Here is a 112443-nt window from a genome sequence, read left to right as displayed (position 1 = left end):
CGATCGCCGTATTTCCCACCTGCGCCGCCGAAATCTCCATCATCTCGATGCAGTATTCGGCGACCCACCCGGTCCCCCATCTCCATTACGAAGGCGACACCGCGGTCGGCGACATCGCCGCCCTGGAGGGCCTCTACAACAGCTTCGTCAATTGTCGCGAGAGCTGCAGCGGCCCCGACGGCATGCCGACCGCCGTCCTCACCATGAACGGCCCCGGCGGCAGCTATCTTGAAGGCCTCGGCCTCGCCGATTTCCTGCGCCAGCACCACATCGCCACCGTCGTCGAGCGCGGCTCCTACTGCTACTCCGCCTGCGCTTTCGCCTTCCTGGGCGGTTCGGCCTGGTCGAGCCAGGAGGGCATGGGCACCTATATCGACCGCATGATCGAGCCCGGCTCCACCGTCGGCTTCCACGCGCCTTATGCCGACGAAGAGTCGTTCCGCGCAGCGGTGGAGGCGAACGGCGGCATGGCCGCCCAGGGCCAGACCCGTGATGCCCTCTCGATCATGGTCAAGGAACTGGTCAAGTGGAACGTCGACCCCGAAGTCATCTTCAAGATGGTCGGCATGGGCCCCGACGAATCCTATGACCTGAAGACCGCCGAAGACCTCTACCTCGCCCGCGTAGCCCTGCCCCCGACCCGCACCTCCGGCTGGGTCATCGACACCGCCAGCGCCGTGCGCAACGCCTGCCTGCGCCTCCTTGCCATCGATGAGCGTGGCGATCCGCTGGATATGTCCTTGCGCGTCCCCTCCGGTTTCACCGAGAACATCGGCAAGGCCGAGTACTCCGGCGCGCTCTCCGGCTACGTGCTGGGTGACCGCCTGCTCGATTTCGGCAACTGCGCCGTTACCGAACAATCCCTCGCCACCGACGGCGACTACGAAATCGCCCTCTACTTCACACCTGGCATCGACGGCTACAGCGGCGCCGCAACTGGCCTCTTCAACCGGCAGAAGGGCTGGTCTACCGCTGGCGTGGGCCGCGTCCCCGCCAAGCGCATCCTCACCAAAGGTCCGCTCAACAGCTACTTCCTGCCGCTCGACCAGGATATCGACAGCCTCGATCTGCCCGGCGAAGCCGACATCGACGCCAACCGCTTCAACGTCGCCGCGCCGCCGGTCCTGCCAGTGACGCCCGCCGACTTTGTGCTCGATGCCACCAACCCGACCTCGCGCATCTCCCACCTCGATAACGTCTTCGTCTTCGAGCGCGTCGGCCCTCCAAGCCTGTTCGAAAGCGCCCGCGACAAGCCGACGCTCGGTCGGACCTTCACCAATGATACGAGCAACGAGGTCAGCTTCGTCCGCTCCGGCACCTACGACGACACCGGCATCAGTTTCAGCTGGTACGGCATCCTCAATGGCGACAGCGCGCTGGTGGTCGAGGCCATCGTCCTGCCGGAAGATGGCAGCGCTACGGCGACCGAAGCCGACATCGCGACGCTGCTGCGCGTCGGCTGCGAGTTCGACTTCAACGGAATGAAGCTCGGCTGCGACTGAACTGAAGACTTGGCCAGATCGGAAATAGAGACGAAATAACTAGCCGGTGTGGCATTCGCACCCATCGACGACGCAGGGGAGCAAGCGTATACGATCCCAACTAACATACTAGTTAGCTCTCTTTCCTCGGATTCCCCTTCAGATGCCCGTCGGCGTCGCCTTTTCCCTGCTCGCCTATCTGCTCTATTCGTGTTGCGACGCCATCATCAAAGGCTTCGGCACCAGCCTGACGGTGTTCGAGATCGCCTTCTGGACGGCCCTCTTCTCGTTCCTTCCGGCGATCTTCACCAAGCCCAAGGGCGAGCACTGGCGCCAGCTGCACCACATGCGCCACCCCTGGCTGGTGCATCTGCGCAGCGTCACCGGCGTGATCGGCAACCTCTGCATCATCTACGCCTTCACCCACATCCCGCTGGCCGAAGCCTATTCGATCGCTTTCCTCGCACCGATCTTCGTGGTCGCGCTGTCGCGCATGTTCCTCCACGAGGATGTCACCTGGCAGCGCTGGTTCTTTCTCGGCGCCAGTTTCCTCGGCGTGCTGCTCGTCGTCCGTCCCGGCTTCCGCGAGCTCCAGCTCGGTCATCTGCTGGCGCTCGGCGCGGCCCTCATGGGCGGCATCACCACCACGACGCTGCGCAAGGTTGCTCCGGTCGAAAAGCGCGTGAGCCTCCTGGGTTTCCCCCTCGGCTATATCGTGATCGTCAACGGCATCCTGATGCTGCCGACATTCCACTGGCCGACGCCCGAAGAATTCGCGCTGCTGCTCGCCATCGGCGGCCTCGGCGGTACCGGCAACATCGTGTTCATCGCCGCCACCCGCCGCTCCCCGGTCAGCCAGATCGCGCCGGCGCAATATAGCCAGATCCTCTGGGCCATCATCTTCGGCTTCATCTTCTTCCATGAGTATCCCGATGCCATCGCCTATTGCGGCCTCGTGGTCGTGGCCTTCGGCGGCATCCTGAACGTCATGTCGGACGAGACCCGCATCCGCATCTTCTCGCGGCTGTCGGTGTTCGGCCCTGCCAGTGCGGCAGCCGAAATCAGTCCCCCGTTGGGCGACGATGCCTTGACCCCGGCCGATCCGCCGCACCATCAGGCGGTGGCCGGCAAGTAGATGCTCCGCACCCTCTCGCCCATCTCGCTCGGTGTGCTCTGCGCGCTGGGCGCCATGGCCGCTTTCTCCACCGGCGACGCCCTGGTCAAGGCGCTGGGCACCTCGCTCAGCACCTTCGAGATCGGCTTTTTCACCACCATCTTCTCGTTCCTGCCGGCGGTATTCACCAAGCCCCGTGCGGAACGCTGGCGCGACACGTTCAAGCTCAACCGACCGGCGTTGATGCTCCTCGTCGCGGTTTGTCGCACGGTGAGTGCGATCATGATCACTTATGCCTTCGTCACCATTCCGTTGGCCGAGGCCTACTGCCTCGTCTTCCTCATCCCGGTGCTGGCCACGATCCTCTCCGTCATTGTCCTCAAGGAGCAGGTGTCACTCGATCGCTGGGCGCTGGTGGTGATCAGTTTCCTCGGCGTGCTCCTCGTCGTGCGCCCCGGCTTCCGCGAGATCGAGCTCGGCCACGTCGCCGCCTTCGTCAGCGCAGTCTCGGCTGCCGTGTCACTGACGACAATCCGCCTGATCTCGGGTGCCGAGCGACGCGTCACGCTGTTTGTCTTGCCCGGTCTGCTCACCCTCACCGCCAACATTGTCGGGCTTTTGATCATCGGCTTCAGCTGGCCGAGCCTCACGCTGATCGGCGGCCTGATCATTTGCGGCGTGCTCGGCGGCATCGGCTACATGCTGCAGCTCAAGGGTGTCGCCCTCGCGCCGGCGAGCCGCGTCGCGCCGATGCAGTACAGCCAGATCATCTGGGCCCTGCTTTACGGCGCGCTGTTTTTCTCCGAAGTCCCCGACGCCATCAGCCTCGCCGGCCTGGGCGTGATCGTCGCCGCCGGCCTCGCCAACATCTTCGCCGACGGCGCCCGTACCCGCATTGCCGGCCGCTGGGCCGAATATCGCGCGCGGCGGGACAACCCGTCGCCCGACGACTTCAAGGGTCCCGGGCCGGATCCAGTCTAGATAGATCGGGGAACATCTGCGCCGCTTGTGGGTTGGTCATGCCTACGGCTCAGCAAGAGGAGGCCAGAATGGACCACTCCAACCACATCCGTGTGAACGCCAGCGAATACAGCCCGACCGTGCTCGAAGGCGCCACCATCTATGACGCCGATGGCCATGAGGTCGGCAAGGTGTCCCATGTTCACGGCTCGGGCCCAGCCAGCGAGATCATCGTCGATGTCGGCGGTTTCCTCGGCATCGGCGCCAAGCCAGTTGCGGTCCTCGCCACGCAGCTCGAATTCATGCGCGACGAGAACGGCGACGTCCACGCAGTTACGAACTGGACCAAGGACGAACTGAAGGAATTGCCGGAGCACACGCACCGGCACTAGCTGATCGCGCGGCGCGCCTACAGCCCGCCGCGCACCGCGGCAATTGCCTCGGCGCCCTTGGCACCATCCGGCCCGCCACCTTGGGCCATGTCCGGACGGCCGCCGCCGCCCTGGCCGCCAAGCGCCGCCGTCGCGAGCTTGATCAGGTCGCCGGCCGCGTACTTGCCCGTCAGGTCGTCGGTGACGCCAACCGCGACCGTGCCGCGCCCGTCGTCGCCCTTCAGCACAACCGTAACCACACCCGAGCCGATGCGCTTCTTTTCCGCATCGACGAGGCCCTTCACGTCCTTGGCCGAAATGCCTTCGACGGCGCGCCCGACATAGGTGACGCCGTTGACCGTCTCGTCAGCCGAGGCCGAAGCCGAACCGCCGCCACCGAGCGCCAACTTCTTGTTAGCATCACTAAGCGCGCGCTCGGCTTTCTTGAGGCTCTCCTGCAGCGCTTCGATGCGGGTGAACACCTCCTGCGGGCCCACATGCAGCGCATCAGCGACGCCAGAGACGATGTTGGCATTGGTACGCGCATGGTTGCGCGCACCCTTGGCCGTCAGCGCCTCGAGGCGGCGCACACCGGCCGCAACGCCGGAATCGCCAAGCACCGTGATCAGCCCGATATCGCCCGTCCGGCGCACATGAGTGCCGCCGCAGAGCTCGACCGACCAGCCGACTGCATTGCCGGTCGGGTCGCCCATCGAGACCACGCGCACTTCGTCGCCATATTTCTCGCCGAACAGCGCGCGCGCACCGGACTCCTTGGCCTCCTCGACGCCCATCAGGCGCGTCTCGACGGCGGAGTTCTGCAGCACGATATCGTTGGCGATCTCTTCGACCTGCGCCAGCTCCTGCGGCGTGATCGGCTTGGTATGCACGAAATCGAAGCGCAGGCGGTCCGGTGAAACCAGTGAGCCCTTCTGCGCCACATGGTCGCCCAGCACCAGTCGCAGCGCCTCATGCAGGATGTGTGTCGCCGAATGGTTGGCGCGGATCGCCGAGCGCCGGTCATGATCGACGATCAGCGCCAGCGCCGAGCCAACCTTGATCGTCCCGTCGGTCACCTTCACCTTGTGCCCGAAGACGCCGTTGTTCTTGACCGTGTCGAGCACGGTGGCCGCGATGCTCTCGCCGGTCAACTCGCCGGTGTCACCCACCTGGCCGCCGCTTTCGCCATAGAACGGCGTCTGGTTGAGGACGACATAGCCCTCGTCGCCGGCCTTGAGTTCGTCGACGATCGCGCCGCCCTTGACGAGCGCGGTCACCGCGCCTTCGGCGGTCTCGGTTTCGTAGCCGAGGAACTCGGTCGGCCCGACCTGGTCGGCCACCGCGAACCACACCTTGTCCTCTCCGACTTCGCCCGAGCCGGCCCAGCTCTTCCGCGCCTCGGCGCGCTGCTTGGCCATGGCATCTTCGAAACCCGAGAGGTCGACATTGATGCCGCGGGTGCGCAGCGCATCCTGCGTCAGATCGAGCGGGAAACCGTAGGTGTCGTAGAGCTTGAAGGCGGTGACGCCCTCGAGCATGTCGCCTTCCTTCAGCGAGGCCGAAGCCTCGTCCAGCAGCGTCAGGCCCCGGCTCAGCGTCTTGAGGAAGCGCTGCTCCTCGAGCCGCACTGTCTCCTCAATCATCTGCTCGCCGCGCACCAGCTCGGGATAGGCCTGGCCCATCTCCCGCACCAGCGTCGGCACGATGCGATGGATCACCGGATCGGTCGCGCCCAGCAGCGTCGCGTGGCGCATGGCGCGGCGCATGATGCGGCGCAGCACATAGCCGCGGCCTTCGTTCGAGGGCAGCACGCCCTCGGCGATGAGGAAGCTCATCGAGCGCAGGTGATCGGCAATGACGCGCAGGCTCGGCGTCGTCGGATCGCCGTCAAATCCGGTTGCCTGCATCGTCGAGCTGACGAGCGACTTGAACAGGTCGATCTCGTAGTTGTTGTTCGTTCCCTGCATCACCGCGGCGACACGCTCGAGGCCGGCGCCGGTATCGACCGACGGCTTCGGCAGCTTGGTGCGCGAGCCGTCCGCGTACTGCTCGAACTGCATGAACACGAGGTTCCAGATCTCGACGAACCGGTCGCCATCTTCCTCGGGCGAACCCGGAGGGCCGCCCCAGTACTTGTCGCCGTGGTCGTAGAAGATTTCCGAGCACGGACCGCACGGCCCGGTATCGCCCATCTGCCAGAAGTTCGACTTGGCGCCGAGCCGCACGATGCGATCCTCGGGCAGGCCGGCGATCTTCTTCCAGAGCTCGAACGCCTCGTCGTCGTCCTCGTAGATCGTCGCGGTCAGCTTCGCCTTGGGCAGGCCCCACTCCTTGGTGAGCAGGTTCCAGGCCAGATCGATCGCGTGCTCCTTGAAGTAGTCGCCGAACGAGAAATTGCCGAGCATCTCAAAGAACGTGTGATGCCGCGCCGTGAAGCCGACATTGTCGAGATCGTTGTGCTTGCCGCCGGCGCGGACGCACTTCTGCGAGGTCGTCGCCCGCGCATAATCGCGCTTCTCGACGCCGGTAAAGACGTTCTTGAACTGCACCATGCCGGCATTGGTGAACATCAGCGTCGGGTCGTTCCGCGGCACCAGGGGGCTCGAGGCGACATGCTCGTGACCGTTCTTCTCGAAGTAACCGAGGAAGCTCGACCGGATATCGTTCACGCTCGTCATGACGGGTCTCTTACAGACAAAAGGCGAGGCCTCGGCCCCGCCAGCAACAACAGGAAACGCCTTCTATCGCGGGCCTCGCCGTGATGTCCAGCACAGGGGCGCGGACACGTTCATATTTGGCATGGAGAGGTCACAGACCGTACACGGCCACATCCGGCCGCACTCCGTAGATCGGCAAAGCACTCACAAAGCAAAGGGCGCCCGAGGCGCCCTTCAATTCGTAACCGACCTCGACCCGATCACGGCTCGCCTTCGTCGCCCTCATCGCCTTCCGGACCCGTGAGCAGCGCCTCGGCGAGTACGCCAGAACTCTCGCGAACGCTCTTCTCGATGATGTCGGCGATCTGCGGATTGTCCTTGAGGAACTGCCGCGAGTTCTCGCGCCCCTGACCCAGCCGCTGGCTATCGAACGAGAACCACGCACCTGACTTCTCGACGATGCCCGATTTGACGCCGAGATCGAGCAGCTCGCCGGTCTTCGAGATCCCCTCGCCATACATGATGTCGAACTCGACCTGCCGGAACGGCGGGGCCAGCTTGTTCTTGACCACCTTGACGCGGGTCTGGTTGCCGATGACTTCCTCACGCTCCTTGATCGCGCCGATACGGCGGATATCGAGGCGCACCGAGGAGTAGAACTTCAGCGCGTTGCCGCCCGTCGTCGTTTCGGGCGAACCGTACATCACACCGATCTTCATGCGGATCTGGTTGATGAAGATCACCATGGCCTTCGACTTCGAAATCGAGCCGGTCAGCTTGCGCATCGCCTGGCTCATCAGGCGGGCCTGCAGGCCCGGCATCGAATCGCCCATCTCGCCTTCGAGTTCGGCCTTGGGCGTCAGCGCCGCCACCGAATCGACCACCAGCACGTCGATGGCGCCCGAGCGCACCAGCGTATCGGCAATCTCGAGCGCCTGCTCGCCGGTATCGGGCTGCGAGATCAGCAGCTCATCGACCTTCACGCCGAGCTTCCTCGCATAGATCGGATCGAGCGCATGCTCGGCATCAACGAACGCGGCGATGCCGCCGTTCTTCTGCGCCTCGGCAATCACATGCAGCGCCAGCGTCGTCTTGCCCGAGCTTTCCGGCCCGAAGATCTCGACGATACGGCCGCGAGGTAATCCGCCGATGCCCAGCGCAATATCGAGACCCAGCGAGCCGGTGGAGATCGCTTCGACCTGGGCGATCGCGCCCTCGCCGAACCGCATCACCGTGCCCTTACCGAAACTCCGTTCGATCTGGCTCAGCGCTGCAGCGAGCGCCTTATCCTTATCCATCGATCCCTCAACCACGCGCAGAGGCGTCACAGCAGCAGCCATAATGGTGTCCCCTTATTCCACTTCGGTCGGCGCGGCGCAAACCGATTGATGTGCATCTAATGTACGTAGTTTGTTCTCATTTCGTTTCCAAAACGTCAAGAGGGTAAATTCCATGTGCCCTGCATCTGCAAAGTGCCCGATTCGCCACGCGGGCACCGCCGCCGACATAAGTAGTACTATTGGACCCTTGCCTTTTGCCCGCCCTTCAGTTCAATGCCCGCCAAACGGCGGAAGGCCGGCATTCTCGCATCCGAGGGGGACCCGCTTATGCATCTCATCCAGTTCACCGACGACAAGGGCGCCCGCGCCGTTGCCGCCACCGAAGGCGGCACGACGAGCACCGTCGTCGGTGTCACCAGCGTCTACGCCCTCGCAGCCGAGGCGGCGGAGCGCGGCCTCAGCCTGCGCGAAATCGTCATCGAGAAGGGCCTCGGCGCCACCGTCGACAAGGCAAAGCTCGCCGCCGAAGGCCGCCTGCTCTCGCCCGTCGACCACCCCGATGCGGCCCATCTCTATGTCACCGGCACCGGCCTCACCCATCTCGGTTCGGCCTCGACCCGCGACGCGATGCACAAGTCGAACCAGCAGCAGGCCGAAGCGCCGCTGACCGACTCGATGAAGATGTTCCGCATGGGCCTCGAAGGCGGCAAGCCCGCGCCGGGCCAGGTCGGCGTGCAGCCCGAGTGGTTCTACAAGGGCAACGGCAATATCGTCGCCGCGCCGGGCAGGCCGATTCCGTCGCCCGCCTTCGCCAAGGACGCCGGCGAAGAGCCCGAGATCGCCGGCATCTACTATATCGGCAAGGACGGCACGCCCTTCCGCCTCGGCTTCGCACTCGGCAACGAGTTCTCCGATCACGTGACCGAGCGGGTGAACTACCTGTTCCTCGCGCACTCCAAGCTTCGCTGGTGCTCCTATGGGCCGGAACTGCGCGTCGGCGAGCTGCCGCGCAACGTCGCGGGCATGTCGCGAATCCTGCGCGACGGCAAGGTGATCTGGGAAAAGCCGTTCCTCTCGGGTGAGGACAACATGAGCCACACCATCGCCAACCTCGAGCACCACCACTTCAAGTACGACCTGTTCCGCCAGCCCGGCGACATCCACGTGCACATGTTTGGCACTGCGACGCTGAGCTTCGCCGACGGCATCAAGACCGAGCCCGGCGACGTGTTCGAGATCGAGGAAAGCCAGTTCGGCCTGCCGCTCCGCAACGCCGTGGCCTGGGACGCCGAGCGCGCGGTGGTGATCAGGCAGCTCTGAGCCTCGGCTCAACGTGGAAACCGAAAGGGGCGCTGGAGCGCCCCTTTTTCTGCCCGCCAGCTAGAAGCGGCAGAGAACCTCCATGCCGACCGGCTGCCCGGTCTCCTCCGATACGACGCAGGAGTGGCCCGGACTGCCCGCCGGCATCGGAACCCCCTTCCCCAGCAGGAACCGCACTGAATGTGCGCCCGCCAGGTCTGCCGGAAAGTGCGGGATCGGTTTGACGATGCGGAACGCGCCATCCTCGATCGGCACGATCGAGCCGTTGGCCAGCAGTTGCGCGAGGCCTGCACGGCCCGGCATCACCGCGTAGGCCTCGACCGGGAACGGTGACACCACCGTAGCCGCATCCACCTCGATCACCGGGTTCTCGAAAGGACCGGTCTTGGGTTCCGGCGTCAGCGTCATGGACGGCACGGTGATGCCAAAGAGCCTATAACTGCCGCCGGCGGGAACGTCCTCGCGTCCGGCAAAGGCGGTGATGGATGCGGCGGCAGTCAGCGCCTTGAAGCCCTTGCCGAACTCATAGGCGACGCGAAAGCAATCGCGATATCCGGCGAACGTCACCGCGCTCTTCGGCAGACCTGTTGCCGCCTGCTGCTCATATCCGGCCAGCACCGCCTGCCTCACCCGCCCAGTGGCTCCCGTGAACTTCCAGATAATCGACTCGTACGCCCCCGCCATCACGAAAAGCGGCTTCTCGCCATCTTCAACCTTCACTTCGACGACATAGGTGGCTTCGTCCTGCGCGCCGACATGGCTGGTCGCATAGGCGACGCCCTCATAGGCGCCGATCATCACCACCTCGTCGCTCGCCATCGGCCGCGGGGTGTCGCAGCGCACGCCTTGCGCCAGGGCGGCACCAGACAGGCCCGCCAGGATCGCTGTGAGTACAAGACGCAGCATCGTTACACCCTGACCGCGATGGCGAGCAAAGTAGCCCACAGCCATGACGCCACCCTGTTTAGGGAACAGAGACTTCTCGGTCGGCCAGTAACTATTCCTAACCCTTAGCGAACGCCCACCTCGGCCTCGTCGGTCCGCTCGAACCGGCTGAGATACGCCACCTGCGCCGCATCCAGCACGCCAAGACGTTGCACCAGCCGCAACAGCATCAGCCCGCTATCGAACGGCGCCAGCGCCAGCAAGAGGCCATCCGCGAGGCGGGGCCGCCGCCGCTGCTCTCCCTCGGCGAAATCCAGCAGCATGGCGTGCGCCGAGCTTGATCATCTGGCTCCTCCTCCCAAAAGCCTACGCCTCGTGCGCTTTTCCCGCCAGCGCCCCCTTGCCCTAGCACCTTTGGCTGGTTTACCCCGTGCAACTAACATGTCAGTTTCCGCCCGCCACTTATGAGCGGCCGGTCCAGGGAGAATTCTGCAATGAGCGCAACAGCCTTCAAGACGCGCCGCGTGGGCCGCACCGACCTCGAACTCACCGAGCTCGGCCTCGGCGGTGCCACCCTCGCGGGAATGGGCAACACCGAGGTCCCCGACGAGCAGGCCCGGGCCGTGGTGACTGCCGCGCTCGATGCCGGCATCGGCTACTATGACACCGCCCCGCATTATGGCGACGGCCGCTCCGAGCACCTGATGGGCGATGCGCTGCGCTACCGGCAGGACGGCGTCGCCATCTCCACCAAGGTCGGGCGACTGCTACGCCCCGTCCGCTCGGAGGCCGAGCGTACCGTACCGCGCGGCTGGACCTACCCGTTCCCGTTCGAGATCAAGTACGACTACACCTATGATGGGGTGATGCGCTCCTACGAGCACAGCCTGCAGCGGCTGGGCCTGGGGCATGTCGAAATCCTGCTCGTCCACGACATCGGCACGAAATCGCATGGCGACGAGGGCTACAAGAAGCACTGGGCCGACCTCGCCAACGGCGGCTATCGCGCGCTCGACGAACTGCGCCGCAACGGCGACGTCAAGGCGATCGGCCTCGGCGTCAACGAGGTGCCGATCCTGCTCCAGTCGTTCGAGATCGGCAGCTGGGACATCTTCCTGCTCGCCAACCGTTACAACCTGCTCGAGCAGTCCCCGCTCGAGTCGCTCTTTCCCACCTGCGCGAAGAACGGCACGTCGGTCATCGCGGCCGGCCCGTTTGCCGCCGGCATCCTCGCCGGCACCAATGTCTGGGGGCCGGACACCGGCCAGTATCAGGCCGCCCCGCCGCATATCATCGAGAAGGTGAAGGCGCTGCAGGCCGTCTGCCAGACCCACAACATCCCGCTTGGAGCCGCCGCCCTGCAGTTCGGCGTCGCCCACCCCACCGTCGTCTCCGTCCTCACCGGCCCCAAGTCCCCAGCCGAGCTCGACGGTATCCTCAAGTGGTGGAACACCCCCATCCCCGGCGGCTTCTGGGACGCCCTGGCCGACCAGAAACTGGTCGCCCCGGGCACACCGCTGCCGAATGGGCGGGTAGCTTAAGCCACTCTCGCGACAAGCTCGTCTACGCCGCCGGGCTTGACCCGGGACACTCGGATGGTGCCGCCAAAGCTGGCTCATGCGGAGAGATCGCTGGTTCCCCGGGTCAAGCCCGGGGATGACGGTGCAGGCTGCTAAGGTTGCAGCTCAGGCTTCAAGCCCACCGCGTCCTCGAGATAGTGCTTCCTGATCCCGAAGAACTCCTTGGCATCGAGGAGCTTCTTCAGCGCCCCGGCATCCTTGCCGCGCTTGGTCTTCGTCGCAACGATCAGCACGTTCTTGGGCGTGTGCACATCCGAGATGAACTCGAACACCTTGGTCGAGTAGCCGAAATGCTCGAGGATCATGGCGCGCATGGCGTCGGTGACCATCTCGGCCTGGCGCTCGAGGAAGATGCCGTGGCGGGTAACGAAATCGAGCGCGTTGCCGGCGTTCGACGTCTCCATCTCGCGCCGGATTTGCTTGTGGCAGCACGGCGCCACGACGATGAGCTCGGACCCCGCCGCAATCCCCTTGGCGATCGCATCGTCGGTGGCCGTGTCGCAGGCATGGAGCGCGATCAGCGCATCGGCGCCAGTCGAGTCGAAGCTCTCGATCGTCCCCTGTGCGAAGCTGAGATTGTCGGTCCCCGTCTCGCCCGCGGTCGTGTTGCAGAACTCGACGAGGTCCGGGCGGAACTCAACGCCCACGACTTCGGTAGGCCGGTGCAACGTCTGCTTCAGATAGTCGGCCACGGCGAAGGTCAGGTAGCCCTTGCCGGCACCCATATCGACGACCTTGCGCAACCGATCCTCCGGGATGGCCTTCAGCAGCGGCCCGAGAATCTCGACATAGCGATTGATCTGCCGGAACTTGTCGCCGGATGCCTTGAGCACCTGCCCATCGGCGCCGGTGACGCCCAGCGCCGCTAGCCAGGGCCTGCCCTCGGCCTCGATAGGCCGCACCTTGGCGCGATCATGCGCCAGCGTCGCAGCTTCCTTACTGGTCGCCGCGGTCTGCTTCAGCCGTGGCGCCTTGCCCTGCGCGTCGTACTGCAGGTCGAACGCCGTCGTGAACAGGAAGGCTTGCCGGAAGTCCTTGTCGATCAGCCGCCGCAACTGGCCGATCGCGCCCGCCGGCGGATGGTTCTGCGTGAGATCGCGCGTCTGGTGGTGGAAGGTGAAGCTGAGCTTCAGCGCATCGCGGATCGTCGCCGGCTTGATGTCGACGCTCTTCAGCGTCTCATCCGCGCCGAACGGCATCCGCAGCGCCACGCGCACCAGCGTGCCATCGGCGACGGCAGCTTCGAGCGCGGCGAGGAACTGATCTATCTTGGGAAGGCTGGTATCCATTCCCGCCATATAGGCCCGCCAGCGGCGAAACGCTACTCCGCCACTTTGCCGAGCACTTCCTTCACCTTGGAATTGATCTGGTCGAGCGAGTACGGCTTGGGCAGGAACTCGACGCTGGTATTGTCGGCGATGTCCTGGCGGACATTCTCCTCGGCATAACCGGAAACGAAGATCACCTTGAGCTCCGGCATGCGCTCCCGCACGTGGGTCAGCAGCGTCGGCCCGTCCATCTCCGGCATCACCACGTCCGAGATCATCAGGTCGATCTTGTAGTCGAGCTCGTCGAGCACATCGAGCGCCTCGTCGCCCGAATCCGCCTCGAACACCTCGTAGCCGGTGGTCCGCAACGCCCGGGCCGAGAAAGAACGGACGGAGTCCTCGTCCTCGACGATAAGAATACGCTCGTGCCCGGTAAGGTCGCGCACCGGCGCCGCCAGCACTTTGACCGGCGCCTCGCCCTCGGTCGGGATGTAGCGCGGCAGGAAGATGCGGAACGTCGTGCCCTTGCCGACCACGGAGTCGACATAGATGAAGCCCGAGCTCTGCTTGACGATGCCGTAAACCGTCGACAGACCGAGGCCGGTGCCCTTGCCCAGTTCCTTGGTCGAAAAGAACGGCTCGAAGATCTTCTCCATGATCTCGGGCGGCATGCCGGTGCCGGTATCCTCGACCTCGATCAGCACGTAGTCCGCCGGCGGCATGCCGCGATAGGTGAAGCCTGCCGCCTCGGCCTCGGTCACGTCGCGCGTCCGGATGGTGATCGCGCCGCCGTTCGGCATGGCATCGCGCGCATTGACGACGAGGTTCACCACCACCTGCTCGAGTTGCACGAGGTCGGCCTTAACCGGCCAGACATTGGCGCCGTGCTCAACCCCCAGCGTGATCTGCTCGCCAATCAGGCGCTTCAGCAGCACGGTCAGGTCGTCGAGATGCCCCGGCACCTCCAGCACCTGCGGCCGCAGCGTCTGGCGGCGCGAGAAGGCAAGCAACTGCCGCGTCAGGCCGGCGGCGCGATTGGCGCTATTCTTGATCGACATCAGGTCGGCGAACGACGGGTCGCCGGGCTTGTGCTTCAGGAGCAGCAGATCGGAGAAGCCGATGATGGCGGTCAGCACGTTGTTGAAATCATGCGCCACGCCGCCCGCCAGCTGGCCCACGGCCTGCATCTTCTGGCCCTGCGCGAATTGCGCCTCCAGCTTGCGCTGCTCGGTCATATCGAGCGCGTAGAGGTTGATCCGCTCCTCCCCGCCCTCGCCGCCTTCGGAGCTGGAGACGTAGAGCCGCACCGCGTGGTCGCTGGTGCCGGCCAGCATCGCATCGACCGGATCGATCTCCGACCGGCTGGCCAGCACTGCCGCCACCGCCTTCTCGAAGGCTTCGCGATTGCCCTCAGCCAGGAGCTCGACCATCGGCTGCATGTCGATCGACTTGTCGCCGCCATGCCAGTCGAAAATCCGGCTGAACGGCGCATTGGTGCGCACGATCCGTCCGGCCTGGTCCAGTGTCGCGATGGCGAACGGGGTGTCGTTGAAGAAGCGCGAGAACCGCACTTCGGAAGCACGCAGCGCCTCTTCCTTGTCCGCCCCCTGCCGCCGGTCGAGTACCAGCGTCCGCGTCTCGCCCAGCTCGCCATCGGCGAGGCGGGCCGCGCGATGCATCAGGCGCACCGGGAAGGTCGTGCCGTTGCGTCGCACCAGATCGATATCAATGATCTCGGTGCGGATTTCCCCATCCGCCCGGCCGCGCATCAGGAGGCTGGCGCCGTCGCCGCGGACGATGTCGTCCAGCCGGATCGCCGTCGCCTCGAATTCGGCGAGGTCGTAGCCGAGCCAGTCGGCTAAGGTCGAATTGAGGTACTGCACCCTGCCCTGCGCGTCGGCCGAGAAGAAACCGGCCGGAGCGTGGTCGAGGTAGTCGATGGCGCGCTGCAGCTCGACGAAGGCGTGATCCTGCCGCTCGCGGTCGCGGGTGATGTCCTCGACCGTCCACAGCACCAGCGGCTTGCCACCCTCGCCGGTCGACGGCAGCGCCCGCACGCCGACGCGATACCAGAACGGCTTGGTCGAGCCGCCGATCGAGCCGCCCAGTCCGCCAATGATGCGGATATCTTCGAGCGCCGGTCGCCCGTCGCGCGCCGCACGAGCCAGCCGGTAGATCGCCTCGGCCGCCTCGGGCTCGCCGGCAAACAGCCGCGGCACGGAGACGGGGACGCCGTCGGTGACCCCGCCGGGGAACTCGCCGTAATGCGCGTTGACGTAACTGATCTTGCCCTCGCGGTCGGTCACCAGCGCGCCGAACGGCAGGCTGTCGACCACCGCCTTGCTCAGCGTCTGCGTGTCCTCGCTCGCCGAAAACCGGAACAGGCCCGCTGCGATCGCGAACAGGCAGAAGACACCGACCACCGCGAGCAGCCCGAGGAAGACGAGGATCAGGTCCGACGGGATCTGGTCGCCCACCGTCGCGATCAGCACGGCCAAGAGGATGAAGAACGCAGCCAGCGCTACTACCCGCCACAATCCGGCCGCTGGGCGGCCCTTGTTCAGCAGCGGGGTCGGATAGTTGTCCTCGTCGAGCGGCAGAGGTGCCATGCGCTGGTTGAGCCCCAGGGGAAATCGCGCCGAATCGGCCTTCCAAGAGGTCTAGCAAATGGGTTTGTCGCTTGGGTAGCGACAATGGCGTTATCCCCGCCCGCAGCGGCGTTTTTGCGGCACCCGGATCGGCGGTTTCCCCGCTTCGGGTATCGTCGGCAGCGCGGTTGTGCTAGGATGTATGGCAGGCTCACACCGCATCGACCGGCGCCACACCCGTAGTGCCGGACTCGCATCCCAAGGATCGTCGTGGAAAAGTTGAAGAGCATCGCCGTGCCGGTGACGCGGCGAGATGCTATCGCCAAGGCGCGCAAGAGCCACCGCGCCAGGCCGTCCGATGACAGCGAAGACGCCGCCCTGGCCGTTGAATTCCGCCGTCAGCCGCAGCCCACCGCGGCCAAGCCCCACCACCAGTATCGCGTCGGCCAGCGCCTCGCCATGGCGCGCGGTTCACGGGACATCGCACGGCCCGCCGCGAGCTGCCAGATTACCGCCATCGTGCCGCATGAGACCGGACCGCTCCTCTATCGCGTACGCAGTGATACCGAGAGCTTCGAGCGCATCGTCGACGAGGTTGATCTGGCGCCGATGCGCTAATAGCCTTGATTAAGGCACATTGATGTCACATAGGTACTGGGTACGTTTCGCTGACATCACGCGCTACCCCACGGGACCGCACTGGTCCTTCTGGCTACCTTGATATTGTGAACGTTTAGACCGGGTGCGGCATGTCGCCGTAGCCGGAACGCACGTGCGAACTCGGGAAGATCCCGCGCACGACAATAGAAAGGCCGCCATCGTGATCGAAGGCACCGTGAAATTCTTCAACACCACCAAGGGCTTCGGCTTCATTCAGCCGAACGATGGCTCGAAGGACGCGTTCGTCCACATCTCCGCCGTTGAGCGTTCGGGCCTGTCGACCCTCTCCGAGGGCCAGAAGGTCTCGTACGAGCTCGAGAAGGGCCGCGACGGCAAGGTTTCGGCGACGAACCTCCGCGCGCTCTGATGTCTTGCCGTCCCTCGGGACGGTCCGACACCGAAAAGGCCCCTCACGGGGCCTTTTTTGTTGCCTTGAGGCACCTTGATCCTCCCCCGCTACGCAGGGGAGGATAGCGTCCCTAGTTCGCCGCCCGCCACCCACGCTTCTGCTTTAGCCGCATCACGAACCCGATCACCTCGGCCACTGCCTTGAAGTGCTCGGCCGGGATCGTATCGTCGATATCCATCGAGGCATAAAGCGCGCGCGCCAGCGGCGGGTTCTCGACAATCGGCACATTGTTCTTCTTGGCCAGTTCGCGGATGCGGAAGGCGATGGCGTCGGCGCCCTTGGCCACGCATTTCGGCGCCGCCATGTCGCGGTCGTACTTGAGCGCCACGGCAAAGTGGGTCGGGTTGGTGATCACCACCGTTGCCTGCGGCACAGCCGCCATCATCCGCTTGCGGCTGCGCTCCATCCGCACCTGCCGGATGCGTCCCTTGACCTTGGGATCGCCTTCCTGCTGCTTGTACTCGTCGCGCGTCTCCTGAACCGTCATCTTCAACCGGTTCCACCAGCGGCTGCGCTGGTAGGCGTAGTCCGCGATCGCGATGATCGTGACCACCGCCAACACAGCCCCGAAGATCTTGAGGCTCAGGTCCATGAAGTCCTGGGCGATCATCCCCGGCTCGAGATTGATCATGTTCTCGAGGCTGTCGACTTCGGGTGCCAAGACGAACCACAGCACGCCCGAGACCACCGCCAGCTTCAGCAGGCCCTTGCCGAAATTGACCAGCGCCTCGACGCCGAACAGCCGCTTGGCGCCCTCCATCGGATTGATCTTGGCGAATTTCGGCTTGATCGGCTCGAGCGAGATCAGCGGCCGGTGCTGGATCAGGTTCGCGGCAATGCCGAAGACCATCAGCACGATCGACGGCAAGATCGCCACCAGCAGGATCGAGCCGGCGAGATCGCTCCAGAACTGTGTCAGCGCCTGGCTACCGACCTCGAACTTCTCGGCATTCTCCAGGAGTATCTTCAGCGTACCGACGAGGCTCTGGCTGGTCGGCCCCGCCATCATCGCGAACACCAGCGCCGAACCCGATAGGATGAACCAGGTGTTGACCTCCTGGCTCTTGACGACGTTGCCCTTCTCCTGGGCGTCGCGGAGTTTTCGTTCCGAAGGGTCTTCGGTTTTCGATTCCTGTTCGGGGGCCTCGTCGCTCACCTAGACGCCACGCAGCGTCGCAAGCACGCCCTCGAAGTGGGTGAGGTACAGGCCCATCATCATGGTGATCAGCAGCGCCATCAGGATGAGCCCGACGCCGACCGTCGCCGGCATGGCGAGAAAGTAAACCTGCAGCTGCGGCATCAGCCGGCTGAGGATGCCCATGCCGAGGTTGAACACCAGCCCGAACACGATGAACGGCGCCGACATCTGCACGCCGACAACGAACGCCCCCGACACCACGTCGATCACCGTCTGCGCCGTGTCGCCGAACATCAGCGGCTCGCTCGGCGGCATGATCATGTAGCTGTCGTGGATGGCCGACAGCGCCACGTGGTGGAGGTCTGTGGCAAAGATGAGTGTGATACCGAGCATCGAGAGAAACGCCCCGATCAGCACGCCCTGCGTGCCGCCATTGGTCGGGTCGGCGGCCTGGGCCAGCGCGAGGCCCGAGGCCTGCGCGATGACGGCGCCGGCCGTCTGCGTCCCCGATACCGCCAGCCGCGCGATGCCGCCGAGGATCAGGCCAACCACGACTTCATGCACGACGATCGCGACGATCCCGAGCAGCTCGTTCGGAAAGGCGGGGATCTGGTCCGAAACGAATGGATAGAGCACTGCCGCGAAGGCGAGTGCGAAGCCCAGCCGCATGCGCGCCGGGATCGTCGCCTCGCCCAGCGCGGGGATCAGCATCAGCATCGAGCCGATGCGGGCGAAGATCACGAGGTAGACATAGGCGGTCAGCGGCAGCCAGTTGAGCGAGACCATCGTCAGCCGCCGACCATGATCATGTCGGCGATCCGGTTCATGTAGCCGCCGAGGATCGCGCCCATGAACGGCAGCGTCAGCAGCATGGTGATGAAGATGGCGAGGATCTTCGGCACGAAGATCAGCGTCTGTTCCTGGATCTGCGTCAGCGCCTGGAACAGCGCGATCACCACGCCGACGATGAGGCCCACGATCATGACCGGCCCGCCGATCAGGATCATCACCCAGATGCCCTCGCGAGCAATGTCGAGGACGAGGTCACCAGTCATGCGGCGGCCCAGTCGAGTCTTGAGGTGTGGGTGGAGTGCATCGTCCGGACCTTCTGTCCGCTAGACCTACAGCGAGTCGCCGATCCCTCAGATCGGCATCCGCATGATTTCCTCATACGCCGAGATCACCCGGTCGCGCACCGCCACCATGGTGTCCATGGCCAGCTCGGTCTGGCTTATCGCCGTCACCACGTCGATCATGTCGCCCCGCCCGTTGACCATGTCCATGGCCTTGGTGTCGGCGACCTTGCCGCTGTCGACGACGCCCTGCACCGCCTGCCCGAGCAGCTTGGCGAAATCGCTCCCCTGCCCCGCCTCGGCCAATTGGTTCAATGCCTGCGGCTTCGCCCCCTGGTTGAGGAGCTTGGCCGCATTGGCATAGGCCGAAGTGGCGGCATTGATTGGGATAGCCATTCAGGAGTCTCCGGCTAGGCGGGAAGCGGCCTTAGCCGCGTAGGATATCGAGGGTCGAACCCAGCATCTGCCGGGTCACGGTGACCACGTTGAGGTTGGCCTCGTAGCTGCGCTGGGCCTCCCGCATGTCCATCGTTTCGATCAGCGAATTGACGTTGGGATACTTCACGTAGCCACTGGCATCCGCCGCCGGGTGACCCGGCTCGTAGCGCGACGTGAAGTCGGACTGGTCGTAGGCCAAGCGGCCGATCTCGACCTTGCTGCCGCCGAGTTCCCTGTCCATCACCGCCTTGAAGGTCGGGATTTTGCGCCGGTACGGGTCCTCCTCCGGGGTCTTGCCGGCCGAGTCAACGTTGGCGAGGTTTTCGGCGATCACCCGCATGCGCGCCTGCTGCGCATGCAGGCCCGTGGCCGCAATCTTCAGGGACGAAAGAAAGTCGTTCATCGCTTATGCCTGCTTGCCGAGCGCTGTCTTGATCAGCTTCATCGAGCGCGTGTAGAGCGCCGTGATCGCCTGGTAGTCCATCTGGTTGCCGGCGACCTTCATCATCTCGTCCTCGAGCGTGACGCCGTTGCCCTCAGGCGTGATCTCGAAGCTGTTCAGCGCGCGCGACCCGAAGCCGTCCGCATCGCTGCCCGCGACCGCGATATGCCCAGGCTGCGTCGCCACCGTCGCGATCTGCACGGCCGACTTCTGCTGCATGTGCTCTTCGAAACCAAACGCCGCGAGGTCGCGGCCGCGGTATCCGGGCGTATCGGCATTGGCGACATTCTCGGCCAGCAAGGTCTGCCGTGCCTGGTGCCAGCGCATCTTTTCGCCTAGCGCATCGAGCAGCCCGATTTTCATGGCGCCGAGAATCCCCGTAAAACTAGGCAAATCCTGCCGGGCAACCGTTAACGAGCCGTTAACCACGAAGCTTTGAGCGGGGAGATGTCTCGCATTTTGCATAATAGGGGCGCATTGATAGGCAAGAAGTTCCACTGTTGCGTGTTTGGGTGGCCACCCCGAACCAGCTTTGGGAGTAGGCGGCGATGCAATTGATGACCAGTCTCCTCGGCGAATCGGCCGGGGCCATCGTCACTTCCGTGCTCGCGCTCGGCATCGTCCTGGTGCTGATCGTGCTGGGCCTGTGGGTGCTGAAGCTCTTCGCCCGCTCCACCGTCGCCGTCGGCCGCGGCCGAAACCGCCGCCTCAGCGTCATCGACCACATGCAGGTCGACGCTAAGCGTCAGCTGCTGATCGTCCGCCGCGACAATGTCGAACACCTGATCCTCACTGGTGGCCCACAGGACCTCGTCGTCGAAACTGGCATCCCGGTCGAGCGCCCGCCCATGCCGGCGCACCGTCCTGCCCAGCACGAAGTCCCGCCACCGCCGACGCCCACGCTCACCCAGGGCGAAATCGACAAGCTCCGCCAGTTCGTCCGCCCCGGCGCCGCCAACCGCAAACCGACTTCGCTGCGCCACACCGGCCTCTTGCGCCCGGTGAGCACCATGGAACCCGCTATTATCCCGATGACGCCGATGACTGGGGATAACTCCGGCCGGGCCCGAACAGACTCAGCTACAACGCCCCAAGGCACGGATAACGGGCGGACGGCGCTTGGGGCTCAACGCAATCTCGGAGACAAGGGCACGGCCTGACCGCGCTACGCTGCGCCGCGTCCTCACGCTCCTCGGCCTGATCGCCGCCATCCTCCTGCCTACGCTGGCCTTCAGCCAGGACGTCTCCATCGATTTCGGCGACGACACCACGATCACCGAGCGTGCGGTCCAGATCGTCGGGCTCATCACCCTGCTCTCGCTCGCCCCCTCCATCCTCGTGATGGTCACGAGCTTCACCCGCATCGTCGTCGTGCTGTCGCTGCTGCGAACCGCCATCGGCCTTCAGACCGCGCCGCCGAACTCGGTGATGGTCAGCCTCGCGCTGTTCCTCACCCTGTTCGTCATGGGCCCGACCCTGCAGCAGAGCTACGACAACGGCATCGCCCCGCTGATCGCAGGCACCATCCCGATCGAGGAAGCCTTCACCCGCACTGCCGGCCCGGTCCACGCCTTCATGCTCGCCAATGTCCGCGAGCAGGACCTGCAGCTGTTCTTCGACATGTCGCAGACCCAGCCGCCCACTGATCCGGCGGCAACCCCGCTGCAGACGCTGGTCCCGGCCTTCATGATCTCGGAACTCCGCCGCGCCTTCGAGATCGGGTTCCTCTTGTTCCTGCCCTTCGTCATCATCGACATGGTGGTCGCTTCAGTCCTCATGTCCATGGGCATGATGATGCTGCCGCCAGTGGTGATCTCACTGCCGTTCAAGTTGATCTTCTTCGTGCTGGTCGACGGCTGGCACCTGGTCGCCGGCTCGCTCGTGCGGAGTTTTACGGGGAGTTAGGCCGCCCCTGGCACTGCCGCCGCATCGGGCACCAGTTCCGCCGCCCCGCTATACAACTCGCGATACGACGAGATGAAGGCATCCAGCGAATCCGCGCTCGCGACTTCCTGCGCCAGCTTGCGGAACTCCAGCGATTGCGGAGCGATGTCGCGCGTCACGTATTCGAACAGCGGCCACTCCGCCGATTTCGCCATCTGGTCCGAGAATTTCGAGCGCAGCCGTGACAGGCCCATTTTGTCGCCGGCCAAGACGAACCCGACCGCGGCCTTCACCACACTCATCCGCCCGTCCTGCGTCATCTGCGTCGTCGCCGTGCCCGGCGTGCTCAGCACCTCGAGCAGTTCCGAGGCGAGGGCATAGTTCTTCGATTTCCAGTACCCATCAACGCGCAGGTAGTCCGCGTCCTTGCCCTTGAGCTTGGAGATCAGGTCGAGCGCCAGTTCCGAGCGCCCCGCATCGATCAGCGAGCGCGCCTCGAGAATGCGGCGCTGCCGCTCGAGCAGCGGCGGCAGCTCGGCAAGCCGCGTCCGGCCCAGCACCTTCAGCGCCTCCTCCGGATGCCGGTCGGCGATCCGGATTAGCGCCAGGTCTGCCGCCACCTGCGCCTGCGCCACGCCGGTAAGCCGGCTGTCGATCTGGTATTCAAGTAGGTCGCCGGCCTGCGCCAGGAGGTCCACCTTCACCAGCCGGCGGGCGAGGTTGCGGATCATCTCGTCGCCCCGGGTTCCCGGCGGCGTCAACTGGCGGAAATCGTAGTAGAGCGCCAGCGCATCAAGGTCGCTGAGCTTGTCCGCCTCACCGTTAAGATAGAGATCCTCGAACGTCGCCTGTGCCTCGCTGAGCAGCTGGTCGATCTTCATGTTGTCCGGGAAACTCGCCGCCGCCTCGCGCACGGTGATGAACCCCTCGCGATAGTCGGCATGGTCGAAATAGAGTTCGGCCAAGAGCTTCTGCATATCGGCTTCGAGCGCCGAACCGCGCCAGGTCAGCACCTCCGCCGCCAGCGTATCCGTCGCCTTGGCGAGGTCGACCTTGCCGCTCTTCTTGAGCAGCAGCAGCGTCCGGTAGACCGCTTCGGCACGTGTCGGCCGGAAGTCGGCCGCAATCACCGTGCCATAGGCATCGAGCGCATCGTCGTCATGCTCGCCAAGCTCGGCAGTCCGCCCCTGCATCAGCTGGAAGAAGCTCACTTGCTCCGGCTCCAGCTTGGGGAAATCAACGAGGGCCGCAAGCCGCAGCGCCAGCTCCTGGTCGTCGTCCTCCACCGCGGCGCGAAGGCCGGCGAAGAGAAACTTGGTCTGCACCCACACGGGATAGGCCGAAGCGATCCCCTCGGCCGCAATCGCGTCGGTCCGTGCGCCACGATAGTCGCCGGCATCGGTCCGCGCGATCGTCCGCCACAGCAGCGCGTCGCTCTCCTCGGGGAAAGTGCCGCTGCCGAGAATGCTCAGCGCATCCTTGGGCCGCCCTGCCAGCGTCGAGGCGATGGCCCGCACCAGCTGGATCTTCTTGCGCAGGTCGTCGCTCTTGAGCTCGCTCTCGAGCACATCCAGGACGCCGAGTGCTTCATAGGAGAAATCGTTGCCCAGATAGAACTGCGCCAGGTCGAGCCGCGCCACGTCGCGCAACCGGCCTTCCGCCGAGGCGGCCTTGGCCATCGCCTCTTCGCGGCGCTTCGTGAAGGCTTCGGGATTGGTCTCGCGCCACATGCCGAGATCGAGATAGCTCTCGCGAAATGCCGGCGCGCTGCCGGCATCGAGCTTGCGCGACGCCTCGGCGGTCGAGAGCGACAGGCCGGCGCGCGACGAGATCAGCGCCACCTTGCCCTCGATCGCGACGTCGAGCTCATCGGTCAGCGGCTTGATCACCAGTCCATGCGCCGTGCGCAGCGCGTCGAAATCGACAAAGCTCATGTTGCGCGTCAGCCCACGCGCCGGCGGCATTACTGTCACGACGCGCAGCGTGTCGCCCACCACCGGATCGCGCAGCACATGCACATGCCCCGGCCGTTCGAGATTGGCCGCGATCTCGAAGCGCCCCTGCTCGTCCCGGTCGCGCTCGAGCGTCATCGGCTCAGCCGCGCCGAGCAGCGTATCGCCCAGCGACAGCACCCAGGCGCGCCCCTCCGAGCCGAGCGTCGCCAGCCGGTCGGACGCGAGGTCCATGCGAATGACCTTGGTCTCACCCGCCGACACGACCTCAAAGCTGCTCGCCACGCTGGCGAGCGCATCGGACTTCGGCGGCACCGCCACCGGCTGCGCGCTGTCGAACACCATCCACACCACGTCGCCGCGCCGGAACACCGCCGCAGGCGTGTCGCCGTCGAACGGGAACGCGATGCGCACCGTGCTGCCCACCGTCGTGACGCTTGGCGTCACCGTGCCACCGCTGCTGGGCCCGGCGCTGCTGCCGATATGCGGATCTACCTGCAGCCCGAGCTTTGCCGCAAGCTGCTGCTCCTGCTCCTTGGCCGCCAGATCGCCCGCCTCGCGTGCCGCCGTGACCTGCGCTTCGGCCGCGAGGGCCGCCTTCAGCCCCTCGGCCGGCGCGATGTCGATATCGAGAATGAACTGCGTCGGCGACATCTGGTAGAAGCGCGGGATCACCCCCTCGTTCACCGCCAACTCCACCTTCGAGCCGGCCTTGGCGACGACATTCTTGGCGCTCTTGACCCCCTCAGGCAGTTCCTCGCTAAGCCCCGTGAGGTCGAGCGGCACCGGCCAGTCGAAGGTCACCGTGCCCACGCCCGGCTTCAGCGAGAACTCGCCCTTGGTCTCGACGCTCCAGTCGAACTGCAGCCGCACGAAGGTCGGGCTGCGGCCGACGCGGATGCTCGCCACCGGATTGATGCGCTTGGCCTCGTCGGCCTTGCGCGCCTGCTCGGCCTCTTCGGCCAGGCGCATGGAGCGCTCCGCCAGCGCTTCGATCACCTGCGGCGGCAAGGACGGCGGCAGGCCGGACCAGTTTTCCGGCAACAGATCGATATAGAGCGACTCTCCGGCATCCATACGGTTGATGTTGAACGTCGAGCGCAGCCCGATGCGGATGCCGCGATTGTCGGGGTCGATCCGCGCGATCGTCGCGTATTTCGGCAGCGCCAGTGCGATATCGGGGAGGAGGATCGAGATCGGCTCGTCGAAATTGATCGCGAGCACACCGTTCTCGTAATTCACCCGGTACTTCGGCAGGTCCATGCGCTCGGGAAAACTGAGCACGATGCGCGCAAAGCCGTTTTCGGCGGTGGCAAGGATCTGCGCCTTGTCCTCGGCGAGAGCCGGTACGGCAAGGCACGCCCACGCGATGAGCAGCACCAGCGCAACCCTGCGCAACGGGGACACGATGATCCCGCGCCAATCTGCGATGCGCGCTGACATGCCGGCTTCTGCCCGCCTTGTACACTTCTGGTGTCGCGAGCATAGGCAGCGGGGCTTAACGGCGGACTAACCCAGAGGCGCAAACCGCGGAGATGTCGAGGGAATTGGGGCGGTGGCGGCTGAGCCCTAACCGCACCACAAACCCGGTGTCATCCCTGTGAGGGGGGCCACGCAAAGTGCGCCGCCGCGGCCTGCCGCCTACTGTCCCACGATCTGCGGCAAGCTCGCCAGATCCTCCACCGTCCCCGGCGCCGCCGTCGGCTCGGCCTCCTGCCGCGCCAGCCCGGCGGTCAGAGTCTTCGCCTTCATCGGATCCATCTTCGCCAGGATCGGCGCCATCTTGCGTGGGCTCATCGCCCGGGCCACGCGCAGCAACACCTCGTTGTCGAGCGCGTTGAAGATCGTCGCCGCTTCCTTGGGCTTCATCGTCTCGTACATCGCGACGATGCCGACGAACTGCTCCTTCTCGTCGGATTTCTTCTCTTCGACCAGCGCATTGATCTGCGCTTCGAGCGACTTCAGCACCGCCGTCCGCTCCTCGATCCGCTTCTCGGCCGCCTCGACCAGCGCCAGGCGCATGTCGAGTTCCTTCTCGCGCGCATCGAGGTCGGCGCGCCGCTCGCCCAACCGTCCGGTGAGCTCGGCGGCGCTGCCCTCGTCGGCGGCCACGGGAGCCAGTTTGCCGTCGCTGTTCACTTCGAGCGGGATGGCGTCGCCGTGCTCGTTCACCGGGATCGGGATGCAATTGGGCTTCGGCGCCTTGGCGGCAGCGTCGGCCGGAACCTCGCTCTGCTCGGCACCTGCCTCTGCGAGCGTCGGCGCCTCCGGGGGACACGCTGCCTGCAACTGGTAGTCGTCGTCGACGGTCACCGGATCTTCCGGCACTGCCGGCTCCGCTTCCGCCACAGCCGTCTCCTCGCCATGCCCCTCTTCGGCGGCTGGAACCCCATGCGCGGTACCTTCGGCCTCGAGCGGCAGCACTGGCGACTTGTCCTCAAGCGTCGGACTCGTGTCCGCCATCGTCGCTTCGGCCGGCAAGTCCATCGTCGGATCGACCGCCGTGCCCGCTGTGGCTGGCGCCGCATGCTCGCCACCGCCACCCGCCGCCACCGCCTGCGTCGTGCCACTCAGCACATAGCCGCCATCGGTCACGAGCCCGAAGCCCTTGAAGAGCAGCAGGGCCGTGGCCGCGGCTATGACGACTGGCAGGAGGCGGGGCGTCTTCATCAGGCGGCGTTGCCGCGAATGCGCGGCCGCATACTGAGCTGCTGCAGCGCCGATTGCACCTTGTTCGGCTCCGGCTCGAGCCGGTCGTCATCCAGCGGCTGCGTGCGCGCCGCATTGGTGATGCGCGCCAGCCGCTCCATGATCTGCTGGCCGGCGCTGACGTGGTTGGCGAGCTGAACACCGAAAGTCTCGGCATCGCTCAGCCGCGATTCCAGCCCGGCTTCGGCTTCCTGCGCCGTCGCCTTCAGCTCCTTGATCGCCGATTGCGCAAGCCCGGTGGCCTGCACCAGGTCCGCCACCATCTGCCGCAGCTCACCGCGATCGGAGTGCAGGCGCTTCAGCCTTTGGTTGAGGATCACACAATAGCCGATTGTGGTAGCGAGCAAAATCGCGACCAACGTCTCGACCACGATCCCCAGCGGCAGCCCGAACATCAGCGTTGCTCCATCTTGTTCTCATCAATGGCTTCGAAGCTGGCCATCGTCACTTTGGGTGGGTTGAGCGGGCGCGCCACGCGCACCGACACGTTATTGCCGATATGCCCCATCACAGCGTCGGTGAGCTCGATATCGCCGCAGCGCAGCCGCACCGGATCGGACGGCGTCCGGTCGAACATCACCGTCTCGCCCGGCTGCAGGTTCAGCACCCGGTTGAGCGGCAGGTCCATCTCGTGCAGTACGGCCGTCACTTCGACATCGGCCGCATAGATTTCCGTCGCCAGATGCCCTTCCCAGATCGGGTCGCGGCCGAACTTCTCGCCCATGTACATCTGGAGCAGCTGCTCGCGGATGGGCTCGATGGTGGCATAGGGCAAGAGGATCTCGATCTTGCCGCCGCGATCGTCCATTTCGATGCGCAGCTCGATCAGGATCGCCGCATTGGCCGGCCGCGAGATCGCCGCGAAGCGCGGGTTGGTCTCGAGCCGCTCGATGCGGAAGTTGACATCCGTCACCGGCTCGAACGCCCGATGCGTGTCCTCGAGGATGATCTCGATCATCCGCCGCGCGAGCGCCATCTCGATCGTCGTATACGGCCGCCCCTCGATGCGGATCTGCCCGCCCATGCGGCGGCCACCCAGCAGCACGTCGATCATCGAGTAGATCAGCGACGAGTCGACCGTCAGCAGCCCGTAATTATCCCACTCCTCGGCCTTGATGACCGAGAGGATCGCCGGCAGCGGGATCGAATTGAGATAGTCGCCGAAACGCACCGAGGAGATGGAATCCATCGCCACTTCGACGTTGTCGGAGGTGAAGTTTCTGAGGCTCGTCGTCGCCAGCCGGACCAGCCGGTCGAACACGATTTCGAGCATCGGCAGGCGCTCGTACGAGACCAGCGCCGAGTTGATCAGCGCCTGCACGCCCGAGAGCTCGGCACTGCCACCGGCGCTGGGGTCGAAGCCGAGGAGGCTGTCGATCTCGTCCTGGTTCAGCACGCGATCGGCCGCAGGGTCACCGCCATCCTGCTGCAGCATGGCCGCCCATTCGGCGCCCATGGCCTCTTCGCTGGCTGCGGCGGGTGCAGCACCGGCCTCGCCGAGGCCCCAGTCGTCGGTGAGCTTGTCCTGTTCGCCCGGCATCACTGCACCAGGATTTCCTTGAACAGGATCGATTCCACCTGTGCCGGGAAGATCGCGATGTTGACGCGGCGGCGGAGCTCTTCCTTCAGCCGGTAGATCCCGGCCGAGCCCTCAAGATCGGATTTCCTGAGTTCGCGCAGGTAGACCTGGAACGCATCGACCACCTTGGCCATGCGCGGCTGGATTTCCTCCATCACCTCTTCATTGGCGACTTCGAGCGCCACCGTCAGCTTCATGAACTGCTCGCGCTCGCCTTCACCGCGGAGGTTCACCGTCATGGTCGGCAGGTTGAAGATGAAGGTCTCGGGCAGTGCGGCGATGTGCTGGTCTTCCGCGGGCGCAGAAAAGAACATGAAGTAGGCGCCGGCACCGCCACCCAGCAGTACGACTACCGCTGCGACCATGGCGATCAGCATCACGGGCAGCTTCTTCTTCTCGGGCGCGGCGACTTCGCCACTCTCGATATCGGCTTCCGCAGCCATGCCCCAAACCCCTGCCCCGCCGGACGATTCCGGTCAGCTTCGAGCTAATCGGCTGAGGGTTAACGATTGGTTACGAACTGTACCAAAGCGGGCAGATTTTGCCGGGCAGATTTTGCCACCGCGACAGGGCGCGGAACGAATTGCCGTGCCAACAACCACCGTAACCCGTTGAAATACATAGCGCATGCGACTTGGCATGGTTGCTGCAACGTTAATGGCGAGCCTGACGGCCTGGGGAGGTCGGACGGTTCGGGGATAAGCGCCTTCAGGAAAAGTTGCAGACTTTTCCGGTTCGAAGGCGCGGGAACAGAGACCGGAGTAGGTCGCCGCTTCGAAGAAGCGAAGAACTGCTCCAACCGGGGACCGTGCGCCATGGAAAATGCGCAGCTTATAGGTTTGTCGCGCCAGATCGGCTTGCAGCGACAGATGGACGTGGTGGCCAACAACATGGCCAACCTCAACACCTCGGGCTTCAAGGCCGAGAACCTGCTGTTCGAAGAGTACAAGATGCCGGTCGCCCGCGACCGTGACTTCTTCTACCCCGACCAGCCGCTGAGCTACACCAACGACTGGGGCACCGTCCACGACCTGTCGAGCGGTCCGCTGCTCGATACCGACAACCCTCTCGACGTCGCATTGCAGGGCGAGGGTTTCCTCGTCGTCGAGACGCCCGAGGGCGAGCGCTACACCAAGGCAGGCAGCCTTGGCATCGGTCCCGACGGCACGCTCATGGACCCGAGCGGCAACCCGATCCTCGGCACCGGCGGCCCCATCCAGTTCGACGCCTCCGAAATCGACATTTCGATCAGCGCCGACGGCATCGTCTCATCCAGCGCCGGCACCAAGGGCACCCTGCGCATGGTCGAGTTCGCCGACCCGCAGACCGTCGAGCGCTTCGGCAACAACCTCTGGACCGGCGGCACCCCCGTTCCCGCCACCGCCACCCGGATCGTCCAGGGCTCGATCGAGAAATCCAACGTCTCGGGCATTGCCGAGATGAGCGAAATGATCCGCGTGCAGCGCGCCTACGAGAGCGTTGCCTCGCTCATCCAGAAGCAGGACGACCAGCGCCGCACCGCCATCCAGAAACTCGGCAGCCTCAACGCCTGATCGGAGACACCATGAAAGCCCTCTACATCGCTTCATCGGGAATGGCCGCGCAGGAGCGCAACGTCGAAGTCATTTCCAACAACATCGCGAACATGCGCACCACCGGCTACAAGAAGGCGCGCGCCGAGTTCCAGGACCTGCTCTACCAGTCCTACCGCCAGGCCGGCTCGACCACCTCGGAAACCGGCACCATGGCACCGGTCGCCATCGAAATCGGCTCCGGCGTCCGCACTGCCGCGACCCCGCGCATGATGAGCCAGGGCACGCCCGAACTCACCGAGAAGGAACTCGATCTCGCCGTCCGCGGCGAAGGCTTCTTCGTCGTCCAGATGCCCGATGGCCGCACCGGCTACACCCGCGACGGCTCGTTCGAGCGCGGCCCCGACGGCCAGTTGGTCACGGTGGATGGCTACGCCCTGCAGCCCGAGATCACCATTCCGGGCAACGCCAACCAGATCCAGATCAGCGCCGACGGCCTCGTCGAGGTCTATCTCGACAACGACACCAGCCCGACCCAGGTCGGCCAGCTGCAGCTCGCTCGTTTCGTCAACAAGGCGGGCCTCGCCTCGGCCGGCAACAACCTCTTCGTCGAAACCGCTTCCAGCGGCCAGGCCCAGGTCGGCACTCCCAACGGCGACGGCATGGGCGACCTGCTGCAGGGCTACCTCGAAGCCTCGAACGTCAACTCCGTCACCGAAATCGCCGACCTCATCGCCGCCCAGCGCGCCTACGAGATGAACGCCCGAGTCATCTCCGGTGCCGACGAGATGATGCAGGCGACGAGCCAGTTGCGCTGATCGGGAGATAATAGATGCATAAGATCCTGCTTCCCGCCCTCTTCGCCCTGCTCACCACCACCGCCTATGCGGCGCCGGCACTGCGAGCCGAGGTCTCGGTCAATCGCCCGGTTATCACCGTGGGCGACATGTTCGAGGACGCGGGCCTCCTGGCCGAGAAGGCGCTGTTCCGCGCCCCTCTGCCCGGCACCACCGGCATCGTCAGCCTCGACGCCGTCCGCACCGCCGCGGCCCGCGCCGGCCTCCTCGACTACACGCAGGAAGGCATCCTCAACGTCCGCGTCGAGCGCCAGGCAACCATCATCGATGCCACGGCCCTCACCGCCCTCATCCGCGCCGATCTCGAAAGCCGCGGCCTCCTCGCCGCCGGCGTCGAAGTCGAAACCCGCTTCGAGACACCCGGCCTCTCCTTCAACGCCGAGAACGTGCCGGTGCCGGCCGCGCTCGCCACCCTGCAGTACCAGCCCGGCGCCGCCGGCTTTACCGCCCGCTTCAACATCGCCGGCCTCGACCTGCCGGTCGACGTCCGCGGCCGCCTCGACCTGATGGTCGAAGCGCCGCACCTCGCCACCTCGCTCAAGGCCGGTGACACCATCACGCCGTCCGACATCGAGATGAAGCGCGTGCCGCTCGATTTCGCCGACCGCAGCGGCATCCAGTCTCTCGACCAGCTCGTCGGCAAGCAGCTCCGCCGCACCTCGCGCGCCGGCGTCATGCTGAAGGCCGCCGATATCACCGAGCCGCTGGTGGTGCACCGCAACACCCAGGTCAGCGTGCTGCTCCACAACGGCCCGATGACCCTCACCGTCATCGGCCAGTCACTCGGCGATGCCGTGGCCGGCCAGTCGGTGCAGGTGATGAACACCGTGACGCGGAAAATCCTCAGCGGCGTCGCCAGCGCCAACGGCTCCGTGGAAATCACCACCGCTGCCGCCCAGCTCAAGCTCGCCGGTCTCTGAGAGGCAAGGACACGACAATGAACATGCTCAAGCTCACCGCCGCCCTCGCCCTCACCGCGCTGCTCGCCGGCTGCTCGACCCTCGACAACCTCGCCTCAGTCGGCGAGACGCCCAAGCTCACCGCCATCGCCGATCCTACGGCACAGGCCGGCTATCGCCCGGTGCAGATGCCGATGCCCGAGCCGGTGGTGGCGTCCTACCAGCCGAACTCGCTGTTCTCGACCGAGGCGCGGGGCTTCTTCAAGGACCAGCGCGCCCACAAGGTCGGCGACATCCTCACCATCATGGTCACCATCGACGACAGCGCCAAAATGAGCAACTCCACCGATCGCGAACGCAGCTCCACCTCGGAAGGCAGCATCGGCGGCGTCCTCGGCTCGATCTTCGGCGGCAACGTCCCGCTCGCCGATGTCGAGGCCAGCGGCTCGGTTTCCACCAGCGGCAGCCTCGCTGACGGCGGTTCGGGCTCGGTGGACCGCAAGGAAAGCCTCGAAACCCAGGTCGCGGCCGTGGTCGTGCAGGTCCTCCCCAACGGCAACCTCGTCATCGAGGGCCGCTCGGAAGTGCGCGTCAACTTCGAAGTCCGTGAACTGATCGTCGTTGGCATCGTCCGTCCCGAGGACATCGGCGCCGACAACACCATCCCCTCCACCAAGATCGCCGAAGCCCGCATCTCGTACGGCGGCCGCGGCCAGATCACCCAGATGCAGCAGCCGCGCTACGGCCAGCAGATCGCCGACGCCATCCTGCCCTTCTAGTTCAGTCCCCAGCCGCCGGCACATTCCCCCAATCGGTGCCGTCGGCTACTGGCTGGTTCCAGAATAGAACCCGCCCAAGGGCGCAGCTTCCCCGGCTGCGCCCTTCCCCTTTTTTGCGAGGGGCTCGGGGGGTAAGCCCGAGGCTCGATGCCCACTTCCCGCGGCTGGTCCCGACCGGTGACCACGCCGCCTTGCTTTGCTACAGTAGCTCCACGGGAAAATCGCACAGGGCGGCTTCGGCATGGACACGATTGCAGCCATCCACGGTCGCCGTTCGATACGGAACTATGAGCCTCGCCCGGTTGCGCGTTCGCTCATCGAGGCGATCCTGCATGATGCCGCGCAAGCCCCGACCCCACCGGTGAGCGGCACCCCGCCATTCGTCTTCATCGTCGTCGAAGGCCTTGAGCGTCTCGCCGAATATGGCGCCGCCGCACTCGCCTACGCCAGGGAGCACCGCAAGCCCGGCGCTTCCTATGATTGGGTCGACAAGCCCGGCTTCACCGTTTTCTTCAACGCCCCGACCGCCGTCATCATCTGCGGCTTCGACGACGCCTACGGGCAGGCGATCCAGGACTGCAACCGCGCCGGCCAGAACCTCATGCTGTCGGCCCACGCCCGCGGGCTCGGAACCTGCTGGATCGGCTCGCCGATGCCATGGCTGCGCGATCCGGCCACCCACGCCGCCCTTGGCGTCCCGGCCGACTACACCCCGTACGCCGCATTCACGCTGGGATACCCGTCGGGCGCGCCCACCGGCACGCCGCGCGCGATGCCGAAGATCATCTGGCGGGCCTGACGCGGCCCTCCGCAGTCCGGCTGGCAGCCGTGCCATGCATACAAGCGCCTTCCTCCCCGCGTCACTCTCATGTAACTCGTCCGCTCCACATTATTTCGCCGCCCCGGCAGGCGGCGTTGCCCATTTCGGAATGCTCATGATCCGCCTCGAAAATATCAGCAAGCAGAACGGCAAGCAGATCGTCTTCATCGAAGCGTCCGCCGGGCTGCTCCGGGGAGAGAAGGCCGGCCTCGTGGGCCCGAACGGCGCCGGCAAGACCACCCTGTTCCGCATGATCATCGGCGAGGAGCAGCCCGATGAGGGCCAGGTCTCCCTCGATCGCGGCATCTCCGTCGGCTATTTCAGCCAGGATGTCGGCGAGATGAGCGGCCGCTCGGTCGTCGCCGAAGTCATGGACGGCGCCGGGCCGGTCAGCGAGCTGATGGCCGAGATGGCCGTGCTCGAGGCTGCCATGGCCGATCCCGATCAGGCCGACCAGATGGACGACATTATCGTCCGCTACGGCGATGTGCAGGGCCGCTTCCAGGAGCTCGACGGCTACTCTCTCGATGGCCGCGCCCGTGAAGTGCTCGACGGCCTCGGTTTCTCCCAGGAGATGATGGATGGCGATGTCGGCGCGCTCTCCGGCGGCTGGAAGATGCGCGTCGCCCTCGCCCGTATCCTGCTCATGGCGCCGGACGTGCTGCTGCTCGACGAGCCGAGCAACCACCTCGATCTCGAAAGCCTGATCTGGCTCGAGTCCTTCCTCAAGGGCTACCAGGGCGCCATCCTGATGACCTCGCACGATCGTGAGTTCATGAACCGCATCGTCAACAAGATCGTGGAGATCGATGGCGGTTCCCTCACCTCCTACACCGGCGACTACGATTTCTATCAGCAGCAGCGCGCCCTTTCGGACAAGCAGCAGCAGGCCCAGTTCGAGCGCCAACAGGCCATGCTGGCCAAGGAAATCGCCTTCATCGAGCGCTTCAAGGCCCGCGCCAGCCACGCCGCGCAGGTCCAGAGCCGGGTGAAAAAGCTCGACAAGATCGACCGCGTCGAGCCGCCCAAGCGCCAGCAGACCATCGCTTTCGAATTCCGCCCCGCCCCCCGCTCGGGCGAGGACGTGGTGATGCTGAAATCAGTCAGTAAGCGCTATGGCAGCCGCGCCATCTACGACGGCTTCGATTTCCACATCCGCCGCCAGGAGCGCTGGTGCATCATGGGCATCAACGGCGCCGGCAAATCGACGCTGCTGAAGCTCGTCGCCGGCGCCGCCGACCCGGACGATGGCACCGTCAAGCGCGGCCCGAGCGTCAAGATGGGCTACTTCGCCCAGCACGCCATGGATGTCCTCGATGGCGACCGCACCGTATTCGAAACCCTGCAGGATGCCTTCCCGCAGGCCGGCCAGGCCCCGCTCCGCGCCCTCGCCGGCTGCTTCGGCTTCCCCGGCGACGAGATCGACAAGAAGTGCCGCGTGCTCTCAGGCGGCGAGAAGGCCCGTCTGGTGATGGCCCTCCTCCTGTTCGATCCGCCGAACCTGCTGGTCCTCGACGAGCCGACCAACCACCTCGACATCGCCACCAAGCAGATGCTGATCTCGGCGCTGGCCGCCTACGAAGGCACCATGCTCTTCGTCTCCCACGACCGCCATTTCCTCGCCGCCCTCTCCAACCGCGTCCTCGAACTCACCCCCGGAGGCATCCACAGCTACGGCGGGGGTTACACCGAGTACGTGCAGAGCACCGGCCAGGAAGCGCCGGGGCTCCGGAGCTAAGCCGTTACCTGCTGCGCAGCAAGGCCTGGGCCCAGTGATCCATCATGCTCGGCCCGGGCATCCTGCAGCCAGCCTCGGCGACAAGGCGCGGGTTGCTCGTTTCTGCCAGGACCAGCGCCAGCACGTGCCGACGCCGCTGCTGACGGCGCCACAGCCGGAAATGCACCCGCAGGTGTCCGACCAGACCGTGCGCGGGAGCGTGCGCCGCGGGGCGAAATCCCTGAGTGCTGCTAGAAAAGTCGAGAGCTTCGGTAGCCATGATCCGTCTCCATCGGTCTTCGATGGACATCACGGTACGGGTTATTGGCGGGCGACTTTGTCATCGCGACGGATGACCGGGGACTGTCCTCAAAAAGGCCTACACCGGCGGCGCCGACGATAGGAGCACCCGCACGAGAGCCGGTTGGGTCCGGACGCCCGTCTTCTCGAACACACGGTTGACGTGGGTGCGGACGGTGGCCTGGCTAATCCCCGCTCTCTCGGCGATTTCGCGATGCGACAGCCCCTCGACGACCAGCCCTGCGACCTGCTTTTGCGCGGGTGACAGTCCAAAGATGGCCGCCGCGACTTTGAGCCGATCCGCATCGATACCGGGAACCGAAAGGCTGAGAAGAATCTGCCCGCCTTCGGCGAAGACCCAATAGACCTTCGTCGGCAGGCCCTCGCCGGCCTCGATGACAATCGGATGCGTACCACGCTGCGGCAAGAGGCTCGTGTCGCGCGCGGCGGCCCACCGAAGAGCCGCCTGCAGCTTCTGATTGGCCTTGCTGTCGCGGAAGCGCACTCGACCGTTGCGGATGGTCAGGTCGTCATCATCCTCGAGAGCTGCCGGAGCGGTCGGGCTTTTCCACGTCACTTCGCCATCGGCGGTGACCTGCAGGATTGGGGTGTCGTAGTGGCCGACACTGCCATGCATCACCCCCAGGAACACGATCAGCCAGATGCCGTTGTGTCGCTCCAGAACTCGGGCTTCGTGGCTTACACCGCCGTAGTAGTAGAGCTGATCCTTGCCGATCGAAGGATAGACCTGGTCGAAGGTGGCCCAGGCCATGTCTCCTTCGATGCGCAGGTTCAGGTTCTCGATTACCGTGTCGTAGGCGTAGCGCTCGATGCGGAGTTCGTCGTTATCGCAGAGCTTTCGCACCCGCGCCGCGATGTCATCCCATCCGATCCGCCTGAAGATGCCGACGCTGGGCGACGCATGCCATCGCGTCACGTAGTCGGCGTGGACGAAGCACGATGCATAGGAGTCGAAATCGTGCGTCCAGATGGCGATGCGGCTGCGGTTGAGCAGATCTACGATCGCGGCTCGGTCCTCGGCTTCGCTACCGGTCATGTGGACCCCCTCCCACACGCGCACGATAGCAGGCCAGCAGGACTGCGTCTTCCAGCACGGGGAAAGCCCACCGGCCGAAGCCAGTAGCGCGGCGCCCCTACCCCCGCCGCTGGAACGCCAACCACACGCCGCCGCACATCAGGACGATGCCGGAGACCCGGTTCATCATCCGCACCCGCGCCTGCGTCAGCAGCTGCCGGGCGCTGCCGGCGAGGACCGCGTAAATGCAGTCGGTCGCCGTCGCGACGGCCATCACGATCAGCCCCAGCACCATGATCTGGTCGAAGGCCGGCCGGCTCATGTCGACGAACTGCGGCAGGAACGCCCCGAGGAACAGCAGCGTCTTGGGGTTCGACCAGTTGATCAGCGCCCCCTGCCAGACATAGCGGCCGAGCGGCAGCCGTTCGCCCGGCTGCCCCATCTCGAGCTTCCCCGACGAGGTGAACATCTTGAAGCCGATCCAGACGAGATAGGCCGCGCCCACCAGCTTGATGATCGTGAACGCCTCCGACACCAGGGCCATCACCGCATCGAGGCCGACCGCCACGATGAACACCATGCTGAGCATGGCGATCTCGGTACCGAGGATCGTCAGCAGCCCCGCCTTGGTCCCTCGCGCCAACGAGTTTGCCACGACAACCGTCACCGACGGGCCGGGGACGATCGAGAACAGGAAACAGGCGGCAATGTAGGGGAGAAGGATGGCGGCGTTGATCATGGTTTGCTCCTCAGCTAGAGCGACCCAGCCACACCGCGTGGCGGAGTGCAAGCCCGTGCGCGGTCAGTTGCGTCGGATCAACCGCACCACCACCGTGACCAGCCCCAGCACCGCGAGGCCGATGCCACCTACAATGAACGCGGTCGGCGTTCCCCACCGGGTTGCAACCACACTGCCGATGAATGGCGCAGTCAGCATCACCACCGTGGTCACCGCCTCGCCGGCGGCAACAACCCGCGCCAGCCGGTCGGGATGTGTCTGGGACTGGATCGCGGTGCGGTAGGGCACCAGCATGAACGCGCTGCTCCCGCCCATCAGCAGCATCGCGGCGCAGAACAGGGCGATGTCGATCGACAACCCGGCCAGGGCGGCCACGGCCACTGCGATCGTGACCAGCCCACCGAAGAGCGCCGCTGCGCCCATCCAGAGCAGCGGATTCCACCCCGCGACCCGGCCCGCCAGCAAGGCGCCAATGAGCCCGCCGAGACCCGACGCGCTGATCGACAGGCCGAACGCCGTCGCATCGAGACCGAGTTCGGTCATCAGCAGAGCGATGAGCGCGTCGTAGAGAAACATGGAAAAGTACGCGACCGACGAAAACACCAGCGCCACCAGCAGCAGGCGACTGCGCCCGAACTCGGCAAATCCAGCCATGGCTTCACCGAGGAAGCCGCCCTTCCGATCCTCGACCTCGCGCTCGGCCCGCGGCAGCCTGATCCCGATCACCAGCGCAGCGGCGACAATGCTGAGCCCGCCATTCACCGCGAACACAGATTGCGCCGGCATGAACGCCAGCAACGCCCCGCCCAGCGCCGGACCCACGATCTTCGAGATCTGGTTGATGGCCTGGTGCATGCCATTGGCGACGCCAAGCAATTCAACCGGCGTCGTCGCCTTGATCGCCGATTGCCGCGCCGGACCGAAGGCCGAGTCGATCGCGGCCCGGACGAAGACCAAGGCCAGCACCACCGCGCTATTGGGCGCAATGATGAGCAGGAAGGTCGCTGCCGCCCGCCCCAGGTTGCTCCACAGCATGACGCGCCCCAGCGGCAGGCGGTCGACCAGCACCGCGAGGGCCGGGCCGATGATCACGTAGGGTGATGACAGCGCCACGGCGAACAGCGCCAGCGTCAGCGGCCCCTCGCCCCACGCAAAGACCAGCAACGCCACCACGGCGGCATAGTCGAGCCAGTCGGCGAAATCCGCCGGCAGGGCGGCGAGTGCCAGCCGTCGCGGCATCGGCATGCCGAGCAGTTGGCGATAGCCCTGCCCACCCGGCATGCGCAGCTCCGTTATGCGTCGGGCTCGTTGCCCTCAGGCGCATCCGTCTCCGGCTCATCGGGCTCGTCGCCCTCCGGCTCGGAGATCCGCTCCACCGACACCACGCGCTCGCCGTCCGCCGTGTTGAACACGGTGACACCCTGCGACGAACGGCCGACGATGCGGATCCGGTTCTCGGGGCCGGCATCGACCGGCACGCGGATCACCTGGCCACCATTGGTCACCAGCATGATCTGGTCGCCGTCGTCCACCGGGAAGGAGCCGATCAGCGGGCCGTTGCGCTTGTTCACCGCCATCGCGACGATGCCTTTGCCGCCGCGTCCGGTGATCCGGTACTCGTGGCTCGAAGTGCGCTTGCCGTAGCCATTCTCCGAGATGGTAAGGATGAACTGCTCCGCCGCCGACATCGCGGCGTAGCGCTCCTGGCTCAACTCGCCCGCCGGCACCGCATCCTCGGCATCCTCGGATACTGCATCCTCGGTGTCGGCCTCGCCCCGCACCGCGCGGCTCATCTTGAGGTAGGCCGCCCGCTCGGAAGAGTCGGCGTCGAAGTGGTGGATGATCGCCATCGAGATGATGCGGTCGCCCTCGGCGAGGCTGATGCCGCGCACGCCCGTCGAGTCGCGGCCCTTGAACACGCGGACCTCGTCCACCTGGAAGCGGATCGCCTGCCCCAGCGCCGTGGTCAGCAGCACGTCGTCGTTCGCCGTGCAGGTGGCGACATCGACGATGCCGTCGCCCTCGTCCAGCTTCATCGCGATCTTGCCGTTCTTGTTTATCTCGACGAAATCGGCCAGCGAGTTGCGCCGCACCGTGCCGCGGATCGTCGAGAACATCACGTCGAGCTGCTTCCAGCTGCCCTCGTCCTCGGGCAACGGCATGATCGAGGTGATCCGCTCGTTTTCCTCGAGCGGCAGCATGTTGATGAGAGCCCGGCCACGCGCCTGCGGCTCGCCGATCGGCAGCCGCCAGACCTTCATCTTGTAGACCTGGCCGGCCGACGAGAAGAACAGCACCGGCGTATGCGTATTGGCGATGAACAGGCGCGAGACGAAATCCTCGTCTCGCGTCGCCATGCCCGAGCGGCCCTTGCCGCCGCGCCGCTGCGACCGATAGGCCGAGAGCGGCACGCGCTTGATGTATCCGCCATGGGTGACGGTCACCACCATATCCTCGCGCGCGATCAGGTCTTCGTCCTCGAAGTCCCCGGCCGCATCGTCGATTGTGGTCTTGCGCGGCGTGTTGAACTGCTCCTTGATCTCGCTGAGCTGGTCCCGGACGATCTGCATCACCCGCTCGCGCGAGCGCAGGATGTCGAGATACTCCGAGATATCCTTGCCGTGCCCGTTGAGCTCTTCGCCGATCTCGTTGACGCCGAGCGCCGTCAGGCGGCTGAGCGTCAGCGCGAGGATAGCGCGGGCCTGCTCGTCGGACAGCTTGAACGTGCCGTCCTCGCTCATCCGGTGACGCGGATCGTCGATCAGCGCGATCAGCGGCGCCACATCCCTGGCCGGCCAATCGCGCTCCATCAGCCGCTCGCGGGCGACGCCGGAGTCGGGCGACGTGCGGATCAGCGCGATGACTTCGTCGATATTGGCCACCGCCACGGCGAGGCCGACGAGGATATGCGCGCGATCGCGCGCCTTGTTGAGCAGGAACCGCGTGCGCCGTGTGACGACGACTTCCTGGAACTCGATGAACGCCGAGAGCATCGTCTTGAGGCTCATCAGCTCCGGCTTGCCGCCATTGAGCGCCACGAAATTGCAGCCGAACGAGCCCTGCAGCGGCGTGAACCGGTAGAGCTGGTTCAGCACTACATCCGGCACCGCGTCGCGCTTCAGCTCGATCACCACGCGCATACCGTTGCGATCGGACTCGTCGCGGATATCGGAGATGCCTTCGATGCGCTTGTCGCGCACCAGCTCGGCGATCTTCTCGATCATCACCGCCTTGTTCACCTGGAACGGGATCTCGGTGACGATGAGCGCCTCGCGCTCCTTGCGCATTTCCTCGATATGGACGCGCCCGCGGATCATGATGCCGCCGCGACCGGTCTCGTAGGCCTGGCGGATGCCCGAACGGCCGAGGATGATACCGGCGGTCGGGAAATCCGGCCCCGGCAGCACCGTCATCAGGTCTTCGGTCAGCGCGTCCGGATTCTCCATCAGCATCAGCACGGCGTCGATGACTTCGCCGAGATTGTGCGTCGGGATATTCGTCGCCATGCCGACGGCGATACCACTGCCGCCGTTGACGAGCAGGTTCGGGAACCGCGCCGGCAGCACCGTCGGTTCGCGTTCGGACGCGTCGTAGTTGTCCTTGAAGTCGACCGTGTCCTTGTCGATGTCCTCGAGCAGGCTCTCGGTCACCTTCTCCATGCGCACTTCGGTGTAGCGCATGGCGGCCGGCATATCGCCGTCGACCGAGCCGAAATTGCCCTGGCCGTCGATCAGCGTCACGCGCAGCGAGAATTCCTGCGCCATGCGGACCAGCGAGAAGTACACCGCGTCGTTCGAGTGCGGGTGGTACTTACCGATCACGTCGCCGACCACGCGGGCCGATTTGCGATAGGGCCGGTTCCACGAATAGCCCTGCTCGTTCATCGAATGCAGGATGCGGCGATGAACGGGCTTCAGCCCGTCGCGCACGTCGGGCAGCGCTCGGCTCACGATCACGCTCATGGCGTAATCGAGATAGGACCTGCGCATTTCCTCGGTTAGCGAAGTCGGGGCAATGTCGGACGGCATCGGTGTGCCGGTCGCGTCTTCGTTATTGTCTGCCACGGGGCCGTTTTCGAACTATGGAAACTGGGGAAGCTTTAGGCGATTCCCGCACGGGAAACCAATGGCCGAGGGGCTGGGAGGGGAGATGTCCACGGATTGGCACGACGCCGAACGCTTCAACCGCCACAATGACGTGGGTTTGCGGCAACTTTGAGCCAAAAATCGGTTCAGACGCGGCTTCCGGGCCCGTGCTTCCGGGTCAAACGGCTGGACGGGCAGTTGCCCAGCCCTTATTGATCCGCGCCTGAATGCGGGGCGCAGGACCAAGGGAAGATTCTATTGAATAAGGATACTCTGCTGGGCCGGATCTGGAACTGGTCCTTCGGGCACGACCGCTCCATTGGCTTCGGCCTCGAAACAATTGGCCACACCACGCTCCGGTGGCCACGCATCGTCGCCGCACTCGTCCTGCTGATGACGGTCTTCTCCGTAACCCAGATTCCGCGCGCCAGTGTCGATGGCGACATGCTGCGCGTGTTTGCCCACTCGGGCGAAGAATACACCGCCTACGAGCACCTCGCCGACACTTTCGGCACCTTCGAGAACGACATCTACCTGCTCGTCAGTTCCCCCGACCTGACTAACCCCGAGACCATCGAGACCATCCGCGCCATGGCGCTCGATCTCTCGAACAGCGACTACATCACCGGCACCATGTCGGCGTTCACGTTGCGCGTTCCAGGTCCCGACGGCACCACCCTGCCCGCCGTCCCCGAAGGCATGCAGACCAAGGAGGAGGTCAGCAAGGCGCTGACCGACCTCTACAACAACGACCCGATGATGAAGAACCTGATCAACCCCGACCTGTCGGGTGTGGTCATCATCGTGTTCCCCAATCCGGAAATGACCAGGGGCGGCGGCACTCGCGCCATGATCGCCGACCTCCGCTCGCTGGTCGACGACTACAAGTCCGACACAGTTCAGGTCGAACTGACCGGTCCGCCGATCTGGACCAGCGAAATGCTGAACGCAGCGGTCGACGACCAGATCACCTTCACCATCTACGGCTTCGTGCTCGGCGCGCTGATCGCGCTGTTCACCTTGCGCTCCTTCTGGGGCGCCATCCTCGTCGCCGCGACGCCGTTCGTCGCCGTCGTCTGGGTGATGGGCACCATCATCGCCCTTTTCGGATCGTTCTCCTTCCTCACCATCATCGTCACCACGATCGTCCTGGTGATCGCCTTCGCCGAAAGCCTGTTCTTCATCTTCAACTGGCTCGCCTATTGGCGCGAGGGCATGGATCCCTACAAGGCCGTGGACGAAACCGTCCGCGTCGTCGGCCCCGCCAGCGGCCTCACCATGCTGACGACGCTGGTGTCCTTCGCCTCGCTGTCGCTGACTGCCGGCCAGGGCATCCAGGAATTCTCCTGGGCCGGTACCATCGCCTCGCTGACCAACTTCATCTGCCTGATGACGTTCCTGCCGCTGATGCTGAAGCTCGCCGTCCGGCTCGGCTTCAAAGCGCCCAAGCCAAGCTACGCCATCACCGCGCCGATCCCGCTCGCCTGGTTCGTGGCCAGCAAGCTCGGTCGTCCGTTGTCGGCCGTCGCCATCGTCCTCACCGGCCTGCTGCTGGTCCCCTACGCTCTGATCCAGCCGCGGTTCTCGTTCGAGGACTTCATGGCCAAGAACTCGACCGCGCTGACGGCGGCCGAGGAGATCGACGCGGGTGTCGGCGGCGTGGCGCCGCTCTACGTCAACGTCCCGCTCGACCAGGGCATCGCCGATGTCGGCGACCAGGATTTCGAGAAGGTCAAGAAGGTCCACCAGATCGTCGAGAAGTATCTCGGCGTGAACAAGGTGATCTCGGCCGCCGCCTTCACGCACTACGCGGAGTCCGGCTTCACCCGCGAGCAGATCTTCAACGCCGTCGGCGACCTCCGGGGCCGCTTCGTCACCCCTGACGGCACCCGCGCCCTCGTCACCGGCTTCATGCCGACCATCATCTCGTCCGAGGAGCTCGTCCGGCTCAAGGAAGGGATCGAAGCCGACATCAAGGCGGCCGGCATCGACGGCGCCGAGGTCGGCGGCTTCCGGGTGATGACCACCTACGCCACTGACCAGATCGTGCGCGGCCTGCAGCTCGACCTGACGCTGTCGGTGATCGTCAACCTGTTCCTGATCGGCTGGGCCTTCCGCTCGCTGCGCGTCGCCGTCGCAGCGGCCATCCCCAACCTCTTCCCGGTACTGGGCACCGAGGCCTGGCTCTACTTCAGCGGTTCCGGCCTGCAGCTCACCACGGTGCTGGCACTCACCATCGCCTTCGGTATCGCGGTGGACGACACCACCCACTTCCTCTCGCACTACCTGCATTCGCGACGCGAGGAAGGACGGTCACATATGGATGCTATCCATCACACGATGGAGCGCATCGGCGGCGCGATTATTGCCGCCACGCTGATCCTTTGCTCCGGCATGGCAATCGTCATGTTCTCCGCCCTGCCGCAAGTCGCCTTGTTTGGTACCCTGTTTGTGATAACTCTCGGCTTTGCATTGATCGGCGATGTGTTCATCCTGCCGGCTCTGCTCGTCGCCGGGGGGCGATTCTTTCATCCGCTTGGAGGCGTTAAGAAATGAAGCTCTTCGGACCCCTGCCGCGAATGGTCGCGCTCGCTGGTCTGCTTGCCGTCACCCCCATGGCTGCCGCACCCGTTATTGCCGCACCGGCCGACGTCGCATTGCTCAAGTCCTACATCGGCGCGTGGAAGGGCCGCGGCCAGCTGATCGGCGCCGAGAGCGAATCCGTGGTCTGCCGCCTGTCACTGAGCGAAGGCAACTCGGACAAGGTCAACTATTCCGGCCGCTGCTCGCTCGCCGGCACGACGCTCAACGTCAACGGCACCCTCGCCTATAGCGACCAGAACAAGCGCTACGAGGCGGCCATGACCTCCAACGTCACCTTCTCCGGCCTCGCCGTCGGCAGGAAGACCGGCGACGGCATCATCTTCAACCTCAAGGAGCGGAACAAGGACGAGGAAGGCAACGACCTCACCGTCACCGCCGCCATCGCGCTCAAGGGCAAGGGCGAGAGCATCGCCGTCGAGTTCCAGGTCGTCTTCAACGCCACCGGCGATTCCCTCAGGGCGTCCGTGCCGTTCACGAAGTAACTGCCTCGCGGTATTGCTCCAGCGGGCGGCCTCTCCACGGGCCGCCCGCTTCAATTTTTAATGAATCGATGCGGCACGATACGAATGGTCCGCTTCGCCGCGTGTTAACGAGAGCATGCGACACATCCGGGGCATACTTGTCCGGAAGATTGCATGGCCCGACCGGCCCCTAAATCTTTGCCTCGCACAGCGGTTGCCTATGTCATCGCTGTCTGCCTCGCCATCGTCGCCTTCGAAGGTTGGCGCGAATGGTCGGCGCATGATGCTGCCTTGCAGAAGGCGCAGCACGAGGCGCAGAACCTTGCCCGCTCGATCCGCCAGCACGCCGAGGATACCTACGAGATCGCTGCCCAGGCCGTCGCCATGGTGTCGTACGAGCTTTCAAGCCACGGCCCTGCGCCCCGCGATATCGACGATGCCGAAGCCTTCATGCTGCACCTGATGGAGGGCTCGCCCCGCCTCGCCAGCCTCAGCATCTACGACCACGACGGCAGATGGATCGCGACGACGCTGCCGGACAACTCTCTCAATGACATCGTTGGCAGTGCCGACCTCGTGCAGCGTCACCGCGGCGACCCCGGTCTCTCCGCCGCGTTCGGCGCCCCGGCGCCGTCTACCGCCGGAGACTCGTCGATCACCACGGTCAGCCAGCGGCTCACCGATTCCGCGGGCGGCTTTGCCGGCATCGTCGTCGCCACGATCGACTCAAGCTACTTCGATGCCATCCACAGCAAAGTCGATGTCGGCTCTGCCGGTGGCATAGCCCTGTTCGACCAGAGCGGCCGCCGGGTGACCGGAGAGCGCCACTCTCTCCCGTCCGTTGCAGCGCCGTCGGCCGCTCTCTTCGGCACTAGTTACCCGGGCGCGATAGCCGGACACTACGAGTTCACCTCCGGCCGCGATGGCATCGCCCGCATCGCCGGCTATGACAGCAGCCAGCGCTATCCCGTCACCGCCGTGGTCGCCGTATCGCGCGACGAAGCCCTGCACGAGTGGTGGCGCGGCGCCATCCTCCGCGGTCTGGCAACACTCGGCCTGGCGCTAGTCGTGGCGGTGCTCGGCCTGCGCCTCGTCGATCAGATGCGCCGCCGCCAGCGCAGCGAAGCGGTCCTCGCGCAAAAGGAGGGCGAGTTCCGCCTCCTCGCCGAGTCGGCCAGCGATCTCGTCGAACGCTTCACCAGCGAGGGCATCCGGACCTACATCTCGCCCGCGCTCGAGCGGCTGACCGGCTACCGGCCTGAAGAGCTGATCGGGGGCAACGCCTTCGACGTCGTCCACGAGGACGACCGCCCGGGCGTCGAGGCCGCCGCCGAGCGCCTGCGCAGGGGCACCAGCGAACAGGAAACCGTGGCCTTCCGCCGGCTCCACCGCGACGGCCGCGAAATCTGGCTCGAAACCTCGCTGCGCGTCGCCGCCGAGCAGTCCGGCCAGCTCGCCGTTGTCGGCGTGACCCGCGACATCACCGACCGCAAGCAGCTCGAACAGCGCCTCGAGACCATGGCCATGCGTGACGGCCTGACCGAACTCGCCAACCGCCGCGCCTTCGACGCTGCCCTCGCCCGCGAGGTCGGCCGCGCTCGCCGTACGCACTCGCCGCTTTCGCTGCTGATGATCGACGCGGACCGCTTCAAGCGCTTCAACGACGACAACGGCCACCTCGCCGGCGACGCCTGCCTCAAGGCCATCGCCTCCGCCACAGCCCTCGCCGCCCGCCGCCCCGCCGACCTCGCGGCCCGCTTCGGCGGCGAGGAACTGGTCCTGCTCCTGCCGGATACCGACATCGACGCCGCCCGCACCATCGCCCAGGATCTCTGCCGCCAGATCCAGGCCCTCTCCATCCCGCACCCGCGCAACCTGCCGTGGAAAGTGGCAACGGTAAGCATCGGCGTCGCCACCATCGACCCCCACGACGAAGACGCCGTCCACGACGGCACCTGGCTGATCAGCACCGCCGACCGCGCCCTCTACGACGCCAAAGCCCAGGGCCGAAACCAGTCCATCGCGGCACCGCGTGTAATGCGCTCGCGGCTGGTAGGGTGATCGACCAAGGCATGACCTCGCACCAGCGCGACCATGGGCCGATCAGACCGGACGAACTTCTGAAAGTCGCCTGACGGCGTAGTCATCCTTCCAGCAGACAGCCGCCTCCCACGCTGCCGCTGCTTGCTCGGCAGCGTCTCGCATGTCGCCTTCGAGGCCCGCCCCATTGTAGGGCAGCGCCAGGTCGAGCTCGGGGACATCGACATGCGCCTCGTCCCAGTCGATGAGCGCCACCCGATCCGCCGTCACGCGCACGTTGCCGGGATTGTCCGGATTGCCATGGACGACGCTCATCTGGCGCCCCGCGAGCCTGGCCCACGCCGCCCTGCACCTCGCAACTGCCTCGGCCGGCATCGCCGTAAGGTCGATCTTGGTTCCGGTGTCGTGTGCGAGGAGATCGGTCGAGGATCGCCACCCCGGGCGCTGCGGCCAGCCCTGCGTCAGCCGGTGCACCTCACGAAGCGTGTCCGCGACACGCCTCCAATCAGCCGCCGTTCGCGGCGGGCCGCCCTCCATGTGGGCCATGACGGTGAGACCGCCAACAAACAGCCGGCCGTCCGTGGTCGGGACCGGCGCCGGCACGTGCAGCCCCGCGCGCTCGAGATGCTGCAGGAGCTCTGCCTCCCAGGCCAGATCCACATCGCCCCTCGTCCCCAACCTGCCTACGGCCAGCTTCCCGCCGACGCGGACACTCCACACATCATTGACGGTACCGCCGGTGAGCCGCTCAATCCTGATAGCGTCCTCGCCCCACTGCCCCAACGCTTCCCAACCCACGGACCTACCTCATGCAAAGTGATCGGCCGGCAATAGATCAAGCGCCGCTGCTTCGAACAATGAGGATCGAAGCTACCGGTCCCCAGTCCCCTCCCGCTCCCGCAGCCGCGCCAGATACTCCCGCAGCATCGCCGCCCGCCGCGGCCGGAAGCTCTCGCCACCCGCCTCCAGCGTCCTGATCCGGTCGAGGTGGAACATCCGATAATCCTCGCGCCGGCAGCACCACGCCAGCACCGTCATCCGGCGTTCGGCATAGACCAGCGCCAGCGGCAGGATCGTCCTCGAGGTGACCTCGCCCCGCACGTCCGCATAGCGGATCGTCAGTCCACGTTCCTCCCAGCAGGCGAGCCGAACCTCGTCGACGAACGGCGTCGGCGCGTAGCGTCCTTCGGGCCGGTAGACCTGCGAGATGGCGTGGAACAGGTGCTGCTCGCGATCGTCGGGTAGCGTCGCCGCCACCTTCGCCAGCACGGAGGTCGCCGCCTTGGCCAGCGCCGGATCTCCCATGTTCCGCACCTCGGCCAGCCCGAGCGCGATCGCCTCGATCTCGGTGCGATCGAAGGTCTGCGGCGGCAGCGCATAGTCCTCGATCAGCCGGTAGCCATAGCCCCGCTCGCCTTCGATGCGAGCGCCCGCCGCGCGCAGGCTGTCGATATCGCGATAGAGCGAGCGCAGCGACACGCCCACCTCCTCGGTCAGCCGGGAGGCAGTTATCGGCGCGGGCATCACGCGCATCGTCTGCAGCAGGCGAAATAGTCGATCCGAACGCGCCATCACCCAACTGACGGAAACTGGCAGTTGGGCCTGCTTATACCGGTCCGCATCGGTTCAGCAAACAAGGAGCCCGCCATGACCGTCAAAGCCACCACCCATCTCAACTTCCGCGGCCAGGCCCGCGCCGCCCTCAGCCTCTACCAGTCCGTCTTCGGCGGCGACCTGGTGATCGTCACCTACCGCGACGCCAACGCCGTCGGAGCACCAGCCGAGGCCGATCAGGTGATGTGGGGCCAGGTCGCCGCCACCAGCGGCTTCCGCATCATGGCCTATGACGTGCCGTCGCGCCTGTCGTGGAATGCCGGCGAGATTCCGTTCTTCGTCTCGGTCCGCGGCGACGCGGCCGACGACATCACCGGCTGTTGGGAAAAGCTCGCGGCCGGCGCCACCATCCTCCAGCCCCTCGCCCCGGCCGTCTGGTCGCCACTCTACGGCATGCTGAAAGACCAGTTCGGCGTCACCTGGGTATTCGACATCGAAGTCGCCTACAGCGCCTGAACGAAAAAGGGCGCGGTCATACCGCGCCCTCCAACCTCTGTCCGTATCGGCTCAGCCGATCAGAACGGGATATCGTCGTCCATCGGGCCGGACTCGAAGGCCGGCGCCGAGCTCGGCCGCCGCGACTCCTGCCGCCCGCCGCCGAACGAAGCCGCCGGAGCGCTCTCGCGCGGGCCCGAGAAGCCGCCGCCCGAGGCACCCTCGCCGTCGCCACGCCCGTCGAGCATCGTCAGTGTCGAGTTAAAACCCTGCAGCACGATCTCGGTGGAGTATTTGTCCTGCCCGCTCTGGTCCTGCCATTTCCGGGTCTGCAACGCGCCCTCGATGTAGACCTTGGCGCCCTTGCGCAGATATTGCTCAGCCACGCGCACCAGCCCTTCCGAGAAGATCACCACGCGGTGCCACTCGGTGCGCTCCTTGCGCTCGCCGGTATTCTTGTCGCGCCACTGGTCCGAAGTGGCGACGCTCAGGTTCACCACCTTGCCGCCATTGGGCAGGTTCCGCACCTCGGGGTCATTGCCGAGATTGCCTACGAGGATCACCTTGTTCACGCTGCCAGCCATGGCACATTCCTTTCAACTTTCCCGGATACGCACCGGGTCGAAACTCTCAAGCGCGTACCCTACCGCTATCGTTCCGACGGCGCGCGCCCAATGCGCACCCGCCCACAGATTTGACTGTTCTCTTTATGTTCTACTCCCAGCGCGCTTTGTCAAGCCGGCCGGCACCAAGTTCTGTGACTTACGCTTGGATGCGGGAGCCGCAGCGAGCGCGCCGGCACAAGCCCCCCACCGCGTCGCGACACCCTTCGTCCGCCCCGCCTTTCGTCAGGCGGGGCTTGACCAACGCCATTTTGTTCCGCTTATGTTCACACCAGCTGTGAATGGAATCGCCTGCCGTCATGGTGACAGCGGCCGGTCTCGCGTGGTTAAGTTGTAAGTCCGGCACCCAATCCCCAGATGAGCAGCCGACCCCTCATTTTTGAAACCCTGACACGATTTGGCACAGAGCGGCTCTATGGTCGCGCGCCTCGTGAGGTGAAAGTCTAGATGGCCGACAAGCGCAACCCGAACCGTGATCTCGTCATCCGTGGCGCCAAGGAGCACAACCTCAAGAACGTCGACTTGAGGCTGCCCCGCGACAGCCTCATCGTGATGACCGGCCTCTCTGGCTCCGGCAAGTCCTCGCTCGCCTTCGACACCATCTATGCCGAGGGCCAGCGCCGCTACGTCGAGTCGCTCTCGGCCTATGCCCGCCAGTTCCTCGAAATGATGCAGAAGCCGGATGTGGAGTCGATCGAGGGCCTCTCGCCCGCCATCTCCATCGAGCAGAAAACCACCAGCCGCAACCCGCGCTCCACCGTCGGCACCGTCACCGAAATCTACGATTACCTGCGCCTGCTCTTCGCCCGCGTCGGCATCCCCTATTCGCCCGTCACCGGCCTGCCCATCCAGAGCCAGACCGTGTCGCAGATGGTCGATATCGTCATGGCGCTGCCCGAGGAGACCCGCCTCTATCTGCTCGCCCCCATCGCGCGCGGCCGCAAGGGCGAGTACAAGCGCGAACTCAACGACCTCATGCGCAAGGGCTTCCAGCGCGTGAAGATTGACGGCGAGTTCCATGACATCGAGGACGCGCCGACCCTCGACAAGAAGATCAAGCACGATATCGAAGTCGTGGTCGATCGCGTCGTCGCCGGCCCCGATATCGCCGGCCGCCTCGCCGAGAGCTTCGAGACCGCGCTGAAGCTCGCCGACGGCATCGCCTTCGCCGAATTCGCTGATGAAGTGGATGAGAAAGGCGAGCCAAAGCGCCTGATCTTCTCGGAAAAGTTCGCCGACCCCATCTCCGGCTTCACCATTCCCGAGATCGAGCCGCGCCTGTTCTCGTTCAACAACCCGTTCGGCGCCTGCCCGGTCTGCGATGGCCTCGGTACCGAGCAGAAGATCGATCCGAACCTGATCGTCCCCGATGTCACCCTTTCGCTGCGCGACGGTGCCATCCTGCCATGGTCCAAGACCAGCGCTCCCTACTACCAGCAGACCCTCCAGGCCGTGGTGAAGCACTTCGGCGCCTCTACCGGCACCGCCTGGGAAGAGCTGCCCTTCGACGTCCAGCACGCCGTCCTGTTCGGCACCGGCTCGACCCAGATCACGTTTGTCTACGATGACGGGCTGCGCACCTACAAAAGCACAAAACCGTTCGAGGGCGTGATCGGCAATCTCGAGCGCCGCTACAAGGAGACAGAGAGCGCCGGCATGCGCGAGGAAATCGAGCGCTACATGTCGCAGGCGCCCTGCCTCGCCTGCAACGGCTATCGCATGAAGCCCGAGGCGCTGGCGGTAAAGATCGACGGCCTCCACATCGGCCAGGTCTCCGAGAAGTCGATCCGCGCCGCCAAGCTGTGGTTCGACGAGCTGCCGGCCAAGCTCACCGCCCAGCAGAACCAGATCGGCGAGCGCATCTTCAAGGAGATCAAGGAGCGTCTCGGCTTCCTCAACGATGTCGGCCTCGACTACCTGACGCTCGCCCGCAATTCCGGCACCCTGTCGGGCGGCGAGAGCCAGCGCATCCGGCTCGCGTCGCAGATCGGCTCCGGCCTCACCGGGGTGCTCTACGTCCTCGACGAGCCCTCGATCGGGCTGCATCAGCGCGACAACGAGCGCCTGCTCGAAACGCTGCAGCGCCTGCGCGACATCGGCAACACCGTCATCGTCGTCGAGCACGACGAGGACGCCATCATGACGGCCGACTATGTCGTCGATATCGGCCCCGGCGCCGGTGTCCACGGCGGGCACATCGTCGCCGAAGGCACGCCGCGCGACATCATGACCAACCCCAACTCGATCACCGGAAAATACCTCACCGGCGAGCTGGCCATCCCCCTGCCGATCGAACGCCGCAAGCAGAGCAAGACCAAGAAGCTCCACATCGACGGCGCCACCGGCAACAATTTGAAGAACGTCTCGGTCGACGTGCCCCTGGGCAATTTCGTCGCCATCACCGGCGTCTCCGGCGGCGGCAAGTCGACCCTGATGATCGACACCATGTACCAGGCCATCGCCCGCCGGCTGAACGGCGCGCGCGTCAACCCTGCCCCGCACAACCACCTCACCGGCCTCGAGCATCTCGACAAGGTCATCGACATCGACCAGTCGCCGATCGGCCGCACCCCGCGCTCCAACCCCGCCACCTACACCGGCGCCTTCGGCCCGATGCGCGAGTGGTTCGCCGGCCTGCCCGAAGCCAAGGCGCGCGGCTACGGCCCGGGCCGCTTCTCGTTCAACGTCAAGGGCGGTCGCTGCGAGAAGTGCGAAGGCGACGGCGTCATCAAGATCGAGATGCACTTCCTGCCCGACGTCTACGTCACCTGCGAAGTGTGCAAGGGCCACCGCTACAACCGCGAAACCCTCGAAGTGCAGTTCAAGGGCAAGTCGATCGCCGACGTCCTCGACATGACCATCGACGAAGCCGTCGATTTCTTCGCCGCTGTCCCCTCGATCCGCGAAAAATTCCTCACCCTGCAGCGCGTCGGCCTCGGCTACGTCAAGGTCGGCCAGCCGGCAACGACGCTCTCCGGCGGCGAAGCCCAGCGCGTGAAGCTGAGCAAGGAACTCAGCCGCCGCGCCACCGGCCGCACGCTCTACATGCTCGACGAGCCGACCACCGGCCTCCACTTCCACGACATCGCCAAGCTGTTGGAAGTGCTGCACGAACTGGTCGACACCGGCAACACCGTCGTCGTCATCGAGCACAATCTCGAAGTCATCAAGACCGCCGACTGGGTCATCGACATGGGCCCCGAAGGCGGTGACGGCGGCGGCGAAGTCGTCGGCATCGGCACCCCCGAAGACATCGCCGAGAATCCGAGGTCCTATACCGGCCGCTTCCTCAAGGAAGTTATGGAGCGCCGGCCCCAGAGGTCGGCGGCGGAGTAGGTTGCCCCAGCTACCAATCGGCGTAGTGTCCTCCTAGGGGAACTGATCGTCTATGGATCGAGACCCTGTCTTCAACGGTCATCTCTCTTGGTGGCCGAGCGGTAGGCAGGACAGTCATGGATGACGCGCAAGTCGCAGACGCCAAGATAGAGGCGGCGCTCGAATGGCTCCGCTTCACGCATCCCGTGTGCGAACATTTCGCCGCGCAGGTGCGGCGCACCGACCTGTCCGGCAAGCGTCTCGCCGGGTGGATGCACCTGTTGCCCGATACCATCCTTACCCTCATGCCCTTCGTCGAGGCCGGCGTGTCCGTGCGTGTCGGGGGCTGCAATCCCGACAGCACGGATCCACGCGTCGTCGACTATCTCAGCAGCCGCGGCGTCGAAGTGTTCGGTGGTCGCCGCGAGCCGCGCGATCTTTATGAGGGAACGCTTCGTACCTTCGCCACGGGGCCACTGGACGCAATCTGCGACATGGGCGGCGAGCTCATCGAAGCCGCCGCCCTCGCGGGCACGTACGTCGCCGGCGCGCTGGAAGCGACGACGACAGGCCTGCACCGCATCAGGCCGCTGCATCTGCACTTTCCGGTGTTCGACTGGAACGGCATCGCCCTCAAGGACGCGATCGAAAACCGCTTCCACGTCGGCGCGGAGACCTGGCCGGCCTTCGAGGGCATCACCGGTCTCTCGCTATTTGGCCGGAAAATCCTGGTCGTCGGCTTCGGACCCGTAGGGCGCGGCGTCGCGGAAAGGGCGCGCGATCTCGGCGGCATCGTCACCGTGGCCGAACGCGATCCTGTCCGCCAGCTTGAGGCGCTGCACTTCGGCTGCCGGACGTTGCCACTCGGCCCCGCGCTCGCGGAAGCGGAAGTCGTCGTCACAGCGACTGGCCGCGATGGCGTCCTCGGCGGAGCGGAGTTGGCCCTCTGCCGCGACGGTGCCGTCGTATTCAACGTCGGCCACAGCAACCGCGAAATCGACGTCGACTGGCTCATGGGGCATGAGCAGCGGACCATGAAGCAGCACATCGACCGCTACACGATCGGCAGCCGGACGCTGTTCCTGCTCAACAGCGGCAGCATGATCAACCTCGCCTTCACCGGCGGCTCTGCGACTTCCAGCATGTTCGATCCCTTCTCCGGCGTGATCATCCGCGGCTTGCTTTGGTTGCTCACTGGCGGCGCTGCAGGCATCCCGGCCGGCCTTCACACTTACCCGCTAACCCTGGAGCAGGAGGTCGCAACGGTAGCGCTTGCGGCCCGGTCGCGGTCGTAGCCCCATGGCTACGCCCCTCACCGTCCCCCGCTCTCCGCCTGCAGCTTCCGCCAGCGCGCCAGCCGGTCCGCATCCACCGTTCCGGCCGCCACCGCCGCCAGCACCGCGCACCCCGGCTCATGGTCGTGCGTGCAGTTGCGGAACTTGCACTGCGGCGCCAGCTCGGTGATCTCGGCGAACAGCGTGTCGATCCCCTGCCCCGCGTCCTTGATCTGCAGGGTCCGCATGCCCGGAGTGTCGATCACCCAGCCCCCGCCGGCCATCACATGCAGCGACCGGGAGGTCGTAACGTGACGCCCCTTGGCGTCGCTCTCCCGAATGCCACCGGTCTGCTGCGTGCCGCCGCTGCCGATCAGTGCGTTGACCAGCGTCGATTTCCCCACACCCGACGAGCCGACCAGCGCCACCGTCGACCCCGCCCCGCACCACGGTTGCAGCGCCGCCACCGCATCCGGCGAGCGCCCATTCAGCAGCACCACGGGCAAGCCGCGCTGCAGCGCCGAGGCCTGCCGCTCGAACTCGGCCGGATCGTCCGCCGTATCGATCTTGGTCAGCACGATCACCGGATCGGTGCCGGCTTCATTGGCCAGCGCCAGGTAGCGCTCGAGCCGCGCCACGTTGAAGTCCCCGTTGCACGAAGCAACGATGAACAGCGTGTCGATATTGGACGCGATCAGCTGGAGCGGCCGCCGGCCCTCGCTCGGCCGCTGCAGCAGGCTTTTCCGCTCCAGACGGCGATGCAGCGCGCCAGTATCCGGGTCGCACAGCACCCAGTCCCCGACCGCGAATTGCCCCGTGTCGGAGCGCGCCGGCAGCACGATATCGAACTGACCGGACGGCGTCAGCGCCGTCAATCGGGCTCGATGCACGGCATCGATCCGCGCCGGAACAAGTTCGGCCTCCTCGGCCAGCACCTGGTCAGCGAAGAAGCGAGACCAGTCGAGACGATCCGGACTGGCGCTCACCTATTCCTTGTCCGCGTCGTCGTTCGGGACTTTGGCCGGCGCCTCATCGGTGGCCGCCTTCTGCTTCGCCTCGGCCCGGGCGGCATTCTTCTCGTTCTTGAGCCGCTCGCGCTCTCTGCGTTCGAAATCGTAGTTGGGCTTGCGCGCCATCTTCATTGTTCTCCGTGAGTGCAGTACCTGAGCCTTGTGGCGCAGCAACGCAAGCGCCGCCACGGCCTTCCCCAAAATCGTAGCGGGAATCCCTGCCGTTGCAGCAAGCGCGTTGACCTCTGAAACAGAGCGGTATTTGCTACAGCCAGCTTCTGTCAGGTTGCTTCTCCAGCTCCCGGGCAACCGGCCCGTGACCGGGTGCTTGCGCCTTGCAGCATGCCTTGTGTCGTGCGTTGAACAATTGTCCTCATCAATCCGGTTCCGCGAAGGGTTTGCGCCGATGGAAATAGTAGATTTGCTGAAGCAGACACCGCTCTTCAGCGAGATGAACACGGCGGACCTCGAGGAACTGGTCCCTTCGACGCGCCTCGAAAGCTATGAGCCGGGACGGATCATCCTCCGCGAAGGGCGCGTTGGCGCCGCTTTCTTCCTCATCGTCTCAGGCAGCGTCGAGGTCATCAAGGCGCTCGGCAAGCCGGAGGAAAAGGTCGTCGCCGAACTCGGGGCCGGCGAGTTCTTCGGCGAGATCGCCAACATGAGGCACACGGAGCGCGTCGCCAGCGTCCGGGCGCTCACCGAGACGCAGTGCCTGATGATCCAGCGGCTGCACATCGATGCTTATATCGAGCGCTTCCCCATCGTCCTCGCCAAGGTCGAGTTGGCGCTCGCCGTGCGCAGCAGCGACTGAGACGGCCCCAGCGCTCGGCGTGCCGACGAAAGCCGGCACGCCCCTTGCCGAAATCGCCTCCCCGCTCCACCTTGCCACCACGCAAGGAGCCGCTCGTGACCAACCCGTTCTTTTCCGCCTGGACCACCCCCTACGAAGCCCCACCGTTCGATCTCATCGAAACCGCCGATTTCAAGCCGGCCCACCTCCAGGCCCTTGAGTTGCATCGCGCCGAAATCGCCACAATCGGCGGCAACCCGGCCGAACCCACCTTCGACAACACCGTCGCGGCGCTCGAGCGCTCGGGAAGGCCGCTGACCCGGGTCCAGATGGTCTTCGGCCAGCTCTCCTCCGCCGCCACCAATGACGAGCTGCAGGCGGTCGAGCGCGAGCTCGCCGTCCTCGTGGCGCGCCACTGGAACAGCATCTTCCTCGATCCAAAGCTGTTCGCTCGCATCGACGCGCTCTACCAGCAGCGCGACACCCTCGGCCTCGATCCCGAATCCCTCCGCGTCCTCGAGCGCTATCATCTCGATTTCGTCCGTTCCGGCGCGCGCCTGACCGCCGCCGAGCGCGAGCGCTACACGGAGATCGTCGAGCGCCTCGCCACACTCGGCACCCAGTTCGGCCAGAACGTCCTCGCCGACGAGCAGGAGACCGTGTTCGCCCTCACTGAAGCCGAAGTGGCCGGCCTGCCGGAGTTCGCCCGCGCCGCCGCCGCCGAAACCGCGCGCGACCGCAAGCTGAACGCCCCCTTCGCGGTCACCCCCTCGCGCTCCAGCGTCGAGCCAATCCTCCACTTCGCCACCGATCGGGCCACGCGCGAAAAGATCTGGCGCGCCTTCGTCAAGCGCGGCGCCAACGGCAACAAGAACGACAACTCAAAGGTCATCGAGGAAATCGTCGCCCTCCGTGCCGAGCAGGCGAAACTGCTCGGGTACGCGAGCTACGCCGATTACAAGCTCGCCGACACGATGGCTGGCACGCCCACGGCGGCCCGGGGCCTCCTCGAAGAGGTATGGGCCGGCGGTCGCAGCAAGGCCGAGGCCGATCGCGAAGCCCTACAGGATCTTGCCCTGGCCGACGGCCAGTCCGGCCCGCTCGAAGCCTGGGACTGGCGCTACTACGCCGAGAAGCTCCGCCTCTCCCGCTACGATTTCGACGAGAACGAGCTGAAGCCCTATCTCCAGCTCGACAAGGTCGTCGACGCCGCCTTCTTCGTCGCCGAAAAGCTCTTCGGCCTCACCTTCGCCCCGCGCAGCGATATCCCCGGCTACCGCCCCGATGTCCGCGTCTGGGAAGTCACCCGCAACGGCAAGGTCATCGGCCTCTTCTACGGCGATTACTTCGCCCGCCCCGGCAAGCGCTCCGGCGCCTGGATGACCTCGTTCCGCGACCAGCACAAGCTTGATGGCGCGCAGATCCCCTTCATCGTCAACACCTGCAATTTCGTGAAGCCGCCCGAGGGCCAGCCGGCGCTCCTGTCGCTCGACGAAGCCCGCACCGTGTTCCACGAAATGGGCCACGGCCTCCATGGCCTCCTCTCCGATGTCACCTACCCGCGCATCTCCGGCACCAATGTCGTGCGCGATTTCGTCGAGCTGCCCAGCCAGATCTACGAGCACTGGCTCGAAGAGGCGCCGGTGCTGGCCCGCTTCACTCACTTCGAGACCGGCGAGCCGATCCCCGAAGCCCTGCTCGAGCGCATGCGCGCCGCCCGCACCGCCAATTCGGGCTTCGAGACGGTCGAGTTCGTCTCCTCGGCCATCCTCGACATGGACTATCACTCCCAGCCCATGGCCGGCTCTGTCGCCGATTTCGAAGCATCCGTCCTCGCCAGCATCGACATGCCGCGCGAGATCGCCCTGCGCCACGCCAGCGCGCACTTTCTCCATCTGTTCTCGGGCGATGGCTACGCCGCGGGCTATTACAGCTACCTGTGGAGCGAAGTGCTCGACGCCGACGGTTTCCGCGCCTTCAAGGATGCCGGCGATCCCTTCGATGCCGCCATCGCCCAGCGCCTCCACGAGTTCATCTACTCCGCGGGCGGCAAGCGCGACTTCGCCGAAGCCTACCGCCTCTTCCGCGGCCGCGACCCCGATGTCGGCCCGCTGCTGGAGGATCGTGGTCTGGTGGCAGCAGGCAACTGATCTCTCGGCCGGTCCTCCCCCGTTCACGGGGGAGGGGGACCATGCGAAGCATGGTGGCGGGGGCGGCCACACGCGCTGCTTTGCGTCCGCTCCGCAGCGCCGGAGGTCGCTAAGCCGCCATCTCGGGCTCGAACGTCACCCCCGCCAGCCGCTCGGACTCATCCCACAGCCGCTCCGCCACCGCGCGGTCCAGTGCCTGCGCCGGCACCTTCGCCGGGGCGGGATAGCCTCGTGTCTCGCTCAGTTTGTCCGGCCCCCAATATGAGCCGCCGGCGACACCGGGAGCCGTCGCCGCGTACAGCGTCGGCAGCGCGCCCTGCCACACTGGCTGGAACAGGAACCACAACAGCGACCGCGCCGTGCTCATCGCGCTGCCCTTGCCCGGGGCATTGTTGAGCAGCTCGGTCCGCGCCACCCCCGGGTGAGCGGCAACGCTGGTGATGCCCCAGCGCCCCGCCTCGCTGCGCCGCTGCAGCTCGAAGGCGAACATCAGGCAGGCGATCTTGGATTGGCTGTAGACGTCCATCGGCTTGTAGCTGGCCGTCGCGTTGAGATCGTCGAAATTGATGCGGCCCTGCCGCGCCGCGATGCTCGAGACCGAAATGACACGCGCACCTCGTCTCCTTCGCAGCAGCGGCATCAGTTGCGCCGTGAGCGCGAAGTGGCCGAGATAGTTGGTACCGAACTGCAGTTCGAACCCATCCGCCGTCTCCTTGCGCTCAGGCGGCACCATCACCCCGGCATTGTTGATGAGGAGATCGAGGCCGTCGCGCTCCCGGCGCATCCGCGCACCGAATTCGCGCACCGAGCCGAGATCGGCGAGATCGAGCGGTTCGAACCGCACCTTCGCCGCGGCGCCGACCTCCTGCCGGATCCGCGCCATCGCATCGGCCCCCTTCGCCGGGCTGCGGCCCGCGATGATCACCTCGGCGCCTGCCCGCGCCAATGCCAGGGCATCTTCAATTCCCAGCCCGCCTGTGCCAGTCACTATTGCAGAGCGACCCGCCTGCGAAGGAATGTCGGATGCTGTCCAGTTTGCCATCTATCCCGTCCTCAATTATTGCACTCAGTGCAAAGACACATATTGCACTCAGTGCATATTTTTCAAGGGGCGATTGAGATGGAAGCCGGCGACGCACCGAACGCGGAGGGCCTTAGGGAGCGAAAGCACCGGGAAACGCTCCGGCGCATCGTCGAATCCGGCATGCGCCTGTTCACCGCCAACGGCTACGAGGCCACCACCGTCGACGCTATCGCCGCCGAGGCAGGCATCTCCCGCCGGACCTTCTTTCACTACTTCAAGACCAAGGATGAGATCCTGCTCTCGCTGCAGGGCGTCTACGACGACGCAGTGGCCGCAGCCATCGCGGCCCAGCCGCCGAACCTCTCGCCCCTCGAAGCGACGCGTAACGCCATGCTGGCCGTCTTCGCCACCATCCAGCCCGAGGAAATGCTCGTCATCGACCGCCTGATGCGGTCGAGCGCTCTGGTACAGGCCAGTAAGCAGGCGAGCTACGCCCGCAGCGAAAACGTCCTGTTCGCCGCGCTCGCCCGAAGAAGCCAGCAACCCGAGATGGTGCTGCGCCTCGTCGCCGTTCAGGCCGTCGGCGTCTCCCGCCTCGCGGTGGAAGCGTGGGGCAAGGCCGCCGACGGCCGGCCCATCACCGACTTCCTCCGCGAAGGCTTCGAGGCGCTCGACCTCGCCCGCTCGAGCCGCTAGCCCCCGAACGCTGCCGCCTTCGGCCCGTCAATCAGAGACCACTATGACCACCTCCCCCTTCCCCTGGCCCGAAGAGCGCATCGCTCACCTGACCGCCTATCGCGCCCTCGCGCCGCTCACCGTCGACGGCAAGCTCGATGAGCCGAGCTGGCGCCTCGCCCCGCGCTCACCGCGCTTCGTCGACCTGATCACCGGCCAGCCGACCATCCACGACACCCGCGCCGCCGTCCTCTGGGACGACACCCATCTCTATGTCGGCTTCTGGGTCGAAGAGCCCTTCGTCGCCGCCAAGCTCACCGAGCGCGACTCGCTGATCTGGAGCGAGAACGACATCGAGCTCTTCATCGCCGGCAAGGACGCCTATTACGAGCTCGAGCTCAACGCGCTCGGCACCATCTACGAAGCCTTCTTCATCTGGGAGGAGGGTTACGAGCGCAGCGGCTACAGCCAGTCCGCCGAGTTCTCGCGAACCGCCGATGGTTTCAAGCCCTGGGACGGCGTCGGCTTCGACAACCACCCGCGCGGCCCCCGCCTCGCTTTCTTCAAATGGGACATGCCCGGTCTCAAGGCGGCCGCCTCCGTCGACGGCACCATCAACGACAACACCGATCGCGACCGCGGCTGGACCGCCGAAATCGCCATCCCTTGGTCGAGCCTCGACGTCCTCGCCCGCGCCGACAACCGCGCCCTGCCACCACGCGACGGCGACACCTGGCGCATGGATTTCTCTCGCTTCAACGCCTACCGCGAAGCCCCACCCGCAACCGACTCCGGCGGCTGGGCCGTGAACGCCCACGGCGTGTGGGATTCCCACGTGCCCGAACTGTTCCCGTATGTGCATTTCTCGACAAAGCCGGTGGGGAGCGAGTAGCAGCCGGACGCAACGGCATACCCCCCATCTTGCGCCGTTGGCGCGTATGGGAAGGCCGTCTTTACGCCGGAAGCAGTCACCGACCACTCAAGGAAGTCTGAGCGAGCCAGTCTCAGGCCCGATGTCCCACCATAGCCGCGGCGCGCAAAAGGTGACAGATTGAGCACGTCGCGCGATCAGGTCGCGTTGCAACGGAAGGTGCCGTGCCCATGCCTCTTCCGCTCGTTGCGCTGTTCATCACCGCTTGCGCCATAGGAACTACCGAATTCGTGGTCTCGGGCCTGCTGCCACAGGTTTCGATCGATCTGGGCGTCGACATACCGACCGCTGGTCTCCTCGTTTCGGGCTACGCAATGGGTGTCGTGATCGGCGGGCCGATCATGACCGTACTGACGGCTCGGCTAAGCCGGCGGACAGCGCTGCTCGCATTGGTCGCCATCTTCATCGGAGCCAATGTCTTCTGCGCGTTGTCGACCTCTTTTGCGGCGACGCTCGCCGCTCGCGTCATGTCCGCCTTCGCCCATGGCGCCTTTTTCGGCATCGCAACGGTGGTCGCTACTGGTCTCGTGGCTGATGGGCGCCGTGCGAGCGCCATTGCGCTGATCGGCGCGGGGGTGATGACCGCCAATATTCTCGGTGTGCCGGGCGGAACGGCCCTTGGCCAGGCACTTGGCTGGCGAGCGACCTTCTGGGCGATTTCCATTGCCGGTGTCATTGCCATCGCCGCCATGGTCCTGTGGCTACCGGCAAGCGGTGGCGGCAAGTCAATGGACCTGCCGGCCGAAATCCGCACGCTGGGCCGCCGTAGCGTCCTGATCGGTCTCCTGATGCTCTTTCTGCACGGCGTCGGCCTGTTCGGCCTCTTCACGTTCATCGCGCCGCTGCTGACGACGGTGAGCGGCTTTGCATCGGCAGAACTGCCGCTGCTACTCCTGCTCTTTGGTATCGGTGCGATAGCTGGCACCGTTCTCAGCGGCCGGCTGGCCGACTGGCGCATGGACCTCTCGATCGTAATCGTCCTCGTTGCCCAGGTGCTTACCTACATCCTGTTCGGGTTCCTCACCGGCAGTGCAGGCGCGATGTATGCGCTGATGATCTTGCTCGGCATTGTCGGCATGGCCGCCCCGGCGCCGCTTAGGGCTCTGGTGCTCGAAGCCGCGCGCGATGCCCCCAGCCTTGCGGCGACCTTCTGCTCGAGCGCCTTCAACCTGGGTGTCGCGGTTGGGGCGACGATGGGTTCGGTCGCCATCTCCTCGGGCGCCTCCTACGCCCAGCTGCCTTGGATTGGCGTCACGTGCAGCATCGCGGGGCTGGCGATCTTTGCCCTGACCCGCAGAACGCGCCGGGTGCGCCCTGTGCCGGATACGCCCTAGTCCGCCAATTCGACGCGCCCGCATGGATTTCTCCGGCTTCAACGCCACGGCGCCTGGGATTCGCACGTGCCCGAGCTGTTCCCGTACGTTCAACTTTTCGACGAAGCCGGTCGGGCGCGAGTAGGAACCGACGCAACGGCCAGCTTCAAGGTCGTAGGCTCACGACCTACCGTCTCGGCTCGTAGCGCAGCGCCACGGCGCCTGAGCTGAGCTCTATCCGGTCGATGGGCTTCAGCTCGACGTACTTGGAGAGCCCGGCGAACAAGGTCGGTCCATGACCTGCAATTCTGGGCTGCACCACGAATTCGTACTCGTCGATCAGGTCAAGTTCCGCCAGCGCCAGCGGGAGCTTTACGCCGCCGGTGAGCAACGCCTTGCCCGGCTGCTGCTTGAGCCTCCGGACGGCCTCATTCAGGTTTCCGCTCACGAGTTCGGCGTTCCAGTCGACGCGGTCGAGCGTGCTCGAAACGACGTATTTCTTCATCGCGTCGATGGTGCGCGCGAAAGGTTCGGTCCACTCAGGCGGCGTCGCCGTCCGCGTCGCCAGCCGCCACGCCCCTTCCATCATGCCGTAGGTGACGCGACCAAAGAGCAGGGCGTCGGCCCGGGCGATGCTCTCGGTGGCGTGGCGATGTGTTGCACGCAGTTGTTCCTCCTGCAGCACCTCGTCCGCCGGTATCGCATTGTGGTGGACGCACCCGTCGAGCGTCACGTTGATGGAGTAGAGAAGAGGTCGCACTACGGTCGCTGCTCCATTGTCGTTCGTGCCGCGATGGCCAGCCCGAAGCGTTGCAGCTGGCTGGTCAGTCCCATGATTGCGCCGCGTGTCATCTCGGGGTCCGGGTGGCGATCGGCCGTCAGGACCATCCGAACGCGCCCGGCCTCGACGTGGAGCTCGACCAGCATGTCGTAGGGATACGACTCGACGCCGGGGACGAAGTCCATGTCGAAGCGAATGCGCAACTTACGGTGGCGCACAACCTCTACGAACCGACCGCTCACCCGCGCCGTCGGCGGCATGTCGAGGTTCGCGAGATAGGCGACCTCCTCGGCGCCCACCGCCGTCATCACGTGATCGAACGCACCACCGACCCGCAGCTCGAGGGCCGACACCTCGAAGCGCATGCCCTCGGGCGCGAACCACGCCTCGAGCCCGTCCTTCGTGGTCCACAGCGCCCAGACGTCCTCGATCGATGCGTCGTAGACCCGCTCGAACCTAATGCTGTCCGCGCCCAATTCGCCGGCATGCGCCATCACTTCTGCCCCTCGTCTTGCTGCCGTCGCGACAGGGCTGCGTCGAAGCGGTCGAGCCGGCTCTCCCAAAGCTTGCGATAGCTCCCAACCCAGTCGTCGATCGCCCGGAACGGTTCGGGCCTGAGCGAGTAGAGGCGTCTCGCCCCATCAGGTCGCATCGCGACGAAACCGGCTTCGCCAAGGATCCGCAGGTGCCGCGAAACACCGGACTGGTCGATGTCGACGGCCCGAACCAGGTCGCCCACCGCCTGCTCGCCTGCCGCCAGCGCTTCGACGATGCGAAGCCGCGTCGGGTCGGCCAATGTCTGGAACACGCTTTGTTGCATCATCATGCATATGTATGTCTATGCATATTTGGAGTCAAATCGTTTTCGTTCCTCGATGCCGCGGCCACCACGCCGTGGCAGCCCGACCCTCGACCTTCGTCGTTGCGCACCGCGCCAACATGACCGCTTGCCCGACGCGCCGCCCCCTGCTCAGTTGCGTGCACGTCCCACCGGAACCACCGCCTTGCCCACGCCCCCCATCTTCGACGGCCACAACGATGTCCTTCTCCGCCTGATGAAGGACACCTCGCCCGATCCCGTGGCGCGCTTCCTCGAAGGCGGCGGGCCGGGGCATATCGATCTGCCCAAGGCGCGAGCCGGCAATTTCGCCGGCGGCATGTTCGCGGTGTTCTGCCCCTCGCCGGGGGAGCGGCCTGATTTCACCGCGCCGCGCGACATGTCGAACACCCCGCTCCCGCCGGAACTGCCGATGGACCTGGCGCGGCGCATGACCGTGCACCAGATCGGCCTGCTCCTCCGGCTCGAAGCCGCCTCGAACGGCCAGTTCGCCGTCTGCCGCTCGGCTGCCGACATTCGCGCCGCCATGGCGCGCGGCGCTCTCGCTGCGGTCCTCCATATCGAGGGCGCCGAGGCCATCGATGAGGATTTCTACTTCCTCGATGTGCTCTATGCCGCCGGCCTCCGCTCCATCGGCCCGGTCTGGAGCCGCACCAATGTCTTCGGCCACGGCGTGCCCTTCCGCTTCCCCCACTCGCCCGATATCGGCCCCGGCCTCACCGACGCCGGCAAGCAACTGGTGCGCGCCTGTAACGAAAAACGCATCCTGATCGACCTGTCCCACATCACCGAGAGAGGCTTCTGGGACGTCGCCCAGCTCTCCACCGCCCCACTGGTCGCCACCCACTCCAACGTCCACACCGTGACGCCGAGCCCGCGCAACCTCACCGCCGACCAGCTCCGCGCCATCCGCGACAGCGACGGCATGGTCGGCCTCAACTTCGCCACCGGCTTCCTCCGCGCCGACGGCCAGATGCGCGCCGATACCGAAATCGACGACATGATCCGCCATCTCGATGCTCTCATTGACGCCCTCGGTGAAACCCGCGTTGGTATGGGCTCCGATTTCGACGGCGCTCTGATCCCCGCCCCGATCGGCGACGCCGCCGGCCTGCCCCGCCTCTTCGAGGCGCTGGCGCAGCACGGCTACGATGCGCCGCTGCTCGAAAAGCTCGCCCACGGCAACTGGCTGTCCCTGCTCGAACGCACCATCGGCTGAAGTCCAGCAGCAGTTCGTAGCCTATCCCTGCACTATTGCCGGAATGGCACCGCAAAGTTCCGGCTGACTTCCGACCCGGTCCATTGCGTCCCCAACGTGACGCTAACGTGAATTTGCCATGCATGCGGCGCATGCCGGCACTGACATTTCACCGCGTGCGCCCCTTGGCAAATCAGCGCATCCTCCTTTCGTCGTGATCCGATAAAGGAGTGCACGATGTTCGTACGTGCTGTCTGGCGCCACCGGCGCTTCATCGACCTGAGACAGACGCTGCGGGAGACGAACGGTCCGACAACCCGTGACGACTTAGGGGTTTGCGGACCGGACTTCCGAAAAATGATCCGCGGCCTGTTCGACCGCTGAGCTTCACAATTCGCTAACCACGCCGAAAAGGCCGCCGATGCGCCCGGCGGCCTTCTTGCTGCCGCGCCCTGGCCCGGAGTCTGAATCCAAAGTGAACGCCGCCACAATTAGGCATGCACAAGACGCATAACTGCGCTGAGACATTCCCCTCTGCTCATCCCGGCGGGGGCGCACTATCTTCCAATCATCGAAACGAAAGGAGACTACCAAATGGGTATCCGTACGACGCTGAAGAAGTGGGCCGCCTACCAGCAGACCGTCCGTGAGCTTGCCGCTCTCGACAACCGTCAGCTGAGCGATCTGGGCATCACCCGCACCGACATCCAGCGCATCGCTCGTGACCATGCCCGGACCATCTAACGGTCCGCTGCTCGGTTCCTGCGCATCGCCGGCATCATAGAACGCTCGCTTCCTGATAGAAGCGGGCGTTCAGCCTTTTTGGGGCCGACATTGTCCCTGCCGGATGATTGCGCTCAGTTCCGCGAATGAGTCCGCAACGAAGTCAGGCTTATGGGCCCGCAGGATTTCCGCCCTCGCCGACCCCCAGGTAACGGCCGCCGCTGGCAGACCCGCCGCCCGAGCCGCGTCGATGTCCCGGGTTTCGTCTCCCACGCACAGCACGCTCCTTGATTCCAGCCGCAGCGAGGTGACCAGCTGTTTGAACTTGCGCGCCTTGCCGAACAGTGACGCGCCGCAGCGGTAGTGGCCGACTCGCCCCGCGTTCGTCGGCCCCAGTATCCTCCGGATGGTCGCCTCGCTGTTCGAGCTTACGATCGCAACCTCGACACGACTGTCCGCCAATTCGGCCAGCAGGGCCGGCGCCCCGTCAAACAACCGGATCCGATCGGCCGCCTCGGCGCTGCGCTTTCGGGCATCGGCGGCGATGAAGGGCAGCCGCCAAGGTTGTACGCCCAGCCGGGACATGATCTCGCGGTTGCCAAGCGAGCGCAGCTCCTCAAGCTCCTCCGGACCGACCTGCCGATAACCATGCCGGCTGGCCATGGCATTCAACAGCTCCGCCATCCAGCCGATACTGTCGGCCAACGTGCCGTCGAAGTCGAAGATCACCAGCCGATAACTCACGAGTTCCTCAGAACGCCAGCCGCCCAACCAGGTCCGCATAGGGGACATTCACCGCCTTGCGAAAGGCCGCGCGCTCGTTGAGTCGAGCATGCCACGCCGCAACATTTGGCGATGCCGGTCGTTCGACGTCCATTGTGGTCCACCGATAGAGCGACACGCCCGCCACGATGTCGGCGTAGCTGAACTCCGCCCCACCGAGATAGGGCGCTTGCCCCAATCGGTCCTCTATCAGCTCGAAGCAGCGCACCGCGGCTGCCAGCGACTTCGCGATAGCCGCCCCGTCCCGCTCGGCCTCCGGCGTCCTCACCAGGTTCCAGAACAGCCCGATCCACGCCGGCTGGAACGTCGTCGCTGTCCAGTCGGTCCATTCGTCCACCGGGGCCCGCGCGCGCGGCTCGGTGGGATAGATCAGCCCGCTGCCGAACTCGGCCCCTAGGTAGCGCACGATGGCATGGCTCTCCCACACAACCAGACCGCGGTCGCGCAATGTCGGCACCAGCCCGTTCGGGTTGAGCGCCAGGTAGTCCGCCGTCCGGTTGCCGCCGTGCTGGCCGCCGACGGGAATATGCTCATATGGCAGCTCGAGCTCCTCGAGCGCCCACACCACCTTCTGCACATTGCACGAACTCAACCGCCCCCAGAGCGTAATTCCAGACATGTTCCCCTCTAGGGCGTTGGGTGGGCCTAGGACTTGGCTGCGTCGCGGGTAAACCACCAATGCGCGGCCAACCCGATACCCCAGCCGAGCAGCACCCACCAGAACCAGTAGGGCTCGCCGAGGATCAGGTTGAGAACGATCAGCCCGATCATCACGGCCACAAACACGATCGCATGGATCTGCAGACCACGCGCAACCTCAGCCGGCGACTTATTCATGAGTCGGCCCTCCATGGGCAAAGCAATGGGTTTCAGTCTGATATGGATAAGTATCGGTAGCGCCGGCGCCCCGCCGGCCTCGTGACTATATCCGCGCCGTAGCGCGGTACAATCCGGCTCGCCGCACCGCCGCATTGCACCGCGCCGCCCCAGTTGCTATCTGGCGCGCATGTCCAAACAACCCATCCACGTCATCGGCGGCGGGCTCGCCGGATCCGAAGCCGCCTGGCAGGCCGCCGAAGCAGGCGCCAAGGTCATCCTCCACGAAATGCGCCCGGTCCAGAAGACCGACGCACACGAGACGGAGAGCTTTGCCGAGCTTGTCTGTTCCAACAGCTTCCGCTCCGACGATCACCAGCACAATGCCGTCGGCCTGCTGCACGAGGAGATGCGCCGCTGCGGCTCGCTGATCATGCGGTCGGCCGACGCACACAAGCTGCCGGCCGGCGGAGCCCTGGCGGTCGATCGCACCAGCTTTGCCGATGCCGTGACGGCCGCCATCCACAACCACCCCAACATCACCATTGAGCGCGGCGAAGTCGCCGGCCTGCCGCCCGAAGAATGGGATAATGTCGTCGTCGCCACCGGCCCACTGACCTCCCCCGCCCTGGCCGCTGCCATCCAGCAGCTGACCGGCGAAGACTCGCTCGCCTTCTTCGATGCCATCGCGCCGATCGTCCACAAGGACTCGATCGACATGGACATCGTCTGGGCCCAGTCCCGCTACGACAAGGTCGGCCCCATGGGCGACGGCCGCGACTATCTCAACTGCCCGATGGACGAAGCCCAGTACAACCGCTTCGTCGACGCCTTGCTCTCAGCCCCACTGCATGAGTTCAAGGATTGGGAGAAGGTGCCGTATTTCGACGGCTGCCTGCCCATCGAGGTCATGGCCGAGCGCGGCCGCGACACCCTGCGCTGGGGCCCGATGAAGCCCGTCGGCCTCACCAATCCGCGCAACCCGACCGTCAAGGCCCACGCCATCGTCCAGCTCCGGCAGGACAATGCGCTGGGCACGCTCTGGAACATGGTCGGCTTCCAGACCAAGATGCGCTACGGCATCCAGACGGAGATCTTCCGGCTGATCCCGGGCCTCGAGAACGCCCAGTTCGCCCGCCTCGGCGGCCTCCACCGCAACACTTTCCTCAACTCGCCCAAGGTGCTCGGCCCCGATCTCAAGCTCAAGGCCATGCCGCGCCTGCGCTTTGCCGGCCAGGTCACCGGCGTCGAGGGCTATGTCGAGAGCGCCGCCGTCGGCCTCATGGCCGGCCGCCTCGCCGCTGCCGACGCGCGCGGCGAAACCATGGCCATCCCCGCCGGCACCACCGCCATGGGCGCGCTGATCAACCACATCACCGGCGGCCACCTCGAAGCCGAAGCCTATTCCGGCGCTCGCAGCTTCCAGCCGATGAACGTCAACTTCGGCCTGTTCCCCCCGGTCTCGATCACCAAGCCCGAGGGCCATGTCGGCCGCTGGAAAAGCACCGAGAAGACGATCGCGAAGAAAGAGGCCATCACCTCTCGCGCGCTCGCGGACATCATGGCCTGGGCGTGAGACATGCCATTCGCGGTGTCACCCCGGCGAAGGCCGGGGTCCATCTCGAGGTCTCCCAACTCTCACGGCAGGCGGCAGTCACCTCACGATGGATTCCGGCCTTCGCCGGAATGACATCGCGCTACTGAGCCACGTCCGAGAACAGCTGCCCCTCCATGCTGCTGAGCATCGGCGGCCCGGCGTTATCCTCACCGCGATCGATCGTCACCGACTGCACGACGAGGCTGTAGTTCCGACCATCCACCACAAATGGGATCACTGGCGACTGCAAAAAGCCGCCCGTTTGCCCCACCAACCAGTTGCTCAGTTCAAGCACAGGCAGTTCGAGGTCCGGAACGCCTAGTAGTCCGACACGCACCACCCCGTCCTGCGCCCAGAACCGCAGCGGCGGCGCATCGAGCGCACCGTTGCCGTAGAGCCCGATCGGCCGGATCAGGTACGGCGTCGCTGATACGTCGACCGGCGCATTGTCGAAGTCGCGGAACAGCGTTGCGTAACGCTGCACACCGTCCGTCGACGGAACAGACACTCCTAGCGCCTCGAGCACCGCGTAGGATCCGTCCTGCCCCGAATCCCACGTCACCCGATACTTGCCCATGACGTCGCGCGTGCCTTCGCGGCCCTCGCGCGTGCCGACGAGGAAATCGATGATACCGCGCGCCTCCGCGATCTCAGCGGCGCTCCAGTCGCCACGTGGCGGGCTGGCAGATTTGTCCGCGCCCGCATTCATCACCAGCGCATCGAGCCGCCCCAGTTGCTGGCTCGTCGGTAGATGCGCGACATTCCACGGCCCGATCGACAACACGAGCAGGATGACGCACGCCAGCGCCGGAATCACCCGGATGTCGCCGCGCCCAATCAGGAACAGCAGAGCGAGTATGCTCGCCCACAGCCCGCCCGCCAGCAGCAGGATGCGCTCCGGCGTCAGGCCGTAAGCGTCGACACGGACCCAGACCGCAAAGAAGAACAGTGCCAGCGGGATCAGCGTCAGCCAGAACCAGAAGCGGCGGAACAGTCTCACCAGTGGCTTTTCGCGCATGAAGCGCGGATGCAGCACCAGCCACGTGGCAGCACCGGTGACGACAAAGCCGAGCACCATCCACCCGATCATCCCCTGCGGCAGCTGCTGGGTGATCGCGATCTGCCCGGTATAGACCAAGAGGATCGCGCCATAGATCAGCAGCAGCGGCACCAGCACGAACTGGCCGAGAAATCCGATAGCGTTCGACGTGAAATCGGGGTTCTCGGTCTCGCTTGCAGGCACATTGGCCGCGCGCGGCAGCGTCGATAGCCAGTAGACTGGCGTCAGGAACAGCCCGGTGAACGGCAGCACCCAGCGATAAAAGATCAGGCTGGCGTCGAGGTTGAACAGCACCGAAAGCGACCGCTCGATCGCCGTCAGCCCGATGGCGATGATCGCAAACGCCGCCGCAGCAATCGCTGCCGTCGCCACCGCATGATGGTTCACCCACCAGAACAGGCTCTGCTGCGCCTCCCGCTCCGGTCCCCGCCCGATCGATGTGAACGGCGAGACCGAGAGCCACAGGATGGCGACACCCGGCAGCAGCCAGGGAAAAACCCAGAACGTGCTGGTCACCTGGAACACCGCGGCCGCCGCGAGCGGCAGCAGATACTTCAGCACGAATGCGGTCGCCTTCGCCGCCGGCCGGCTCTCGGCGAAGAACACGCCGGCCACCGCCAGCACGGCCGCGGTCGCCAGCCCCGCGACGCCGCGGAACCACGGCTCGAGGCCATCCACAATGTTGGAAGGCGGGTTGATCGTGAACAGCGCGACAGCCGTCATGGCCGCCGCCAGCAGGATCGCGAACGGGAAGCGCCGGCCGGTCGTGACGAAATCCGGAGCCAGTCTGTTCAGCCAAGGCCCGAGATTCATCGCGCACCCCTCAGCTACGCCACGCCCACCACGCCATCTTGGCGATTCTCTGCCATTCCGGAAGGTCCGGCATCGCCGCGAACGGTGTCCGCGACCGTGCCGCCCGCTCCGCCTGCCCGCCGGTGATCGCCACCTGGGCAAAGGCCGGCCGCAATGGCTTGGGCAGAGCAGCAATCGCCGTCCGCGCTTTCCCGAGATGCTCCTGTGCCAGGTCGCTGATCTGAGCCAGCGCCGCGAACAACCCCTCGCTCTCCTGCCCGGCGAGAATCTCGCCCTCCGTCACGCCATTGGCCGCAAAAATGCTCATCGGCAGGAAAATCCGCCCGGTCGAGGCATTGTAACCGAAAGCCCGCAGGTGCCCGGCCAGCGCATGCGCCACGCCCAGATGTCCCGCCGCATCCCCCGTTTCGACCTCAGCGCCGCCGTTCAGCACCATCGCCGCCAGTTGGTACAGCACCGACACCGTCTCGCCGGCATAGCCCTCGAAGCTCGGCACGTCGGGCATCGCGTCATGATAGAGGTCGAACCGCCGCGCCGCGATCAGCCGCAGCAGCGGCCCGGCGGGTAGCTGATATTGCTCGATCGCCTCCAGCAGCGCCGCCGCCAGCGGGTTCTGCCGCACGTTGCCGTAGCCTTCGCCCTTGAGTGCATCCGCCCACCACTGCAGCCGAATCTCCCCGGCAGCCGGTTCACGCGCCCGATCCCGAATGGAGGCGGCATCGGCCGCAAAGGCGTAGAGCGCCTGCACCGCCTTCTGCTCCGGCTGCTTCAGCAGCAGCGAGGCATAGTACCGGTCCCGATCGGCATCCCTGAGGAAGCTCGCCGCGTAGTCGCCCAGCCCGCCGGCCTCACCGCTCACTTGGCGTTCTCGACCGCGATCAGCGCCGCAGCGACGGCACGATCCTCGGCCAGCAGCACGTTATAGGTCCGCACCGCCCCGCCCGTCGCGATGGCTTCGACAATGATGCCCTGCGCCTTCAGCGCCGCCCGCAGGTCCGGGTCGAACCGTGCAATGTCGGTCCCGAGCCCAATCAGCAGCACATCGAGCTGGTCCGCCACCGCGAACACCGGCGCAAGCGCCTCCAGCGTCAGCTCGGTCGGCGCCGATACCGCCCAGGCCTGCATGCCGGTCGGCAGGCACAGCAGCGAGCCGCGATGGCTCATCCCCGCGAAGCGGAAGCCGCCATTGCCATAAGCGTCGATCTGGACCTGCTGGGGGTAGAACCCCGCCCCCGGCTCCGCCATGTCAGACCGCGGCGCCGTCGGCGCGCCGTGCGTCCTTGGCCTTCTTTTCCTTAGCTTCCTCGGCTTCGCTGCGCGGCTTCAGCCCGAAGTAGATGAGGATCGGGCCGCCGATGAACACCGACGAATACATGCCGAAGATCGAGCCGAAGGTCATGGCGATGGTGAAGCCGCGGATCGCCTCGCCGCCGAAGAACACCAGCGGGAACAGCGCCAAGAGGACCGTGAACTGCGTCAGCGACGTGCGCACGATCGTCTGGTTGATCGACAGGTTGATGATCTCGGGGATCGTCATCTTCTTGTACTTGCGTAAGTTCTCTCGGACGCGATCCGAGATCACCACCGTCTCGTTCAGCGACAGGCCGACGAGTGTCAGCACCGCCGCGATCGAACTGAGGTTGAACTCCAATCCGGTGAGCGAGAATAACCCCACCGTCATGATCACGTCGTGCGCCGTCGTCGTCACGGCCGCGAGACCGAACTGCCACTCGAAGCGGAACCACACGTAGATCAGGATGGCGATCAGCGACACCACCACGGCGAGCGTACCGTTGATGGCCAGTTCGCCCGACACAGTGCCGCTGACGGCCTCGGTGCGGCGCACCTCGTAGTTGTCGGTCGCGAGAACCTGCGTGACCTTCTGCACTGCCACCTGCTGCTCAGCGTCACCGCCCGGCTGCAGCTGGATACGGACGAGCAGGTCCTGCGGCGTACCGAAGCTCTGCACCTGCACTTCGCCCAGCCCGAGCGGATCGAGCAGCTCGCGCACCTTGGCCGGGTCCGCATCGCCATCGGCCGTATGCTGCACTTCGATGGCCGAACCGCCGACGAAGTCGATGCCGAGGTTGAAGCCCTTGGTGAAGGCGAGCCCAATGGCGCCGATGGTCAGGACGATCGAGAGGATGATCGCGTAGCGCGACATCTTCATGAAGTCGATCTTGGTGCCATCCGGAATGAACCGGAAATGCTGGATCTTGAGTGTCTTAGGGCGCTTCCAGCGATACCAGACCGAGATGAACAGGCGTGTCACCGTGTAGGAGGTGAACAGCGAGGTCAGGATGCCCAGCGCCAGGGTCACGGCGAAGCCCTGGATCGGACCGGAGCCGAGGAAATAGAGCACGATGGCCGCAATGAGCTGCGTCAGGTGCGAGTCGATAATGGTGCCCCACGCGCGGTGGAAACCCGCATCGAGCGAGGCGATGATCGATTTGCCCGATCGCTGCTCTTCTCGCATTCGTTCGTAGATCAGGACGTTCGCGTCCACCGCCACGCCGATGGTCAGGACGATACCGGCGATACCCGGCAGCGTAAGCGTCGCGCCGAGCGCCGAGAGCGAGCCGAGAATAAGGATCACGTTGAGGACCAGCGCCACGTTCGCGAACACGCCGAACATGCCATAGGCGATCACCATGAAGGCAACCACGAGCACGGACGCAACCGCACCCGCGGTGATGCCCGCGCGAATGGAGTCTGCACCAAGGCTCGGACCAACCGACCGCTCTTCCACCACGTCGAGCGTCGCCGGCAACGCACCGGCGCGCAGCAGCACCGCGAGGTCATTGGCGCTCGCCGTCGTGAAGTTGCCGCTGATCTGGCCCGAACCGCCAGTGATCGGGGAGTTGATGACCGGCGCCGTGATCACAGTGTTGTCGAGCACGATCGCAAAGCGCTTGCCGACATTCTTCGACGTGATGTCGCCGAAGGTGATGGCGCCGCGCGTATCGAAGGTGAAGCTCACCACCGCCTGCCCGGTCTGCTGGTCGAATCCGGGCTGTGCGTTGGTCAGCGCTTCGCCGCCGAGTTCGATATTCTCGTTCAGCAGCTCGCTGCCGCCGTCCTGGCTGGGCATGATCATATAGCCCGACGGAATACCCTGGGCCTCGGCCTGTGCCGCCGTCATCGACGGATGGACCAGGTGGAAGGTCAGGCGCGCCGTGCGCGAAATCAGTTCCTTGAGCCGCGTTGAATCCTCAAAGCCTGGCACCTGCACCAGCACGCGGTTCGTGCCCTGCCGCTGGATCGTCGGCTCGGTCGTACCCACCTCGTCGACGCGGTTGCGGATCACTTCCATCGACTGTGCCACCAGCGAAGCCATGCGCTGCTGGATGCCGTCAGGCGTGAGTGTGACGACGATCTTTCCGTCGGCGGTCTCGGAGAATGCCAGCTCCGGCACGCCGCCGACGCCGAACGTCGACGACACATTGTTCTGCAGCTTCTGCACCGCTGCGAAGGCAGCATCCTTCTGCGTCGGATCGGTCAGCTCGACCGTGATCGAGTCCGTGCCCGTCGTGATCAGGTTGCCGATGCCGTTCTCGTTGGCCAGCGTCGAGCGCACATCGCGGCGCAGCGACTTGATGCGCTCCGCGATGATCGACTCTTGGTTGACCTGAAGCAGCAGGTGCGAACCGCCCTGCAGATCGAGGCCGAGGACGACCGTGTTCTTGGGCAATACGCCCGGCCAGCTGTTCAAAACATCCTTGGGCAAAAAGCTCGGGATCGTGAACAGAATGCCAAGCACCGCAACGATGATGATGATGGCTGTGCGGAGGGGCGAGAACTGCATGTCGAGCTTTACGTCCTTGATGGGGCACCCACGAGGACAGCAGGCTGTCCTGAGGCAAGCGGAGCCTTGAAGGCTCCGCGTCTATGTCAGAAATGCGTCAGCCGGCCCACGATCAGGTGAACCGGCTGGAAAGTGGCTCAGGCCTTGTTGTCGTTGACCGGGGTCGATTTCGACCGCACGTCCGAAACACCGCCGCGCGTGACCTTGACGCGAGTGCCCTGGGCGATCTCGACCTCGAGGTCCTCGCCGTCGACGGCCTTGGTCACCTTGCCGACGAGACCACCGGTGGTGACCACGGTATCGCCGCGCGAAATCGACGACAGCATCGCCTGGTGCGCCTTCATCCGCTTCTGCTGCGGGCGGAAGATCAGCAGCCAGAAGATCACCACCAGCAGCAGGATCGGGGCAAACTGGATCAGCAGATCTGCGCCGCCCATTCCGGGGGCAGCGGCCGCGTCTTGCGCGAAGGCGGGGGTCACGAACATCAAAGAGGCTCCTAGCTCTGTTGGTCTCGGCCCGTCGGATCGGCCGTTGTCGCCCATATAGGGCAGGTTTCCGGCGAAGGGCAGTCCAACCCGGCAAAAATCGCGCGGAATATAGAGGCCATACACAAGGATTGCAAAGCCAATCGGGGTGGGTCTAAAGGTAGGCGTACCCGGGAGTACTGCCTTATGTCTGAAGACAATTCGGCTGCAATCGCAGCCGCCCTCAATCGCATCGCCGAGACCCTCGAGGCGCTGAAACCGGGCGCAAAAGCCGCAGGACCAGTCCTTACCGACGCCACCGCCTATCACTGGGATGCTGCCGCCGGCACGCTCATGCCCGTTCCGAAGGTGTCGCGCGTTCCGCTCGGGATGCTCAAAGGCATCGACGACGTACGTGAAATCCTGCTGCAGAACACCCTGCAGTTCGCCCGCGGCTATGCCGCCAACAACGCGCTGCTCTGGGGCGCGCGCGGCATGGGCAAGAGCTCGCTGGTCAAGGCCCTCCACGGCCACATCACCGCACTCGACGAGCCCGGTCTTGGGCGCCTGATCCTCATCGAGATCGCCCGTGAGGACATCGAGGCCCTGCCCCGCTTGATGCGGCTGATCGCCAGGGAAGAAGCCGCGCGCTTCATCGTCTTCTGCGACGACCTGAGCTTCGACAAGGACGAGACCAGCTACAAATCGCTGAAGACCATCCTCGACGGCGGCCTCGAGGGCCGGCCCGAGAACGTCCTCTTCTACGCCACCTCCAACCGCCGCCACCTGATGCCGCGCGACATGGTCGAGAACGAGCGCTCGACCGCCATCACGCCCGGCGAAGCGGTGGACGAGAAGGTCTCGCTCTCCGACCGCTTCGGACTTTGGTTGGGCTTCCACAACTGCGACCAGCCGACCTACCTTGCCATGATCCGTGGCTACTGCGACGAGTACGGCCTCACGATCGACGACGAGACCCTTCGTGCCCGCGCGGTGGAATGGTCGATGACCCGCGGCGCCCGTTCCGGCCGCGTCGCCATCCAGTTCGTCCGCGCCCTGGCAGGAGAACAGGGCAAGGCGATCTGACTTTCTCATCCTCCCCCGCGTGGCGGGGGAGGATGACCGGCGAAGCCGGTGGAGGGGGCGGCAACACCTACCGGCTGTCATCCCAGCGAAAGCTGGGACCCATCCCACAGCCGGTGCAAGAGGAGAATTGGGCCGCAGCTTTCGCTGGGGTGACAGCCAGTGGTGTGACGGCAACGCGCCTCCCACCCGCCGACCGACAAATTGAGAAGAAACAAACATCCCGAGGGGGGACAATTGAGTTCATCGCACAATTTGAGGTGGTCGCACGGCGAGGCGACCATCGTGACCACGGCTGCAACTGTAACCGACCTCACGTTCAACCTGCCCAACGGCCGATTCCAGCCGTTCGCCCGCGCACCCTGGGTCGGCAAGGTCGATGACCCCGCCATCGTGGGACACCTCCGCGTGCTATCCGGCGATTTCGTCGGCGTACCCTTCGGCACCGGCGGCCGCGAGGCCCCGAACCTGCCCGAGTGGAGCCGCCTGATGACCCAGCCGGCCAACGGCACCATCCACGGCCCATCCGCCCACTATGACTGGACCATCGTCTCTGGCGACGACCACAGCGTCACCCTGGCGCTCGACTACGAAGCCCACTCCGTCGTCCGCCGCCTCGAGCGCACCATCACCGCCCGTGACGGGTCCCCTGCCCTCGATTTCACGCTGAAAATCGTCGCCCGCCACAAGGCCCAGATCTCCTGCGGCCTCCACCCCAACTTCCGCCTGCCCGAACAGCCCGGCCGCCTGAAGCTCGACATCGAGTTCGCCTTCGGCCTCGTTCACCCCGGCCGCGCGACATCACCCGATGCGCAGGAATTCGCCACCCTCGCCTCCATCCCCAAGGATGGCGGCCACGTCGACATGACGCATGTCCCGCTCAGCCCCCGCACCGATTTCAACGTGCAGATGTGCGGCGTCACGAGCCCGCTCACCGGCACCTATCTCGACGAAGGCGCCGGCTTCGAGCTCGACTGGGATCGCGACCTGCTCCCCACGCTGATGTTCTGGCACACCGACGGCGGCATCGGCGGCGAGCCCTGGAACAACCAGTTCCGCGCCCTCGGCTGCGAGCCCCTGGCCTCCACCTTCGACTTCCACACCGACGTCTCGACCGGCCCCAACCCGATCAACGCCCGCGGCGTGAAAACCTGGGTGGATATCGACCCGGCCAAACCGCTGGAAATCCACCACTCGGTGCGCGGCTTCACGACGAAGTAGCACCGGCCTCTCCGTGATCCTCCCCCGTTTACGGGGGAGGGGGACCGCCGAAGGCGGTGGAGGGGGCGGCCACAAACACAGGCGCTTCCCGTCGCCCCCTCCACCAGCTTCGCTGGTCCCCCTCCCCCGCTGCGCAGGGGAGGATCACCGCACTGCCGTCAGGCACGCCTCGTCCCCAGAACAGAAAGGCCCCGGTCTCCCGGGGCCTCTTGCATTCATGTCGGCTCGATCAGCTCGCCAGCAGCGGCACCGGATCCACCGGGGTCGCGCCCTTGCGCAGCTCGAAGTGCAACTGCGACTTGGCGACGCCGCCGGTCTTGCCGGCCGTGCCGATATTGTCGCCGCGGTTCACCACTGTACCCTTGGCCACGTTCATGTCCTTGAGGTGGGCATAGGCCGACACGTAGCCATTCGGGTGGCGGATCAGGATCAGGTTGCCGTAGCCCTCGACGCCCGAGCCGGCATAGATCACCTGGCCGTTCTCGGCGGCGCGGACCGCGGTGCCTTCCGGCGCCTCGATATTGATGCCGGTGCCCTTGGAGTTGGCGAAGTCGGTGATCACGCGGCCCGAGATCGGCCAGCGGAACTTGTCGGCACCCGAAAGGACCGGTTCGCTCTTGGGCTGCTCGAGCGGCTTGGCCTCGGCGACCGGAGCCGGCCCGGCATCGGAAAGCGGAGCCAGCGGCTTCACCGTCGCGGCGGGCGTCTTCGGCTGCTGGTCCAGCGAAGCGACAGCGACCGGCGCGGCCAGCGGCTTCTCGGCCGGAGCAAGAGTGTCCACCGCCTGCGAGGCGCTCGGCTTCGGCCCGAGGGCCGCAAGTGTCGAGGCCTTACCGGGGATCACGATCTTCTGGCCGACATAAATCTTGTCCGGCGACGAGAAGCCGTTCGCCTGGATGATCGCCTGCGCCGTCACATTGTAGCGGCGCGCCACCGTATAGAGGCTCTCGCCGCTTTCGATCTGGTGGACGTAGGCGTTCGAAGGAACGGAAACGAGCGTATTGGACTGGGGAGCCGGTGCCAACGCCGCCACCTGGGTGGTCGACGGAACCGGGCTCAGGGGCTGGGCAGCGGGCATCATCGGTTTACTTCCGTTGGCTGACGAGGTGAGCACAGGCAAGTCTTCAGTCGATACTGAGCCAAGCGGCTGGCTGCTGACGGGCATGGAGGCCGAGCCGACCATCATCCCGCCAGGGCTCCCGCCCCCGCCGATATTCTCAGGTGGAACAAAGCGGCTCTCGGCGAGCCTGCCAGGCATGGGCTGGGACGCGGGCATCGACGCGGCAGCATTGACCGAACCGGTCGTGGTCCTGTCGAAGCCGAGCCCACCCAGCGAACTGCACCCAGAAAGCGCTGTGGCACTCGCGAAGAAAGCCACAATCGCGGCGGTTTTGAACGCCCTTCCGGTCACGCGATTACTCATCAGTCCACTCTACGCAGGTACTCAATGGACTGGAGGTTAGGGCGTTAAGGTAAAGAGTGATTTAAATGCGAAGCAATTTGCAGCACCATGTGATCACGGATTCAGGAGTCGGTAGGGTTAAGACGCGGCAGCGCCATGAACGTCGGTTCAGAACCCGTTCATCCACGTGGCAGACGAGCGACCAAAATGCGGAAGCCACCCTGACCTTCCGGCCACGATCCTGCCCATACCAACCAGCCGTCATCCCGGCGAAGGCTAGGATCCAAATCACAGCCAGCGCCAGCGGAAGCTTGGATCCCTGCCTGCGCAGGGAAGACACCGGGTGATGGGTCCACTTATGCCCGCGCCCATCCGACCATGCGAAACTGGCGCCCGGATCAAAGAGGACGGGACAGCATTGTGGCAATCGCAACGGAAACAGGCGCGGTGAACGACCTGAACGAAATCCGTTCAGTCGTTCAAATCCCCACCACTCCATCCAGCCGGCCCACCAACTCGTGATGGGTATGCTGCAGCATCAGCGGCGTCACCGTGATGGCATTCTCGTGCACCAGCAGCCCGAAATCGTTCTGCGGATCGAGCGGGGTCGGCGTCTCGGGAATGGCGATGAAGAACTTCCCGGCATTGTCGCTGGCGTAATACGCCATAGGTGACCGCGAGAAGCGCTGGAACGGCACCACGCGCACGCCGCTCACATCCTCCGGCGCGCAATAGGGCAGGTTCACATTGAAATAGGCGTCGCCGCGCGTCTTCACCTCGGCCAGCAGCTGCTTGATCACACGCGCCGAATAGGTCCGCGAGTTCGTCCAGTTCACCTCGTCGCCGAGCGCATAGTTGACGCCCTGGCTGATGCCGATGCCGAGCGCGCCATGCAGCGCCCCCTCGCGCGCACCCGCGACCGTGCCTGAGCAATTGAGAATATCGCCCAGGTTCTGCCCGTTGTTCACGCCCGACAGCACGAGGTCGGGCCGCAAGTCCTTGCAGACATGCGTCATGCCCGCGACGACGCAGTCGGCCGGCGAGCCGCCGACCACCGCGTAAACCCGCTCTTCGCGCTTATCGAGCCCCAGTTCCCGCCCGAAGGTGAACCGGTGCGACGCGCCCGACTGGTTGCCGTCCGGGGCGACCACCCACACATCGTCGCTGATCTCCGCGGCGATCTCGCGCATCACCGCGATGCCGGGTGCATCCACACCATCGTCGTTCGTGATCAGGATTCTCACGAGCGCGCACCGATGGTCTTCAGCCCCTTCATGTATGGCTGCAGCACATCGGGAACCAGCACCGAGCCATCCTCCTGCTGGTAATTCTCCATCACCGCGATCAGCGCCCGACCCACGGCCACGCCCGAACCGTTGAGCGTGTGCACGTGCCGGACCTTGCCGTCCTTGTCGCGGAAACGCGCATCCATGCGCCGCGCCTGGAAATCACCGCAGACCGACACGGACGAGATCTCGCGATAGGTATCCTGCCCCGGCAGCCACGCCTCGAGGTCGTAGGTCTTCTGCGCCCCGAACCCCATGTCGCCGGTCGACAGCAGCATCACCCGATAGTGGATCCCCAGCTGCTTCAGCACGTCCTCGGCGTCCGACAGCATCTTCTCATGCTCATCGCCCGAGGCTTCCGGCGTGGTGATCGCCACCATCTCCACCTTGTTAAACTGATGCTGCCGCAGCATCCCGCGCGTATCACGCCCAGCCGACCCGGCTTCAGACCGGAAGCACGGCGTCAGCGCCGTCAGCCGCATCGGCAACTGCTCTTCGCTGAGAATGCTCTCCCGCACGAAGTTCGTCAGCGGCACCTCGGCCGTCGGGATCAGCGCCAGCCGCCCGTCGCCATGCGGCACGAAAAACAGGTCTTCCTCGAACTTCGGCAACTGGTTAGTACCGTAAAGTGCTTCGTCGCGGACAAGGTAGGGCGGCTCCGCCTCGGTATAGCCATGCTCGTCCACATGCAGGTCGAGCATGAACTGCCCGATCGCCCGCTCGAGCCGCGCCAGATGGCTCTTCAGCACCACGAACCGGGCACCCGAAAGCTTCGCCGCCACCTCGAAATCCATCTGCCCCAGCGCTTCGCCGGTCTCGAAGTGCTCCTTCGGCTTGTAGCTGAAGCTTGGCTTGGCCGGCCGGTCCTTGGCCGCCGTCGCAGCTGTGCCATTGCGCCCAAAATACTCGACATTGTCGCTCTCGTCGGCGCCACGCGGCACCTCGTCGAGCGGCAGGTTCGGCACAACCGCCAAGGCCTTGCTGAGCTTATCCTCGGCCTCCTTGCGCGTCGCTTCGCCCGATTGCACCACGTCCTTGAGATGCGCCACTTCATCCAACAGCGCCTGGGCCTTGGCCTCGTCCTTCTGCGCCTTGGCCTGCCCGATCTGCTTCGACAGCGTGTTGCGCCGGGCCTGTGCCTCCTCGACCGTCACGATCGCCGCGCGGCGGGAGTCGTCGAGCTCGATCAACTGAGAGGCCGTGAACGGCACATTCTTGCGCCCGGCGAGGGCAGCATCGAACGCGGCGGGATTGGCTTTGATCCAGTTGATATCGAACATTTCGGGCCTGAACTCGGGGAAGGCGTCCTGAATAGCGGATTGCCGAGGCGGATCAAGCCCCGCCGCAGCCGCAGGCGATCAGCTACACGCGACCTTATAATGCCGCACCGTCTCGGCCATCCCGTACACCAGCGCATCCGCCGTGATCGCATGCCCGATCGATACCTCGGCCAGATCGGGAATCGCATGCTTCAGCGGCGGCAGGTTGATCAGGTTGAGGTCGTGCCCGGCATTCACCTGCAACCCGCCCTGCCCCGGCCGCGCATTGTGCCCGGCCGCCCGCGCCGCGTCGGCAGTCTCCTTCAGCGCCGCGAGGTGCACCGCCTGCACCTCCGCCTTCAGCGCCCCGCCATACGGCCCGGTATAGAGCTCCACGCGGTCCGCCCCGACACTCGCCGCCGCCGCCGGCGCCGACGGATCGGCGTTGATGAACAGCGACACCCGGATGCCCGCCGCCTTCATCCTCGATATCGCCGGCGCCAGCACCGCCCGGTTCGCCTCGATGTTCCAGCCATGGTCCGACGTCGCTTGCAGCGGGTCGTCCGGCACGAACGTCACCTGGTCAGGATGCGCCCGCTCGACCAGCGTCAGGAAATCCTCGCTCGGATAGCCCTCGAGGTTGAACTCGCGCCCCGGATAATCCTGCCGCAGCAGCGTCACCAGCTCGAACACATCTGTCCGCCGGATGTGTCGCTCGTCCGGCCGCGGATGCACCGTGATCCCGTCCGCCCCCGCGTCGAGCGCGATGCGCGCAATGTCGACAACGCTCGGCCACGGCACGCTGCGCCGGTTGCGGAGAAAGGCGATGGCGTTGAGGTTCACCGAAAGATGCGTCATGGCAGCCCACCAGAGCGCTTTCAGGAAGAGTTCGAAAGCGCGACAACTCAAAGACTTGGGTATCGCTGCATACCCCATCACCGGTGCCGCGGCCAATCGAACGTTTTGATGAAGCCTATCGCTCAGCGCGATGCCCGCCGCTCAGCAATCACGACCGCGATCCCACTGACGAGGATCATCCCAATGCCGGCGAACCCCGTCGCGTTCGGCAAAGTCCCGAAGATCAGCGCGCCCAGCACCAGCGCCCACAGCGTCCCCGTATAGAAGAACGGCAACACCGCCCGCGTCTCGGCCACCCGGAAGGCGAGAAACAGCAGCAGTTGCGCCAGCGTCAGCAGCGCCGCCGCGCCTACGATCAGCAGCAGTTCCCCCGCACTTGGCGCCACCCACTGGCCCAGCACCAGCATGGGCACCCCCATGCCGACAACGCTCACCGCTGAAACGGCAACCGCCACCGCCAGTGCCGGCACGCCAGAATGCACCCGCCGCCCTAGGAGGTCGCGCCCGGCGCTCAGCAGCGCACTGAGCAGCCCGAGCAGGATGTACGGCTGAAGCCCTGCCCCGCCCGGCTGCGCCACCAGCACCGCGCCAAGCAGCGCCAACGCCACCAGGGCATATGCCCCCCAGCCAACGCGATCGCCGAAAAACACCACCGCGCCCAGCAGCACGAACACTGGCGTCAGCTGCAGGATCGCGGTCAGGTCGGCCAGTGGCGCCGTCGCGACCGCGAACACGAACGCGATCGACGCGCCACACTCTACGAGACTCCGCGTCAGCACGCGCCTGTCGAGCACATGCCGCAGGCTCCCGAGCGACGCGGTGAGCGCCAGAACCGGTAGCCCGAGCAGCACCGCCGCAACCGCGCGCAAAAACATCGTCTCCAGCGGCGGCAGATGCAGCACGGCCAGCTTCACCAGCGCGTTGTTGACCGTCAGCGCCAGGTTGGCCAGCACCATATAGGCGATGCCGGTGAGGTTGGATGGAGCCTTCACGCCACTGGCGCCAACCGCCTGCGCCGCTCGTCGAGCAGCACCACCGTGATCCCGCTCGCCACGACCAGAACGATTCCGCAGAGCGCCAGCCAGTTCGGCAGCTGTCCAAACACCACCAGCCCCGAAACCACGGCCCAGAACGTGAAGAAGTAGTAGAACGGCGCCACGGCGCTCGTCGGCCCTATGCGGTAGGCCATGAAGATGAAGAAGTGGCCGCAGATCAGGAACAGCGCCGCTCCCGCAAGCAGCAGCAGGTGGTGCGCCTGCGGCATCACCCAGCTCTCGGTCGCAACATGCATGATCCCCGAGCCGACCAGCACCACAATCACCGCCGACATCGCGACGATCAGCCCTGGCACATCATGCGAGATCCGCCGTCCAGCGATGTCGCGAACAGCGCAGAACACTGCGTTCCCCAGCGCCAGCATTGCATAGATTGAGATCCCCTGCATTGTCGGTTGCGCCACCATCAGCGCCCCGACGAAGCCGAGCCCGATCAGCCCCATCCGCACCGCGCCAATCCTCTCGCCGAATAGGATCGACACGCCCACTAGCACAAGCAGCGGCGTGATCTGCCCGAGCGCCGACGCATCCGCGATCGGCATATTTGCGAGTGCCACGATATAAAGCAGGATCGCCGCCATCTCGGCCAGGTTTCGCGCCAGCACGCGCCAGTCGAACAGTTGCGGCAGGTTCTTGCGATAGCCGAGCACGAACAGCAACGGCATGCCCCAGATCGCGGCCATCGCGCCGCGCAGCATCAGCACCTCGTATGGCGGCAGCCCCTCGGTCGCCAGCTTCATCATCGTGTCGTTGATCACATACGTTCCGGTCGCGATGACCATGAACAACGGCCCGCGGAACGGATGGCTGGCGAACGACACGAATATCCCCTCAAGAAAAGGCCGGGATCGCTCCCGGCCCCAGCCTTTTACATGCCCTCGGCGCCGCGCGATATCGCCGCGAGGCCAGTGCGCACGACTTCCACCAGCCCGAGCGGCACCATCAGCGAGATGAAGCTGTCGATCTTGGATGGCTTGCCGGTCACCTCGAACACGAAGCTCTCGGTCGTCGCATCGACGATCTGCGCCCGGAACGCATCGGCCAGCCGCAGTGCCTCGGCGCGCGGCTCGCCCGAGCCCGCCACCTTGATCAAAGCCAGTTCGCGCTCCAGCGATTTGCCCTCGGCGGTCAGGTCATGCACCCGGTGGACCGGGATCAGCCGCTCGAGCTGCAGCTTGATCTGCGCCAGCGTCTTGGGCGTCGCCACCGTCACCACGGTGATCCGCGACAGGCCCTTGTCGTGCTCGGTCTCTGAGACAGTCAGGCTATCAATATTGTAGCCGCGCGCCGAGAACAGCCCGACCACCCGGGCGAGAATGCCCGGCTCGTTGTCGACCAGCACCGAAAGCGTGTGCCGCTCCGGCGTCTGCGACTCCGGTGCGAGGAAGTAGGCCGATCCGCTCGGCTGAAGGTGTGCGTTCATCGTCTCTCTCCTCAGACCAGCTGGCGTCCCTTGGCGTCGATCACGGCGCCAATGTCGTCGGTGAAGTCGGGCAGGATCATCTCGTTGTGCGGCTTACCCGACGGGATCATCGGCAGGCAGTTCTCGTGCTTTTCAACGAGGCAGTCGAACAGCACCGGACCGTCGTAGTCGAGCATCTCGGCGATGGCCGCATCGAGCTTTGCCGGATCATCGCACTTGATGCCCTTGGCGCCATAGGCCTCGGCCAGCCTGACGAAATCGGGCAGGCTTTCCGAGTAGCTGTGAGCGTAGCGGCTGCCGTGCAGCAAATCCTGCCACTGGCGGACCATGCCCATGCGCTCATTGTTGAGGATGAAGATCTTGATCGGCAGCCGGTACTGCACCGCCGTCGAAATCTCCTGCATGGTCATCTGCACCGAGGCTTCGCCGGCGATGTCGATCACCAGCGCATCCGGGTGCGCAACCTGCACCCCGACCGCGGCCGGCAGCCCATAGCCCATCGTCCCGAGACCGCCCGAGGTCATCCAGTGGTTGGGCTGCTCGAAATGGAAATGCTGCGCCGCCCACATCTGGTGCTGGCCGACTTCCGTCGTGATGTAGACCTCACGCCCCTTGGTGGCGGCGTAGAGACGCTGGATCGCGTGCTGCGGCTTGATCGTGGTGTCGGAGTTCTTGAAGCCGAGCGAATTTCGGGCGCGCCAGCCCTCGATCTGCTTCCACCACGGCGCGATCGCCTCGGTCCGCGGCTGGTTGGTCTTGGAGCGCCAGATGCGGACCATCTCCTCGAGCACCAGCCCGCAATCGCCGACGATGGGCAGGTCGATGCGGACGTTCTTGTTGATCGAGCTCGGATCGATATCGACGTGGATCTTGGTCGAGCCCGGCGAGAACGCATCGATGCGGCCGGTGATGCGGTCGTCGAAACGCGCACCGATGTTGATCATCAGGTCGCAGTCATGCATCGCCATGTTGGCTTCGTAGGTGCCGTGCATGCCCAGCATGCCCATCCACTGCGGGTTCGAGCCGGGGAACGAGCCCAGCCCCATCAGCGTCGAGGTCACCGGAAAGCCGGTCAGTTCCGCCAGCTCGCGCAGCTTCTCACTCGCTTCCGGACCGGAATTGACCACGCCACCACCGGTGTAGAAGATCGGCCGCTCGGCGCGCAGCATCAGGTCCACCGCCGCTGCGATGGCGGCCGCGTCGCCGGACGTGGCCGGGTGATAGCTCTTGTGGCGGCTGACACCGACCTCGTCACGACCGAGATAGGTGCCCATCGCGAACTGGACATCCTTGGGGATATCGACCAGCACCGGGCCGGGGCGACCGGAACTCGCGACATGGAACGCCTCGTGCAGCACGCGCGCCAGATCGTTGACGTTCTTGACCAGATAATTGTGCTTGGTGCAGGAGCGGGTGATGCCGACCGTATCGCATTCCTGGAACGCGTCCGAGCCGATCAGCGGCGTCGGGACCTGTGCCGAGAGCACGACGATCGGGACCGAGTCCATCAGCGCATCGGTCAGCGGGGTGACGACGTTGGTCGCGCCCGGGCCAGACGTCACCAGCACGACTCCAACTTTCCCGGTGGAGCGCGCATAGCCTTCGGCCATGTGGCCGGCGCCCTGCTCGTGGCGGACGAGGATATGCTGCACCTTGTCCTGCTGGAACATCGCATCATAGATCGGCAGCGCGGCGCCGCCCGGATACCCGAAGATGTGCTCCACCCCCTGGTCCACCAGCGCCTGGATCACCATCTCCGCGCCCGTCATCTGTTCGGCCATCTCAGTCACTCCACCCCGGGTATCCCGGTCTTGTCTTCGTTCCACCTCCGCACCGGCCTAAGGAATCGGAGGCAATAAAAAAGGCCCCGTTTGGGACCTGTTTTCGGCGCACCGACTCGTCGCGGGGACTGTTACCCCACGCGCTCGATGCGCCCCGCTACTACGATAAGCTTCTGCACGGATGTGCTCCGGACGTTAGGTGCGCGTTTATGAGCGTGGCGGGGGTGGGTGTCAAGGGGGCGAACTCACGTCCGCTTCGAGCCAAATGCGGTCCTGCTACGCCGCGATCCACTCCCATGCCCCCTCGCTGGGCCTGACTCGTCCGAGGCCTGGGAAAGGCAGATGGTAGGCCATCAGCAGGGTATTGTTCGCGGCCGCTTCGTCCAGCAACCTCCGCCGCGTCTCTACGACCAGCATCGGATCGTAGTCATATTGGGAAACCCAATCGCGAGTGGTGAGGTTTTCGGGTTGGTAGAACAGGTCGGCAACGAAAAGCAGAACGTGACCCTGGCTTTGGATCCGAACCACCGAGTTCCCCGGAGTGTGTCCTGGAGCAGCAATCATGGTGACGCCACCGACGATCTCGGAGAGCTGATCGTCCACCGGGTGCAATATTTCGCCGAGCACCTCCAGGGCCATCGGAGGAACGTCGTTGACCCTCGACCGAAACGCTTCGTCATATAGAGGACTACGCTTGAGGCGGACGGGTTGCTGTCTCCAGAAGCTTACCTCCGAACTCATGATGCTGTGACGTGCCTGAGGAAACGCAGCTTGGTTCCGATCAGCGGCGCCGCCAATATGATCGAAGTCTGCGTGAGTAAGAATGACGGCATCTATCGATGCGGCAGCTACGCCAGCATCCTTCAGCCGGGCAAGTAAGCGGCCGGGATTGCCTGGATCGTGTGATCCCGCGCCGGTGTCGATCAATATGCGCTGCTCGCCTTCCACCAGCAGAACGTTGCGGGCACCACCCTGATCGGTGTCGGCGATAGCGGTGCACTTGAAGTGCCCAATGTCGAATCGTCGGATCGTTTCATGCATGACGGTGCAGCACTCAGCGGACGCGCCTTACCAAACTCAGATAGAAGGTGGATCGATGAACAAACCCCAGTTGCTCGTAGAGCCGGATAGCGGGGGTGTTGCCATCGTCGACCCCCAGAAATGCCACCGACCCAGCGTCGACGATGTCCTGCACAACGGCTGAAACCACAGCCTTAGCCAACCCTCTTCCTCGGTAGTCCGGATGCGTGCAGACCGTTGCGACCTCCGTATACCCCTCCAAACGAAGGCGCTCACCTGCCAACGCGACGAGTTCGTCGCCGTCGAATATCCCGCGAAATCCGCCAAGCTCCATCGCACGGGGACCGAGCGGCCCCGGACGTGCGATGTCCACCAGCGCCAGCATTTTGGAGAAATCGGCAGCGCCAAGTTTGGTGGTCGAAATCGCTCCGTCGGGCGGCGCGGGACGCGCTGATACCATCTGCAGCACCGGCTTGACGTGCAGCACTTCGAGTTCGCCGGAATTCTCGAGCGAAACTGGCGCGATCGCCAGGATCTCCGCTCCCAAAGGAATAGCGGAGGCAAGCGCATGCACATTGGCCCGCGACACCACCTCCAAAGCGGCGACGCTGCCGATATCCGGCGAAAGCAATCTCACTCGGCCCACAGCCCGGCTCTCCGAGGCGAGCGGACCGTTGAGCGCGTTCCAGAGATGATTGTCGAGGGGATGAACACTCATCCTAATCTCTAGCGAGCCGGTAGGTTCGTTCAACCTACGCCACAGCTCCAGTCTCCACCAGTTGACAGTGCCACCCGCTTGAGCGTTCGCCCAGGGCCAAGCGAAAAATTCCTCCCGGCGTCCTCATTTTATCCCCCCACCCCAACCCCCATGCGATAACCCCTCATCCGCGCGCCGAAGCGAAATCATGACGAGTGGTTGGTGCGGGGAGGCTGGGTGAGTGGCGGGTCGCCCCATTCAGGCCGTCCTACGTGCAGGATGGATCGGGAGGAGCAAATGCCGTCCGATCTGCCGTCTGCGTGAGGTCTACCGTTGCCGGTGAGCCAAGGGCCGTGCGTCGCAAGGCAATCCGCGGCGCCTAGGCCTCTCCGCCCTTCGCCCAACTTGCCTCCGCCCCCTCGCGCTGCAAATCTCCGCCCGTTGCGTCCAACGGTCCGCCACGCGACCGAGCTAATACTTAAAGGGATGAGATGACCAAGATCACCGGGATCGAGACGATCCGCACGCGCGCCGATGGCACATGGCTGTTTGTGAAAGTGCTCACCGACCAACCCGGCCTCTACGGCATCGGCTCGGCCAGCGACCACTATCGCGCGCGGGTCGTGCAGGCCGCCGTCGAGACCGTGGCGCCGCTGATCATCGGCCGCGACGCCAGCCGCATCGAGGACATCTGGCAGTCGATCCACACCTCCGCCTACTGGCGCAACGATGCCGTGATGAACACGGTTCAGGCCGGCATCGACATGGCACTGTGGGACATCAAGGGCAAGGAAGCCGGCATGCCGGTCTATCAGCTCCTCGGCGGCAAGACCCGCAGCGCCGTCGCGGCCTACGCCCATGCGGCCGGCAACTCCCTGACCGAGCTCGAGGACGATGTCCGCAAGTACTGGGAGGAAGGCTACACCGTCATCCGCTGCCAGCTCGGCAATTATGGCGGCGGCGGCTTCCTCGATCGCGAGAATGCCCGTGGGCCCAAGAACCACTGGCCGCAGGACAAGGCCTTCGACGACGACGCCTATCTCCAGGCCATCCCCGAGGCGTTCGCCCACCTGCGGGACAAACTCGGCTGGGGCCCGAAATTCACCCACGACGTGCACGAGCACCTCGCCCCGAACAATGCGGTGCAACTGGCCAAACTGCTCGAGCCCTATCGTCTGTTCTTCCTCGAGGACCTGCTCTCGCCCGAGCAGGTGCAATGGTATCGCCTCGTCCGCCAGCAATGCGCCACACCACAAGCCATGGGCGAGCTGTTCATCAACCCGCACGAGTATCTGCCGCTGATCACCGAGCGGCTGATCGATTTCGTCCGCGTCCGCATCTCCAAGGGCGGCGGCATCACCAATGCGCGCAAGATCGCGACGCTGTGCGAATGGTTCGGCGTCCAGACCGCCTGGCAGGAAGGGGGCGACAACGACCCGGTCAACCAGATGGCCGCCATGCATGTCGACCTCGCCTCGACCGCCTTCGGCATCCAGGAAGAGAACAACTTCAAGCCCGAGGAGTACGACCTCTTCCCCGGCCACGCCCTGCTCGAAGCCGGCTATCTCTACGCCAACGACCAGCCCGGCCTCGGCATCGACATCGATGTGAAGAAGGCCGAAGCCCTGCTCGATCCGGAAAAGGCCAGGAAGTCCTACTACATGGCCGAAGACCGCCGCCGCGACGGCAGCATCGTGCGGCCCTGACCTAGGGCGCGGCCGGCTCCCCAGCTCGGCCGCGCGTCCGTTCCTCGATCCGGGCCCGGTTGAGCGCCACCGCTTCCGGCGTCGGCTCCCACTCGCCGCACCACTCGGCCGGAATCTCCGCTACCAGCAGATGCACTTCCGCGAATGTCGGCTGATAGCCGCGCCGCCACATCTCCTCGACCAGCGCGGCCTGCCGCCGCGACAAATAGCCGAGCCGCGAATAAAAGAAGCGGATATGCCCCTTGCCCAGCGTGTAAGCGGTCGGATTGCGCGCATCGTCCGGACGCTCACCGCGCAGGATCGCCTGCCGCACCAGGCCAAAGACCCGCGGCAATTCCCTGTACTCGGCGACGAGATGCTTCACCGTCAGTTCGGCAGGCGGCACGCAGTTGATACGGGTCATGATCGTCCGCTTGTGGCTGGACCGGCAGAAACGGCGACCGACGCCGCCGAGTTTCAGGCGGCCGACACCTTCGCGATGAAGGTCCGGATCAGCGCCCCGATCTCGTCGGCCGGCAGCCCGTAGCGGCTGCCCGCGTCCGCAATGCCCATGTTCCCGCTGATCACGAACGCCCTGAGCCCGGCTTTCGCCAGTGCGGACGCCTGCTCGATGCTGAGCCCGCCGACGACCTGCACCGATGCCACCTTGCCGACCCGCTCGAACACGGCCTGCGCTACATCGGCGAGATAGCTCGAGGCCCAGAGGCCCGGATCGGCGCGCCGCGCATCGAGCTGCAGGTGCAGGCCCACCCCGTCCATGCCGGCCTCCACCATGCTCTCCGCCACATCGACCGCGACCGATGCCGGCCCCTGCAGCGGCAGGAGGATGTCGGCGAAAGCCAGCCGCGGCACATCTGCATAGCGCTGCCGATACTCGTCTCGCACTGCAGCGACAGCTTTGGCGCTCGGCACGCCCGCCGCCGCGAGGAAGTCGATGATGTTGCCGCCGCCCTCGTAGACGGTGCGGGCCTCGAAGCCGCCGCCGTCCATCGTCTTCATGTCGGCCAGCAGCAACGCCTTGGGGAAGCGCTGCCGGAACACCGGCACGACGTTCCGCACGCCCTCGTACTTGCAGAGTGGCGTCCCGATCTCGACGAGCGTGATCCCGGCATCGAGCGCAGCCTGCGCCACCGTGAGCCCCTGCGGGATGTTGTCGACATCCACCGAGATCTGGAACGTGTACTCGGTGCGCAACCGATCGAGCACGCGCGCGGACGCGGGATGCGAGGCAGTCATGGCTGAGAATCCTCCGGCGCGGCGGGTTGCTGTTATACCACGCTCCCCGGACGGTGCCGTCGGCAGCCAATCCCGTCAAGCCGACGAAGGGCGCAGGCGCCCTTCAACGGGACCTACTGCAGCATCGGCTTCTTGAGATAGGCGTTCCGGTCGGCGGATTTCACGCGCACCCAGTTCTCGCGGCCCTCGCGGACGATCCGCATCGGCACTTCCGAGCCGGCCGGACCGCTATCCCAGAGTTTGCGGTAGAAATCGGCCAGCCCTTCCACGGCGCCATCGCGCACGTCGGAAATGATGTCGCCGCGCTGGATACCGGCCTTGTCCGCCGGCCCGCCGTCCGAAACGCTCATCACCACCACTTCGCCGTCGCTCTCAGCCGAGAACACGCCCAGCCACGGGCGCGGCGGCCCCTCGACGCCACCGCGGGTCAGCAGTTCATCGAGGATGGGCGGCAGGAGGTCGATCGGCACGGCCATGTTGATATCGGCAACATCGCCATTACGCGACATCTGCAGCCGCAGCGAGCCGATACCGATCAGTTTGCCTTCGGCATCGATCAGCCCGGCGCCGCCCCAGGACGGGTGAGCCGGCGCAATGAAGATCGCCTCGTCGAGCAAGTATTCCCAGTAGCCGGCGAATTCCTGCTTGGCGACGATCGAGGCCCGCACCGAGCGCCCCTGCCCGTCTGCGAACACCACGGAATCGCCGAGGTCGGTCTTGGAGGATTTGCCCAGCTCCAGTGCCGGCAGGTCGAGCGGCATCAGCGCCTGCACGAGGCCGAAGCCGGTGGTCTGGTCATAGGCCACCGGATGCGCCGGGATCTGCCGGCCGTCGTGAGTGCCGAGCCACACTTCCTCGGCCTCGGTGATGAGATAGCCGATGGTCAGCACCAGGCCGCTCTCGCGGATTACCACGCCGCTGCCTTCGCGGACGGTGCCAAGTGCTTGTGCGGTAAAGGCATCGTCGGGGACGTTCGCACGCAGCGTGACGATGGAGGGCAGGATCGGATCAAAGGTCATGGGAGCCTCCTCTAGCGGAGTATGGGCCGCCCGGACCACGCGGGTCCAGCGCTGCCACCGGAAATCCCCCAACACGTAGGCGTCCGTCGCCCCGCCGACAAGCACCCTTCCCGCACCACCCGCGACCGCAGATCTGCCCTGCGCCGAAGCGGTGTCTTGCGACGCTCCGATTAGCTGAACCTTAACCGGGGCATAGGACAGTGCAGGAAGCGCGTACTGCACCGATCCTGCCATTTGGCAGCAGCGTCCGGAGCGATGTTGAAGGTGTCTCGCAGAAGCGGGTTTTGTTGGGTTTCCGGGCATCGGCCAGTCGCGACGGCCATTGCATCCGGGACCAGGTGTTAGTTCGGGGCCAGGCGCCGCATGCGTGTTATTATCGGTGTTGTCGTTATCTTCGCCAGCGTCATCGGCGGCTACATCGCGATGGGTGGGCACCTCGAGGTGCTGATGCAGCCCTTCGAGGCTGTCATCATCCTCGGCGCTGCTTTCGGTGCATATATCATCGGCAATACCGGCCCGGTCCTTAAGCAGACCGGCAGCATTTTCGGCATCCTGTTCCGTGGTCCGAGGTACACCAAGGAAGCCTATGTCGAGCTGCTCGGGCTGCAGTATACGCTGTTCAAGCTGGTGCAGGCCAAAGGCGTCCTCGCCCTCGAGCAGCACATCGAAAATCCAGAGGAATCCTCAATCTTCACGCGCTTCCCGATGTTCATGAAGAACCATCACGCCGTGGTTTTCATGTGCGACTACCTGCGCATGGTGACGCTGGGCACCAACGTCGTCCACGAGATGGAATCCTTGATGGACGAGGAACTCGAAACCCACCACCAGGAAAACGACCGCCTCGTCGGTGCCGTACAGTCGCTTGCCGACGGTACGCCGGCCCTCGGCATCGTCGCGGCCGTGCTCGGCGTGATCAAGACCATGGGCTCGATCAGCGAGCCGCCCGAAGTGCTCGGCCACATGATCGGCGGCGCGCTCGTCGGCACCTTCCTCGGCGTGTTCGTCGCCTACGGCTTCTTCGGCCCCATGGCCCAGTCGCTCAAGAACATCTTCGACGCCGAGGCCAAGTACTTCCTCTCGATGAAGGTGGGGCTGCTCGCCCACATGTCCGGCTACGCTCCCTCCATCGCCATCGAGTTCGCCCGCAAGGCGCTGATGAGTGAAGTGCGTCCGACCTTCGCGGAGATCGACGAGGCCACGGCCAACCTGCCTGCCCTCACCTGAGGACCTGAACCATGGCCAACGGCAATCTCCAGCCGATCATCATCAAGCGGGTCAAGAAGGCTACCCATGCCCATCACGGCGGCGCCTGGAAGATCGCCTATGCCGACTTCGTGACGGCCATGATGGCCTTCTTCCTGCTGCTCTGGCTCATCAGCATGACGACGCCTGAGCAGAAGAAGGGCCTCGCCGATTACTTCGCCCCGCCCAATGTCAGTGAGAGCCCGAGCGGCGCCGGTGGCGTCATGGGTGGCCAGGCCCTCGCCGAAGAGGGCGCCAAGATCCGCCAGGAAGCGAGCAAGGATGCGCTGACTGCTCCCGAGAGCAGCGAAGCCGGCCCACAAGCCGAAGCGCGCGGTGGCACGGACGAGGACGGCGGCAACGACAAGGCCGCGATGCTGGCCTCGACCGTCCCCATGCAGTCCAAGTACAACAAGGACTTCCACAGCGCCGCCGCCAGCATCAAGCAGGCCTGGCAGGCCAACCCGGACCTGACGACCGTCGCCGACAGCCTTCTCGTCGAGGAGACCGAGGAAGGCCTCAACATCCAGATCGTCGACCAGGAAGGCCGGCCGATGTTCCCCGAGGGATCGAAATATCCCTACGAGACAACACGCAAGGCCATCGCCGACCTCGCCCCGATCCTCCAGAAGCTGTCCAGCCAGATCGAAATCTCGGGTCATACCGCCGCCGGCGCCGCCTATCCCAACCCGCGCTATGGCGCCTGGGAACTCTCGTCCGACCGCGCCAATGCCGCCCGCTCCATCCTCGGTGAGTTCGGCCTCTCCGACGATCGCATCCACTCGGTGATCGGCCAGGCTGCCGCGGACCCGCTGTTTCCCAACGATCCCTACCTCGCCGGCAATGGCCGCGTGCAGATCGTCGTGAAATACGAGGCACCGCCAGTCCCAGCAGGCCTCAAGCCCTGATTAAACGAAAACGGCCCGGCAACCTGCCGGGCCATACCTCAATTCGCTCGAGCGTTTCAGCCGCGCGGCGAGCATTCCGCAATGTAGCGACGGCCGTTGCGGTCTTCCCACACGCACTTGGTCGGGTCGCGGTCGTAGCGACCGATGAGTTCGCCCGCCACGGCACCGGTGATCCCGCCGATTGCGGCACCGGCAGCGGCGCCGCCGACTGTACCGGTGGTTACGCCACCGATCACGGCACCTGCGATCGCGCCGGTGCTTGCAGCCCTTTCGGTGGTCGAACAGGCAGCGAGCGACAACGACGCGGTCAGCACCACGGCGATGGACAGAATTTTACGCATGAATAATCCCTCCGGGAGGTTTGGTTACGCGAGCCCGAGAGCCGAAATGCGGGGAACGTCAAATGGTTCCCGAGCTTGAGAGCCTGGCGCGATTGGGCTATGGCTCCCGCCCGCGATTGGAATACCGAAGATGGATGAGCCTCACGCGATGCCGACTATCGGCGTCGATACCCGCGTCTCTTCCTCAGGCTGGGCTGACGAGCTCCGGGCCAGCTTCGCGCTGGCCTGGCCGTTGATCGTTGCGCAGCTCGCCCAGAACCTGCTGTTCACCACCGACGTCGTGCTGATGGGCTGGCTCGGCCCGCAATACCTCGCCGCGGGCACGCTCGCCGGCGCCTTCCTCATCCCGTTCCAGTTGACTGGTGTCGGCATCGTCGGCGCCGTAGCGCCGCTCGTTGCCCAGGCTCGCGGTCGCGGCGACACCAAGGCCGTGCGCCGCATCGTGCGGCAGGGCTTCTGGGTGGCCATTGCCGTCGCTACCCTGCTGATCCCCATCGTTCTCAGCATCCGGCCGATCTATCTCGCGCTCGGGCAGGACCCGCACACTACGGAACTGGCCGAATCCTACATGCAGGCCGGGTTCTGGATGCTCTACCCCGTTCTCGGCATCATGGTCGTGCGCTCGTTCCTCTCCGCCTTTGCCGCGACCCGGGTCATCCTGCTCGTCACCATCATCGGCGTCATCGCCAATGCCGCCCTCGCCTACGCGCTGATCTTCGGCCATTTCGGCTTTCCGCGCCTCGAACTGCGCGGCGCGGCGATCGCCACCGGCCTTGTGAACGTCATCATGTTCCTGGCCCTGCTCGGCTATGTCGTGACGCACAGGAAGCTGAAGCGCTTCCACATCCTTGCCCGCTTCCACAAGCCCGATTGGCAGCGCTTCTTCGAAATCCTGCGTGTCGGCCTGCCGATCGGCCTGACCGTCGCCGCCGAAGTCGGGTTGTTCTCGGTCGCGGCTATCCTCATGGGCCGCCTCGGCACCAACGAGACGGCGGCACATGCCGTGGCACTGCAGCTCGCCTCCATGGCCTTCATGGTCCCGCTCGGCCTCGGCATGGCCGCGACGGTCCGCGTCGGCCTCGCCTATGGTCGTGGCGATGCCGAAGGCGTCCGCAAGGCGGCCTGGACCGCCATCGCGCTGGGTGTCGGCTTCATGACCCTGACCGCGTCGCTGTTCCTGATCATCCCGAATACGATGGTGGCCCTGTTCCTCGACAGCCAGAACCCGGACAATGCCACCGCGCTGATGCTTGCAGCGGGCTATCTCGGTATCGCCGGCCTGTTCCAGCTCGCCGACGGCGCCCAGGTTGTTGCCGCCCACGCCCTGCGCGGCCTGAGCGACACACGGATCCCGAGTTTCCTCGCCATCCTCGGCTACTGGTTCGTCGGCCTGCCCACCGCCTACGTGCTCGGTTTTGTCCTGAACTGGCGCGGCACCGGCATCTGGCTTGGTCTCGCCACCGGCCTTGCCTTCGTCGCCGTCCTGCTGCTTGCCCGCTTCGCCATGCGTCAGCGCCTCGGCCTGCTCAAGGGTATCGCGGCTACGGCGTAATCCAGTTCCAATCGCTCATCCGGTTACGATACCAGGTGCGCTGGCGCTTGGCATATTGCCGGGTAGCGATCACTGCGCGCTCGATCGCCTCGTCTTCCTCGATCTCGCCGCGCAGCATGGCCGCGATCTCCGGTACCCCGATCGCCTTCATCGCCGGGAGGCTCGGATCGAGATCGAGAGCCAATAGCGCCTCAACCTCCTCGGCGGCCCCATGCGCGAACATCGCCTCGAACCGTCGCGCGATCCGTCCCCGCAACACGTCGCGATCCGGGTTGAGCACCATGCGCTCGATCTCGAACCCATCGAGCAATCCGGCCTGCGCTTCGTCCTGAAAGCTTGCTAGCGACCGCCCTGTCGCATTCAGCACCGCCAGCGCCCGGATCACCCGCTGCGGGTCGGGCGCCTTGAGCCGCGCCGCGACTACCGGATCCCGCGCGGCAATCAGCCGCCCGCGCGCCTCCCGATCGAGCCCCGCTACGTCCGCCTCGGCAGCCGCGACCGCCTCCGGCGGCACTTCCGGTACGTCGGCAAACCCGGTGGTCAGCGCCTCGAAGTAGAGTCCGGTGCCACCGACGAAGATCAACGTCCGGTCGCCCTCTTCCGCAATGATCTGGGCCGCCGCCCGCGCCCATCCGCCAGTCGAAAATCGTACCGAAGGAGCCACCACGCCGTAAAGCCGATGCGGCACCCCGGCCATCTCGATCTCCGAGGGCCGGGCCGTCAGCAAGCGCAAGACCTCGTAGACCTGCAGCGCGTCGGTGTTGACGACGACACCCCCCTGCTCGCGCGCAATCTCCAGAGCCAGCGCCGACTTGCCGCTGGCAGTCGGACCCGCTATCAACACCGCTCGCTTTTCCGGGCCTTTGGCCATTCCTCTCAGGCGTCCCCCACCGTTCCCATGACAATTCTCTGCCTCATCGCCAACCCGGCCGATCCCGCGCTTGACTCGACCCTGGTCGCGGCGATCCAGCACGAGACGGGTGGCGAGATCAACTGGCTGCACCAGCGCATCGCCTGCGAGATCCACTCTCCCAAGGCGCAGGCGCCGGTCGGCGTCGCCCGCAACGTGATTGGCCGGCGCGCCGTCGATGCCGCGCTCGTCTCGTCGGAAGGCCGCCGCAAGCAGGTGCTCGTCGCCGACATGGATTCGACCATGATCGAGCAGGAATGCATCGATGAGCTCGCCGACGCGGTCGGCATCAAGGCAGAGGTCGCCGCCATCACCGAGCGCGCCATGAACGGTGAGCTCGATTTCGAGCAGGCGCTGCGCACCCGTGTCGGCCTGATCAAGGGCCTCGAGCGCCGCGTCATGGAGGAGATCCGCCGCGAGCGCATCACCCTCGCGCCCGGCGGCCGCGCCCTCATCCACACCATGAAGGCTTACGGCGCCGTGACCTCGTTGGTCTCCGGCGGCTTCACCTTCTTTGCCGACTACTTCGCCAAACGCATCGGCTTCGACGAGGCCATCGCCAATGTGCTCGAGTTCGAAGGCGACCGGCTCACCGGCACGGTGGCGAGCCCCATCGTCGACAAGGCCACCAAGCTCCGTCGCCTGCAGGAACTCGCCGCCGACCGCAACCTGCCCATGTCGGCCACCATGGCCGTCGGCGATGGCGCCAACGATCTCGACATGATCAAGGCCGCCGGCATCGGTGTCGCCCTCCACGCCAAGCCGCATGTCGCGGCGGAGGCCGATGTGACGATCGACCACGGCGACCTCACGGCCCTCCTCTACCTGCAGGGCTACGAGGAAGAGGACATCGTCCGGTGAGGATCGAGACGGACCGGCTCGTCCTCCGCCCCTGGCAGGAGAGCGATCGCGCTCCCCTCGCGAGCGTCCTCGGCGACCCCGAAGTCCGTCGCTTCTATCCCACTGTGCTCACCGTCGAGCAGGCGGGTGCCCAGTTCGATTATGCCCTCGCCCGCCAGGCCGAAGTCGGCTTCCACTTCGGCGCCGCCGAGCTGAAGGCAACCGGCCAGTTCGTCGGCCTCATCGGCCTCGGCTACATCCCGGACGAGACTCGCGCCGCCATTCGCGGCAACCCGGCAATCGAGATCGGCTGGCAGTTCGATCGGTCGGTCTGGGGTCAGGGCCTCGCCCCGGAAGGTGCCCGTGCCCTCCTCGCCTACGGCTTCGGCACCCTTGGCCTCGATGAGATCGTCGCCTTCACCTTCCGCGGCAACCTGCCCAGCCAGCGCGTCATGGAGAAGGCCGGCATGACCCGCGATCCTGCGGCCGACTTCGAGCACCCGCGGCTGGAGCTGGGCCACCCGCTCCGCCCACACGTCGTCTATCGGATAGCGCGTTAGCCCAGTCGCACGGCGATGAACCGGCTGGTCCCGGTTGGATCGGTCACCTTGAACAGCACCGCCGGCCGCCCCGCCTCCTTGGCCTCGCCGACCAGCGCGGTCAGCTCATCCACGGTGCCGATGGCCTTCTGGTTGACCTCGGTGACGATCAGGCCGGGAATGAATCCCTTCTGATAGGCGTCGGTGCCGTTCTTCACGTCGGTCACCACGATCCCGCCCTGCTCCGGCGCGATGCCGAATTCCGACCGCTTCGCGTCATCGAGTGGCGCCACATCGAAGCCCACCATATCAGGCAGTCCGGGCGTGACCGCCTCGACCTCGGCCGTGCTCTCCTCCGGCGTGGGCTCTGCCGGCGGCACCGCTTCAGGCGCCGGCGCCGCCTTGCCGTTATTGCTGGCGATCAACTGCTCGCCGAGTTCGAGCCGCCCAAGCGTCACGTCCAGCGTCTCTTCCTTGCCGTCGCGCAAAATCTTGACCGGCACCGCTTTGCCGACGGCGGTCTCCGCCACCACCCGCGGCAGATCGCGCATGCGCGCAATTGCCTTGCCGTCGAACTCGAGGATGATGTCGCCCTCAACCACCTTACCTTCGGACGGTCCGCCCTTGGTCACATCGATCACCAGCGCCCCCGCCGTGCTGGCAAGGCCGAGGCTCGAAGCGATGTCCTCGCTGACCTCCTGGATGCCCACGCCGAGCCAGCCGCGCCGCGTCTCGCCGAACTCCGCGAGTTGGTCGATCACGGGCTTCGCCAGATTCCCCGGCACGGCGAAGCCGATGCCAAGCGACGAGCCGCCGCGGGCGATGATCGCCGTGTTGATACCAATCACCTTGCCGTCCATGTCGAACAGCGGGCCACCGGAATTACCCTGATTGATCGCCGCGTCGGTCTGGATGAACTGGTCGTACGGCCCCGACTGGATGTCACGGTTGCGCGCCGACACGATGCCGATCGTCACCGAACCGCCCAGCCCGAACGGGTTGCCGATAGCCATGACCCAGTCACCGACCACGGCGCTATCGCTGTTGCCGAACTCGACATAGGGCAGATCATGCCCCGCCTCGACCTTCAGCACCGCAAGATCGGTCTTGGCGTCAGCGCCGATGATCTTGGCCGGCAGTCGCGTGCCGTCGGTCAGGTAGACGTCGATCTCTTCGGCGCCTTCGATCACGTGATTATTGGTGACGACGATGCCGTCAGCGGAAATGATGAACCCCGAGCCGAGGCTCCGCGCCTCCTGCATCTGCTCCTCGCCTAGCCCGTCATTGGGGTTGTGTTCGTTGAAGAATTCCTCGAGTGGCGAGCCGTCCGGCAGGTCCGGGAACGGCACACCGCCGCCACCCGGGACGCGCCGCGACGTGCCGATATTCACCACGGCCGGCGAGAGCTCTTCGGCGAGGCCGGCGACCGACTCCGGTCCCTGCGCCGATGCCGGCGGTACGGCGAGCGTGAGCGCCAGGACCAGAGACACCAATACCCGACCGGCAACACGCATGAACTTCTCCCGACTCACTCCGTCCACGATCAAAGCCTCGATCGGCCGCGGAGCCTCCACAAGAGAACAAGTCCGACCCCGGCGCAAGCCAACGCGGGTGCACGAATGCGCGAAGCCGGCATCGATTGGATCGACGCCGGCTTCGCTTTATTCAGATCGGGAAGTCGCTGGGACCCCTCGACGATCGCTTACTGCGCCGCTGGCGCGTTCTCCGCCGGAGCCGCCGGCACCGGATCTGTCGGCGCTACGGCCGGATCTGCCGGCGTGACAGCGTCAGCCGGCGCCGTTTCCGGCGCCGGAGTTGTGCTCAGCAGCGGGTCCAGCAGGATCGGCGACTCAGTGGCCGGTTCCTCGACCAGCGGGGTCGGCGGGATCGGCTCCAGAGCAGCACCCGACGGCGGGGCGACATTGTTCGGATTCTGGTTCTGGAAGTACTGGAAGAACTCGGAATCCGGCGACAGCACCATGGTCGTGCCGCCGCCCGTCAGCGATGCCCGGTACGACTGCATCGAGCGGTAGAACTCGAAGAAGTCCTGATCCCGGCCATAGGCCGCGGCGAAGATCTCGCTGCGCGCGGCTTCGCCCTCGCCTCGGAGGATTTCCGAGTCGCGGCGGGCCCCGGCGAGCACCTCGACGGCCTGGCGGTCCGCGACGGCACGCGCCGTCTGGGCCACTTCCTGGCCACGCGCACGCAGCAGCGCCGCTTCGGCCAGACGTTCGGCCTTCATGCGGTTGTACGTATCGGCCGACACGTTGGGGTCGAGGTCGGTCCGCAGGATGCGCACATCGACGATCTCGATGCCCAGTTGCTCCATGTCCGGACGGATCAGGTCACGGGCCTCGCGCATCATTTCCGGGCGCTGTTCAGACAGGGCCGCGGTGAAGTCGCGCACGCCGTAAATCTGGCGGAGCGCGTCGTCGAACAGCGTCGAAAGGCGGTCATCCACCACGCGAAGGTCGCCGCTCGCACGCGAACGGAACACCCGCGGCTGCGAGATGCGGTACGTAGCGAAAGCGTCGACGATGTAGAACTTACCGTCCGACACCTGCACGCTCATGTTGGCCTTGTCGTAGCGCAGCAACCGGTCCTCGATGATCTGGACCGTATCGACGAAGTCCGTCGGGATCTTGAAGTAGAGCCCCGGCGCGGTCTTCACGTCCGTGATCTGACCGAAGCGCATGACGATAGCCTGCTCGCGCTCGTTGACCACGAAGATCGACGAAACGAACACATAGATCAGCGCGATGGCGGCAATGCCGAGAATGACTAGACGGTTCATGGCTTACTGCCCCCCGGTGGTAGTAGTCGGGGAGGGAAGGACCGAGCTTGCGCCGGACCTCAGTTCAGGCAGCGGCAGATAGGGGATCACGCCCGAACCACCTGCCCCATTCTCGACCAGCACCTTTTCGGTTCCGCCGAGCACTTGCTCCATCGTTTCGAGGAACAGGCGCTTGCGCGTCACTTCCGGAGCCTTGGCATATTCCTGGTAGACAGAAAGGAAGCGTGCCGCCTCGCCTTCTGCTTCCTGCACAACACGGTTCTTGTAGGCAGCCGCGTCTTCGCGAAGCTTGGCCGCCTGGCCGCGTGCATTACCCAGGAGTTCGTTGGCGTACTGCCGGGCTTCTTCCTGGAAGCGCTCTTCGTCCTGCCCGGCGCGCTGCACTTCGGCAAACGCGTCCGCCACCTCGGTCGGCGGCGCCGCCTGCTCGATGGCAACGCGCGACACGGTCACGCCCATGCCGTAGCTCTGCACGATGGACTGCACGATGGCACGCACGTCGTTGGCGATACCGGCGCGGTCGTCACGGAACACGTCCTGCACCGGACGCTGACCGACGACTTCGCGCATGGCGCTTTCCCCGATCGAACGCACCATGTCGTCGGGATCGCGGACATTGAACAGGTACGCGACCGGGTCGCTGACCGACCACAGGACCGAGAAACTCACATCGACGATGTTCTGGTCGCGCGAAAGCATCAGGCCTTCGTCGGACTGCGCACGGGTCGAACCGACCGAACCAATCGTGGTTCGATTTTCGGAGCGAGGCGCCCGTTCAACCGTCTCGATCGGCCAGAGCGCAAAATGGAGACCTGCAGGAACCGTCTCGACCGGCTGGCCGAAGCGGAGCTTCACAGCCCACTCCTGTTCCTGCACGGTGAACACGGAATTGGCTACCCAGAACACGCCGAGCGCCAGGACGACGCCGATAATGGTCCAGCGCCCGCCCGGAATACCACCACGGAACTGGTCGCGGCCACGCGACAGCAGCTCGTCGAGGTTCGGGCCCCCGCCGCCGCGCCGGTTACCACCGCCACCACCTTGTGGTGCCTGCCCCCAGGGACCGCCACTGTTCGAGTTGCGGCCTCCCCCGCCCGTATTATTGTCCCAGGGCATTAGCTACCTTTCCTGCCGGGTTGTCGTTTGCCGAACTATATAGGGAAGCCCCCCTCACCGATCAACGTGCGGGTCGTTCGCGACGGTGATAGAGTTTTACCGTGAAGGCGTGGCTGTCCCGTTCGGTCCTTTGCACATCGAGTACCGCTTCTACTTCCCAGATCTTGGGGTCGATGGTCGGGAAGAAAGCATCTCCCGCCGGCGATGCATCCACATGTGTGACGTAAAGCCGCTGCGCCAGAGACATAGCCTCCCGATAAATCTCGCCGCCGCCGCCGATAAATACTTCTTGCGAGCCGTCCGCGACCGCCACCTGCTGCGCCCGTTCCAGCGCTTCGGCAAGGCTGCGAGCCACGAGAATACCCTCGGCCGAATAATCGGCCTGCCGCGTCACGATGATGTTCGTCCGTCCCGGCAGGGGTTTTCCGATACTCTCGAACGTCTTGCGCCCCATGATCAGCGGCTTCCCCAGCGTCGTGCGCTTGAAGTGCGCGAAGTCCGTCGGCAACCGCCACGGAATCTCGCCCTCCGCGCCGATCACGCCATTGGCGCCGACGGCCGCGATCATCGCCACTGGCACGCTCACAGGGCACCCAGCTTGGCGAGCGCCTCACCATCGACGCGTACCTTCGTCCACTCGTCCTGCATGACGCCGCCCTGCGATTTGTAGAACTGGATCGAGGGCTCGTTCCAGTCGAGCACCCACCACTCGAAGCGCCCCAGCCCCTCGCGCACACAGCGCTGCGCCAGGTTGACCAGCAGCGCCTTGCCGACACCGAGCCCACGCGCCTCCGGGTCGACGAACAGATCCTCGAGCCAGATGCCGTGCCGGCCCTGGAAGGTCGAATAGGTGTAGAACCACAGCGAGAAGCCGACGGGCTTGCCCTCCCACTCGGCGATCTCGCAGAACACCTTGGGATCGGCGCCGAACAGGTCGCGCAGGATATCGGCCTCGGTCGCCTTCGCCTCGTGTGTCAGCTTCTCGTATTCGGCCAGCGCTTCGATGAACTGGATGATCAGCGCGGCGTCATCGGGCGCCGCACTGCGGATGGTCATGGTCATATGGGTCAGCCCACGTTCGGCTCTGGATCCTGCCGGTTGAGGATCAGCACCTCGAGCTCGCGCCCGTAGGGCGGCCACCAGTCCTTGGCTTCCATCTCGAAGGTCGTTGGCCCGGTCTTGGTCACCTCGCCATCCCAGCAGAACGACACGAGGTTCTGCGGCAGGCCCTTGTCGATGGTGAGGTGGAAGGTCCCGATCGTCCCCGACCAGTTGGCGCCGGTCGACCAGATGTAGCTGAGCCAGCTCTCGGTGAACGGCGCGCCATAGGGCTCGTCCGGCTTCGGCAGCGTCTTCTTGACCGCATTGATGAAGCTGTCGTCGGTGCAATAGCGCTTCTTGTAGTCGGCGGCCGGGTCGTAATCCTCATATGGCGGCGACAGGAACGTCACGGCCACGGTCCCGCCCACGCTCGGCTTGTAGCTGTGCTCGACCACCACCGTCTCGCCGGCTGGGAAGTGTGCCTCCCAGCTGTAGGTCGATTTCAGCGTCCAGACCGGCACGTAATCGGTCTGCAGGCCCTGCCCGGCGTCATACTCCATCGGGATCACCAGCGCCCGCCGGAAAAGCTCCCTTTTGGTCGCATCGTCGAGCGCGTTGATCGCCGTCTGCGTCGCTTCGCCAAAAGGCGCCAGCGGTATGCCGAGATCGGTCAGGTACTGCGTGTAGTCGATATTGGTCGCGAACACGTATTGGTGCAGTTGCGCATCAACCGGCTCGCCATCCACCAGCGTCTCGAACCCGAAGACATTCACCGGATCCTCGGTCGGGATCGCCACCATAAAGTCCCCGTCGCCCTTGATGTCCGGCAAGGGGAAGGCCACAAGCGCGTCGGTGTCCTTGTCGCTATCGTTGTGGAACTCATAGCGAACCCTGACCTGCTCAGGCGAGATGTAGAGGTCCTCCCGCGCCATCCGGACCTCGTCGGTCTCGATGAAGATCAGTCCACCTGCGCCGAGCGTCGACATCGTGTCATTGGCGACCGCAGGCGCGGCAAGCAGCGCGGCAACAAGCGCAAAACCAAAACGTCTCATGCGAACCTCGGCCTCGATTGTGAGCATGGGCAAGTGGTGCGCGACGCCGGGTGAACCCAGCCTGAATCGCTCCCGTCCCTGCCGCCAAGGTTACGGGCGAAACGCCATCGCGGGCGAGTCGAAACTGCGTCAGGTTCATTCGCCAAGCCCCGAACAGACCGGTTGCTTGTCGAGTAACTTGCTAGAATATATAAGCGGGATAGTCGCCGAAGTTGGAAAATCGTTTCGATGCTCACCGCCAAGGGGAAGTACGGGCTAAAGGCTCTCGTGCACATGTCGCAGATGCAGCCGGGCCAGCTGGCGCTCGCCACCGAGATGGCCGAAGCCAACAACATTCCCAAGAAGTTCCTGGACGCCATCCTTGGCGAGTTGCGCAACGCCGGCATTGTGCAGAGCCGCAAGGGCAAGGGCGGCGGGTATCGGCTCGCCCGCCCGCCCGAAGAGGTCAAGGTCGGGGCTATAGTACGCGTGCTCGATGGTCCCCTCGCGCCGATTCCCTGTGCCAGCCACACCCGCTACGAGGCCTGCGAGGATTGCGATGTCGCCACCTGCCAGGTGCGCCACATGATGCTCGAGGTTCGCAACGCCATCGCCGAAGTGCTCGACCAGACCACGCTCGCACAGATGCGCGACATGGATGGCGACCTGCTGCCCCTGGAGCTTCGTACCGCCTGATCCCTCGACTGGAAGATCGAAAAGGGATCGCCCCCTTATACCGCCACAGGCGCCGAGAGATGCGATTGCGGCTCGTAGTCGTAGACCTCGAAATCCTCGATCCGATAATCGAAGATGCTGGCCGGCTTACGCGTGATCCGCAGCTTGGGATCGCCGCTCGGCTGCCGCTGCAACTGCTTTTCCACCAGCTCCGAGTGGTTGAGATAGGCGTGCACGTCGCCGCCGTTCCACACCAGCTCGCCTACGCCGAGGTCGCACTGCTGCGCGATCATCCGCGTCAGCATCGCGGCGGAGAATACATTGAACGCATACCCCAACCCCAAGTCGCAGCTGCGCTGGTAGAGGATGCACGAGAGCTCGCCGTTGCCGACATAGAACTGGTAGTTCATGTGGCACGGCGGCAGCGCCATCTCGTCGAGATGGGCCACATTCCAGCCCGTGAAGATGTGCCGCCGCGAACTTGGGTTGCGGTTCAACCCTTCGACCAGCCGTTCGATCTGGTTGATCCCCTGCGGATCGCGCTCGTAGAGGTCCGGCCGCTCGGTGCTCGGCGAGTAGGTGTCCCAATTGGTCCACTGCACGCCATAGACCGGCCCGAGATCGCCCCACTGCGCGGCAAACGCCTCGTCGGCGATGATCTTCGCCTCGAACTCATCGCGCGTCAGCGCCGAACCGGTGGCCTTGTTGAACTTCGCCAGCGGCCAGTCGGTCCAGATATGAACGCCCTGCTCCACCAGCGGCCGGATGTTGGAGTTGCCGGTCAAGAACCACAGCATCTCCCGCGCCGCCACCTTCCACGCCACCTTCTTGGTGGTGAGCAGCGGCACGGACTCGTCGCGCAGCGAATAGCGAACCGTCGCGCCGAACACCGACCGCGTCCCCACGCCCGTGCGGTCCTTGCGCTCATCGCCCGTCTCCCAGACGCGCCGCAGCAGGTCGAGATACTGCTGCTCGGGATGCTCCGGCGGGCTCTCGATCATGGCGGACCTTATTGCTGTGGCGGTGCTCACTCGATACTCCCGTCGCGGATCGCCCTGAAGGGCCAGCATACCAATTCAATATACCCGATTCTGCCCTGCTGCGGACCGTCCACAGCCCGTTTGCATCGACGCGGTAACGCCCCTATATAGGACTTGCCGGCAACGGCTATGGCGATAAACGGCTAGCGTAATAAACCCATTGGACCCGGGGGCAGTGCCCGGCGCCTCCACCAGAACTCCCCGTCGTGGCGGGCTCATGGGGGCGAAACAGGATCGACAAGGGCGTAAAGGTTAGACTTTTGCTCGGCATGGTACCACCGATATCGGGCCATCCTAATAGTTGCCAACGACAACTATGCTAAGGTTGCTATCGCTGCGTAATGCGGCGCCAGCACCTGAACTGAAAGTCCTCCGGGCCTAGCAGTCCGACAGGCGGGGTTCGCAGGCACCTGGCAACAGAAGCCTGCACCTTCTCCCCGCCCCGCCGCACAAGTTGACCGAACAATCTGGCAAGCTCGCCCTTTTGCCTTGAATTGTACCCCCATGGGCGGTGATTATGTCCGGAACGGGGGATTCCCCCGAACGTCAGGGAAACCAATGGCTGAAGACCTCATCCGCTACGACATTCTGGCTCAGGAAGCGCTGCGCGGCGTGGTGCGCAAGGTGCTGTCGGAAGTGGCGCGGACCGGCCTGCCCGGCGACCATCACTTTTTCATTTCCTTCGTCACCCGGGCCCCGGGCGTGCGCCTGAGCCAGCGTTTGCTCGAGCAGTACGACAAGGAAATGACGATCGTGCTGCAGAACCAGTTCGATGGCCTCAAGGTCACCGAAACCGGGTTCGAAGTCGGCCTCTCCTTCGATGGCCGTGCCGAAATGCTGGTCATCCCCTTCTCGGCCCTCAAGGGCTTCTTCGATCCTTCCGTACAGTTCGGCCTGCAGTTCGACGTGGAACGCGCCGGCGAACCCGACGGAGAGGCCGAGGCCTCGACCGGTGCCGAGGACGCACCGGCTGCACCGAAGGCTGTACCTGCACCCGAAACGCAGGGCGAAAAAGTCGTCAGCCTCGACAGTTTCCGCAAGAAGTGACGGCCCGGTGGAGAAGCGCTCGCTGACCATCGCGGGGCATCGCACCAGCATCGCCATCGAACCCGAGTTCTGGACCGGTCTCGAAGCCATAGCGGCCGACGCCGGCAAATCCATCGCTGCGCTCATCGGCGAGATCGACGAACAGCGCCAGGTCGCCAACCTCAGTTCCGCCGTTCGCCTCGCGGTGCTGGCCTGGTACCGCGATCGGAGGCTCTAGTTGCCGAGGCCGATATCCATCGGCTTGTTGTTGAACTCTTCCAGCGCCTTCTTGATCGCGGCTTCCTCAGCCGCAGCATCCTCGGCGGCCTTCTTTGCGGCCGCTTCCTCCGCCGCTTGCTTGGCGGCGGCCTCCTCGGCAGCCTTGGCAGCGGCAGCTTCTTCGGCTGCCTTCTTGGCCGCGGCATCGGCAGCGGTCTTACGGATCGCCTCCTCCACCGCCGCCTTGCGGATCGCCTCCTCGGCCGCGATCCGCGCCGCCTCGGCTTCCGCAGCTTTCTTGCGCGCCTCGTCCTCGGCCCGCAGCTTCTCGAGCCGTGCCACCTCGGCCTCATAAGCCTTGACCATGATCGCATCGACCAGGCCCGAGACGTCGAACACCCGCTCGGGCGCATCCAGCCGCCCGGACAGCCGGGCCACCACGCGCGCCGAACTCGTATCGACCAGCGCTGCCGGCGTGACCGCCGTCGGCGTCAGCGCATAGTCGCCCGATATAGCGAGGTCACCCAGCCGGATCGATCCGCCGCCGAACAATTGCCCGCCATCGCCCTCGATTGAGAGGTTCGGGCTGCGCAACACGCCGCCGGCGATGGTGAAGTTCCCGCTGACACTGGGGCTGACAAACGGCCCACCGTCGAGCTTTTCCTCGATCAGCGCGGTCAACTGCTCAGGCTGCATTTCGAGCAGGTTGCTCACGCCATTGATCGCAGCCGGAGCCCGCGGGTCCAGCCGTTCAACTCTGAACCCGCTGATGCCGTACGTCCCTTGGCCGGTCATCGTGGCGAGAATCCCCGCAACACTGCCACCGGTGGAGTCGAACCGGCCCGAGGCATCGATCGTACCTTCCAGCGCGTCCGCGACCGCCGCCGGCGCGATGCCGTCGATCGGCACTCCCGTCAACGAGATCCGCCCCGTCACCTGCTTGTCTGGGAGTGGTCCTGCGCAGCAGACCGCCAGCTCCAACCCAACTTTGCCTTCACCGATGCTGGCACTTGCGTTGCGCAGCCGGACCGCCGCCTTGTCCCAGTCGAGGTCGAAGCGCAGGTTGCTGGCAACCTCCCGGCCGCCGGCATCAAGCCCGGTCGCTGTCACCGCAACACGCCCGCTCGTCGTTCGCGGAACATCGCCGCTCGACAGCGGCCCATCCGGCCACTGCCCCGTCCCCGTGAGCAGAGCCGCCGGGCCGGTCAGCGTCCGTAGCATGCCCGCTACATCGACGCGCCCCACCTCCAACGCCCCAGTGACCACGCGCCCGGCGCCCTTGTCGGCCAGCGTCATGCTGCCCTTGAACTCTTCCTCGCCGGACTTTCCGGCGATGCCCGTCAGGGTGAGATTGGTCGCCCCCTCGAAAGCCAGCGTCGCCGAACCCGACAGCGTCGGCAGTGAAATCCCGCCCGCGCCGAGCCAGCTCGCCAGCGCCGACGGATCGGTCAGCTTCGCCTTGAACGTGCCCTTGCCGCTGAATGCCTCCGGATTGGTAACGAGCATGTTGCCTGAGAAGCCGATTGCATCCTCGCCCCCCTCGACGAGCACAGTGGTCTCGATGCTGTTGGCTACATTCCCGTCGATCACGCCGACCAGGTGCACCGGCACGCCTTCGGCGAACAGCGGCGTATCGCCGAGCCCAAGCTGGGCCGTCATCGCCGCTGCGTCGGCTGAGTTGAGGTCGAGCCGCACCTTCACCGGCCCGGAGAGGGCCCGCAGGAAGCCCGCGCTCACTTGGGCCTCGGCTTTGACATCGGAGGCGGCGAGCTTGCCGGTCGCCGAGAGGCTCTGCGCGCCATCCCCGGTTGGCGCATCGAGCCGCAGGTTGAGTTCGGCCGGGAATGACCGCGCGAGGAACTGCGTCATACCCGGCGAGGCCCGCAGCGTCCGGTACAACCACTGCACCCCCGGAGCCTCGGCCGATGCCGCCGAAACCGTGCCCGAACCCGACAACTCGGGCTTGAGGAACGACCCGAAGGCGGTGAGCCTGGCGTCGAACTTCACCCCGCCAAGGTCGGTGGCCGCAAGCCGATCGAGGACCAGCACGCCGCCGTCCCACGATCCTGCCGCCGCCAGCCCGCGGCCATCGAGCCCGTCGATTGTCAGCGCATCTGCCGCGACGTCGAACTCGCCCTTGCTGAAGCTCGCCGCGAATGCGGCGTCACTGGTCAGGTCCGGTAGCAGCGCCAACAGCGCGGCACTCCGGGTCGTATCGAGACTCCCGAGGCTTGCCGAGAGGTGCAGGTCATGCGCGCTGAGCCCAATCTGCGCCGAAAAGCTCCGCGTCTCGCCATCGAGATCGAAATGCGCATCGCTGAGCGACAGCGTGTCCCCGACAAGGTCCACCCGTGCATCCAGCGTACCCGGCATCCCGAACAGCGGGTTCCCCTCCGCGGGTTTCCGCCACAGCGTCGATAGCGCGTCGAGCCGCTGCGCGGCAATCGACAGCCGCCCGGCAAACTCTGGCCGCCCAGCCGGCATGGTGACCTCGCCCGAGAGCGACACGGTCGTGTCACCCGGCAGCGAGCCGCTGAACCCCGTCACCGTCCAGCCGCCGTCATGCGCCTGCGCATCGAGCCGTACGTTGCGCAGCGCGAAGCTCCGCAGGTCCAGCTCCGCGATATCCATGCCTATGGTACCCGGAATGCCCGGGACCGCCGGCAGCGGCAATTCCCGCAGCAGCCGGAGCAGCTCGTACGGCTCGACCGCCTGCTCGGCCGTCGCATCGCGCGGCGGCAGCGCCAGCACGCCGCCCGACACCACGGCGTTGAACGACATGCCCTGCCCCAGCGTCACATCGGCCGCGCCCAGCAGGCGCGTCGTAGCGCGGTTCTCGTCGGGCACGACAATGTAGTCGGAGAGCAGCACGCGCCCCGGCGTCGCCTCCACCTTGCTGGTCAGCACGAGGTCGCCCTGCCCGGCATCCGCCATCGTGCCCTCGGCCGGCTTCGGCGGCGGCTGCCGCCACGTCACCGTTCCGGCAAAGGCCGGTGCCAGGCCCGTGCTCAGCGTCCCTTCCGCCGCCAGCGTGAACGAGTTGTCCGCCGGCCTCAGATTGATCGACAGCGTGCCGACCCCATCGGCCTCGAGTGCGCCTGTGGCAACTCGTAACGCATAGCTCTTGCCGCCGACGGCGCCGGTGCCCTGGAACGAGAATGGACCGCGTAGGGCCTCGAGCCGCACATCCCCGGCGACGTCAGTCGCGCGGTAGCTCTCCCCGGTTCGCCCGTCGTTCAACAGCACGGTTCCGCCGCTGATCACGGCATTGGCGATGGAAATGTTGCTTTGCACCGTCTCGGCCAGCGCGAGCCCGCTATCCACTCCGCCATCCGGCGCCACGTTGATCGTCAGCGTCGGGCTTTCGAGTTCGAGCCGGGTGACGCTGTATTTGTCGCGCAGGAAGTCGACCAGTGAGAACTCCGCCTCGACCCCTTGCACCGTCAGGTTCGGTGCCCCCTCGGGGCCCGCGCTGACATCGCCAAGACGCAACGTCGGCTGCGGCAAAAGGGAGAACGACACGTCCCCATCGATGCGCACCGGCGTCCCCAGTGCCTCGGCGGCGATGGCAGCCAGCCGGTCGCGATACTGCCCCCACGGGATGAAACTCGGCACGACGAAAGCCGCGGCGATGGCAAGGATCGCGACGACCCCGACGATGATAAATAGCCGGTTGAGCACGGGCCCGATGAATCTCCGCACAACTCAAGGGAGTGTAGGCAATGGCTCATGTCCCGTCACGGTCTGATCTGCCCACGCGCGGTCATTTCGTGTTTGCACAACACCTCAGACTGCTCTCACGCTCAGGTGGTAGCGGCTGTCCACGCGTCGTAGAGCGGCTGCCGATCCGACGGCTGCCCCGGAAAGTTGACCTGCGCCGGATCGATATCGGCCCATGGCAGCGCGCTGTCGGTCCAGATATTACCGACCGGCACGGCCCAGCTGGAATCGTCGAGCGTTCCCGGCTTCAGCACCAGCATCTGCGGACTCGCCAGGGGCTCATTCCAAAGCTTCGTCCCGCATCTGGCGCAGCCAACCATCCGCACCGTCCGTCCGCTGTCCGCCGGCTTGTCGTAGCGCATCAACTCGCCTGACAAATGCTCGAGCCGCTCGCGGGCGACCGGCATAGACATCGTGTGCGTGCCCCCGCTCGTGCGCTGACAGTCCTTGCAGTGGCAATTGTACGACCCGAGCGGTGCGCCCGTCAGCCGATACCGCGCAGCCCCACAGAGGCACCCGCCCTCGACCGGAAACTCCGGCAACCTGATCCCGCTCACCTGCACCCTGCCTCCATGAACCTGCCGTTTCAGCCCGCGTTCAACCGAAAGTCATCATATGACTCATCGAACACACCAGTGAGGAGAGACGACGATGACACCCGAACAACTGATCCTGGCAGCCGCCTTGGGCCTGCGCAACCGCTACGCGCACGGCATCGACGATCGGCTGCTGGCCGACATGGGCCTGACCCCGGAAGAGGCCGCCAGGCAGCAGCGCTGGTTCCGCCGCAAAGCCCGTTAAACCGGTTCATCACCGGTTCATCACCGCGGCTCAATAAGCCGCACCTGCCGATTTCGGCACCAACCAGGAGAAGCAAATGTTCAGAGCGCTGTTCAAGCGTGCGGAACGCAGGCGGGTCCTCACCGATCTGATGAAGTTCGATGATCACCTGCTGCGCGATATCGGCCTCACTCGAGGCGACCTCGCGATGATGCGTGCCCGCCGCCACCCGTCGCCCTCTCGCGGCCATGAATGATCCCGCGGTAGGCGATAGACCAAAATGAAGGGCTCCGAGCGACACTGCCGGAGCCCTTCTCGATTTTCGGTGAGATGCTCAACTCGCCCTTGCCACCTGACCACCCGGATACCCGTCGGCCGGCGCACGAACTTGCCGGACCTCACACCGCGCTTGGCAGAGTGCGAACGCCGGACACGAAGGTCCCTTACAGCCCGGCTTTGTCGACATCGGCACGCTGACCAGTCCGGCGTTGTCCCGGGTCGCTCCGGGCAGGTTCGCGATCGTACCCATCACAACACCCCCGCCGGGGCGGCGAACAGCCCTTCAATCGTCTCGCGATCGGGACCACCAAACCGGCTCGCACCCATCGCTCCGACCAGGTTGCCGAGGATCTTGTGGATCATTGGTCCACTCGTCGCGGGCAGATGGCCCGAGATGATGGTCGACGGATCGAGCTTTTCGATATCCGACAGCAGCGCGCCGAACATCGATTTGTCCGCCCAACCGAGCCAGGGCGCATCGACGCTCGCCCAGGCGGTCTGCCCTTCGCGCAGCACGCTCTCGGGAATGTCTGCAACCTCCTCGCGCGGGCCATCGAGCAGCGCGCCGAACGCGTCGGCGCTGAACAGCACGCGGGTCTTGGTGTCGAAGAAGCCGTTGGTTTCCGGCGCGTCGTAGATCACCGGCTTGACCGAGACGAGCTCACGGTCACCGACATCCAGCCGTTGTCCGGCCTCGAGCACGTGCAGGCGGGTCATGTCGAAATCGCCGCGGAGGCCGAACTTGGCCGCCCCCAACCCGGCAATGACGACCTTGGCGTTTGGGGCGAGCTTCATCACCGCCTCGAGGTTGAACACGTGGTCGAGGTCGGTGTGACTGATCCAGATCCAGCGCAAGTCGGCCGGATCGATGACCTCCTGCAGTGCATCGAGATAGGCCTCGCTGACGCCGACCCAGCTGGTATCGACCAGCACGGGCTCCTTGGCGTGGATCAGGTGCGCATTGATCGGTAGGATGCCGAGCCCCGGGATCGGAGCGAAACTGCGGAAGGAAGTCGTGTCCGGCGCGACCTTGCTGGCGCCGATGAAGCTTGGGGTGTCCATGTCCAGTTCTCCTCTGGCAATCGGTCACAATTGACGGTACAATACTGTGCAATTAAATCTGAACCGGACATGAATGGTTGCACGCGCGCGTGCATTGAATATATGACCAGGACCTATATCAAGGGAAAGCGGGCCGACAAGGAGGCCGACACGCGGCTGCGCATCGTCGAGGCGGCACTGGCGCTGCATGGCGAAATCGGTCCGGCCAAGACGACGATCAGCATGATCGCCGAGCGCGCCGGCGTGCAGCGGCATACCGTCTACGCGCACCTGCCGGACGAGCGCGCGACGTTCATGGCGTGCTCGGGGCTGTTCGACGAGCGCTACCCTTTGCCCTCGCCCGAGGTGTGGGCAGAGCTCAACGACCCTGAGGCACGGCTCAGGGCGGCGCTGATTGCGCTCTACCAGTGGTTCGCCCGCCACGAGGCGATTACCTCGCACGTATTGCGAGATGCCGAGCAGAACGCAACCTTGCGCGAGGTATCCGAGATGCGCCTCGGCGCGCCGCTCAGCGCGATTTTCGCCTCGCTCGCCAGCGGGCTCACCGAGAAACAGCAGGCGGCACTGACGGTGGCGGTTAGCTTTTA

General features: G+C 65.4%; 110 protein-coding genes and 1 other RNA gene (2 of these 111 cut by a window edge). 47 read left to right on the top strand and 64 right to left on the bottom strand.

What is annotated here, in order from left to right:
• The 4 genes from ACOYW5_RS01925 to ACOYW5_RS01910 all read left to right on the top strand — a co-directional run.
• Nucleotides 1–1502: the 3' portion of a hypothetical protein gene (locus tag ACOYW5_RS01925; protein ID WP_423067587.1), read on the top strand. Its footprint begins 34 nt before the window's first position; the window shows 1502 of its 1536 coding nt (coding positions 35–1536); its start codon lies off the left edge, out of view; its stop codon occupies nt 1500–1502.
• Nucleotides 1503–1644: 142 nt separating this feature from the next.
• Nucleotides 1645–2616 carry a DMT family transporter gene (locus ACOYW5_RS01920; RefSeq protein WP_423067586.1) on the top strand — a complete coding sequence of 324 codons (972 nt, stop codon included), beginning with the start codon at nt 1645–1647 and terminating at the stop codon, nt 2614–2616.
• A complete protein-coding gene (locus ACOYW5_RS01915) occupies nt 2617–3576 on the top strand; it encodes a DMT family transporter (RefSeq protein ID WP_423067585.1) in 960 nt (319 codons plus the stop codon).
• A gap of 68 nt (nt 3577–3644) precedes the next feature.
• Nucleotides 3645–3947, top strand: a complete 303-nt coding sequence (locus ACOYW5_RS01910; RefSeq protein WP_423067584.1) for a PRC-barrel domain-containing protein — start codon at nt 3645–3647, stop codon at nt 3945–3947.
• A gap of 17 nt (nt 3948–3964) precedes the next feature.
• On the opposite strand, the gene alaS is transcribed toward ACOYW5_RS01910, so the two are convergent.
• Both alaS and recA read right to left on the bottom strand, forming a co-directional pair.
• Nucleotides 3965–6604, bottom strand: a complete 2640-nt coding sequence (gene alaS / locus ACOYW5_RS01905) for an alanine--tRNA ligase (RefSeq protein WP_423067583.1) — start codon at nt 6602–6604, stop codon at nt 3965–3967.
• A 239-nt stretch (nt 6605–6843) separates the two neighbouring features.
• Nucleotides 6844–7881, bottom strand: a complete 1038-nt coding sequence (gene recA, locus ACOYW5_RS01900; RefSeq protein WP_423067582.1) for a recombinase RecA — start codon at nt 7879–7881, stop codon at nt 6844–6846.
• Between the two features lie 309 nt (nt 7882–8190).
• Between recA and araD1 the strand changes: the two genes are divergently transcribed.
• On the top strand, nt 8191–9183 hold the full coding sequence (gene araD1 / locus ACOYW5_RS01895) for an AraD1 family protein (protein WP_423067581.1): 993 nt from the start codon (nt 8191–8193) through the stop codon (nt 9181–9183).
• A 60-nt stretch (nt 9184–9243) separates the two neighbouring features.
• On the opposite strand, the gene ACOYW5_RS01890 is transcribed toward araD1, so the two are convergent.
• Together ACOYW5_RS01890 and ACOYW5_RS01885 are read right to left on the bottom strand one after the other, a co-directional pair.
• Nucleotides 9244–10134, bottom strand: a complete 891-nt coding sequence (locus ACOYW5_RS01890) for a hypothetical protein (protein WP_423067580.1) — start codon at nt 10132–10134, stop codon at nt 9244–9246.
• A 59-nt stretch (nt 10135–10193) separates the two neighbouring features.
• Nucleotides 10194–10391: a hypothetical protein gene (locus ACOYW5_RS01885; protein WP_423067579.1), complete on the bottom strand. Its 198-nt coding sequence runs from the start codon at nt 10389–10391 to the stop codon at nt 10194–10196.
• Between the two features lie 171 nt (nt 10392–10562).
• Here ACOYW5_RS01885 and ACOYW5_RS01880 point away from each other — a divergent pair, with 171 nt between their 5' ends.
• Nucleotides 10563–11609, top strand: coding sequence for an aldo/keto reductase (locus ACOYW5_RS01880; protein WP_423067578.1), 1047 nt, complete (start codon nt 10563–10565; stop codon nt 11607–11609).
• A gap of 131 nt (nt 11610–11740) precedes the next feature.
• On the opposite strand, the gene ACOYW5_RS01875 is transcribed toward ACOYW5_RS01880, so the two are convergent.
• Nucleotides 11741–12937, bottom strand: a complete 1197-nt coding sequence (locus ACOYW5_RS01875) for a class I SAM-dependent methyltransferase (protein ID WP_423067577.1) — start codon at nt 12935–12937, stop codon at nt 11741–11743.
• Between the two features lie 32 nt (nt 12938–12969).
• Nucleotides 12970–15525, bottom strand: a complete 2556-nt coding sequence (cckA, locus tag ACOYW5_RS01870; RefSeq protein ID WP_423067576.1) for a cell cycle histidine kinase CckA — start codon at nt 15523–15525, stop codon at nt 12970–12972.
• 249 nt (nt 15526–15774) lie between these two features.
• On the opposite strand from cckA, the gene ACOYW5_RS01865 reads away from it, so the two are divergent.
• Both ACOYW5_RS01865 and ACOYW5_RS01860 read left to right on the top strand, forming a co-directional pair.
• On the top strand, nt 15775–16122 hold the full coding sequence (locus tag ACOYW5_RS01865; RefSeq protein WP_423067575.1) for a hypothetical protein: 348 nt from the start codon (nt 15775–15777) through the stop codon (nt 16120–16122).
• Nucleotides 16123–16324: 202 nt separating this feature from the next.
• Nucleotides 16325–16531 carry a cold-shock protein gene (locus tag ACOYW5_RS01860; protein WP_423069385.1) on the top strand — a complete coding sequence of 69 codons (207 nt, stop codon included), beginning with the start codon at nt 16325–16327 and terminating at the stop codon, nt 16529–16531.
• 112 nt (nt 16532–16643) lie between these two features.
• On the opposite strand, the gene flhB is transcribed toward ACOYW5_RS01860, so the two are convergent.
• The 6 genes from flhB to flgB all read right to left on the bottom strand — a co-directional run bounded on the left by flhB (nt 16644) and on the right by flgB (nt 20027).
• Nucleotides 16644–17729: a flagellar biosynthesis protein FlhB gene (gene flhB, locus ACOYW5_RS01855; RefSeq protein WP_423067574.1), complete on the bottom strand. Its 1086-nt coding sequence runs from the start codon at nt 17727–17729 to the stop codon at nt 16644–16646.
• A complete protein-coding gene (gene fliR, locus ACOYW5_RS01850) occupies nt 17730–18497 on the bottom strand; it encodes a flagellar biosynthetic protein FliR (protein WP_423067573.1) in 768 nt (255 codons plus the stop codon).
• Between the two features lie 2 nt (nt 18498–18499).
• On the bottom strand, nt 18500–18766 hold the full coding sequence (gene fliQ, locus ACOYW5_RS01845) for a flagellar biosynthesis protein FliQ (protein ID WP_423067572.1): 267 nt from the start codon (nt 18764–18766) through the stop codon (nt 18500–18502).
• A gap of 87 nt (nt 18767–18853) precedes the next feature.
• Entirely contained in the window at nt 18854–19180 is a 327-nt protein-coding gene (gene fliE / locus ACOYW5_RS01840) for a flagellar hook-basal body complex protein FliE (RefSeq protein WP_423067571.1), read from the bottom strand.
• A gap of 31 nt (nt 19181–19211) precedes the next feature.
• Nucleotides 19212–19625, bottom strand: a complete 414-nt coding sequence (gene flgC, locus ACOYW5_RS01835; protein ID WP_423067570.1) for a flagellar basal body rod protein FlgC — start codon at nt 19623–19625, stop codon at nt 19212–19214.
• 3 nt (nt 19626–19628) lie between these two features.
• A complete protein-coding gene (flgB, locus tag ACOYW5_RS01830; protein ID WP_423067569.1) occupies nt 19629–20027 on the bottom strand; it encodes a flagellar basal body rod protein FlgB in 399 nt (132 codons plus the stop codon).
• A 194-nt stretch (nt 20028–20221) separates the two neighbouring features.
• Here flgB and ACOYW5_RS01825 point away from each other — a divergent pair, with 194 nt between their 5' ends.
• Both ACOYW5_RS01825 and fliP read left to right on the top strand, forming a co-directional pair.
• Nucleotides 20222–20824, top strand: coding sequence for a hypothetical protein (locus tag ACOYW5_RS01825; RefSeq protein WP_423067568.1), 603 nt, complete (start codon nt 20222–20224; stop codon nt 20822–20824).
• Nucleotides 20784–21569, top strand: a complete 786-nt coding sequence (gene fliP, locus ACOYW5_RS01820; RefSeq protein ID WP_423067567.1) for a flagellar type III secretion system pore protein FliP — start codon at nt 20784–20786, stop codon at nt 21567–21569. Before ACOYW5_RS01825 ends, fliP begins: the two co-directional genes overlap by 41 nt.
• Here the strand turns inward: fliP and ACOYW5_RS01815 are convergent.
• From ACOYW5_RS01815 to ACOYW5_RS01795, 5 genes are all read right to left on the bottom strand, one after another.
• Nucleotides 21566–24943, bottom strand: coding sequence for a hypothetical protein (locus ACOYW5_RS01815; RefSeq protein WP_423067566.1), 3378 nt, complete (start codon nt 24941–24943; stop codon nt 21566–21568). The genes fliP and ACOYW5_RS01815 overlap by 4 nt on opposite strands.
• 198 nt (nt 24944–25141) lie before the next feature.
• Nucleotides 25142–26170 (bottom strand): MotE family protein, encoded by a 1029-nt coding sequence (locus ACOYW5_RS01810; protein WP_423067565.1) that lies wholly within the window; start codon nt 26168–26170, stop codon nt 25142–25144.
• On the bottom strand, nt 26170–26604 hold the full coding sequence (locus ACOYW5_RS01805; protein WP_423067564.1) for a DUF6468 domain-containing protein: 435 nt from the start codon (nt 26602–26604) through the stop codon (nt 26170–26172). The genes ACOYW5_RS01810 and ACOYW5_RS01805 overlap by 1 nt, the downstream gene beginning before the upstream one ends.
• Nucleotides 26604–27749, bottom strand: coding sequence for a flagellar motor switch protein FliM (gene fliM, locus ACOYW5_RS01800; RefSeq protein ID WP_423067563.1), 1146 nt, complete (start codon nt 27747–27749; stop codon nt 26604–26606). Before fliM ends, ACOYW5_RS01805 begins: the two co-directional genes overlap by 1 nt.
• Complete coding sequence (locus ACOYW5_RS01795) at nt 27749–28231, bottom strand: flagellar basal body-associated FliL family protein (RefSeq protein WP_423067562.1); 483 nt, start codon at nt 28229–28231, stop codon at nt 27749–27751. The genes fliM and ACOYW5_RS01795 overlap by 1 nt, the downstream gene beginning before the upstream one ends.
• Nucleotides 28232–28627: 396 nt before the next feature.
• On the opposite strand from ACOYW5_RS01795, the gene flgF reads away from it, so the two are divergent.
• The 6 genes from flgF (at nt 28628) to ACOYW5_RS01765 (ending at nt 34413) form a co-directional block, all read left to right on the top strand.
• On the top strand, nt 28628–29341 hold the full coding sequence (flgF, locus tag ACOYW5_RS01790) for a flagellar basal-body rod protein FlgF (protein ID WP_423067561.1): 714 nt from the start codon (nt 28628–28630) through the stop codon (nt 29339–29341).
• An 11-nt stretch (nt 29342–29352) separates the two neighbouring features.
• Nucleotides 29353–30138 carry a flagellar basal-body rod protein FlgG gene (gene flgG, locus ACOYW5_RS01785; protein WP_423067560.1) on the top strand — a complete coding sequence of 262 codons (786 nt, stop codon included), beginning with the start codon at nt 29353–29355 and terminating at the stop codon, nt 30136–30138.
• 14 nt (nt 30139–30152) lie between these two features.
• Nucleotides 30153–31097 (top strand): flagellar basal body P-ring formation chaperone FlgA, encoded by a 945-nt coding sequence (gene flgA, locus ACOYW5_RS01780; RefSeq protein WP_423067559.1) that lies wholly within the window; start codon nt 30153–30155, stop codon nt 31095–31097.
• A gap of 17 nt (nt 31098–31114) precedes the next feature.
• On the top strand, nt 31115–31855 hold the full coding sequence (gene flgH, locus ACOYW5_RS01775; protein ID WP_423067558.1) for a flagellar basal body L-ring protein FlgH: 741 nt from the start codon (nt 31115–31117) through the stop codon (nt 31853–31855).
• A gap of 241 nt (nt 31856–32096) precedes the next feature.
• The gene (locus ACOYW5_RS01770; protein WP_423067557.1) at nt 32097–32654 is read left to right on the top strand and encodes a nitroreductase family protein; all 558 of its coding nucleotides are present in this window, start codon (nt 32097–32099) and stop codon (nt 32652–32654) included.
• A gap of 136 nt (nt 32655–32790) precedes the next feature.
• Nucleotides 32791–34413: an ABC-F family ATP-binding cassette domain-containing protein gene (locus ACOYW5_RS01765; protein ID WP_423067556.1), complete on the top strand. Its 1623-nt coding sequence runs from the start codon at nt 32791–32793 to the stop codon at nt 34411–34413.
• A 4-nt stretch (nt 34414–34417) separates the two neighbouring features.
• Here ACOYW5_RS01765 and ACOYW5_RS01760 read toward each other — a convergent pair whose 3' ends face one another.
• The 5 genes from ACOYW5_RS01760 to gyrA all read right to left on the bottom strand — a co-directional run bounded on the left by ACOYW5_RS01760 (nt 34418) and on the right by gyrA (nt 40495).
• A complete protein-coding gene (locus ACOYW5_RS01760; protein ID WP_423067555.1) occupies nt 34418–34672 on the bottom strand; it encodes a hypothetical protein in 255 nt (84 codons plus the stop codon).
• A 99-nt stretch (nt 34673–34771) separates the two neighbouring features.
• Entirely contained in the window at nt 34772–35749 is a 978-nt protein-coding gene (locus tag ACOYW5_RS01755; protein WP_423067554.1) for a response regulator transcription factor, read from the bottom strand.
• A 97-nt stretch (nt 35750–35846) separates the two neighbouring features.
• Nucleotides 35847–36467 carry a LysE family translocator gene (locus ACOYW5_RS01750; RefSeq protein WP_423067553.1) on the bottom strand — a complete coding sequence of 207 codons (621 nt, stop codon included), beginning with the start codon at nt 36465–36467 and terminating at the stop codon, nt 35847–35849.
• A gap of 63 nt (nt 36468–36530) precedes the next feature.
• The gene (locus tag ACOYW5_RS01745; RefSeq protein ID WP_423067552.1) at nt 36531–37748 is read right to left on the bottom strand and encodes an MFS transporter; all 1218 of its coding nucleotides are present in this window, start codon (nt 37746–37748) and stop codon (nt 36531–36533) included.
• Nucleotides 37749–37759: 11 nt separating this feature from the next.
• Entirely contained in the window at nt 37760–40495 is a 2736-nt protein-coding gene (gene gyrA, locus ACOYW5_RS01740) for a DNA gyrase subunit A (protein WP_423069384.1), read from the bottom strand.
• A gap of 315 nt (nt 40496–40810) precedes the next feature.
• On the opposite strand from gyrA, the gene ACOYW5_RS01735 reads away from it, so the two are divergent.
• The 3 genes from ACOYW5_RS01735 (at nt 40811) to ACOYW5_RS01725 (ending at nt 45678) form a co-directional block, all read left to right on the top strand.
• Complete coding sequence (locus ACOYW5_RS01735; RefSeq protein ID WP_423067551.1) at nt 40811–43108, top strand: efflux RND transporter permease subunit; 2298 nt, start codon at nt 40811–40813, stop codon at nt 43106–43108.
• Nucleotides 43105–43638, top strand: coding sequence for a hypothetical protein (locus tag ACOYW5_RS01730; protein WP_423067550.1), 534 nt, complete (start codon nt 43105–43107; stop codon nt 43636–43638). Before ACOYW5_RS01735 ends, ACOYW5_RS01730 begins: the two co-directional genes overlap by 4 nt.
• Nucleotides 43639–43815: 177 nt before the next feature.
• On the top strand, nt 43816–45678 hold the full coding sequence (locus ACOYW5_RS01725; RefSeq protein ID WP_423067549.1) for a sensor domain-containing diguanylate cyclase: 1863 nt from the start codon (nt 43816–43818) through the stop codon (nt 45676–45678).
• A 42-nt stretch (nt 45679–45720) separates the two neighbouring features.
• On the opposite strand, the gene ACOYW5_RS01720 is transcribed toward ACOYW5_RS01725, so the two are convergent.
• Together ACOYW5_RS01720 and ACOYW5_RS01715 are read right to left on the bottom strand one after the other, a co-directional pair.
• Nucleotides 45721–46455, bottom strand: a complete 735-nt coding sequence (locus ACOYW5_RS01720; protein ID WP_423067548.1) for a phosphotransferase enzyme family protein — start codon at nt 46453–46455, stop codon at nt 45721–45723.
• A gap of 72 nt (nt 46456–46527) precedes the next feature.
• A complete protein-coding gene (locus tag ACOYW5_RS01715; protein WP_423067547.1) occupies nt 46528–47229 on the bottom strand; it encodes a helix-turn-helix transcriptional regulator in 702 nt (233 codons plus the stop codon).
• A gap of 75 nt (nt 47230–47304) precedes the next feature.
• Between ACOYW5_RS01715 and ACOYW5_RS01710 the strand changes: the two genes are divergently transcribed.
• The gene (locus ACOYW5_RS01710; RefSeq protein WP_423067546.1) at nt 47305–47727 is read left to right on the top strand and encodes a VOC family protein; all 423 of its coding nucleotides are present in this window, start codon (nt 47305–47307) and stop codon (nt 47725–47727) included.
• Between the two features lie 59 nt (nt 47728–47786).
• On the opposite strand, the gene ssb is transcribed toward ACOYW5_RS01710, so the two are convergent.
• A complete protein-coding gene (ssb, locus tag ACOYW5_RS01705) occupies nt 47787–48290 on the bottom strand; it encodes a single-stranded DNA-binding protein (RefSeq protein WP_423067545.1) in 504 nt (167 codons plus the stop codon).
• Nucleotides 48291–48776: 486 nt separating this feature from the next.
• Here ssb and uvrA point away from each other — a divergent pair, with 486 nt between their 5' ends.
• A complete protein-coding gene (gene uvrA, locus ACOYW5_RS01700; RefSeq protein ID WP_423067544.1) occupies nt 48777–51665 on the top strand; it encodes an excinuclease ABC subunit UvrA in 2889 nt (962 codons plus the stop codon).
• Between the two features lie 116 nt (nt 51666–51781).
• Entirely contained in the window at nt 51782–52939 is a 1158-nt protein-coding gene (locus ACOYW5_RS01695) for an NAD(P)-dependent oxidoreductase (RefSeq protein WP_423067543.1), read from the top strand.
• Between the two features lie 17 nt (nt 52940–52956).
• Here ACOYW5_RS01695 and rsgA read toward each other — a convergent pair whose 3' ends face one another.
• Together rsgA and ACOYW5_RS01685 are read right to left on the bottom strand one after the other, a co-directional pair.
• The gene (gene rsgA / locus ACOYW5_RS01690) at nt 52957–53904 is read right to left on the bottom strand and encodes a ribosome small subunit-dependent GTPase A (RefSeq protein WP_423067542.1); all 948 of its coding nucleotides are present in this window, start codon (nt 53902–53904) and stop codon (nt 52957–52959) included.
• Nucleotides 53905–54387, bottom strand: a complete 483-nt coding sequence (locus ACOYW5_RS01685; protein WP_423067541.1) for a hypothetical protein — start codon at nt 54385–54387, stop codon at nt 53905–53907.
• On the opposite strand from ACOYW5_RS01685, the gene ACOYW5_RS01680 reads away from it, so the two are divergent.
• Both ACOYW5_RS01680 and ACOYW5_RS01675 read left to right on the top strand, forming a co-directional pair.
• The gene (locus ACOYW5_RS01680; protein ID WP_423067540.1) at nt 54380–54742 is read left to right on the top strand and encodes a cyclic nucleotide-binding domain-containing protein; all 363 of its coding nucleotides are present in this window, start codon (nt 54380–54382) and stop codon (nt 54740–54742) included. The genes ACOYW5_RS01685 and ACOYW5_RS01680 overlap by 8 nt on opposite strands.
• A gap of 95 nt (nt 54743–54837) precedes the next feature.
• Nucleotides 54838–56871: a M3 family metallopeptidase gene (locus tag ACOYW5_RS01675; protein WP_423067539.1), complete on the top strand. Its 2034-nt coding sequence runs from the start codon at nt 54838–54840 to the stop codon at nt 56869–56871.
• Nucleotides 56872–56980: 109 nt separating this feature from the next.
• On the opposite strand, the gene ACOYW5_RS01670 is transcribed toward ACOYW5_RS01675, so the two are convergent.
• A complete protein-coding gene (locus tag ACOYW5_RS01670; protein ID WP_423067538.1) occupies nt 56981–57913 on the bottom strand; it encodes an SDR family oxidoreductase in 933 nt (310 codons plus the stop codon).
• 78 nt (nt 57914–57991) lie between these two features.
• Between ACOYW5_RS01670 and ACOYW5_RS01665 the strand changes: the two genes are divergently transcribed.
• The 3 genes from ACOYW5_RS01665 to ACOYW5_RS01655 all read left to right on the top strand — a co-directional run bounded on the left by ACOYW5_RS01665 (nt 57992) and on the right by ACOYW5_RS01655 (nt 60835).
• The gene (locus tag ACOYW5_RS01665) at nt 57992–58591 is read left to right on the top strand and encodes a TetR/AcrR family transcriptional regulator (protein WP_423067537.1); all 600 of its coding nucleotides are present in this window, start codon (nt 57992–57994) and stop codon (nt 58589–58591) included.
• A 43-nt stretch (nt 58592–58634) separates the two neighbouring features.
• The gene (locus ACOYW5_RS01660; RefSeq protein WP_423067536.1) at nt 58635–59462 is read left to right on the top strand and encodes a carbohydrate-binding family 9-like protein; all 828 of its coding nucleotides are present in this window, start codon (nt 58635–58637) and stop codon (nt 59460–59462) included.
• Nucleotides 59463–59671: 209 nt separating this feature from the next.
• Nucleotides 59672–60835 (top strand): MFS transporter, encoded by a 1164-nt coding sequence (locus tag ACOYW5_RS01655; RefSeq protein ID WP_423067535.1) that lies wholly within the window; start codon nt 59672–59674, stop codon nt 60833–60835.
• A gap of 166 nt (nt 60836–61001) precedes the next feature.
• On the opposite strand, the gene ACOYW5_RS01650 is transcribed toward ACOYW5_RS01655, so the two are convergent.
• From ACOYW5_RS01650 to ACOYW5_RS01640, 3 genes are read right to left on the bottom strand one after another with little or no spacing between them, the layout of a single operon-like run.
• Nucleotides 61002–61574: a dihydrofolate reductase family protein gene (locus tag ACOYW5_RS01650; protein WP_423067534.1), complete on the bottom strand. Its 573-nt coding sequence runs from the start codon at nt 61572–61574 to the stop codon at nt 61002–61004.
• Nucleotides 61574–62089 carry an SRPBCC family protein gene (locus ACOYW5_RS01645; protein WP_423067533.1) on the bottom strand — a complete coding sequence of 172 codons (516 nt, stop codon included), beginning with the start codon at nt 62087–62089 and terminating at the stop codon, nt 61574–61576. Before ACOYW5_RS01645 ends, ACOYW5_RS01650 begins: the two co-directional genes overlap by 1 nt.
• Nucleotides 62089–62421 (bottom strand): ArsR/SmtB family transcription factor, encoded by a 333-nt coding sequence (locus tag ACOYW5_RS01640; protein ID WP_423067532.1) that lies wholly within the window; start codon nt 62419–62421, stop codon nt 62089–62091. The genes ACOYW5_RS01645 and ACOYW5_RS01640 overlap by 1 nt, the downstream gene beginning before the upstream one ends.
• A 178-nt stretch (nt 62422–62599) precedes the next feature.
• On the opposite strand from ACOYW5_RS01640, the gene ACOYW5_RS01635 reads away from it, so the two are divergent.
• From ACOYW5_RS01635 to ACOYW5_RS01625, 3 genes are all read left to right on the top strand, one after another.
• On the top strand, nt 62600–63652 hold the full coding sequence (locus ACOYW5_RS01635; protein WP_423067531.1) for a dipeptidase: 1053 nt from the start codon (nt 62600–62602) through the stop codon (nt 63650–63652).
• A 216-nt stretch (nt 63653–63868) separates the two neighbouring features.
• The gene (locus ACOYW5_RS01630; RefSeq protein ID WP_423067530.1) at nt 63869–64015 is read left to right on the top strand and encodes a hypothetical protein; all 147 of its coding nucleotides are present in this window, start codon (nt 63869–63871) and stop codon (nt 64013–64015) included.
• 210 nt (nt 64016–64225) lie between these two features.
• Nucleotides 64226–64375, top strand: coding sequence for a DUF1127 domain-containing protein (locus ACOYW5_RS01625; RefSeq protein ID WP_423067529.1), 150 nt, complete (start codon nt 64226–64228; stop codon nt 64373–64375).
• Between the two features lie 69 nt (nt 64376–64444).
• Here the strand turns inward: ACOYW5_RS01625 and ACOYW5_RS01620 are convergent, their stop codons facing one another.
• From ACOYW5_RS01620 to ACOYW5_RS01610, 3 genes are read right to left on the bottom strand one after another with little or no spacing between them, the layout of a single operon-like run.
• Nucleotides 64445–65098: an HAD hydrolase-like protein gene (locus tag ACOYW5_RS01620; RefSeq protein ID WP_423067528.1), complete on the bottom strand. Its 654-nt coding sequence runs from the start codon at nt 65096–65098 to the stop codon at nt 64445–64447.
• A gap of 7 nt (nt 65099–65105) precedes the next feature.
• Nucleotides 65106–65756: a glutathione S-transferase family protein gene (locus ACOYW5_RS01615; RefSeq protein ID WP_423067527.1), complete on the bottom strand. Its 651-nt coding sequence runs from the start codon at nt 65754–65756 to the stop codon at nt 65106–65108.
• Nucleotides 65757–65782: 26 nt separating this feature from the next.
• The gene (locus ACOYW5_RS01610) at nt 65783–65974 is read right to left on the bottom strand and encodes a 2TM domain-containing protein (protein WP_423067526.1); all 192 of its coding nucleotides are present in this window, start codon (nt 65972–65974) and stop codon (nt 65783–65785) included.
• 169 nt (nt 65975–66143) lie between these two features.
• Here ACOYW5_RS01610 and trmFO point away from each other — a divergent pair, with 169 nt between their 5' ends.
• Entirely contained in the window at nt 66144–67529 is a 1386-nt protein-coding gene (gene trmFO / locus ACOYW5_RS01605; protein ID WP_423067525.1) for a methylenetetrahydrofolate--tRNA-(uracil(54)-C(5))-methyltransferase (FADH(2)-oxidizing) TrmFO, read from the top strand.
• Nucleotides 67530–67650: 121 nt separating this feature from the next.
• Here the strand turns inward: trmFO and ACOYW5_RS01600 are convergent, their stop codons facing one another.
• From ACOYW5_RS01600 to yajC, 5 genes are all read right to left on the bottom strand, one after another.
• On the bottom strand, nt 67651–69423 hold the full coding sequence (locus ACOYW5_RS01600) for a DUF4153 domain-containing protein (protein WP_423067524.1): 1773 nt from the start codon (nt 69421–69423) through the stop codon (nt 67651–67653).
• A 10-nt stretch (nt 69424–69433) separates the two neighbouring features.
• Entirely contained in the window at nt 69434–70282 is an 849-nt protein-coding gene (locus tag ACOYW5_RS01595) for a phytoene/squalene synthase family protein (RefSeq protein ID WP_423067523.1), read from the bottom strand.
• On the bottom strand, nt 70279–70668 hold the full coding sequence (locus ACOYW5_RS01590; RefSeq protein WP_423067522.1) for an Mth938-like domain-containing protein: 390 nt from the start codon (nt 70666–70668) through the stop codon (nt 70279–70281). The genes ACOYW5_RS01595 and ACOYW5_RS01590 overlap by 4 nt, the downstream gene beginning before the upstream one ends.
• Before the next feature lies 1 nt (nt 70669).
• The gene (gene secD, locus ACOYW5_RS01585; RefSeq protein ID WP_423067521.1) at nt 70670–73228 is read right to left on the bottom strand and encodes a protein translocase subunit SecD; all 2559 of its coding nucleotides are present in this window, start codon (nt 73226–73228) and stop codon (nt 70670–70672) included.
• Between the two features lie 137 nt (nt 73229–73365).
• Complete coding sequence (yajC, locus tag ACOYW5_RS01580; protein WP_423067520.1) at nt 73366–73713, bottom strand: preprotein translocase subunit YajC; 348 nt, start codon at nt 73711–73713, stop codon at nt 73366–73368.
• Nucleotides 73714–73899: 186 nt separating this feature from the next.
• Between yajC and ACOYW5_RS01575 the strand changes: the two genes are divergently transcribed.
• Both ACOYW5_RS01575 and ACOYW5_RS01570 read left to right on the top strand, forming a co-directional pair.
• Nucleotides 73900–74778: an ATP-binding protein gene (locus tag ACOYW5_RS01575; protein ID WP_423067519.1), complete on the top strand. Its 879-nt coding sequence runs from the start codon at nt 73900–73902 to the stop codon at nt 74776–74778.
• 234 nt (nt 74779–75012) lie between these two features.
• Nucleotides 75013–75996 (top strand): hypothetical protein, encoded by a 984-nt coding sequence (locus ACOYW5_RS01570; protein WP_423067518.1) that lies wholly within the window; start codon nt 75013–75015, stop codon nt 75994–75996.
• Nucleotides 75997–76225: 229 nt separating this feature from the next.
• Here ACOYW5_RS01570 and ACOYW5_RS01565 read toward each other — a convergent pair whose 3' ends face one another.
• Nucleotides 76226–77077, bottom strand: coding sequence for a peptidoglycan DD-metalloendopeptidase family protein (locus tag ACOYW5_RS01565; RefSeq protein WP_423067517.1), 852 nt, complete (start codon nt 77075–77077; stop codon nt 76226–76228).
• A gap of 13 nt (nt 77078–77090) precedes the next feature.
• Here ACOYW5_RS01565 and ACOYW5_RS01560 point away from each other — a divergent pair, with 13 nt between their 5' ends.
• A complete protein-coding gene (locus tag ACOYW5_RS01560) occupies nt 77091–77459 on the top strand; it encodes a hypothetical protein (RefSeq protein WP_423067516.1) in 369 nt (122 codons plus the stop codon).
• 418 nt (nt 77460–77877) lie between these two features.
• Here the strand turns inward: ACOYW5_RS01560 and surE are convergent, their stop codons facing one another.
• The 9 genes from surE to ACOYW5_RS01515 form a co-directional block, all read right to left on the bottom strand.
• A complete protein-coding gene (surE, locus tag ACOYW5_RS01555; RefSeq protein WP_423067515.1) occupies nt 77878–78642 on the bottom strand; it encodes a 5'/3'-nucleotidase SurE in 765 nt (254 codons plus the stop codon).
• Nucleotides 78639–79964, bottom strand: coding sequence for a serine--tRNA ligase (gene serS, locus ACOYW5_RS01550; protein ID WP_423067514.1), 1326 nt, complete (start codon nt 79962–79964; stop codon nt 78639–78641). The genes surE and serS overlap by 4 nt, the downstream gene beginning before the upstream one ends.
• 78 nt (nt 79965–80042) lie before the next feature.
• Nucleotides 80043–80801, bottom strand: a complete 759-nt coding sequence (locus ACOYW5_RS01545) for a pyridoxine 5'-phosphate synthase (protein WP_423067513.1) — start codon at nt 80799–80801, stop codon at nt 80043–80045.
• Nucleotides 80802–80923: 122 nt separating this feature from the next.
• Nucleotides 80924–81793, bottom strand: coding sequence for a DMT family transporter (locus ACOYW5_RS01540; RefSeq protein ID WP_423067512.1), 870 nt, complete (start codon nt 81791–81793; stop codon nt 80924–80926).
• Nucleotides 81790–82677 carry a DMT family transporter gene (locus ACOYW5_RS01535; RefSeq protein WP_423067511.1) on the bottom strand — a complete coding sequence of 296 codons (888 nt, stop codon included), beginning with the start codon at nt 82675–82677 and terminating at the stop codon, nt 81790–81792. The genes ACOYW5_RS01540 and ACOYW5_RS01535 overlap by 4 nt, the downstream gene beginning before the upstream one ends.
• Before the next feature lie 47 nt (nt 82678–82724).
• Nucleotides 82725–83279 carry an acetolactate synthase small subunit gene (gene ilvN, locus ACOYW5_RS01530; protein ID WP_423067510.1) on the bottom strand — a complete coding sequence of 185 codons (555 nt, stop codon included), beginning with the start codon at nt 83277–83279 and terminating at the stop codon, nt 82725–82727.
• A gap of 11 nt (nt 83280–83290) precedes the next feature.
• Nucleotides 83291–85060 (bottom strand): acetolactate synthase 3 large subunit, encoded by a 1770-nt coding sequence (locus ACOYW5_RS01525; protein ID WP_423067509.1) that lies wholly within the window; start codon nt 85058–85060, stop codon nt 83291–83293.
• A gap of 276 nt (nt 85061–85336) precedes the next feature.
• Nucleotides 85337–86101: an MBL fold metallo-hydrolase gene (locus ACOYW5_RS01520; protein ID WP_423067508.1), complete on the bottom strand. Its 765-nt coding sequence runs from the start codon at nt 86099–86101 to the stop codon at nt 85337–85339.
• A 13-nt stretch (nt 86102–86114) separates the two neighbouring features.
• A complete protein-coding gene (locus ACOYW5_RS01515) occupies nt 86115–86798 on the bottom strand; it encodes a GNAT family N-acetyltransferase (protein ID WP_423067507.1) in 684 nt (227 codons plus the stop codon).
• Between the two features lie 470 nt (nt 86799–87268).
• Here ACOYW5_RS01515 and ACOYW5_RS01510 point away from each other — a divergent pair, with 470 nt between their 5' ends.
• Nucleotides 87269–88483: an enolase C-terminal domain-like protein gene (locus ACOYW5_RS01510; protein ID WP_423067506.1), complete on the top strand. Its 1215-nt coding sequence runs from the start codon at nt 87269–87271 to the stop codon at nt 88481–88483.
• 1 nt (nt 88484) lies between these two features.
• Here ACOYW5_RS01510 and ACOYW5_RS01505 read toward each other — a convergent pair whose 3' ends face one another.
• The 3 genes from ACOYW5_RS01505 to ACOYW5_RS01495 form a co-directional block, all read right to left on the bottom strand.
• The gene (locus tag ACOYW5_RS01505) at nt 88485–88886 is read right to left on the bottom strand and encodes a pyrimidine dimer DNA glycosylase/endonuclease V (protein ID WP_423067505.1); all 402 of its coding nucleotides are present in this window, start codon (nt 88884–88886) and stop codon (nt 88485–88487) included.
• 53 nt (nt 88887–88939) lie between these two features.
• Entirely contained in the window at nt 88940–89719 is a 780-nt protein-coding gene (locus ACOYW5_RS01500; protein WP_423067504.1) for an orotidine 5'-phosphate decarboxylase / HUMPS family protein, read from the bottom strand.
• A 113-nt stretch (nt 89720–89832) separates the two neighbouring features.
• Nucleotides 89833–90738 carry a S1C family serine protease gene (locus ACOYW5_RS01495; protein ID WP_423067503.1) on the bottom strand — a complete coding sequence of 302 codons (906 nt, stop codon included), beginning with the start codon at nt 90736–90738 and terminating at the stop codon, nt 89833–89835.
• A gap of 363 nt (nt 90739–91101) precedes the next feature.
• Between ACOYW5_RS01495 and motA the strand changes: the two genes are divergently transcribed.
• Both motA and ACOYW5_RS01485 read left to right on the top strand, forming a co-directional pair.
• On the top strand, nt 91102–91965 hold the full coding sequence (motA, locus tag ACOYW5_RS01490) for a flagellar motor stator protein MotA (RefSeq protein WP_423067502.1): 864 nt from the start codon (nt 91102–91104) through the stop codon (nt 91963–91965).
• Nucleotides 91966–91976: 11 nt separating this feature from the next.
• On the top strand, nt 91977–92891 hold the full coding sequence (locus tag ACOYW5_RS01485) for a flagellar motor protein MotB (protein ID WP_423067501.1): 915 nt from the start codon (nt 91977–91979) through the stop codon (nt 92889–92891).
• A gap of 56 nt (nt 92892–92947) precedes the next feature.
• Here ACOYW5_RS01485 and ACOYW5_RS01480 read toward each other — a convergent pair whose 3' ends face one another.
• A complete protein-coding gene (locus ACOYW5_RS01480) occupies nt 92948–93232 on the bottom strand; it encodes a glycine zipper domain-containing protein (protein ID WP_423067500.1) in 285 nt (94 codons plus the stop codon).
• A gap of 130 nt (nt 93233–93362) precedes the next feature.
• Here ACOYW5_RS01480 and ACOYW5_RS01475 point away from each other — a divergent pair, with 130 nt between their 5' ends.
• The gene (locus ACOYW5_RS01475) at nt 93363–94784 is read left to right on the top strand and encodes an MATE family efflux transporter (protein ID WP_423067499.1); all 1422 of its coding nucleotides are present in this window, start codon (nt 93363–93365) and stop codon (nt 94782–94784) included.
• Here ACOYW5_RS01475 and miaA read toward each other — a convergent pair.
• Entirely contained in the window at nt 94774–95655 is an 882-nt protein-coding gene (gene miaA / locus ACOYW5_RS01470; RefSeq protein WP_423067498.1) for a tRNA (adenosine(37)-N6)-dimethylallyltransferase MiaA, read from the bottom strand. The genes ACOYW5_RS01475 and miaA overlap by 11 nt on opposite strands.
• A 27-nt stretch (nt 95656–95682) precedes the next feature.
• Here miaA and serB point away from each other — a divergent pair, with 27 nt between their 5' ends.
• On the top strand, nt 95683–96555 hold the full coding sequence (gene serB / locus ACOYW5_RS01465) for a phosphoserine phosphatase SerB (RefSeq protein ID WP_423067497.1): 873 nt from the start codon (nt 95683–95685) through the stop codon (nt 96553–96555).
• On the top strand, nt 96552–97094 hold the full coding sequence (locus ACOYW5_RS01460) for a GNAT family N-acetyltransferase (protein ID WP_423067496.1): 543 nt from the start codon (nt 96552–96554) through the stop codon (nt 97092–97094). The genes serB and ACOYW5_RS01460 overlap by 4 nt, the downstream gene beginning before the upstream one ends.
• Here the strand turns inward: ACOYW5_RS01460 and ACOYW5_RS01455 are convergent.
• From ACOYW5_RS01455 to ACOYW5_RS01430, 6 genes are all read right to left on the bottom strand, one after another.
• Nucleotides 97091–98587: a Do family serine endopeptidase gene (locus tag ACOYW5_RS01455; RefSeq protein ID WP_423067495.1), complete on the bottom strand. Its 1497-nt coding sequence runs from the start codon at nt 98585–98587 to the stop codon at nt 97091–97093. The genes ACOYW5_RS01460 and ACOYW5_RS01455 overlap by 4 nt on opposite strands.
• A 188-nt stretch (nt 98588–98775) precedes the next feature.
• Nucleotides 98776–99867, bottom strand: coding sequence for a protease modulator HflC (gene hflC / locus ACOYW5_RS01450; RefSeq protein ID WP_423067494.1), 1092 nt, complete (start codon nt 99865–99867; stop codon nt 98776–98778).
• Nucleotides 99868–99870: 3 nt separating this feature from the next.
• On the bottom strand, nt 99871–100983 hold the full coding sequence (gene hflK / locus ACOYW5_RS01445; RefSeq protein WP_423067493.1) for an FtsH protease activity modulator HflK: 1113 nt from the start codon (nt 100981–100983) through the stop codon (nt 99871–99873).
• A 61-nt stretch (nt 100984–101044) separates the two neighbouring features.
• The gene (locus ACOYW5_RS01440) at nt 101045–101551 is read right to left on the bottom strand and encodes a dihydrofolate reductase (protein ID WP_423069383.1); all 507 of its coding nucleotides are present in this window, start codon (nt 101549–101551) and stop codon (nt 101045–101047) included.
• Nucleotides 101552–101565: 14 nt separating this feature from the next.
• The gene (locus ACOYW5_RS01435) at nt 101566–102045 is read right to left on the bottom strand and encodes a GNAT family N-acetyltransferase (RefSeq protein WP_423067492.1); all 480 of its coding nucleotides are present in this window, start codon (nt 102043–102045) and stop codon (nt 101566–101568) included.
• Between the two features lie 5 nt (nt 102046–102050).
• Nucleotides 102051–103076, bottom strand: a complete 1026-nt coding sequence (locus tag ACOYW5_RS01430) for a DUF4424 domain-containing protein (RefSeq protein ID WP_423067491.1) — start codon at nt 103074–103076, stop codon at nt 102051–102053.
• 228 nt (nt 103077–103304) lie between these two features.
• Between ACOYW5_RS01430 and ACOYW5_RS01425 the strand changes: the two genes are divergently transcribed.
• Entirely contained in the window at nt 103305–103751 is a 447-nt protein-coding gene (locus ACOYW5_RS01425; RefSeq protein ID WP_423067490.1) for an RrF2 family transcriptional regulator, read from the top strand.
• A 35-nt stretch (nt 103752–103786) separates the two neighbouring features.
• Here the strand turns inward: ACOYW5_RS01425 and thyA are convergent, their stop codons facing one another.
• Entirely contained in the window at nt 103787–104731 is a 945-nt protein-coding gene (gene thyA / locus ACOYW5_RS01420) for a thymidylate synthase (protein WP_423069382.1), read from the bottom strand.
• A 116-nt stretch (nt 104732–104847) separates the two neighbouring features.
• On the opposite strand from thyA, the gene ssrA reads away from it, so the two are divergent.
• The 3 genes from ssrA to ACOYW5_RS01405 all read left to right on the top strand — a co-directional run bounded on the left by ssrA (nt 104848) and on the right by ACOYW5_RS01405 (nt 106034).
• Nucleotides 104848–105201: a transfer-messenger RNA gene (gene ssrA / locus ACOYW5_RS01415) on the top strand.
• 127 nt (nt 105202–105328) lie between these two features.
• Entirely contained in the window at nt 105329–105817 is a 489-nt protein-coding gene (locus ACOYW5_RS01410; protein WP_423067489.1) for an SspB family protein, read from the top strand.
• A 7-nt stretch (nt 105818–105824) separates the two neighbouring features.
• Nucleotides 105825–106034 (top strand): ribbon-helix-helix domain-containing protein, encoded by a 210-nt coding sequence (locus ACOYW5_RS01405; protein ID WP_423067488.1) that lies wholly within the window; start codon nt 105825–105827, stop codon nt 106032–106034.
• Here ACOYW5_RS01405 and ACOYW5_RS01400 read toward each other — a convergent pair.
• Both ACOYW5_RS01400 and ACOYW5_RS01395 read right to left on the bottom strand, forming a co-directional pair.
• Nucleotides 106031–109696: an AsmA-like C-terminal region-containing protein gene (locus ACOYW5_RS01400; protein WP_423067487.1), complete on the bottom strand. Its 3666-nt coding sequence runs from the start codon at nt 109694–109696 to the stop codon at nt 106031–106033. The two genes, ACOYW5_RS01405 and ACOYW5_RS01400, sit on opposite strands and share 4 nt — an antisense overlap.
• A gap of 122 nt (nt 109697–109818) precedes the next feature.
• Complete coding sequence (locus tag ACOYW5_RS01395) at nt 109819–110292, bottom strand: GFA family protein (protein WP_423067486.1); 474 nt, start codon at nt 110290–110292, stop codon at nt 109819–109821.
• Nucleotides 110293–110386: 94 nt separating this feature from the next.
• Here ACOYW5_RS01395 and ACOYW5_RS01390 point away from each other — a divergent pair, with 94 nt between their 5' ends.
• A complete protein-coding gene (locus ACOYW5_RS01390; RefSeq protein WP_423067485.1) occupies nt 110387–110536 on the top strand; it encodes a hypothetical protein in 150 nt (49 codons plus the stop codon).
• Between the two features lie 76 nt (nt 110537–110612).
• Nucleotides 110613–110771, top strand: coding sequence for a DUF1127 domain-containing protein (locus tag ACOYW5_RS01385; RefSeq protein ID WP_423067484.1), 159 nt, complete (start codon nt 110613–110615; stop codon nt 110769–110771).
• Nucleotides 110772–111043: 272 nt separating this feature from the next.
• Here ACOYW5_RS01385 and ACOYW5_RS01380 read toward each other — a convergent pair whose 3' ends face one another.
• On the bottom strand, nt 111044–111856 hold the full coding sequence (locus ACOYW5_RS01380; protein ID WP_423067483.1) for an MBL fold metallo-hydrolase: 813 nt from the start codon (nt 111854–111856) through the stop codon (nt 111044–111046).
• Between the two features lie 102 nt (nt 111857–111958).
• Here ACOYW5_RS01380 and ACOYW5_RS01375 point away from each other — a divergent pair, with 102 nt between their 5' ends.
• Nucleotides 111959–112443, top strand: the 5' portion of a protein-coding gene (locus tag ACOYW5_RS01375; RefSeq protein WP_423067482.1) for a TetR/AcrR family transcriptional regulator. Its footprint extends 91 nt past the window's final position; 485 of the gene's 576 nt are visible here — the first part of the coding sequence; the start codon lies at nt 111959–111961; the stop codon falls past the right edge of the window.

The organism is Devosia sp. CN2-171, from assembly GCF_049354815.1.
GTDB lineage: Bacteria > Pseudomonadota > Alphaproteobacteria > Rhizobiales > Devosiaceae > Devosia_A.
The sequence above is the reverse complement of the archived record's forward strand: the minus strand, read 5'-3'. Positions and strand labels throughout refer to the sequence as shown.

Coding starts and splice junctions, on each gene's coding strand:
- ACOYW5_RS01920 (WP_423067586.1), top strand. CDS start 1,645: ATGCCCGTCGGCGTCGCCTTTTCCCTGCTCGCCTATCTGCTCTATTCG.
- ACOYW5_RS01915 (WP_423067585.1), top strand. CDS start 2,617: ATGCTCCGCACCCTCTCGCCCATCTCGCTCGGTGTGCTCTGCGCGCTG.
- ACOYW5_RS01910 (WP_423067584.1), top strand. CDS start 3,645: ATGGACCACTCCAACCACATCCGTGTGAACGCCAGCGAATACAGCCCG.
- alaS (WP_423067583.1), bottom strand. CDS start 6,604: ATGACGAGCGTGAACGATATCCGGTCGAGCTTCCTCGGTTACTTCGAG.
- recA (WP_423067582.1), bottom strand. CDS start 7,881: ATGGATAAGGATAAGGCGCTCGCTGCAGCGCTGAGCCAGATCGAACGG.
- araD1 (WP_423067581.1), top strand. CDS start 8,191: ATGCATCTCATCCAGTTCACCGACGACAAGGGCGCCCGCGCCGTTGCC.
- ACOYW5_RS01890 (WP_423067580.1), bottom strand. CDS start 10,134: ATGGCTGTGGGCTACTTTGCTCGCCATCGCGGTCAGGGTGTAACGATG.
- ACOYW5_RS01885 (WP_423067579.1), bottom strand. CDS start 10,391: ATGCTGCTGGATTTCGCCGAGGGAGAGCAGCGGCGGCGGCCCCGCCTC.
- ACOYW5_RS01880 (WP_423067578.1), top strand. CDS start 10,563: ATGAGCGCAACAGCCTTCAAGACGCGCCGCGTGGGCCGCACCGACCTC.
- ACOYW5_RS01875 (WP_423067577.1), bottom strand. CDS start 12,937: ATGGATACCAGCCTTCCCAAGATAGATCAGTTCCTCGCCGCGCTCGAA.
- cckA (WP_423067576.1), bottom strand. CDS start 15,525: ATGGCACCTCTGCCGCTCGACGAGGACAACTATCCGACCCCGCTGCTG.
- fliR (WP_423067573.1), bottom strand. CDS start 18,497: ATGGTCTCGCTCAACTGGCTGCCGCTGACCGCCTATGTCTACCTCGTG.
- fliQ (WP_423067572.1), bottom strand. CDS start 18,766: ATGACTGGTGACCTCGTCCTCGACATTGCTCGCGAGGGCATCTGGGTG.
- fliE (WP_423067571.1), bottom strand. CDS start 19,180: ATGGCTATCCCAATCAATGCCGCCACTTCGGCCTATGCCAATGCGGCC.
- flgC (WP_423067570.1), bottom strand. CDS start 19,625: ATGAACGACTTTCTTTCGTCCCTGAAGATTGCGGCCACGGGCCTGCAT.
- flgB (WP_423067569.1), bottom strand. CDS start 20,027: ATGAAAATCGGGCTGCTCGATGCGCTAGGCGAAAAGATGCGCTGGCAC.
- ACOYW5_RS01825 (WP_423067568.1), top strand. CDS start 20,222: ATGACCAGTCTCCTCGGCGAATCGGCCGGGGCCATCGTCACTTCCGTG.
- ACOYW5_RS01815 (WP_423067566.1), bottom strand. CDS start 24,943: ATGTCAGCGCGCATCGCAGATTGGCGCGGGATCATCGTGTCCCCGTTG.
- ACOYW5_RS01810 (WP_423067565.1), bottom strand. CDS start 26,170: ATGAAGACGCCCCGCCTCCTGCCAGTCGTCATAGCCGCGGCCACGGCC.
- ACOYW5_RS01805 (WP_423067564.1), bottom strand. CDS start 26,604: ATGTTCGGGCTGCCGCTGGGGATCGTGGTCGAGACGTTGGTCGCGATT.
- fliM (WP_423067563.1), bottom strand. CDS start 27,749: ATGCCGGGCGAACAGGACAAGCTCACCGACGACTGGGGCCTCGGCGAG.
- ACOYW5_RS01795 (WP_423067562.1), bottom strand. CDS start 28,231: ATGGCTGCGGAAGCCGATATCGAGAGTGGCGAAGTCGCCGCGCCCGAG.
- flgG (WP_423067560.1), top strand. CDS start 29,353: ATGAAAGCCCTCTACATCGCTTCATCGGGAATGGCCGCGCAGGAGCGC.
- flgA (WP_423067559.1), top strand. CDS start 30,153: ATGCATAAGATCCTGCTTCCCGCCCTCTTCGCCCTGCTCACCACCACC.
- flgH (WP_423067558.1), top strand. CDS start 31,115: ATGAACATGCTCAAGCTCACCGCCGCCCTCGCCCTCACCGCGCTGCTC.
- ACOYW5_RS01770 (WP_423067557.1), top strand. CDS start 32,097: ATGGACACGATTGCAGCCATCCACGGTCGCCGTTCGATACGGAACTAT.
- ACOYW5_RS01765 (WP_423067556.1), top strand. CDS start 32,791: ATGATCCGCCTCGAAAATATCAGCAAGCAGAACGGCAAGCAGATCGTC.
- ACOYW5_RS01760 (WP_423067555.1), bottom strand. CDS start 34,672: ATGGCTACCGAAGCTCTCGACTTTTCTAGCAGCACTCAGGGATTTCGC.
- ACOYW5_RS01755 (WP_423067554.1), bottom strand. CDS start 35,749: ATGACCGGTAGCGAAGCCGAGGACCGAGCCGCGATCGTAGATCTGCTC.
- ACOYW5_RS01750 (WP_423067553.1), bottom strand. CDS start 36,467: ATGATCAACGCCGCCATCCTTCTCCCCTACATTGCCGCCTGTTTCCTG.
- ACOYW5_RS01745 (WP_423067552.1), bottom strand. CDS start 37,748: ATGCCGGGTGGGCAGGGCTATCGCCAACTGCTCGGCATGCCGATGCCG.
- gyrA (WP_423069384.1), bottom strand. CDS start 40,495: ATGCCGTCCGACATTGCCCCGACTTCGCTAACCGAGGAAATGCGCAGG.
- ACOYW5_RS01730 (WP_423067550.1), top strand. CDS start 43,105: ATGAAGCTCTTCGGACCCCTGCCGCGAATGGTCGCGCTCGCTGGTCTG.
- ACOYW5_RS01715 (WP_423067547.1), bottom strand. CDS start 47,229: ATGGCGCGTTCGGATCGACTATTTCGCCTGCTGCAGACGATGCGCGTG.
- ACOYW5_RS01710 (WP_423067546.1), top strand. CDS start 47,305: ATGACCGTCAAAGCCACCACCCATCTCAACTTCCGCGGCCAGGCCCGC.
- ssb (WP_423067545.1), bottom strand. CDS start 48,290: ATGGCTGGCAGCGTGAACAAGGTGATCCTCGTAGGCAATCTCGGCAAT.
- uvrA (WP_423067544.1), top strand. CDS start 48,777: ATGGCCGACAAGCGCAACCCGAACCGTGATCTCGTCATCCGTGGCGCC.
- ACOYW5_RS01695 (WP_423067543.1), top strand. CDS start 51,782: ATGGATGACGCGCAAGTCGCAGACGCCAAGATAGAGGCGGCGCTCGAA.
- ACOYW5_RS01680 (WP_423067540.1), top strand. CDS start 54,380: ATGAACACGGCGGACCTCGAGGAACTGGTCCCTTCGACGCGCCTCGAA.
- ACOYW5_RS01670 (WP_423067538.1), bottom strand. CDS start 57,913: ATGGCAAACTGGACAGCATCCGACATTCCTTCGCAGGCGGGTCGCTCT.
- ACOYW5_RS01665 (WP_423067537.1), top strand. CDS start 57,992: ATGGAAGCCGGCGACGCACCGAACGCGGAGGGCCTTAGGGAGCGAAAG.
- ACOYW5_RS01660 (WP_423067536.1), top strand. CDS start 58,635: ATGACCACCTCCCCCTTCCCCTGGCCCGAAGAGCGCATCGCTCACCTG.
- ACOYW5_RS01655 (WP_423067535.1), top strand. CDS start 59,672: ATGCCTCTTCCGCTCGTTGCGCTGTTCATCACCGCTTGCGCCATAGGA.
- ACOYW5_RS01645 (WP_423067533.1), bottom strand. CDS start 62,089: ATGGCGCATGCCGGCGAATTGGGCGCGGACAGCATTAGGTTCGAGCGG.
- ACOYW5_RS01640 (WP_423067532.1), bottom strand. CDS start 62,421: ATGATGATGCAACAAAGCGTGTTCCAGACATTGGCCGACCCGACGCGG.
- ACOYW5_RS01630 (WP_423067530.1), top strand. CDS start 63,869: ATGTTCGTACGTGCTGTCTGGCGCCACCGGCGCTTCATCGACCTGAGA.
- ACOYW5_RS01625 (WP_423067529.1), top strand. CDS start 64,226: ATGGGTATCCGTACGACGCTGAAGAAGTGGGCCGCCTACCAGCAGACC.
- ACOYW5_RS01615 (WP_423067527.1), bottom strand. CDS start 65,756: ATGTCTGGAATTACGCTCTGGGGGCGGTTGAGTTCGTGCAATGTGCAG.
- ACOYW5_RS01610 (WP_423067526.1), bottom strand. CDS start 65,974: ATGAATAAGTCGCCGGCTGAGGTTGCGCGTGGTCTGCAGATCCATGCG.
- trmFO (WP_423067525.1), top strand. CDS start 66,144: ATGTCCAAACAACCCATCCACGTCATCGGCGGCGGGCTCGCCGGATCC.
- ACOYW5_RS01600 (WP_423067524.1), bottom strand. CDS start 69,423: ATGAATCTCGGGCCTTGGCTGAACAGACTGGCTCCGGATTTCGTCACG.
- ACOYW5_RS01590 (WP_423067522.1), bottom strand. CDS start 70,668: ATGGCGGAGCCGGGGGCGGGGTTCTACCCCCAGCAGGTCCAGATCGAC.
- secD (WP_423067521.1), bottom strand. CDS start 73,228: ATGCAGTTCTCGCCCCTCCGCACAGCCATCATCATCATCGTTGCGGTG.
- yajC (WP_423067520.1), bottom strand. CDS start 73,713: ATGTTCGTGACCCCCGCCTTCGCGCAAGACGCGGCCGCTGCCCCCGGA.
- ACOYW5_RS01575 (WP_423067519.1), top strand. CDS start 73,900: ATGTCTGAAGACAATTCGGCTGCAATCGCAGCCGCCCTCAATCGCATC.
- ACOYW5_RS01565 (WP_423067517.1), bottom strand. CDS start 77,077: ATGATGCCCGCTGCCCAGCCCCTGAGCCCGGTTCCGTCGACCACCCAG.
- serS (WP_423067514.1), bottom strand. CDS start 79,964: ATGTTCGATATCAACTGGATCAAAGCCAATCCCGCCGCGTTCGATGCT.
- ACOYW5_RS01545 (WP_423067513.1), bottom strand. CDS start 80,801: ATGACGCATCTTTCGGTGAACCTCAACGCCATCGCCTTTCTCCGCAAC.
- ilvN (WP_423067510.1), bottom strand. CDS start 83,279: ATGAACGCACACCTTCAGCCGAGCGGATCGGCCTACTTCCTCGCACCG.
- ACOYW5_RS01525 (WP_423067509.1), bottom strand. CDS start 85,060: ATGGCCGAACAGATGACGGGCGCGGAGATGGTGATCCAGGCGCTGGTG.
- ACOYW5_RS01520 (WP_423067508.1), bottom strand. CDS start 86,101: ATGCATGAAACGATCCGACGATTCGACATTGGGCACTTCAAGTGCACC.
- ACOYW5_RS01515 (WP_423067507.1), bottom strand. CDS start 86,798: ATGAGTGTTCATCCCCTCGACAATCATCTCTGGAACGCGCTCAACGGT.
- ACOYW5_RS01510 (WP_423067506.1), top strand. CDS start 87,269: ATGACCAAGATCACCGGGATCGAGACGATCCGCACGCGCGCCGATGGC.
- ACOYW5_RS01505 (WP_423067505.1), bottom strand. CDS start 88,886: ATGACCCGTATCAACTGCGTGCCGCCTGCCGAACTGACGGTGAAGCAT.
- ACOYW5_RS01500 (WP_423067504.1), bottom strand. CDS start 89,719: ATGACTGCCTCGCATCCCGCGTCCGCGCGCGTGCTCGATCGGTTGCGC.
- ACOYW5_RS01495 (WP_423067503.1), bottom strand. CDS start 90,738: ATGACCTTTGATCCGATCCTGCCCTCCATCGTCACGCTGCGTGCGAAC.
- motA (WP_423067502.1), top strand. CDS start 91,102: ATGCGTGTTATTATCGGTGTTGTCGTTATCTTCGCCAGCGTCATCGGC.
- ACOYW5_RS01485 (WP_423067501.1), top strand. CDS start 91,977: ATGGCCAACGGCAATCTCCAGCCGATCATCATCAAGCGGGTCAAGAAG.
- ACOYW5_RS01480 (WP_423067500.1), bottom strand. CDS start 93,232: ATGCGTAAAATTCTGTCCATCGCCGTGGTGCTGACCGCGTCGTTGTCG.
- ACOYW5_RS01475 (WP_423067499.1), top strand. CDS start 93,363: ATGGATGAGCCTCACGCGATGCCGACTATCGGCGTCGATACCCGCGTC.
- miaA (WP_423067498.1), bottom strand. CDS start 95,655: ATGGCCAAAGGCCCGGAAAAGCGAGCGGTGTTGATAGCGGGTCCGACT.
- serB (WP_423067497.1), top strand. CDS start 95,683: ATGACAATTCTCTGCCTCATCGCCAACCCGGCCGATCCCGCGCTTGAC.
- ACOYW5_RS01455 (WP_423067495.1), bottom strand. CDS start 98,587: ATGCGTGTTGCCGGTCGGGTATTGGTGTCTCTGGTCCTGGCGCTCACG.
- hflC (WP_423067494.1), bottom strand. CDS start 99,867: ATGAACCGTCTAGTCATTCTCGGCATTGCCGCCATCGCGCTGATCTAT.
- hflK (WP_423067493.1), bottom strand. CDS start 100,983: ATGCCCTGGGACAATAATACGGGCGGGGGAGGCCGCAACTCGAACAGT.
- ACOYW5_RS01440 (WP_423069383.1), bottom strand. CDS start 101,551: ATGATCGCGGCCGTCGGCGCCAATGGCGTGATCGGCGCGGAGGGCGAG.
- ACOYW5_RS01435 (WP_423067492.1), bottom strand. CDS start 102,045: ATGACCATGACCATCCGCAGTGCGGCGCCCGATGACGCCGCGCTGATC.
- ACOYW5_RS01430 (WP_423067491.1), bottom strand. CDS start 103,076: ATGAGACGTTTTGGTTTTGCGCTTGTTGCCGCGCTGCTTGCCGCGCCT.
- ACOYW5_RS01425 (WP_423067490.1), top strand. CDS start 103,305: ATGCTCACCGCCAAGGGGAAGTACGGGCTAAAGGCTCTCGTGCACATG.
- thyA (WP_423069382.1), bottom strand. CDS start 104,731: ATGATCGAGAGCCCGCCGGAGCATCCCGAGCAGCAGTATCTCGACCTG.
- ACOYW5_RS01410 (WP_423067489.1), top strand. CDS start 105,329: ATGGCTGAAGACCTCATCCGCTACGACATTCTGGCTCAGGAAGCGCTG.
- ACOYW5_RS01390 (WP_423067485.1), top strand. CDS start 110,387: ATGACACCCGAACAACTGATCCTGGCAGCCGCCTTGGGCCTGCGCAAC.
- ACOYW5_RS01385 (WP_423067484.1), top strand. CDS start 110,613: ATGTTCAGAGCGCTGTTCAAGCGTGCGGAACGCAGGCGGGTCCTCACC.
- ACOYW5_RS01380 (WP_423067483.1), bottom strand. CDS start 111,856: ATGGACACCCCAAGCTTCATCGGCGCCAGCAAGGTCGCGCCGGACACG.